The organism is Bradyrhizobium liaoningense, from assembly GCF_018130825.1.
In the GTDB taxonomy this organism is placed as follows: Bacteria; Pseudomonadota; Alphaproteobacteria; order Rhizobiales; family Xanthobacteraceae; genus Bradyrhizobium; species Bradyrhizobium liaoningense_B.
Genome location: NZ_JAFCJS010000013.1, coordinates 1 through 114,580 on the forward strand (window position 1 = coordinate 1; position 114,580 = coordinate 114,580).

General features: G+C 65.6%; 99 protein-coding genes (1 of these 99 cut by a window edge). 51 read left to right on the top strand and 48 right to left on the bottom strand.

Translation table 11 applies throughout. From position 1 onward, the window contains the following. Window positions 1-122: 122 nt before the first annotated feature. Window positions 123-1,568, bottom strand: a complete 1,446-nt coding sequence (locus JQ603_RS35735) for a helix-turn-helix domain-containing protein (protein ID WP_212347580.1) — start codon at window positions 1,566-1,568, stop codon at window positions 123-125. 230 nt (window positions 1,569-1,798) lie between these two features. Here JQ603_RS35735 and JQ603_RS35740 point away from each other — a divergent pair, with 230 nt between their 5' ends. From JQ603_RS35740 to JQ603_RS35750, 3 genes are all read left to right on the top strand, one after another. Then, window positions 1,799-3,433, top strand: coding sequence for an isocitrate lyase (locus tag JQ603_RS35740; protein ID WP_212347583.1), 1,635 nt, complete (start codon window positions 1,799-1,801; stop codon window positions 3,431-3,433). A 30-nt stretch (window positions 3,434-3,463) separates the two neighbouring features. Beyond that, window positions 3,464-3,673, top strand: a complete 210-nt coding sequence (locus tag JQ603_RS35745; RefSeq protein ID WP_008560963.1) for a DUF4170 domain-containing protein — start codon at window positions 3,464-3,466, stop codon at window positions 3,671-3,673. Between the two features lie 196 nt (window positions 3,674-3,869). Further along, the gene (locus JQ603_RS35750; RefSeq protein WP_212347586.1) at window positions 3,870-4,424 is read left to right on the top strand and encodes a hypothetical protein; all 555 of its coding nucleotides are present in this window, start codon (window positions 3,870-3,872) and stop codon (window positions 4,422-4,424) included. A 120-nt stretch (window positions 4,425-4,544) separates the two neighbouring features. On the opposite strand, the gene JQ603_RS35755 is transcribed toward JQ603_RS35750, so the two are convergent. After that, window positions 4,545-5,426 carry a metallophosphoesterase family protein gene (locus tag JQ603_RS35755; RefSeq protein ID WP_212347589.1) on the bottom strand — a complete coding sequence of 294 codons (882 nt, stop codon included), beginning with the start codon at window positions 5,424-5,426 and terminating at the stop codon, window positions 4,545-4,547. A gap of 92 nt (window positions 5,427-5,518) precedes the next feature. On the opposite strand from JQ603_RS35755, the gene JQ603_RS35760 reads away from it, so the two are divergent. The 5 genes from JQ603_RS35760 (at window position 5,519) to JQ603_RS35780 (ending at window position 9,315) form a co-directional block, all read left to right on the top strand. Further along, on the top strand, window positions 5,519-6,010 hold the full coding sequence (locus tag JQ603_RS35760) for an NUDIX domain-containing protein (RefSeq protein WP_212347592.1): 492 nt from the start codon (window positions 5,519-5,521) through the stop codon (window positions 6,008-6,010). 48 nt (window positions 6,011-6,058) lie between these two features. Next, a complete protein-coding gene (locus tag JQ603_RS35765) occupies window positions 6,059-7,207 on the top strand; it encodes a hypothetical protein (protein WP_212347594.1) in 1,149 nt (382 codons plus the stop codon). Beyond that, a complete protein-coding gene (locus JQ603_RS35770) occupies window positions 7,204-8,139 on the top strand; it encodes a glycosyltransferase family 2 protein (RefSeq protein WP_212347597.1) in 936 nt (311 codons plus the stop codon). The genes JQ603_RS35765 and JQ603_RS35770 overlap by 4 nt, the downstream gene beginning before the upstream one ends. Window positions 8,140-8,196: 57 nt before the next feature. Next, window positions 8,197-8,715 (top strand): GNAT family N-acetyltransferase, encoded by a 519-nt coding sequence (locus JQ603_RS35775; protein WP_212347601.1) that lies wholly within the window; start codon window positions 8,197-8,199, stop codon window positions 8,713-8,715. A 117-nt stretch (window positions 8,716-8,832) separates the two neighbouring features. Then, entirely contained in the window at window positions 8,833-9,315 is a 483-nt protein-coding gene (locus JQ603_RS35780; protein WP_212347603.1) for a GNAT family N-acetyltransferase, read from the top strand. Window positions 9,316-9,347: 32 nt separating this feature from the next. Here JQ603_RS35780 and JQ603_RS35785 read toward each other — a convergent pair whose 3' ends face one another. From JQ603_RS35785 to JQ603_RS35810, 6 genes are all read right to left on the bottom strand, one after another. Next, the gene (locus JQ603_RS35785) at window positions 9,348-11,747 is read right to left on the bottom strand and encodes a TonB-dependent receptor (RefSeq protein ID WP_212347606.1); all 2,400 of its coding nucleotides are present in this window, start codon (window positions 11,745-11,747) and stop codon (window positions 9,348-9,350) included. 149 nt (window positions 11,748-11,896) lie between these two features. Further along, window positions 11,897-12,301: a DUF2946 domain-containing protein gene (locus JQ603_RS35790; RefSeq protein ID WP_212347609.1), complete on the bottom strand. Its 405-nt coding sequence runs from the start codon at window positions 12,299-12,301 to the stop codon at window positions 11,897-11,899. A 143-nt stretch (window positions 12,302-12,444) separates the two neighbouring features. Then, window positions 12,445-14,508 carry a hypothetical protein gene (locus JQ603_RS35795; protein ID WP_212347612.1) on the bottom strand — a complete coding sequence of 688 codons (2,064 nt, stop codon included), beginning with the start codon at window positions 14,506-14,508 and terminating at the stop codon, window positions 12,445-12,447. Window positions 14,509-14,575: 67 nt separating this feature from the next. Then, entirely contained in the window at window positions 14,576-17,389 is a 2,814-nt protein-coding gene (locus tag JQ603_RS35800; RefSeq protein ID WP_212347615.1) for a DUF4159 domain-containing protein, read from the bottom strand. After that, on the bottom strand, window positions 17,386-18,330 hold the full coding sequence (locus tag JQ603_RS35805) for a DUF58 domain-containing protein (protein ID WP_212347618.1): 945 nt from the start codon (window positions 18,328-18,330) through the stop codon (window positions 17,386-17,388). The genes JQ603_RS35800 and JQ603_RS35805 overlap by 4 nt, the downstream gene beginning before the upstream one ends. Next, window positions 18,330-19,328 carry an AAA family ATPase gene (locus JQ603_RS35810; protein ID WP_212347621.1) on the bottom strand — a complete coding sequence of 333 codons (999 nt, stop codon included), beginning with the start codon at window positions 19,326-19,328 and terminating at the stop codon, window positions 18,330-18,332. The genes JQ603_RS35805 and JQ603_RS35810 overlap by 1 nt, the downstream gene beginning before the upstream one ends. Before the next feature lie 263 nt (window positions 19,329-19,591). Between JQ603_RS35810 and JQ603_RS35815 the strand changes: the two genes are divergently transcribed. The 7 genes from JQ603_RS35815 to JQ603_RS35845 all read left to right on the top strand — a co-directional run bounded on the left by JQ603_RS35815 (window position 19,592) and on the right by JQ603_RS35845 (window position 24,792). Further along, a complete protein-coding gene (locus JQ603_RS35815; RefSeq protein ID WP_212347624.1) occupies window positions 19,592-20,203 on the top strand; it encodes a DUF1285 domain-containing protein in 612 nt (203 codons plus the stop codon). After that, window positions 20,200-20,883: a CoA pyrophosphatase gene (locus JQ603_RS35820; RefSeq protein ID WP_212347627.1), complete on the top strand. Its 684-nt coding sequence runs from the start codon at window positions 20,200-20,202 to the stop codon at window positions 20,881-20,883. The genes JQ603_RS35815 and JQ603_RS35820 overlap by 4 nt, the downstream gene beginning before the upstream one ends. Beyond that, a complete protein-coding gene (locus JQ603_RS35825) occupies window positions 20,880-21,143 on the top strand; it encodes a DUF6111 family protein (RefSeq protein WP_212347630.1) in 264 nt (87 codons plus the stop codon). Before JQ603_RS35820 ends, JQ603_RS35825 begins: the two co-directional genes overlap by 4 nt. Before the next feature lie 10 nt (window positions 21,144-21,153). After that, on the top strand, window positions 21,154-22,410 hold the full coding sequence (locus JQ603_RS35830; RefSeq protein ID WP_212347633.1) for a CCA tRNA nucleotidyltransferase: 1,257 nt from the start codon (window positions 21,154-21,156) through the stop codon (window positions 22,408-22,410). Then, window positions 22,407-23,177: a sulfite exporter TauE/SafE family protein gene (locus JQ603_RS35835; RefSeq protein WP_212347636.1), complete on the top strand. Its 771-nt coding sequence runs from the start codon at window positions 22,407-22,409 to the stop codon at window positions 23,175-23,177. The genes JQ603_RS35830 and JQ603_RS35835 overlap by 4 nt, the downstream gene beginning before the upstream one ends. A gap of 291 nt (window positions 23,178-23,468) precedes the next feature. Beyond that, complete coding sequence (locus JQ603_RS35840; protein WP_212347639.1) at window positions 23,469-24,497, top strand: transglycosylase SLT domain-containing protein; 1,029 nt, start codon at window positions 23,469-23,471, stop codon at window positions 24,495-24,497. A gap of 55 nt (window positions 24,498-24,552) precedes the next feature. Further along, window positions 24,553-24,792, top strand: a complete 240-nt coding sequence (locus tag JQ603_RS35845) for an outer membrane protein (RefSeq protein WP_212347642.1) — start codon at window positions 24,553-24,555, stop codon at window positions 24,790-24,792. A 117-nt stretch (window positions 24,793-24,909) separates the two neighbouring features. Here the strand turns inward: JQ603_RS35845 and JQ603_RS35850 are convergent, their stop codons facing one another. From JQ603_RS35850 to JQ603_RS35860, 3 genes are all read right to left on the bottom strand, one after another. After that, on the bottom strand, window positions 24,910-26,220 hold the full coding sequence (locus tag JQ603_RS35850; RefSeq protein WP_212347645.1) for an HlyD family type I secretion periplasmic adaptor subunit: 1,311 nt from the start codon (window positions 26,218-26,220) through the stop codon (window positions 24,910-24,912). Then, on the bottom strand, window positions 26,217-27,971 hold the full coding sequence (locus tag JQ603_RS35855; RefSeq protein WP_212347648.1) for a type I secretion system permease/ATPase: 1,755 nt from the start codon (window positions 27,969-27,971) through the stop codon (window positions 26,217-26,219). Before JQ603_RS35855 ends, JQ603_RS35850 begins: the two co-directional genes overlap by 4 nt. Before the next feature lie 68 nt (window positions 27,972-28,039). After that, window positions 28,040-33,289: a beta strand repeat-containing protein gene (locus JQ603_RS35860; protein ID WP_212347650.1), complete on the bottom strand. Its 5,250-nt coding sequence runs from the start codon at window positions 33,287-33,289 to the stop codon at window positions 28,040-28,042. Between the two features lie 674 nt (window positions 33,290-33,963). On the opposite strand from JQ603_RS35860, the gene JQ603_RS35865 reads away from it, so the two are divergent. The 3 genes from JQ603_RS35865 (at window position 33,964) to JQ603_RS35875 (ending at window position 36,410) form a co-directional block, all read left to right on the top strand. After that, window positions 33,964-34,437: a GNAT family N-acetyltransferase gene (locus tag JQ603_RS35865; protein ID WP_212347653.1), complete on the top strand. Its 474-nt coding sequence runs from the start codon at window positions 33,964-33,966 to the stop codon at window positions 34,435-34,437. Window positions 34,438-34,630: 193 nt separating this feature from the next. After that, entirely contained in the window at window positions 34,631-35,104 is a 474-nt protein-coding gene (locus JQ603_RS35870) for a cupin domain-containing protein (RefSeq protein ID WP_212347656.1), read from the top strand. 448 nt (window positions 35,105-35,552) lie between these two features. Continuing rightward, a complete protein-coding gene (locus tag JQ603_RS35875) occupies window positions 35,553-36,410 on the top strand; it encodes an HD domain-containing protein (RefSeq protein WP_212347659.1) in 858 nt (285 codons plus the stop codon). Between the two features lie 161 nt (window positions 36,411-36,571). Here the strand turns inward: JQ603_RS35875 and JQ603_RS38380 are convergent, their stop codons facing one another. The 7 genes from JQ603_RS38380 to JQ603_RS35910 form a co-directional block, all read right to left on the bottom strand. Next, window positions 36,572-36,694 carry a hypothetical protein gene (locus JQ603_RS38380; RefSeq protein WP_283817490.1) on the bottom strand — a complete coding sequence of 41 codons (123 nt, stop codon included), beginning with the start codon at window positions 36,692-36,694 and terminating at the stop codon, window positions 36,572-36,574. A gap of 743 nt (window positions 36,695-37,437) precedes the next feature. After that, on the bottom strand, window positions 37,438-37,644 hold the full coding sequence (locus tag JQ603_RS35885; protein WP_212347664.1) for a YodC family protein: 207 nt from the start codon (window positions 37,642-37,644) through the stop codon (window positions 37,438-37,440). Between the two features lie 289 nt (window positions 37,645-37,933). Further along, entirely contained in the window at window positions 37,934-38,674 is a 741-nt protein-coding gene (locus tag JQ603_RS35890; protein WP_245004094.1) for an HAD family hydrolase, read from the bottom strand. After that, on the bottom strand, window positions 38,671-39,558 hold the full coding sequence (gene hemF, locus JQ603_RS35895) for an oxygen-dependent coproporphyrinogen oxidase (protein ID WP_212347670.1): 888 nt from the start codon (window positions 39,556-39,558) through the stop codon (window positions 38,671-38,673). The genes JQ603_RS35890 and hemF overlap by 4 nt, the downstream gene beginning before the upstream one ends. A gap of 128 nt (window positions 39,559-39,686) precedes the next feature. Beyond that, complete coding sequence (locus JQ603_RS35900) at window positions 39,687-40,052, bottom strand: 6-pyruvoyl trahydropterin synthase family protein (protein ID WP_212347989.1); 366 nt, start codon at window positions 40,050-40,052, stop codon at window positions 39,687-39,689. A 17-nt stretch (window positions 40,053-40,069) separates the two neighbouring features. Then, window positions 40,070-40,702, bottom strand: coding sequence for a 7-carboxy-7-deazaguanine synthase (gene queE, locus JQ603_RS35905; RefSeq protein WP_212347673.1), 633 nt, complete (start codon window positions 40,700-40,702; stop codon window positions 40,070-40,072). A gap of 10 nt (window positions 40,703-40,712) precedes the next feature. Then, window positions 40,713-41,180, bottom strand: a complete 468-nt coding sequence (locus JQ603_RS35910) for a tRNA (cytidine(34)-2'-O)-methyltransferase (RefSeq protein WP_212347992.1) — start codon at window positions 41,178-41,180, stop codon at window positions 40,713-40,715. Between the two features lie 281 nt (window positions 41,181-41,461). On the opposite strand from JQ603_RS35910, the gene petA reads away from it, so the two are divergent. The 5 genes from petA to JQ603_RS35935 all read left to right on the top strand — a co-directional run bounded on the left by petA (window position 41,462) and on the right by JQ603_RS35935 (window position 48,288). Continuing rightward, complete coding sequence (petA, locus tag JQ603_RS35915) at window positions 41,462-41,992, top strand: ubiquinol-cytochrome c reductase iron-sulfur subunit (protein ID WP_011085272.1); 531 nt, start codon at window positions 41,462-41,464, stop codon at window positions 41,990-41,992. A gap of 63 nt (window positions 41,993-42,055) precedes the next feature. Further along, on the top strand, window positions 42,056-44,128 hold the full coding sequence (gene fbcH, locus JQ603_RS35920; RefSeq protein WP_212347676.1) for a cytochrome b/c1: 2,073 nt from the start codon (window positions 42,056-42,058) through the stop codon (window positions 44,126-44,128). A 239-nt stretch (window positions 44,129-44,367) separates the two neighbouring features. Further along, complete coding sequence (locus JQ603_RS35925) at window positions 44,368-45,042, top strand: dienelactone hydrolase family protein (RefSeq protein ID WP_212347679.1); 675 nt, start codon at window positions 44,368-44,370, stop codon at window positions 45,040-45,042. Between the two features lie 423 nt (window positions 45,043-45,465). Beyond that, a complete protein-coding gene (locus tag JQ603_RS35930; RefSeq protein ID WP_212347682.1) occupies window positions 45,466-47,631 on the top strand; it encodes an anthranilate synthase component I in 2,166 nt (721 codons plus the stop codon). Window positions 47,632-47,748: 117 nt separating this feature from the next. Beyond that, window positions 47,749-48,288 (top strand): adenine phosphoribosyltransferase, encoded by a 540-nt coding sequence (locus tag JQ603_RS35935; RefSeq protein ID WP_036024845.1) that lies wholly within the window; start codon window positions 47,749-47,751, stop codon window positions 48,286-48,288. A gap of 52 nt (window positions 48,289-48,340) precedes the next feature. Here the strand turns inward: JQ603_RS35935 and JQ603_RS35940 are convergent, their stop codons facing one another. The 10 genes from JQ603_RS35940 to JQ603_RS35985 all read right to left on the bottom strand — a co-directional run bounded on the left by JQ603_RS35940 (window position 48,341) and on the right by JQ603_RS35985 (window position 59,097). Beyond that, a complete protein-coding gene (locus tag JQ603_RS35940; protein WP_212347685.1) occupies window positions 48,341-49,009 on the bottom strand; it encodes a hypothetical protein in 669 nt (222 codons plus the stop codon). A gap of 60 nt (window positions 49,010-49,069) precedes the next feature. Beyond that, on the bottom strand, window positions 49,070-49,822 hold the full coding sequence (locus tag JQ603_RS35945) for a hypothetical protein (protein WP_212347688.1): 753 nt from the start codon (window positions 49,820-49,822) through the stop codon (window positions 49,070-49,072). A 209-nt stretch (window positions 49,823-50,031) separates the two neighbouring features. Then, window positions 50,032-51,240, bottom strand: coding sequence for a M48 family metallopeptidase (locus JQ603_RS35950; RefSeq protein ID WP_212347692.1), 1,209 nt, complete (start codon window positions 51,238-51,240; stop codon window positions 50,032-50,034). Window positions 51,241-51,380: 140 nt separating this feature from the next. Beyond that, window positions 51,381-51,941 carry a LemA family protein gene (locus tag JQ603_RS35955; RefSeq protein ID WP_212347695.1) on the bottom strand — a complete coding sequence of 187 codons (561 nt, stop codon included), beginning with the start codon at window positions 51,939-51,941 and terminating at the stop codon, window positions 51,381-51,383. A 170-nt stretch (window positions 51,942-52,111) separates the two neighbouring features. After that, window positions 52,112-52,618 (bottom strand): hypothetical protein, encoded by a 507-nt coding sequence (locus JQ603_RS35960; RefSeq protein ID WP_212347698.1) that lies wholly within the window; start codon window positions 52,616-52,618, stop codon window positions 52,112-52,114. An 82-nt stretch (window positions 52,619-52,700) separates the two neighbouring features. Beyond that, window positions 52,701-53,669, bottom strand: coding sequence for a small ribosomal subunit Rsm22 family protein (locus JQ603_RS35965; RefSeq protein WP_212347701.1), 969 nt, complete (start codon window positions 53,667-53,669; stop codon window positions 52,701-52,703). Window positions 53,670-53,783: 114 nt separating this feature from the next. Then, window positions 53,784-57,248 carry a chromosome segregation protein SMC gene (smc, locus tag JQ603_RS35970; protein WP_018648825.1) on the bottom strand — a complete coding sequence of 1,155 codons (3,465 nt, stop codon included), beginning with the start codon at window positions 57,246-57,248 and terminating at the stop codon, window positions 53,784-53,786. A gap of 218 nt (window positions 57,249-57,466) precedes the next feature. After that, the gene (locus JQ603_RS35975) at window positions 57,467-58,123 is read right to left on the bottom strand and encodes a DsbA family protein (RefSeq protein WP_018648824.1); all 657 of its coding nucleotides are present in this window, start codon (window positions 58,121-58,123) and stop codon (window positions 57,467-57,469) included. Window positions 58,124-58,263: 140 nt separating this feature from the next. Next, window positions 58,264-58,761, bottom strand: a complete 498-nt coding sequence (locus tag JQ603_RS35980; protein ID WP_212347704.1) for a DUF721 domain-containing protein — start codon at window positions 58,759-58,761, stop codon at window positions 58,264-58,266. Window positions 58,762-58,773: 12 nt separating this feature from the next. Further along, complete coding sequence (locus tag JQ603_RS35985) at window positions 58,774-59,097, bottom strand: HigA family addiction module antitoxin (RefSeq protein ID WP_212347707.1); 324 nt, start codon at window positions 59,095-59,097, stop codon at window positions 58,774-58,776. Window positions 59,098-59,181: 84 nt separating this feature from the next. On the opposite strand from JQ603_RS35985, the gene mutY reads away from it, so the two are divergent. Next, window positions 59,182-60,279: an A/G-specific adenine glycosylase gene (mutY, locus tag JQ603_RS35990; protein ID WP_212347711.1), complete on the top strand. Its 1,098-nt coding sequence runs from the start codon at window positions 59,182-59,184 to the stop codon at window positions 60,277-60,279. Between the two features lie 6 nt (window positions 60,280-60,285). Here mutY and JQ603_RS35995 read toward each other — a convergent pair whose 3' ends face one another. After that, window positions 60,286-62,031, bottom strand: a complete 1,746-nt coding sequence (locus JQ603_RS35995; RefSeq protein WP_212347714.1) for a sensor domain-containing diguanylate cyclase — start codon at window positions 62,029-62,031, stop codon at window positions 60,286-60,288. Between the two features lie 236 nt (window positions 62,032-62,267). On the opposite strand from JQ603_RS35995, the gene JQ603_RS36000 reads away from it, so the two are divergent. After that, the gene (locus tag JQ603_RS36000) at window positions 62,268-62,690 is read left to right on the top strand and encodes a PaaI family thioesterase (protein ID WP_212347717.1); all 423 of its coding nucleotides are present in this window, start codon (window positions 62,268-62,270) and stop codon (window positions 62,688-62,690) included. Window positions 62,691-62,946: 256 nt separating this feature from the next. Here the strand turns inward: JQ603_RS36000 and JQ603_RS36005 are convergent, their stop codons facing one another. Beyond that, the gene (locus JQ603_RS36005) at window positions 62,947-64,224 is read right to left on the bottom strand and encodes a flavin-dependent oxidoreductase (protein ID WP_212347720.1); all 1,278 of its coding nucleotides are present in this window, start codon (window positions 64,222-64,224) and stop codon (window positions 62,947-62,949) included. 141 nt (window positions 64,225-64,365) lie between these two features. On the opposite strand from JQ603_RS36005, the gene JQ603_RS36010 reads away from it, so the two are divergent. Continuing rightward, a complete protein-coding gene (locus JQ603_RS36010; protein WP_212347995.1) occupies window positions 64,366-64,986 on the top strand; it encodes a glutathione S-transferase family protein in 621 nt (206 codons plus the stop codon). 289 nt (window positions 64,987-65,275) lie between these two features. Here the strand turns inward: JQ603_RS36010 and JQ603_RS36015 are convergent, their stop codons facing one another. Further along, window positions 65,276-66,199, bottom strand: a complete 924-nt coding sequence (locus tag JQ603_RS36015) for a LysR family transcriptional regulator (protein ID WP_212347722.1) — start codon at window positions 66,197-66,199, stop codon at window positions 65,276-65,278. A gap of 91 nt (window positions 66,200-66,290) precedes the next feature. On the opposite strand from JQ603_RS36015, the gene JQ603_RS36020 reads away from it, so the two are divergent. The 3 genes from JQ603_RS36020 to JQ603_RS36030 all read left to right on the top strand — a co-directional run bounded on the left by JQ603_RS36020 (window position 66,291) and on the right by JQ603_RS36030 (window position 69,296). After that, window positions 66,291-66,734 (top strand): nuclear transport factor 2 family protein, encoded by a 444-nt coding sequence (locus JQ603_RS36020; protein ID WP_212347725.1) that lies wholly within the window; start codon window positions 66,291-66,293, stop codon window positions 66,732-66,734. 89 nt (window positions 66,735-66,823) lie between these two features. Continuing rightward, window positions 66,824-66,955 (top strand): DUF1127 domain-containing protein, encoded by a 132-nt coding sequence (locus JQ603_RS36025; RefSeq protein ID WP_245004101.1) that lies wholly within the window; start codon window positions 66,824-66,826, stop codon window positions 66,953-66,955. A gap of 331 nt (window positions 66,956-67,286) precedes the next feature. Beyond that, a complete protein-coding gene (locus tag JQ603_RS36030; protein WP_212347728.1) occupies window positions 67,287-69,296 on the top strand; it encodes a methyl-accepting chemotaxis protein in 2,010 nt (669 codons plus the stop codon). A gap of 52 nt (window positions 69,297-69,348) precedes the next feature. On the opposite strand, the gene JQ603_RS36035 is transcribed toward JQ603_RS36030, so the two are convergent. The 3 genes from JQ603_RS36035 to JQ603_RS36045 all read right to left on the bottom strand — a co-directional run bounded on the left by JQ603_RS36035 (window position 69,349) and on the right by JQ603_RS36045 (window position 71,805). Next, the gene (locus JQ603_RS36035) at window positions 69,349-70,035 is read right to left on the bottom strand and encodes a glutathione S-transferase family protein (protein ID WP_212347731.1); all 687 of its coding nucleotides are present in this window, start codon (window positions 70,033-70,035) and stop codon (window positions 69,349-69,351) included. A gap of 131 nt (window positions 70,036-70,166) precedes the next feature. Beyond that, the gene (locus JQ603_RS36040) at window positions 70,167-70,493 is read right to left on the bottom strand and encodes a hypothetical protein (protein ID WP_212347734.1); all 327 of its coding nucleotides are present in this window, start codon (window positions 70,491-70,493) and stop codon (window positions 70,167-70,169) included. A gap of 181 nt (window positions 70,494-70,674) precedes the next feature. After that, window positions 70,675-71,805 (bottom strand): site-specific DNA-methyltransferase, encoded by a 1,131-nt coding sequence (locus JQ603_RS36045; RefSeq protein ID WP_212347738.1) that lies wholly within the window; start codon window positions 71,803-71,805, stop codon window positions 70,675-70,677. Between the two features lie 415 nt (window positions 71,806-72,220). Here JQ603_RS36045 and ypfJ point away from each other — a divergent pair, with 415 nt between their 5' ends. Together ypfJ and moaB are read left to right on the top strand one after the other, a co-directional pair. Next, on the top strand, window positions 72,221-73,168 hold the full coding sequence (gene ypfJ / locus JQ603_RS36050) for a KPN_02809 family neutral zinc metallopeptidase (protein WP_212347741.1): 948 nt from the start codon (window positions 72,221-72,223) through the stop codon (window positions 73,166-73,168). Between the two features lie 205 nt (window positions 73,169-73,373). Beyond that, complete coding sequence (moaB, locus tag JQ603_RS36055; protein WP_212347744.1) at window positions 73,374-73,937, top strand: molybdenum cofactor biosynthesis protein B; 564 nt, start codon at window positions 73,374-73,376, stop codon at window positions 73,935-73,937. 370 nt (window positions 73,938-74,307) lie between these two features. On the opposite strand, the gene JQ603_RS36060 is transcribed toward moaB, so the two are convergent. Beyond that, a complete protein-coding gene (locus JQ603_RS36060) occupies window positions 74,308-75,237 on the bottom strand; it encodes a bifunctional helix-turn-helix transcriptional regulator/GNAT family N-acetyltransferase (RefSeq protein WP_212347747.1) in 930 nt (309 codons plus the stop codon). Between the two features lie 62 nt (window positions 75,238-75,299). After that, window positions 75,300-75,875, bottom strand: a complete 576-nt coding sequence (locus JQ603_RS36065; protein ID WP_212347750.1) for a glycosyl transferase — start codon at window positions 75,873-75,875, stop codon at window positions 75,300-75,302. Between the two features lie 332 nt (window positions 75,876-76,207). Here JQ603_RS36065 and JQ603_RS36070 point away from each other — a divergent pair, with 332 nt between their 5' ends. Next, window positions 76,208-77,047 carry an RMD1 family protein gene (locus JQ603_RS36070; protein ID WP_212347753.1) on the top strand — a complete coding sequence of 280 codons (840 nt, stop codon included), beginning with the start codon at window positions 76,208-76,210 and terminating at the stop codon, window positions 77,045-77,047. A gap of 212 nt (window positions 77,048-77,259) precedes the next feature. On the opposite strand, the gene JQ603_RS36075 is transcribed toward JQ603_RS36070, so the two are convergent. Beyond that, window positions 77,260-78,474, bottom strand: a complete 1,215-nt coding sequence (locus tag JQ603_RS36075) for an acetate/propionate family kinase (protein ID WP_212347756.1) — start codon at window positions 78,472-78,474, stop codon at window positions 77,260-77,262. A 4-nt stretch (window positions 78,475-78,478) separates the two neighbouring features. After that, window positions 78,479-80,866 carry a phosphoketolase family protein gene (locus JQ603_RS36080; protein ID WP_212347759.1) on the bottom strand — a complete coding sequence of 796 codons (2,388 nt, stop codon included), beginning with the start codon at window positions 80,864-80,866 and terminating at the stop codon, window positions 78,479-78,481. Between the two features lie 210 nt (window positions 80,867-81,076). Between JQ603_RS36080 and JQ603_RS36085 the strand changes: the two genes are divergently transcribed. The 4 genes from JQ603_RS36085 (at window position 81,077) to JQ603_RS36100 (ending at window position 85,312) form a co-directional block, all read left to right on the top strand. Next, a complete protein-coding gene (locus tag JQ603_RS36085) occupies window positions 81,077-82,243 on the top strand; it encodes a PA0069 family radical SAM protein (protein ID WP_212347762.1) in 1,167 nt (388 codons plus the stop codon). 38 nt (window positions 82,244-82,281) lie between these two features. Then, window positions 82,282-82,737 carry a VOC family protein gene (locus JQ603_RS36090; RefSeq protein WP_212347765.1) on the top strand — a complete coding sequence of 152 codons (456 nt, stop codon included), beginning with the start codon at window positions 82,282-82,284 and terminating at the stop codon, window positions 82,735-82,737. A gap of 77 nt (window positions 82,738-82,814) precedes the next feature. Continuing rightward, the gene (locus JQ603_RS36095) at window positions 82,815-83,648 is read left to right on the top strand and encodes a ribonuclease HII (protein ID WP_212347767.1); all 834 of its coding nucleotides are present in this window, start codon (window positions 82,815-82,817) and stop codon (window positions 83,646-83,648) included. 155 nt (window positions 83,649-83,803) lie between these two features. Beyond that, window positions 83,804-85,312: a glycosyltransferase family 39 protein gene (locus tag JQ603_RS36100; RefSeq protein ID WP_212347770.1), complete on the top strand. Its 1,509-nt coding sequence runs from the start codon at window positions 83,804-83,806 to the stop codon at window positions 85,310-85,312. A gap of 111 nt (window positions 85,313-85,423) precedes the next feature. On the opposite strand, the gene JQ603_RS36105 is transcribed toward JQ603_RS36100, so the two are convergent. After that, on the bottom strand, window positions 85,424-86,227 hold the full coding sequence (locus JQ603_RS36105; RefSeq protein WP_212347773.1) for a uracil-DNA glycosylase: 804 nt from the start codon (window positions 86,225-86,227) through the stop codon (window positions 85,424-85,426). A 135-nt stretch (window positions 86,228-86,362) separates the two neighbouring features. On the opposite strand from JQ603_RS36105, the gene JQ603_RS36110 reads away from it, so the two are divergent. The 3 genes from JQ603_RS36110 (at window position 86,363) to JQ603_RS36120 (ending at window position 91,041) form a co-directional block, all read left to right on the top strand. Beyond that, complete coding sequence (locus tag JQ603_RS36110) at window positions 86,363-88,024, top strand: electron transfer flavoprotein-ubiquinone oxidoreductase (protein WP_212347776.1); 1,662 nt, start codon at window positions 86,363-86,365, stop codon at window positions 88,022-88,024. 310 nt (window positions 88,025-88,334) lie between these two features. Beyond that, window positions 88,335-90,131 (top strand): tetratricopeptide repeat protein, encoded by a 1,797-nt coding sequence (locus tag JQ603_RS36115; RefSeq protein ID WP_212347779.1) that lies wholly within the window; start codon window positions 88,335-88,337, stop codon window positions 90,129-90,131. 25 nt (window positions 90,132-90,156) lie between these two features. After that, entirely contained in the window at window positions 90,157-91,041 is an 885-nt protein-coding gene (locus tag JQ603_RS36120) for a 4-(cytidine 5'-diphospho)-2-C-methyl-D-erythritol kinase (protein ID WP_212347782.1), read from the top strand. Window positions 91,042-91,163: 122 nt separating this feature from the next. Here JQ603_RS36120 and JQ603_RS36125 read toward each other — a convergent pair whose 3' ends face one another. From JQ603_RS36125 to JQ603_RS36145, 5 genes are all read right to left on the bottom strand, one after another. After that, the gene (locus JQ603_RS36125; RefSeq protein ID WP_212347784.1) at window positions 91,164-92,039 is read right to left on the bottom strand and encodes an alpha/beta fold hydrolase; all 876 of its coding nucleotides are present in this window, start codon (window positions 92,037-92,039) and stop codon (window positions 91,164-91,166) included. Further along, window positions 92,032-92,664: a LysE family translocator gene (locus tag JQ603_RS36130; protein ID WP_212347787.1), complete on the bottom strand. Its 633-nt coding sequence runs from the start codon at window positions 92,662-92,664 to the stop codon at window positions 92,032-92,034. The genes JQ603_RS36125 and JQ603_RS36130 overlap by 8 nt, the downstream gene beginning before the upstream one ends. Window positions 92,665-92,708: 44 nt before the next feature. After that, window positions 92,709-93,971 (bottom strand): beta-ketoacyl-ACP synthase II, encoded by a 1,263-nt coding sequence (gene fabF / locus JQ603_RS36135; protein WP_212347790.1) that lies wholly within the window; start codon window positions 93,969-93,971, stop codon window positions 92,709-92,711. 1 nt (window position 93,972) lies between these two features. Continuing rightward, a complete protein-coding gene (locus JQ603_RS36140; protein WP_212347793.1) occupies window positions 93,973-94,488 on the bottom strand; it encodes a winged helix-turn-helix transcriptional regulator in 516 nt (171 codons plus the stop codon). 432 nt (window positions 94,489-94,920) lie between these two features. Next, window positions 94,921-95,928 carry a polyprenyl synthetase family protein gene (locus JQ603_RS36145; RefSeq protein WP_080135719.1) on the bottom strand — a complete coding sequence of 336 codons (1,008 nt, stop codon included), beginning with the start codon at window positions 95,926-95,928 and terminating at the stop codon, window positions 94,921-94,923. A gap of 133 nt (window positions 95,929-96,061) precedes the next feature. On the opposite strand from JQ603_RS36145, the gene JQ603_RS36150 reads away from it, so the two are divergent. The 6 genes from JQ603_RS36150 to glyS all read left to right on the top strand — a co-directional run bounded on the left by JQ603_RS36150 (window position 96,062) and on the right by glyS (window position 101,736). Continuing rightward, window positions 96,062-96,289 carry a DUF2007 domain-containing protein gene (locus tag JQ603_RS36150; RefSeq protein ID WP_183244346.1) on the top strand — a complete coding sequence of 76 codons (228 nt, stop codon included), beginning with the start codon at window positions 96,062-96,064 and terminating at the stop codon, window positions 96,287-96,289. Continuing rightward, complete coding sequence (locus JQ603_RS36155; RefSeq protein ID WP_212347796.1) at window positions 96,282-97,049, top strand: tRNA1(Val) (adenine(37)-N6)-methyltransferase; 768 nt, start codon at window positions 96,282-96,284, stop codon at window positions 97,047-97,049. Before JQ603_RS36150 ends, JQ603_RS36155 begins: the two co-directional genes overlap by 8 nt. Window positions 97,050-97,264: 215 nt before the next feature. Beyond that, window positions 97,265-98,173, top strand: coding sequence for a S49 family peptidase (locus tag JQ603_RS36160; RefSeq protein WP_212347799.1), 909 nt, complete (start codon window positions 97,265-97,267; stop codon window positions 98,171-98,173). 106 nt (window positions 98,174-98,279) lie between these two features. Further along, window positions 98,280-98,471 carry a hypothetical protein gene (locus JQ603_RS36165; protein ID WP_212347802.1) on the top strand — a complete coding sequence of 64 codons (192 nt, stop codon included), beginning with the start codon at window positions 98,280-98,282 and terminating at the stop codon, window positions 98,469-98,471. 230 nt (window positions 98,472-98,701) lie between these two features. Beyond that, on the top strand, window positions 98,702-99,637 hold the full coding sequence (locus JQ603_RS36170) for a glycine--tRNA ligase subunit alpha (protein ID WP_212347805.1): 936 nt from the start codon (window positions 98,702-98,704) through the stop codon (window positions 99,635-99,637). Next, on the top strand, window positions 99,637-101,736 hold the full coding sequence (glyS, locus tag JQ603_RS36175) for a glycine--tRNA ligase subunit beta (protein WP_212347808.1): 2,100 nt from the start codon (window positions 99,637-99,639) through the stop codon (window positions 101,734-101,736). Before JQ603_RS36170 ends, glyS begins: the two co-directional genes overlap by 1 nt. Window positions 101,737-102,055: 319 nt before the next feature. Here glyS and JQ603_RS36180 read toward each other — a convergent pair whose 3' ends face one another. Beyond that, window positions 102,056-102,403, bottom strand: a complete 348-nt coding sequence (locus tag JQ603_RS36180; protein ID WP_212347811.1) for a DUF1236 domain-containing protein — start codon at window positions 102,401-102,403, stop codon at window positions 102,056-102,058. A 225-nt stretch (window positions 102,404-102,628) separates the two neighbouring features. Between JQ603_RS36180 and JQ603_RS36185 the strand changes: the two genes are divergently transcribed. The 3 genes from JQ603_RS36185 to JQ603_RS36195 all read left to right on the top strand — a co-directional run bounded on the left by JQ603_RS36185 (window position 102,629) and on the right by JQ603_RS36195 (window position 107,692). Next, complete coding sequence (locus tag JQ603_RS36185) at window positions 102,629-102,784, top strand: DUF3096 domain-containing protein (RefSeq protein ID WP_074077234.1); 156 nt, start codon at window positions 102,629-102,631, stop codon at window positions 102,782-102,784. Window positions 102,785-102,880: 96 nt separating this feature from the next. Further along, complete coding sequence (gene ppdK / locus JQ603_RS36190) at window positions 102,881-105,808, top strand: pyruvate, phosphate dikinase (protein ID WP_212347813.1); 2,928 nt, start codon at window positions 102,881-102,883, stop codon at window positions 105,806-105,808. 432 nt (window positions 105,809-106,240) lie between these two features. Continuing rightward, window positions 106,241-107,692, top strand: a complete 1,452-nt coding sequence (locus tag JQ603_RS36195) for a cell wall hydrolase (RefSeq protein ID WP_212347816.1) — start codon at window positions 106,241-106,243, stop codon at window positions 107,690-107,692. A 46-nt stretch (window positions 107,693-107,738) separates the two neighbouring features. Here the strand turns inward: JQ603_RS36195 and nadC are convergent, their stop codons facing one another. The 3 genes from nadC to nadA form a co-directional block, all read right to left on the bottom strand. Further along, window positions 107,739-108,617 (bottom strand): carboxylating nicotinate-nucleotide diphosphorylase, encoded by an 879-nt coding sequence (nadC, locus tag JQ603_RS36200; RefSeq protein WP_212347819.1) that lies wholly within the window; start codon window positions 108,615-108,617, stop codon window positions 107,739-107,741. A 12-nt stretch (window positions 108,618-108,629) separates the two neighbouring features. After that, window positions 108,630-110,237 (bottom strand): L-aspartate oxidase, encoded by a 1,608-nt coding sequence (locus tag JQ603_RS36205; protein WP_212347822.1) that lies wholly within the window; start codon window positions 110,235-110,237, stop codon window positions 108,630-108,632. 156 nt (window positions 110,238-110,393) lie between these two features. Continuing rightward, a complete protein-coding gene (gene nadA, locus JQ603_RS36210; RefSeq protein ID WP_212347825.1) occupies window positions 110,394-111,521 on the bottom strand; it encodes a quinolinate synthase NadA in 1,128 nt (375 codons plus the stop codon). 331 nt (window positions 111,522-111,852) lie between these two features. Here nadA and JQ603_RS36215 point away from each other — a divergent pair, with 331 nt between their 5' ends. The 3 genes from JQ603_RS36215 to JQ603_RS36225 all read left to right on the top strand — a co-directional run. After that, window positions 111,853-113,103, top strand: a complete 1,251-nt coding sequence (locus JQ603_RS36215; RefSeq protein WP_212347828.1) for an MFS transporter — start codon at window positions 111,853-111,855, stop codon at window positions 113,101-113,103. 42 nt (window positions 113,104-113,145) lie between these two features. Beyond that, a complete protein-coding gene (gene acuI, locus JQ603_RS36220) occupies window positions 113,146-114,132 on the top strand; it encodes an acrylyl-CoA reductase (NADPH) (RefSeq protein ID WP_212347832.1) in 987 nt (328 codons plus the stop codon). Window positions 114,133-114,245: 113 nt separating this feature from the next. Continuing rightward, on the top strand, window positions 114,246-114,580 hold the 5' portion of the coding sequence (locus JQ603_RS36225) for a hypothetical protein (RefSeq protein WP_212347834.1). 265 nt of this gene lie beyond the right edge of the window; 335 of the gene's 600 nt are visible here — the first part of the coding sequence; the start codon lies at window positions 114,246-114,248; its stop codon lies off the right edge, out of view.

Genomic DNA, 114,580 nt, shown 5'->3' on the forward strand with positions numbered 1-114,580 from the left:
CAGGACCCCGGCAGAGGCCTTCTCCCAAGTGTTGCACTTCGAGTGTGAATCCACCTCCCGGCCTTCGCCGGGACGACACCGAGTTTGTATTGCCCGTCTTTTGCTAAACCCGCAGCCGTCCCTCACAACTCCCGTGCATTTGAGAACGCGAAGCTCGACACCCTTCTCGTCGTCTCGTCCAGGATCAGCGTGCGCGTGATCGGCGGCTCGGCGCGCTGGGCGCAGTTTTCGCGCTCGCAGAGGCGGCAGTTGACGCCGATCGGCGTACCCTCGGTCTTCTCCAGATCCATGCCGGCGGCGTAGGTCAGGCGCGCGGCGTGGCGGATCTCGCAGCCGAGGCCGATGGCGAAGCGCGGCTGCGGCAGCGGATGCGGCGCGACCGGGCGGCGCACCATCTGCGCGATCGAGAAATAGCGCGTGCCGTCGGACAGCTCGATCACCTGCTTGAGCAGGCGGTCCGGCGTGTCGAAGGTCGAGTGCACGTTCCACAGCGGACAGGTGCCGCCGAATTTCGAGAACGGGAACGTGCCGGACGAGAAGCGCTTGGAGACGTTGCCGGCATTGTCGACGCGCAAGAGGAAGAATGGAATGCCGCGCGCGTTCGGCCGTTGCAGCGTGGTGAGGCGGTGGCAGACCTGCTCGAAGCCGGAATTGAAGCGCTGCGCCAGCACGTGGATGTCGTAGTTGAGCGCTTCGGCGGCCGCGAGGAACGCGGGGTAGGGCATCATCACGGCGGCCGCGAAGTAATTGCCGAGCGTGATGCGGAACAGCCGCCGCGGCGCATCGTCGAGCGGGCCGGCGCGGCCGATGATCGTCTCCAGGGCTTGCGCGCATTCGCCAAGTCCGAGCTGGAAGGCGAGCTGGAACGCGCGACCGGGCGGGTCGACCAGCTCGGAGATCAGCAGCTGCCGGCGGTGGCGGTCGAAACGCCGCAGTGTCTCGCGCATCACATCCACCGGCATGATGCGAGTCTGGATTGAATGCTTCTCGCGCAGGCGCTCAACGAGCGCCGCGTATAGTCCTTCGGCCGGCACGTTCAGCTCATCGCGCAGATTCTCCGCGGCCTGCTCGAGTTCCGGAAAATAGTTGCGGTTGGCCTCGATCAGCTCGCGCACGCGTTCGACCGGATTGGCTTCATAGCGTGTGCCGACGTCGCGGTCGGCCATTTGCGCTGCCGCCAGCGTCTCGCCCTGGCGCGCCTCGGTATAGGCGGCGTAGAGCCGCTGCAGCGCATGGGTGACGCCGGGGCAGAGCTCGGCGAGGTCCCGCAGTTCCTGCTTGGGAACGTCGATCTGGCGGAACAGCGGGTCGGAGAAGATCTCGTTCAGCTCGGCGAAGAAGCGGTCCTCGTCAGCGGTGGCGAGATCGCGCAAATCGAGGTCGTAGGTCTCGGCCAGCCGCAGCAGGATCTGCGCGGTCACCGGGCGCTGGTTGCGCTCGATCAGGTTGACGTAGCTGGGGGAGATCCCGAGCCCCTCGGCGATCTGGGTCTGCGACAGCCCCAATTGCTGCCGGATCCGCCGGAAGCGCGGGCCGACGAATAGTTTCTTCCCGGGCTCGGCGGGCATGTTTCAGGTCTCCTGACGCATCAAGGACAGTCTTGCTGACCTATATTTTTACAAACTTTACAAAATAACATCTATTACATGTTCTGATGTTACATGACATCACCAATAAAAAACAAGCCATCTATACGAAGTTTCGGTTTTCGCGTTTAGCTCCTGACACGCATCTCGCAATGCATTGTCAAGAATGTCGATGGCCAGCCATCGGCCGTCGTCAGCGAAAGGATAGGCACATGAATTACCAGCCCCGCGGCATCAACGCGCTTCAGCGCCCGGCCTCGTATCAGAGCGAGATCGAGGCAGCCCAGGCGCTCCTCAAGAACCAGCCGACCTGGAACGGCGTGTCGGCCGAGGCCGTCGCCCGCATGCGCCTGCAGAACCGCTTCAAGACCGGTCTCGATGTCGCCCGCTACACCGCGGCGCTGATGCGGGCCGACATGGCGGCCTATGACAAGGATCCGACCAAATACACGCAGTCGCTGGGCTGCTGGCACGGCTTCATCGCCCAGCAGAAGCTGATCTCGGTCAAGAAGCATTTCGGCGGCAAGACCGACCGTACCTACCTCTATCTCTCGGGCTGGATGATCGCGGCGCTGCGCTCCGAGTTCGGTCCGCTGCCCGACCAGTCGATGCACGAGAAGACCTCGGTGCCGGCGCTGATCGAGGAGCTCTACACCTTCCTGCGTCAGGCGGACTCGCGTGAGCTCAACGACATCTTCCGCAACCTCGACAAGGCGCGCAAGGAAGGCGACAAGATCCGCGAGAAGGAGCTGATCGAGAAGATCGACAACTTCCAGACCCATGTCGTCCCCGTCATCGCCGACATCGATGCCGGCTTCGGCAATGCGGAGGCGACCTATCTGCTCGCCAAGAAGATGATCGAGGCGGGCGCCTGCGCGCTCCAGATCGAGAACCAGGTCTCGGACGAGAAGCAGTGCGGCCACCAGGACGGCAAGGTCACCGTGCCGCACGACGTCTTCCTTGCGAAGATCCGTGCCTGCCGCCACGCCTTCCTCGAGCTCGGCATCGAAGACGGCATCGTCGTGACCCGCACCGACTCGCTCGGCGCCGGCCTGACGCAGCAGATCGCCGTCAGCCACAAGCCCGGCGACATCGGCGACCAGTACAACAGCTTCCTCGATTGCGAGGAAGTGACGCCGGAGAACGCCAAGAACGGCGATGTCATCATCAACCGCAACGGCAAGATGATGCGTCCGAAGCGGCTGCCCTCCAACCTCTACCAGTTCCGTCCCGGCACCGGTGCGGATCGCTGCGTGCTCGACTGCATCACCTCGCTGCAGAACGGCGCCGACCTGCTCTGGATCGAGACCGAGAAGCCGCATATCGAGCAGATCGCCAGCATGGTCGATCGCATCCGCAAGGTCGTGCCGAACGCCAAGCTCGCCTACAACAACTCGCCGTCGTTCAACTGGACCCTCAACTTCCGTTGGCAGGTCTACGACGCGATGAAGGAAGCGGGCCAGGACGTCAGCAAGTACAACCGTGCCGAGCTGATGAAGGCGGAGTACGACGATACGCCGCTGGCGAAGGAAGCCGACGAGCGCATCCGCACCTTCCAGGCGGATTCGGCCAAGCGCGCCGGCATCTTCCACCACCTGATCACGTTGCCGACCTATCACACGGCAGCGCTCTCGACCGACAACCTCGCTCGCGAGTATTTCGGCGAGCAAGGCATGCTCGGTTACGTCAAGAACGTCCAGCGCGCCGAGATCCGTCAGGGCATCGCCTGCGTGAAGCACCAGAACATGGCCGGCTCCGACATCGGTGACGACCACAAGGAGTACTTCGCGGGTGAGGCTGCGCTGAAGGCGGGCGGCGCCCACAACACCATGAACCAGTTCGGCTAACGCACCACGAGCTTCGACAGGAGACTGACAATGACCAAAGGCAGCAATTTCTGGGTGATCGGCGGCGAGTTCGGTTCGATGAACTTCCACAAGCTCGTGGAAGGCTCGGCCCAGGTCAAAGGCCCCTTCAAGACCCGGAAGGAAGCCGAGGACTGCTGGCGCGAAGTGTCGGAAGAGAGCCGCCACAAGGCCGGCGTCCGCTTCTCGATCGTGGAAGAGCCCTCGCGCGTCTCGGCCTAAAGGCCAGGCTGCCAATCTGAACTAAGAAGACGTCCAAGGACGGATGGTCCCATCCAGGCTCTGCCTGGGTGGGATCGTCTGTTTTTGGCACAGGTGACGCGCCTGTGGGTGCCGTAAGTATCTGGAATTATGGACCCTTTGCGGGCAGCTTGGTTGCTGATAGGTTAACGGCGATAAGTCGAGGACGAGGCCGACAATGTCAGAGCCCGAGACCAGCGGGACCCATCCCAGCCAGGCGCGCCCGGTGCGGCTGCGCGATGCGCTGCTGCGCGCGCGGATCGAGGCCGCCGACCGGACCGGCGTCGTCGTCGACCTCAGGGACGCCGAGGTGGCGCGGCTCGAGATCCTCAATGACGCGCTCGACCCGCTGTTCGCCCAGGTGCCCGACCAGATCGACCTGTTCGACCGCGGCATCAGCCAGGGCGACACGCCGCGGCTCTGGATCGATTTCGTCGCGCACATCATGATGGGGCGCGACAAGCGGATGTACCGCTTCGTCCAGGACACCCGCTTCGGCCGCATCGTGCTGGCCGAGTCGCACGACACGGAGGCAATCGTCGAGGCCGTCACCGACTATGTCGCCCGCCGCATGATCGAGCGCGAGCATGCGATGGTCGTGCCGCCCGAACCGCAAGCCCCGGCCACGGAGCCGCCACGCCGGTCGCGCGTCTGGCCGTTTCTATTCGGCTTCATCCTCGGCGCCGCCGCGCTGTTCGGGCTTGCCGTGCTGGCGGTCTTGCGGAGCTGGTGAAAATACTCACTGTCATTCCGGGGCGCGCGAAGCGCGAGCCCGGAATCCATTTATCGTCACGTACCGCGGTCCGATGGATTCCGGGTTCATGCTTCGCATGCCCCGGAATGACGGCAGGGACTAGATCAACCTCGTATGCTTGATCTGCCCGATCTGAAATCCCGCCCCCAGCGCCCGCACCGTCTGCTCGCAGCGCCAGCCGGCATTGTCCTTCTCGATTGCGAACAGATTGTACGCCGCCGCCGGATAGCGTCCGTGCGCGAGCGCGGAGGCCGAGGGCACGCCCAGTGCGGGAATGTTGCCGTTGGGACCCTCGAACCACATCGTCGAATGAATGTGGTCGTGTCCGTGCAGGATCAGCTCCACGCCGTGGCGCTTCAAGAGTGCCAGGAGATCGGTGGAGTCCGTCATCCGCTTCTGGCGCGCGGCGGACTTCAGGGGATGATGCACCAACAGCACGCGGAAGACGTCCTCAGCCGCGAGCCGGTCGAGCACCTGCTCGAGGGCGGCGAGCTGATCGCGCCCGAGCGTGCCCGTCGCCATCAGTGGCAGGGTCGGCACCGCCGTGGACAGGCTGATCAGCGCCAGCGGCCCGCGCCGGCGCACGCTCGGAAAGCCGATGCGGCCGTCGTCGCCCGCGAGATAGGGCGCAAAGGTCTCGCCGAAGCGATGAAAGGTGGCGCGGACATAGGCGTCGTGATTGCCGGGAATCGTGGTGACGCGGTCGGGCGGCCCGACCTCGTCGAGCCAGGCGCGTGCGGGGGCGAACTCGGCCTCCAGCGCCAGGTTGACGAGATCGCCCGTCACTGCGATGTGGTCGGGCGCCTGCGCCTTCATGTCGGCGACGAGTGCGTCGAGCACCTCGCGGCGCTGGTATTTGTGGCGGTTGCGCGTCCAGTTGACGTAGCCGAGCGCGCGCTTGCCGGCGAGCTCGATCAGCCGCGGCTTCGGCAGCGGCGCCAGATGCGGGTCGGACAGATGGGCGAGCGTGAAGGGGGCCATGGCGCGCGATTGCCTCGCTATTCCTCCGCTGTAATGGCAAGGTCGAAAGGACTGTGCAAGCGTGGTCCCCACAGGGGCCTGTTGGGAGCCTGATGGGGGATCGTCTGAACCGCGTTCGACGCAAATTCGAGCCGCTGCTGCGGCGGATCTTCCACGTCTATTTCCTGCTGGTGCGCGGCATGACGCTTGGGGTCCGCGCCGTGGTGCTGGACGCCGAGAACCGGGTGTTCCTGGTCAGGCACAGCTACATCAGCGGCTGGTATCTGCCCGGCGGCGGCGTCGATCTCGGCGAGACCATGGAGCAGGCGATGCGGCGCGAGCTCAAGGAGGAGGGCGACATCGATCTCACCGGCGAGGCCGTGCTGCACGGCATCTTCTTCAACAGCCACATCTCCCGGCGCGACCACGTCGCGGTCTATGTCGTCAGGCAGTTCAGGCAGGATCGGCTGCCCGAGCCCAACCGCGAGATCGTCGAATGCGGGTTCTTCGCGATTTCCGCATTGCCCGAAGGGACCACGCTCGGCACCCGGCAAAGACTCGCGGAGGTGCTGGATGGCCGGCCGCTGATTGCGACGTGGCGGTGAGGGCGGCCTGTGCTAGTAACCTGCCCCAAAGCGCGCCACGGAAACCGGATGAAGATTGCCAAACTCGCCTTCGGTCTGATCTGCCTTGCGATCCTCGCCAGCAACATCGTCACGATGTCGCGCTGGAGCGAGGCGCGCGGGGTCTATGACGACATCTGCTATCTCCGGCAGGCCCATCTCTTCCAGCGCCTCGGCATCGCCGGGCTCAACACCAATGTTGTGCTGGATGACGATGACTATGCCAAAGGCAGGTGGAAGGAGATCGCGTACGCCGAGTGGAGCGATTCGACCCGCTGGCCGTGCCACAATCCGATGCCGAGCGGAAACATCGTGATACAATATCCGCCCGGCACCGGATTTCTGCTGGCGCTGTTTCCGGAAGGCCATCAGGTCGTGCCGCTCTACGTTGCCGCAAGCCTGATCGTCTGCGGCCTCGCGCTATCGGGCATTGCCATGGCGCGCACGCAGTCGTCGATCATCGGCGCCGGCCTGTTCGGCGCGCTCGCGGTCTATCTCATGATCAACCCGGCGAAGGCGAGCTATTCGGTCGCGCCGACCATGGCGATCTGCGCCGTCGCGGGCTTCCTGACCGCGCTATGGCTGAGCAGGGACAGGCGCAGCGTGCTGCTGATTGCACTGATCGGACTTCTGCTGGGCGCGTCGGTCAATTTCAGGTTGCCGAACGCGCTGCTCGCGGCCGGCTATTGCCTGTTTCTGGCTGGTGCATTCCTGTCGGCGCGGACGCTTGCGACCTTCATGCAGGGCCTCGGCTTCGGCGCCGGCGTGCTCGTCGGCATGAGCCCGACATTGATCGCGCAGGCCATCAACGCCGGCAGCCCGCTGGCGACGACATACGGCAGCGCCGACGTGGTCGCGCCGGCCTTCGATCTCGCCATTCTCGGCCAGTACCTGCGCGACATGCAGTTCGTGCTGATCGTGCTGGCGATCGGTTCGACGGCTTGGCTGCTGCGGGCGGGCGAGGCGACCGTGCGTCAGGTCGCGCTCGTCGTCGCCGGCAATCTCCTCGTCAATCTCGTCTTCTTCCTCAGCCATCCGATCTTCACGCCCTACTACATCGTGCCGATCGCGATGCTCTCGCTGTGGAGCGTCTGGTTCGCCTGGCTGATGCGGGAGCCGGGATGGCAGGTCGCGGCACTCCGGCCGCAGCCGGGGCGGCTGGAGGCGCTGCCGCAATGACATCCGCGCCACTTCGAATCGCGGTGCTGGTGCCCTGCTACAACGAGGAGGCGGCGGTCGCGTGCGTCGCCGCCGGATTCCGTGCCGCGCTGCCGTCGGCGGAGATCTACGTCTACGACAACAACTCGCGCGATCGCACCACGGCCGTTGCGCGCGAGGCCGGTGCCATCGTGCGCAGCGAGCGTCGGCAGGGCAAGGGCCACGTGGTGCGCCGCATGTTCGCCGACGTCGAGGCCGACATCTATGTCCTGGTCGACGGCGATGCCACCTATGACGCGCCGAGCGCGCCGCGCATGATCGACAAGCTGCTCGACGAGCACCTCGACATGGTGGTCGGGCTGCGCATCGACCAGTCGCAGGCGGCCTACCGCCTAGGCCATCGCACCGGCAACCGCATGCTGACCGGCTTTCTGGCCTGGACCTTCGGCCGCGATTTCCAGGACATCTTATCCGGCTATCGCGTGTTTTCGCGCCGCTTCGTCAAGTCCTTCCCCGTCCTGTCCGACGGTTTCGAGATCGAAACGGAGCTCGCGGTTTACGCACTGGAATTGTCGCTGCCGGTCGCCGAGGTCGAAACGCCCTATTACGCACGACCCGAGGGCTCGTTCTCGAAGCTCAACACCTGGCGTGACGGCTTTCGCATCCTCGGCACCATGCTGAAGCTGTACCGCGCGGAGAAGCCGCTGCGCTTCTTCAGCGCCATCGCAATCCTGCTGGCCGCTGTGTCGATCGTGCTTGCGATCCCGATCGTGATCACCTTCATCGAGACCGGGCTCGTGCCGCGTTTCCCGACTGCCATCCTGTCGATGGGGCTGATGATCATGGCGATGCTGTCGCTCTCGTCCGGGCTCGTGCTCGACACGGTGACGCGGGGGCGGCAGGAGATGAAGATGCTGGCCTACCTGTCCCAGCCGGCGCTGAAAAGGAACTGAGGTTGGCTGCAACGCCCATGGACCTCAACATTCGCAAATGCTACTCCGCCAGACGATATGAGCGATCTCTCCCTGACCATCCTTCCCGAAGCCGCCGGCGACGCCCAGGCGATCGAACGGCTGCATGAGCGCACGTTCGGCCCCGGCCGCTTCGTGCTCAGCGCCTACCGCATCCGCGAGCACGTCGACCATCTGCTCGACGTCTCCTTCACCGCCCGCATCGGCACGCTGCTGGTCGGCTCGGTCAGGCAATTGCCGGTGCTGGTCGGTGACACGCCGGCGCTGCTGCTCGGGCCGCTCACCGTCGAGCCGCCGTTCCGCGACCGCGGCATCGGCCGCTTGTTGATGGAGCGCGCGCTGAAGGATGCCAAGGCGAAAGGCCACCGCCTGGTGCTGCTGGTCGGCGATGAGCCCTATTACAGCCGCGTCGGCTTCAAACCGGTCCCCAAGGGCCGCGTCACCATGCCCGGCCCGGTCGACGCCGCGCGCATCCTGGTGTTCGAGCTCGTCGACGGCGCCTTCGAGGGCGTGTCGGGGCAGGTCGTGCCCGACTGGAGCAAGGCGCGGGCAGGGTAGGGATCATCTTTCGTAGCCCGGATGAGCGAAGCGAGATCCGGGACAGAGCCTCTGTCGCGGCAGGTTTCCCGGATGTCGCTTCGCTCATCCGGGCTACGATCTTTTGGAGTCACGACCATGCAGGTGCGGCCCGCAGATGCCGGTGAGATCGATCATCTCGCGCAGGTGTGGCACGACGCCTGGCATGGATCGCATGCCGCGCTGGCGCCGCCCGAGCTGGTTCGCCTCCGAACGCTCGCAAGCTTTCGCGACCGGTTGGCGGTCATGCTTCCTGGTATCGGCGTCGCCGGTCCGGCCGGCGCACCGCTCGGCTTCTGCGCCATCAGGAATGACGAGTTGTACCAGCTCTTCGTGTCGTCGCAGGCGCACGGCACGGGTGTGGCCGCGGCGTTGATCGCCGACGCAGAGGCACGGCTCGCTGCACGCGGCGTCGAACTGGCGTGGCTGGCCTGCGCCATCGGCAACAATCGCGCTGCGCGGTTCTACGAGAAGAGCGGCTGGCGCAACGCCGGCACCTTCGTGATGATGTCGGAAACGTCGAACGGGCCGTTTCCGGTGGATCAGTGGCGCTTCGAGAAGCGGCTCACGCGTTCGGCGTGAGTGTGCCGGGGCCCGTGGGCCCCGGCTAAAGCCTAGAACTTGAAGTTCGCGAACGCCCGCACGCCGATGCCCGGCATCAGCACCTCGTCCTTGGTGTAGGACACCGAGTTGCGGATGCTTTCGTTGAGGAGATTGTTGCCGACGATGCCGGCAATCATCTCGCGCGCGCCGAACCAGTTGCGATCGAGCTTGGTCTTGTAGCTGACCTCGGCCTTCAGCAGATTGTAGCCCGGCGTCGGCGTCTCCGCGATCGCGGCGATATTGTTCTGTGCGAAGGCATGCAGCAGGTTGACCCGCATCAGCCAGTTGTCGTCGCGCCAGAACACGCCGCCGCCCAGCCGCACCGGCGGAATCCGCGGCACGTTGGTGCCGTCGGTGAAGGTGGCGCGGACGAAATCGAGCTGGTTCTCGATGCCCCAGATGCCGCCCTGGAACGCGCCGATATCGAGCTGCGACTGGAATTCGCCGCCGCGGAAGTTGGCATTGCGCTGCGAATAGACCGCCTGGTTCAACTCGGCGCCCGGCGTGCCGCAGGAGGCAAAGTCGTCGTCGCACATCACGCCGGTGAGGCGGCGATAGATGAAATTGTCGAAATGCGTGTAGTAGACGGTCGCCTCGAAGCGGAACGGTCCCGTCGCCTTGCGCACGCCGAGCTCGACGGACTTGGCGGTCTCGATGGTGAGGTTGGGATTGCCGATGTCGAAGGTCGCGGTCGCATCATGCGCGCCGCGCGAAAACAACTCGGCCGCCTTCGGTGCGCGCTCGACATATTGCGCGGTGATGCTGCCGACCATGCCGCCCGGCAGGTCCTGCAACAGGCCGATGCTGCCGCTCTTCGGCGTGTAGGCGGGATTGCGCGCGATCGCCACCTGGGGCGTGCCGTCGGGCAGATAATCCGCCGGGAAGTTCGGCGTCGTGCCGTGCAGCTCGACATGCTCGATGCGCCCGGCGATCTGCGCCCGCGTCGCTTCCGTGAACTTGAACTCGTTGAAGGCGTAAGCCGCGACGCGCGTGTTGTTGTTGGGGTCCCACAGGCCGTTGAACAGCGTGCCGGGATTGTCCGGGCTCGGTGCGCTCAATTCCTGATGGCCAACCTGGAAGCCCAGCGCCGTCGTCACCTCGGCGAAGCGCGCGTTGAACGGCATCAGCTGCACCTCGGTGCGGATCTCCTGCTCCTTGTTGGTGAAGGTCTGTCTGATGCCGTCGCTGTTGAGATCGGCGGGATCGGCAAGGCCGATCTCGTTGTGCCGGTAGTCGGTCGCGCCGGCCCAGAAGCGGATCGTGTCGATCGCGGTCGCATCGGGGCGGTACTCGCCCTTGACGTTGATCTTGGTCTGGTGGCCGTCGATGCGCGTCTGGTGATCGGCGCCGTCGATGCCGGGGATGTGGTAGAGCGAGTCGTTCTGCGTGATCGCAGCCCCGATATAGCCGCCCTGGAAGAAGTAGGAGCCGCCGATCGAGGCGCCGTCCGAGCGCGTCGCCGAGTTCGGCTGGCGCCCGTTCACGGGCCGCGTCTGGTCGTTCAGGTAGGGGTAGCTCGGGATGTTGTAATCGGAGGTCGTGCGGCCATAGGCATCGGCATGGAAGGCAAAATTGCCGCCGCCGGTGTCGAGCAGCACGCCGCTCTCGACGCCGCGGTCGACCGAGCTGAACGCGGTGCGGGTCTCCGCGGTGACGCAAGGCGATGTCGCTGCGGATGCGAGCGGCGCCTTGGTCGGCATTCCCCAGGTCTGGAACGACGGCGCGCAAGACGGCAGCGCATCCGGGATGCGGTTGTTGGTGGCGCTGACGACGCCGCCGATCGAGGTCGAGCCGTAGCGCAGCGCCGCCGGCCCGCGCACCACCTCGACCTGGTTGGTCGCGAGCGGATCGATCGGGACGAAATGATCCTCGCCGAGATCGGAGGCGCCGCCGCCATTGGTGCCGTTCTCGACGATGCCGACGCGGTTGACGTCGAGACCCCTGATGATCGGCCGGCTGGAGGCGCCGGGTGCGAAGCTCGAGCCGGTGATGCCGGGCTTGGAAAACAGCAAATCGCCGAGCTGGCCGCCGCCCTCGCGGCGGATCTCGTCGTTCGGCACCACGGTGACGGTGGCGAACTGGTTGGTCACGATTGGCAGCACGCCCTGCTGAGGCGCGGCCGCCACAGCCGCCGCGGGCGCTGCCGGCGTCGCTTCCGCCGTGCGCTGCTGGCTGCGCGAGCGTCCGGTGCGGGCGACGCGGACCGGGCTGCGGGTCGGCACCACCCTGCGCACGATCGGGCTCGGCGCCGTCACGGTGACGGCGGGGATCTCCGTCGATGACTTGTCTTGCGCAGGTGCTTGTGCAGGCGCCTGTGCGAGCTCTTGGGCGAACGCAGATGTGGCGGCGGCGCCGAGCAGGAGCAGGCTCGCTCCGGCGAGACGCTGCGCGCGTCGCAATTCAAATGACATGGTCCTGATTCCACTCAGGCGCCGTCCGGAAGATTCTTTGCTGATCGGAGGCGGCCTGCCGTCGCAGCGCGACGGAATTCGACTTCAAACTTTCTCCCGGCCGATCGCCTGAAGCGGCGAGGGCGGGCGTGATCTAGCGATGTCTGGAGTCAGGACGCGGGAGGGGCGCGCGGCTGGAACGCCGTGCCGGCCGATTTCAGATGGATGAACTCGGCATCAGTGGTGCGGTAGAGCAGCTCGATCGCCTGCGGCAGCTGCAGCAGCGGCGGCGTCGCGAACAGGACCGTGCCTGCCATCGCAACGACGGCGCAGATCGCGCAATTGTCGTCGCCCGGCTGCTCCCGGTCCGGGGCGGAGGGCGATTGCTTCTGGACCGAAGCATGGTCGACCGAAGCGATGTCCTTGCTGCTGTCGGTCTGCTGAAGCGAGGCTGCCGCGAGGGGGGCGGCCTGGGCGAACCAGTGGCTATGGCCGAAGGTCAGCGCGAATTGCACCAGCATCGCGAACAACGCGAGCCGGGCACCGTGCCTGATATTCGACCGGAACCACTTCATCTGCAGACGCCACCCCGCATCGCGAGGCGCCAACCCTGGGGCACCGCGATGTTATAATGTAACATCGCCTGACCGGTCGGTGGATGTCAACGGCAGGGCGGGCCGCGTGTGCAGGCAGTCGGCCCGATGTGTCCTTCGGGCAACTAGCGCCCCTCGCGCACCCAGGTCGCAGCAAACGCGCCGAGCAGCAGCAGCAGGCCGATCAGGCCGGCGAAGATCGGCAGCACGCCGACGCCCTTCACAACGCTGGCGTCGCGCATCCGCACGCCCATCCAGCCGTCGCCGGCAAAGACGCTCGCCGACCGCGACGGCACGATGCGCGGCAGCTCGACATTGTTGCCGTCGACGACGCGCACGGCATTGCCGCCGGTCGCCTGCGTCAGCGGCCTCAATGTCTCGGTGGTGGAGGTGACCTCCGAAAACTCCTTCGGATTGGTCGGGCCGACATTGATGAGCGCCTTCAGCGTGCCGTCGGTCGCCTGCCACAGGCCGAGCTCGTTGGCCGGCAGGCTGGCGCGCCACTCGCCGGGATCGCCGGCGCTGAGCGTCAGGTCCTGCGACACGCCCGACGGCGAAGTCACGCTGACCGGCTGGACGCTGTCCGCCATGGTCTGGCGCACCACGACGAGATTCTTGCCCTGCACCTGGAGGCGCAGCGCTTCCTCGTCGAGATCGGGCTGCTTCATCAGCCAATGCGACATCCGCCTGAGCAAATCGAGATGCGGGCCGCCGCCCTCATAGCCGCGCGCCCACAGCCAGATGTGGTCGGAGAGCAGCAGCGCGACGCGCCCCTCGCCGAAGCGCGACAGGAACAGCAGCGGCTTGCCGTCGAGGCCCGTCATCACCGGCGGGTTGACGGAATTGCGGGTGTCGACGGTGCGGAAGAACCGGCTCCAGCGCGGCGGCTCGGATCCCGATCCCTCCAGCCCGCGCGTGACCGGATGGCGTTTGCCGATATCGGACAGATGCGCATAGAACGGTTTCTCGGTCACGCCGACGGGTTCGGCCGGCAGCACCGAATCCAGCGGCGTGCGCCAGATGCTGGTGTTGGAGGCGTAGTCGGGGCCGGCCGAGACCAGCACCGCACCGCCGCCGCGCACATAGCGCGCGATGTTGTCGAAATAGGCGATCGGCAGCACGCCCTGGCGGGCGTAGCGGTCGAAGATGATCAGCTGGAATTCGTTGATCTTCTGCTGGAACAGCTCGCGGGTCGGAAACGCGATCAGCGACAATTCGTTGATCGGCGTGCCGTCCTGCTTCTCCGGCGGCCTTAGAATCGTGAAGTGCACGAGGTCGACGCTGGCGTCGGACTTCAGGAGGTTGCGCCAGGTGCGCTCGCCGGAATGCGGCTCGCCCGAGACCAGCAGCACGCGCAGCTTGTCGCGCACGCCGTCGATGGCGACGACGGCGCGGTTGTTCACCGGCGTCAATTCCTTCTCGAGCGGCGAGGCCTCGATCTCGACGATGTTCGGCCCGGCATGCTTGATGTCGACGTCGACGCTCGCGCTCTGGCCGCTGGAGAGCGTGCGCTCGTTGATCACCTCGCCGTCGCGGCGCACCGTGACCCTGGCGCGCTCGCCGGAAACGCCCTGGTCGTCGAGCCGGTAGCTGATGGTCTGCATCTGGCCGACGATGCCGAAGCGCGGCGCCGCCGTGATCGCGATGCGGCGGTCGCGCTCGTCCTTCTGTCCGGTGATCAGCGCGTGCACCGGCGCCTGGAAGCCGAGGGCGGCGGCGCTCGCGGGAATGTCGTGGACGCGGCCGTCGGTGATCAGGAACGCGCCGGCGACGCGGTCGACCGGCACGTCCGACAGCGCCGAGGCGAGGGCGCCGAACAGTCTCGTGCCGTCGGTCTCGCCGTCGGCCTGGCCGGCGTCGACGACGCGGACTTCCAAGCCCTTGATCTTCTTCAGGCCGTCGACCAGCGCCTCCTGCGCCTGGGCGGCCTCGCGATTGCGGTTGCCGAAATTCTGGCTCGGGCTCTTGTCGACGACGATGGCCGCGACCGAGGTGAGCGGATCGCGGTCCTCGCGGGTGAAGGAGGGATTGGCGAGCGCCAGCAGGAACAGCGCCAGCGCGGCCACGCGCACGGCCGCACCGCGCGCACGCGCCACCAGCAGCAGGATGGCGATGACCACGATCGCGGCCAGCGCGAGCCACAGGACGATCGCGGGAACAAGCGGCGTGAACGCGATGCCGTAATTCATATCGAGCTTCTATTCGTTGTGAGCATGATCTCGCCGGAAAACCGGCTTCCACTTTTCCGGATCATGCTCATTGCCCCAGCCGTTCGATCAGGGCCGGTGCGTGCACCTGGTCGGCCTTGTAGTTGCCGGTCAGCGTGTACATCACGATGTTGGCGCCGGCGCGGTAGGCGAATTCGCGCTGGCGGGTGTCGCCGCTGGTCACCGGCAGCATGTACTGGCCGTCGGGGCGTACGGCCCAGGCGCCGGCAAGATCGTTCGAGGTGATGATGATCGGCGAGACGCCGTCGCCGCCACGCGCCGGGCGCTGCGCGCTGTCCTCGTCCTCGTCGCGCGGCAGGGTCTCGACCCAGGTCTGGCCGGTGTTGAAGCGGCCGGGGAAGTCGCGCAGCAAATAGAAGGTCTTGGTCAGCACGTGCTCGCGCGGCACCGGCTCGAGCTCGGGCACGTCGAGCGAGGACAGGATCTCGCGCAAGGCCCGCATGCCCGGCGTCTGCGAGGCGCCGTTGTCGCCGGGAGGCGCCTCATAGGCGTCGCGGGTATCGAACAGCACGGTGCCGCCCTGCTTCATATAGGCGTCGATCTTGTTGATGGCGTCCTGCGGCGGCTTGGGCGCACCGGGCACGATCGGCCAGTAGATCAGCGGGAAGAAGGCGAGCTCGTCGCGCGCGGGATCGATGCCGACGGGATCGCCGGCCTCCAGCGCCGTGCGCTGCGCCAGGAACAGCGTCAGTCCGGTGAGGCCGGCCTTGACGATGGAATCGACGTCGGCATTGCCGGTGACGACATAGGCGAGGCGGGTCTGCGACACCGCCTTCATCGCGAACTCGTCCGCGGCGCTGTCGGCACGCAACGGCGTCGGCGACAGTGCAATGGTGCCCGCAAGCGCGAGCCCGAGGACGATCATCGCCGGCGCAGCGCGGCGGCGCAGCAGCGCGGCGAGGCCGCCGCCGAGCAGTGCGACGATGATGGCGTCGATCAGGAACAGCCCGAGCGCGGTCGACAGCAGCCAGCCGCGCAGATCGCGCGGTTCGGCATTGGTGTAGGTGGCGTGCCGGGCGCGCAGGCTCGCGGTGTTCAGGGCGGCGATGCGGTCGGCGCTGGCAAGCGTGTTCACGGCGAGCGGTCCTTCTGCGGGACCATAGAAGCCCGGCGGATGATCGGGTGTGGCGCGGTCGCGATAGTCCGCAGGCAGCGGCTTTGCGGTCGCCGGCGGCGGGCCGAAAGCACCGAAGCCGTCGAGGATGTGCAGCGGCGCCACCGTTTCAGTGGTCGCCTCGCTGGCAACGCCGGGGCCGGGCTTGCTGGTGTAGCCGGACATGTCGACGACCCGCCTCAGCATTTCGACGAAGATGCCCGACATCGGCAGATCCGACCAGCGCATGTCGGCGCTGACATGGAACAGGCTGACGATGCCCTTGCCGCGATGCTCGCCGGTGACGAGCGGCGTGCCGTCTTCCAGCGAGGCCCAGCTCTTGGTGGCGAGCACCGCGTCGGGCTCGGCCAGCACCTGGCGGCTCACGGTGACGTCCTTGGGCACCACGACGCCGGCGAACGGGCCGTCGCTCGCGAAAGAGGCGAGATGCTGCGGCTTCTCCCAGGTCAGGCTGCCGCCGAGCGTGCGGCCGCCCTTGCGAAGCTTCACCGGCACGAGATCGTCCTCGGCCTGCGCGAGGCGGGGACCTGCGAAGCGCACCAGCACGCCGCCCTGGTCGATCCAGGCATTGAGGCGCTCGCGGATTTCGGGGGCGATGGTGCCGACATCGGCGAGGATGATCATCGGCAGCTTCTGGTCCAGGAACTGCGTGATGCCCTGCTGCGGCGAGCCCTTGTCGGCGAGCCGCACGTCGGCGAACGGCGCCAGCGCCCGGGTGAGGTAGAAGGTCGGCGCCAGCAGCGGCTGCGCGGTCTCGCTGGTCGAGCCCGAGACGATGCCGATGGCACGGCGGCGCCAGCGCTTGTCGAGCAGCTGCACCGCGCCGGCCGAGCGCTCGCCCGAGATCTCGAGCCGGGTGATGTCGTTGCGCAGCTCGACCGGCAGGTCGAACGCGGCGTCGGTCTCCTTGTCCTGCGGGCCGAACGAGAAGCGCGCTTCGCCGATCGGCGAGGCCTTCTGGTCCAGCGCGCGCACGGTGCCGACCGCAATGCCGCTGTCGGTGCGCAGCACCTTCACCGTCATCTTCGCCGCGGCGTTCTCGGCCGCGACCAGCGCCAGCGGCGAGGAGGTGCCGCCTTCGAAGATGGTCAGGCTGCGATCCCCTAAGGTCTTGCCGAGGCCAGCTACGAATTCCTCGCCGCGGCCGGTGTCGACGCCATCGGACAGCCAGGCGATCTCGCAATCGCCGGTCGCCTTGAGGAAGCGGTCGATCGCGGCGAGCGTCTCGACGCGCTCGATCGAATAGGGCTTTGGCGCGAGCTGGCGCAGCGCCACGCGCGCCGCGCCCGCCGGCATCAGGGTGATGTCGCGGTTCGGCTCGGACAGCGGCACCAGCGCGATGGCGCGGCGGTCATTGTCGGCATTCGCGATCAGCTCGTCGGCGGCCCTGATCCTGACGTCCCAGTTCGAGGCCGCGCTCCAGCCGTCGTCGAGCATGATCATCAGTGGCGCCTTGCTGCCTGCGGCGCCGACCTGCGGATTCCAGATCGGGCCGGCGGCGGCGAAAATGACGAGGGCCGCAGCCAAAAGGCGTAGCGCGGTCAGCCACCACGGCGTCCGCGAGGGCGTCTCCTCGCGCGGTGCGATGTCGAACAGCAGCCGTGTCGGCGGAAACTCGATGCGGCGCGGCCGCGGCGGCATCACGCGGAGCAGCCACCACAGCACCGGCAGGCTGACGAGGCCGATCAGGAGCAGCGGTTCGGTGAAAGCGAGCGGTAATCCCATCATGCGGCCGGCCCCGCCTTGATGGTCGTGGTGCGCGCGCCAGATTTGCTCACCTGCATGCCGGCGTGCAGATACAGCAGCAGCTCGGCGGCGGAGCGGTCGGTCGCATGCGTCGTGAACAGCCAGTCGAGCTTCGAGGTCTCGGCGCAGATCTTGTCGCGATGCAGCGCAAGGCGCGCGGTGTAGTCCTGCGCCCAGCTCTCGGCGCGGCCGGCAGTGATAACGCCGAACCCTTCCGGCTCGACGAACTCGATGCGGCCGGAATAGGGGAACGACTCCTCGGCGGGATCGACGACCTGCACCATCGTGCCGTGCGCGCCGGAGCCGGAGAGCCCGGCGAGCGTCGCACTGATCTCGGAGATCGGCGACCAGAAATCCGACAGCACGATGATCTCGGCCAGCGCCGAAGGAACGAAGGAGGGCGGCAGGCTGAGGCGGTCGGCATCGTCATGCAGCATCGCCTGCGCCATCTTGTCGATGACGCTGCGGCTCGCGGTCGGCGCCATCAGCCCGGGAATGCCGACGCGTTCGCCGCCCGACACCAGCAGCTCGGCCAAAGCGAAGGCGACGATCAGCGTGCGCTCGAGCTTGGATTCGCGCGCGGTCTTCGAGGCGAACGCCATCGAGGGCGAGCGGTCGGGCCAGATCCAGACCGTGTGCGAGGCTTCCCATTCGAGCTCGCGGACATAGAGATGGTCGTCGCGCGCCGAGCGGCGCCAGTCGACGTTCTGCGCCGGCTCGCCGGAGACGAAGCGGCGGTATTGCCAGAAATTTTCGCCGGAGCCGGCGCGGCGGCGGCCGTGCAGGCCGTGGATGACGTTGGCGGCAACGCGGCGGGCTTCGAGGACAAGGCGCGGCAGCGAAGCGGCGAGCGTACGGCTTTCGCCATCGGCACGTCGGATCGCAATGATCTCCTTCGCTGTGTGCCCGGTCTCTGCGGCCATCAACCGATCCGTGTCTTCAATTGCCGGATCACGTCCGGAATCGTGCGCCCTTCGGCGCGCGCCTGGAACGTCAGCGCCATGCGATGCTTCAAAATGGGCTCGGCAAGGTCGAGCACGTCGTCGATCGAGGGTGCGAGACGCCCGTCGATCAGCGCGCGGGCGCGCACGGCGAGCATCAGCGATTGGCTGGCGCGCGGGCCGGGGCCCCAGGCGATGAACTTGCCGGCTTCGCCGCTCTCCTCGCCCGGACGGGCCGAGCGCACCAGCGACAGGATCGCTTCCACCACGGAATCGCCGACCGGCAGGCGGCGGACCAGCCGCTGCGCGGTGATCAGCGCATCCGCACTCATCGAGCCCCTCGCCAGCGTCTCCTCGGCGCCGGTGGTTTCGAACAGGATGCGTCGCTCGGCCTCGCGGTCGGGATAGTCGACGTCGATCTCCATCAGGAAGCGGTCGAGCTGCGCTTCCGGCAGCGGATAGGTGCCTTCCTGCTCCAGCGGGTTTTGCGTGGCGAGCACGTGGAAGGGTTTCGGCAGATCATGACGCGCGCCGGCAACGGTGATGTGCTGCTCCTGCATCGCCTGCAGGAGCGCGGACTGCGTGCGCGGGCTGGCGCGGTTGATCTCGTCGGCCATCAAGAGCTGCGCGAACACGGGACCGGCAATGAAGCGGAAGGCGCGCCTGCCCGCGGTGCTCTCATCCAGCACCTCGGCACCGAGGATGTCCGACGGCATCAGGTCGGGCGTGAACTGGATGCGCTTGGCGTCCAGACCGAGCGTGACGCCGAGCGTCTCGACCAGCTTGGTCTTGGCAAGGCCGGGCACGCCGATCAGCAGCGCATGGCCGCCGGAGAGGATCGTGACCAGCGTGTTCTCGATGACGCGGTCCTGGCCGAAGATGACGGATGCGATCGCCTCCTTCGCCGCGCGAACCTGGGCCGACACCTGCTCGGCCGAACGGACGATTCCGTCCTCGAGTTTCTCGACACTCTCCGCCATTCGCTCGCTCCTTCAGCCTGCCATGCGGCTTGCTTGCGTCGTCACTTTCCTGCGTCGTCACGCCAGCACATGGGCCCTATGCTAGACTTGCAGGAAGGCCATGTATTCGTTGAATTAACCTATCCCCACCTTATCGGCTTAAGGGTATGTAGGGCATCACGAAGTGGCGACCTGCACACCGGACTAATCCGGGGTGGAACCGAGCACCAATCTACGACGTAGACCTGCACCAATCGTGCCAAATGACAAAGTCAGGGCAAACCATGGCGAACCAAGGGCAGAGCGCCGAGCGCGGTCTTGAGGGGCTGACTGCCGCCGCCAAAAGTGCTGCCAGTGCCGAAGGCGCCAAAAAGGGCCTGCCTCCGGTGCATCTGTGGAATCCGCCGTTTTGCGGCGATCTCGACATCCGAATCGCTTCCGATGGTACTTGGTTCTACATGGGGACGCCAATCGGGCGTCACGCCCTCGTCCGCCTGTTCTCGACTATCCTGAAGCGCGAGGGCGACAAGCATTTCCTCGTGACGCCGGTGGAGAAGGTCGGCATCCGCGTCGACGACGCGCCGTTCATGGCGGTCGAAATGCAGAAGGAGGGCGAGGACAACCATCGCGTGCTGAGCTTCCGCACCAATGTCGACGACTGGGTGATTTGCGATGCCGCGCACCGGCTGCGCTTCGAGCAGGCGGCGGACGGCGGGCTGACGCCTTACCTGCATGTCCGCGCCGATCTCTGGGCCAAGGTGACCCGTGCGCTCTACTACGATCTGGTTGACATGGGCGAGGAGCGGATGGTCGATGGCCAGCCGATGTTCGGCGTCGAGTCGGCCGGCGAATTCTTCGCCATGGCCGACGCGGAGCAGGTGAGGGCCGCGCTTTGAACAAGCCTATCCCCGATAGCAAGCCTGAGCGCGAACCCGTCGCGCTGGGAGCTACGGATTTCTTCGCTCGCTCGCGGGCTCGGCTCGGCTTCGACGTGCCGCCCGGCCTCTACGACCCCAACATCATTCCCGCCTCGGGCGATCCCGGCACCGACAAGATGCTGGAGATCATCGCGCGCGAGCAGCCGGTGCGCCCCGCAGCGGTGCTGATCGCCGTGGTCGACCATCCCGAGCCGACCATTTTGCTGACGCAGCGCTCGGCCCATCTCAACGATCACGCCGGCCAGATCGCCTTTCCCGGCGGCAAGATCGACGCGACCGACGCGTCGCCGCTCGATGCCGCGCTGCGCGAGGCCGAGGAGGAGGTCGGTCTGTCCAGGGATTTCGTCGAGCCGATCGGCTATCTCGATCTCTATGGCACCGGCTTCGGCTTCCGCATCCTGCCGACGGTCGCCAAGGTGCGGCCGGGCTTTGCGCTCACCATCAACCATTCCGAGGTTGATGACGCGTTCGAGGTGCCGCTATCTTTCCTGATGAACCCGGTGAACCATCAGTTGCACAGCAAGGAATTCCGCGGCATGGAGCGGTTCTACTACGCGATGCCGTTCGCGGAGCGCTACATCTGGGGTGCGACGGCCGGAATGCTGCGTGTGCTGTATGAGCGGATCTATTCATCATGATCCGGACGGTTCTGACCGAGATCGGAATCTTCCTCATCCCCTTTGCTGTCTATGCGTTGTTCCTGGCCGCTACCCGTTCCGGACTGTTCGCGCGATCGTCCTGGCCGGTCACCATCGTCTCCCGCCTCGCCCTGGTCGCGCTCGCGCTGGTGATCGCGGGCCTGATTGGCCTTGCACAATTCTCCGGCGGCGGACCGGATTCGACCTACGTTCCCGCTCATATCGAGAACGGCAAGTTCGTGCCGGGCACGGAAAGATAGGATCTGGATGATGAGCGCGGAGCCGATCCTTGCCGATGCGCCCTGGCTGACTGCAGGCGGGACCGCGCGCGTCCTGCAATTGCTCGGCGCTGATGGCGAGGAGGCGCGGGTGGTCGGCGGCGCCGTGCGCAACGCGCTGCTCGGCCTCGTGCCCGGCGACATCGACATCGCGACCACGGCGTTGCCGGAGGAGGTGATCCGCCGCGCCAAGGCCGCCGGCATCAAGAGCGTGCCGACCGGCATCGACCACGGCACCATCACGCTGGTCATCGACGGGCATCCTTACGAAGTCACGACGCTGCGCGAGGACACCGAGACCTTCGGCCGCAAGGCCAAGGTCGCGTTCGGCCGCGACTGGGTGAAGGACGCCGAGCGGCGCGATTTCACCATGAACGGCCTGTCGGTCGACGCACGGGGCGTCGTCTACGACCATGTCGGCGGCATCGCGGACGCGAAAGCACGCCGCGTGCGCTTCATCGGCGATCCCGACCAGCGCATCGCCGAGGACTATTTGCGCATCCTGCGCTTCTTCCGCATCCACGCCGCCTTCGGGGTCGGCGAGCCCGACCGCGACGGCTATCTCGCCTGCATCCGGGGACGCGCGGGCCTTGCCAGCCTGTCGGCCGAGCGCGTGCGCATGGAGATGCTGAAGCTGCTGGTGGCAGCTCGCGCCTCCGCGGCCGCATTGGCCATGGCCGACGGCGGACTGCTGCAAACGCTGATCGGCGGCGTCGCCTATACCGGCCCGCTGGAGATGATGATCGCGATCGAGCGCGAGCTTGGCCTCAGCCCCAGCAGCACGCGGCGCCTCGCCGCGCTGACGATCGCCGTGACGGAGGACGCCAAGCGCGTCGCCGTGCGCCTGCGGCTCTCCAATGCCGAAGCCAAGGCGCTGGATTCGATGGGCCATCGCTGGTGGCGGTTTGCCGCCAAGGACGAGGCCCATGCACGGCGGCTGCTCTACCGGCTCGGCCCTGAGCGCTATCACGATCGCGTGTTGCTCGCCTGGGCGCGCGCCGCCGGTGAGGTGCATTCGCCGCGCTGGCGTGCGCTCGCCGAGTTGCCGCAGCGCTGGACTGCGCCGAAATTCCCGCTGCGCGCCGCCGACTTCATCGCGCGCGGCCTCGCGGAAGGACCCGCGCTCGGACATGTGTTGACGCTCGCCGAGGACGCTTGGCTTGCGGCGGATTTTCCCCTAGAGGAAGCCGCGCTCGCTTCCATCGCCGATCAAGCTGCGGCACGCGTCAGCCGCGACGGGAAAACGTGACCATCGTTTCAGGCTTCGCCGACATCTCGATCCTTCAGCTCCTGCTGGTCGCGTTGATGGCGTTGTTTGCTTCGATCATCGGTGGTCTCGCCGGCTACGGCACCGGCGCCTTGATGCCCTTGGTGCTGGTGCCGCTGGTCGGCGCCGAGCCGGTGGTGCCGATCATCGCGATCTCCGCGATGCTGACCAATGCGAGCCGCGCGCTTGCCTATGTCCGCCATGCCGACCGCCGCCGCGCGCTGATCGTGCTCGCCTGTGCGGCGCTGACCACCGCGCTCGGCGCCTACGGCTATACGCGCCTCACCAATGCCGGCGCCGCGCTCGTGATCGGCACCATGCTGATGCTGAGCGTGCCGCTGCGCCGCGTGCTGCGACGGCGTCAGGTCAGGATCGGCGACACCGGCCTTGCCGCCGGCTCGGTCGGTTACGGCGTGCTGGTCGGCGGCACCTCCGGCTCCGGCGTGATCCTGCTCTCGCTCTTGATGGCCGCGGGCCTCGAAGGCGCCGCCGTGATCGCGACCGACGCGATGATCTCGCTCGGCACCGGCCTCATCAAGATCTCGGTGTTCGGTCTCGCCGGCGCCGTCACCGCGCAGGTGCTCGCCTTTGCACTTCTGATCGGCGGCATCGCGATCCCCGGCGCGTTCCTCGCAAAGGCTTTCGTCGAGCGGATGCCGGTGCACATTCATACCGCGATCCTCGACGCTGCGGTCATCACCGGCGGGCTGGTGATGATCTCGGCGGCGGCGAGGCAGCTGATAGGGTAGATGCGGATCGAAGCCTGTCGGGGCGCATAGCCACAAACGCCGCCTTCCGAGTCCAAACTGGAAGTCGCCGCGCTTGGCTGTCACGGCGTCTCATGACCCATCGCCCCCCACAAGCGTCTCCCACCAGGGGCCGCTTGTGACACAAAAGGGGAACAAATCGAGTTGCGAGGCAGAAAGCCTGCTCTCGTTCACCACATTTAAACCTTAAGATTCTACGAAGAGTGGTCACCCCACAGGGCGCAGGACCATGCGAACAGCCTTTGTACAGAAGCCATCCGTGGACTTCGGGCGGTGAAGGTTTGGCAGACCAGCTGCATCGTGCCTGTCATCGCATCCGTGGGATTTTATCTGGCCGCCGGTAACAGACCGGCCGCGACGGTGCCGGATGTCATGCCGGAAGCGACAGCGGGCATGGCGGCGCCTGCGAACATGGTGACGCCTGCCTTGTACGCAGAGGCATCCGCCAGACTTGCGGCAGCGCTTCGGACAGAAAGAGCAGAGCTTGGCTCGGTGACGTCAGCAGGTACCGGGCCGTTGAGCACTGAAGCCGAAATCGTCGATGAAGCCGTCGCGCCAAAATTGGCGTCGTTGGGAGAGGATGTCGTCCAACCGCTGCCGCCAGAGCGCGATGCGTCCAACGATGCTCCGAAAGCGACGTCGGCGCAGGATTTCCGTTATCTGGTCTACTACGTCTGGTCCGAACTGCCGCCCGCCGAGAAACCGGCGGAGATCGTCTTGCGTGCGTTCAAGGATATTCCGGTCGGTACACCGGCCGAAGAGATCAAGCGCGCTTCCGACGCGTTTGGTCTCGATTTCAATTTCATGATGGCGGTTGCCAAGATCGAATCCGGTTTCAACCCCAATCAACGCACCGGGTCGTATATCGGGCTGTTTCAGCTGAGCCAATATGAGTTCGGGAAGTTCGGCTTCGGGCAGATTCGCAGTCCGCGGGACAACGCCGTTGCGGCTGCCTACAAAATCATTACCGAAGGCGTCCAGTTCGCGTGGATCACGCACCGGACGCCGGACATGAGCGATCTTTACCTGATCCATCAGCAGGGCTGGGAAGGCGCCGCTGAGCACATCAGCCGGCCCGCTCGCACCGCCTGGAAATCAATGTGCGCCACCAGCGAAGGCAAGGAGAAGGGTGAAAGGTGGTGCAAACGCGCGATTTGGGGCAATGCACTTCCGGCCTTCAAGCGCACCTGGAAATCGGTGGACAACGTGACGTCAGAGGCGTTCGTCGGCATGTGGCGCGGCCGGGTTGCCGAATTCTACACGAAATATGTGGCGACTGCTGCAGCGGCGGCAAGCCAATAGTTCGGGCAGTATCGTCACCAACCTCGTCCCGCCAATCCTGGGACCCCTGGGCTCCATGAACGCTTCTGACAGTGTCGTCCTGATCGGCTACGCGGTTGGCGGCGGTGTCGAATACGCCTTGGGGGCAGGGTGGTCGATCAAGGGCGAATATCTGCACATGGGCTTCGGAACGAAAAGCTACAACTTGACTGGCTCGCTTCAATCTCCGGCCGGGTTGACGGGCGTCATCGCGACTCACGTCGATATCAAGTCGAGCTTCGACATCGCCCGCATTGGTGTGAACTATCACTTCTAACCAGCAGATCCGAATTGGGGGTGGAATGGGAGGCATCAAGTCTCCCTTTTCGCAAGCGCGCGCCGATTGCGCGCAAGTGTCGAAGCTAACTCGAAGCTGACGTTTTCCGTGCTCGCACTAGCGCTCGCGCCAGGCGCGCATCAGCTGATCGGAGAACGGCTTGACGAGGTACGACATCACGGTGCGCTGACCGGTCTGAATGAAGGCTTCGACCGGCATGCCGGCGATCAGCTTGAGGTCGCCCAGCCGTGCCAGCTCGGCCTCGGGAACGGCGATGCGGGCCACATAGAAGCTTGTCGTGCTCTTCTGGTCGACAGCGACGTCGGCGGACACGTGGCTCACTTCGCCGTTGAGCTGGGGCGTGGTGCGCTGGTTGAAGGCCGAAAAGCGCAACAGCACCGGCTGGCCGACCGACAGACGATCGATCTCGTGCGGGGGAATCCGCACCTCGACGACCAGCGCGTCGTGGGCGGGGACGATGAGCATGATCTGCTCGCCGGGGCTGATCACACCGCCGACGGTGTGCAGCGCCAGCTGATGCACGGTGCCGTCCTGCGGCGCGCGAATATCGATGCGCTTGAGCTGATCCTCGGCGGCGACCCGTTTCTCGACCAGTTCTGAGGTCTTGGCGCGAATCTCGGCGAGATCCTTTCCGACCTCGGTGCGCAGATCCTGATCGATCTGCATGATCTGCAGCGTGGTCTCGGTGATCCGGCCTCTGGCTTCGGCAATGGCGGCGACCAAGGCACCGCGTTCGCCGTGCAGACGCACCGCGTCGCGCTCGAGCGTCGTCAGGCGCGTGATCTGGACCAGATTCTTCCGCCACAGATCGCGCACGCCGAGAAGCTCCTGGTCGATGAAGGTGGTTTCGCGGTCTTTCGCCTGGATCTGCTCGTCGAGCCCGCGGATCTGCTCGCCAAGCTGGCCGATGCGCTCGTTGAGCTGCGCCTTCTTGCCGGCGCGGGCGGCGCGGCGCAGCTCGAACAGTTTGCGCTCGCCGACGATCAAGCGAGCGACATCCGGATCAGCGGCACGCCCGACGAGGTCCACGGGAAAGCCGAGCCAGTCCTGGCCGTCGCGCTCCGCCTCGAGCCGCGCCCGGCGCGCCGTCTGCTCGTCAAGACTCTTTACGACGATCAGGAGATTGGCCCGCGTCACCGTCTCGTCGAGGCGCACGACCACGTCGCCGGCCTTCACCCGCGCCCCCTCGCGGACGTTGAGTTCTCCGACCACGCCGCCGGTCGGGTGCTGCACCTTCTTGGTGTAGCTGTCCACCACCAGCGTGCCGGAGCCGATCACGGCGCCGGCCAATTCCGTGGTCGCCGCCCAGCCGCCAACGCCGCCGGCGAGAACGATGACCCCGACGAGGCCGGCGCAAAGATGCCGGCGGATCGAGCGCGGAACCACGTTGATCGGCTCGCGGGTCATGGACCAGCTCCCTCGGTCACGACCTTGAGCGGCACCGGCCCCGCTCGCGGCTGCACCATCTTGGTCAGAAGCGCGTCCTTGGGTCCGGACGCCTGCACGCGCCCCTCGGCCATCACGATCAACTGGTCCACGGCCGCGAGCGCGCTGGTGCGATGCGCGACGACGATGACGATGCCGCCCCGCGCGCGCACGCCGTGAATGGCATGCGTCAGAGCCTGGTCGCCCTCGGCGTCGAGATTGGAGTTGGGCTCGTCCAGCACCACCAGGAAGGGATCGCGGTAGAGCGCGCGGGCGAGCGCGATGCGCTGCCGCTGCCCGGCAGAGAGCGCCGCGCCGCCTTCGCCGATCGGGGTGTCGTAGCCCTTCGGCAATCGCAGCAGCATCTCGTGCACGCCCGCCGCCCGCGCGGCGGCGATCATCGCCTCCGCGTCGGGGGTCGGTTCGAAGCGGTTGATGTTCTGCGCCACCGTGCCGGCGAACAGCTCGACGTCCTGCGGCAGATAGCCGATGTGGCGGCCGAGCGCCTCGGAGCTCCATTGGTCGAGCGCGGCGCCGTCCAGCCGCACCTTGCCGCGCGCCGACACCCACACGCCGACGATGGCGCGCACCAGCGACGACTTGCCCGATGCGCTCGGACCGACGATGCCGAGCCCCTGTCCCGGGGTCAGTGCGAAGGACGCTTCCTGGACCACGAGGGTCTGTTCGCCCGGCGGCACCACGGAGACGGCCTCGACGGCGAGCGCTTTGCACGGCGGCGGCAACGGCGTCTTCTCCTCCTCGGCCGGGAGTTGCGCCCAGTACTGCTGCAGGCGTTTCCAGCTCTGCCGGGCCGCAGTCATGCTCTTCCAATGGGCGAGGGCGAGCTCGACCGGCGCGAGCGCGCGCGACGCGAGGATCGAGCCGGCAATGATGATTCCGGCGGTCGCCTCCTGGATGATGACGAGATAGCCGCCGACGCCGAGCACCGCCGATTGCAGCACCATGCGGAGCACCTTGGAAACGGAGCCAAAACCGCCGGTGATATCGGCGGCACTGCGCTGGGTGGCCATGTAGCTGTCGTTGGCCTCCGCCCAGCGCGCAGCGAGGCGCCCGCGCATGCCCATGGCCTGCAAGACCTCGGCGTTCCGGCGGCTGGCCTCGGCGAGCGCATTGCGCTGCGCGATCTGGCCGGCGACTTCCTTCATGCGCGCACGCGTCAGCCGGTTGGTCAGAAGGGTCAGGGACACGAGCACCAGCGAGCCGATCGTCGCCGTGAGCCCGATCAGCGGATGAAACAGGAAGCAGATGGTGAGGTAGAACGGAATCCACGGCAGGTCGAACAGCGCGGTGGGGCCGAGCCCGGAGAGATAGCTGCGCACCTGGTCGAGGTCGCGCACCGGCTGCAGCCCGTCGCCGCTCGCGCGCGCACGCAGCGGCCAGCGCGCGACGATGTCGTAGGCGCGCGCCGAAAATGCGCGGTCGAGCCACTCGCCGATGCGGACGAGGATGCGTCCGCGCAGAATGTCGAGGAATGCCTGGAACACGTAGAGGGCGCCGACCAGCGCGGCGAGGCCGATCAGCGTCGGCACGCTGTGGCTCGGCACCACGCGGTCGTAGACCTCGAGCATGAAGAACGAGCCCGTCAGGTACAGCACGTTCAACATGGCCGTGATCAGGCCGAGCCCGACCAGCACGCCGCGGCAGGCCTGAAGCGGCGACGACAGATGATGCGCTTGCGATGACTGGTTGAAGTCAGGTTCCTGGAATTTCATGCAGCATGACCAGCCCGGTGGAGGGTGCCGGCTGTGCGCCGAAGGGGCGGACAGCCGGCGCGTGCGGTTCAGACGTTGATGACGCCGTCGTGGTTTCCGTCGATCTTGACGGAGAACGTGCTGGAAGCCGTATCCCCGTCGGCATCGGCGATCTGGACGGTGAAGTCGAGCTTCTCGTCGGGCGCCGGCTGCGACTGGATCAGGCTGAACCCGCCGATATCGAAGGTGTTGTTGTCGTTGCCGACAACGGTGTCATGGGCGCTGATGTTTTCGATCAGGACCCGGTCGTGGGTCGTTGCACCCGTCGACCACGACACCTTGTCGCCGGTGCTCAGCCCGGTGATGATCAAGTTGCCGTCGGCATCGATCGTGGCGACCGGAGTAAATTGCGAGCTGCCCGTCTTGACGACGAAGTCGGTGACCGAAGCCGACGTGATATTGACGTGCGTGTCGTTGGTGAGCCCGTCGACGAACCCCGTCCCCGGCTCGTAGGTGGTGTTGAAGGCCGTAATCTTGACGGTGACGGGACCGACGCCCGGGTTGGTCTGGTTGACGGTGAAGGACGCGCCCGTGGCATTGAAGACGTTCTGGAAGTCGATGTTGGCTTCGACGTCGGCCTCGTTCTGGTCCAGATTCGGCACGAGGAAGTTCGTGTTCGTGCCCGTCACGTAGGTGATGTAGGCGCCTTCAGTGGGATAGTTGGCGTTGTCATTGAGCTGGTTGCCGTTGACACCGAACGAGGTGGTGCTGCCGGCCTGGCTGATATTGAGCACGTCCTTGGTCGTGATATTTCCGCCCTGGGACTGGTTCAGCGGATTCTCCCCAACCACCACGATCTGGGTCGAGGCCGGATCGCCGAAGGTCATGAAGAGGTTGCTGCCGGAGGGCGCCCCGGCGAAGCTGAAGCTGATCTCCGCAGGCGGAGGATTCTGCAGGACATCGAAGGTGTAGTTGCCGCCGGACAGGGTCAGCTTGAAGAAATCGATGTCGCCCGCGTCGTGTGTGCTGTTGCCATTTACGTCCTTGTAGTAGGTGGCGACGGTATTGCTGTTCGTGAGATCCCGGAGCAGCGTCATCTGCGAGACCGTGCCATCCAGGATCGTCAGGCTCGCCGGCGAGCTGGTGAGGCTGTAGGTCGCCGGGTCATCCGCGCCGACCACTCCGTTGAGCGTCTTGGTCACGGTAGAGAGAGCAGAGAAGTCCACCTGGCCATCGGCGATGGGCCCGATGGTCGGCCCGTCGTCCTGGAACTGCACGGCATCGCCGATGCCGGTCGAGCTCGTCGCGGTGTCGCCGTCGCCGTCGGTGACCGTCACCACCGCCAGCAGCGCAGCGTCGGTGATGTTGATCGACTCATCGTAGCTGGCACCTCCTGTGGGGTGTTTCAGCGAGGCGTATTGCGCCACACTGACGACACCGCTCGTGCTGTTGATCGCCACCGCGAAGGCCGCGGCCCCGGCGGCACTGCCGATGCGGCCGACCACCAGGTCGCCTTCCTTGAACAGGAAGATGCTGGTGCCGTCGGTGGTGTCGAGGCCGGAGTCCGCCCCTGCGGCGGACACTGCCAGCGAGAAGGCGATCGTTCCGCCCTCCTGGTCCGCGCCAAGCGAGCTTCCGGTCGAGCTCACGACGGGGGTCGCGTCCTGCGCGAAGCCAGCCGTCAGATCGGTGCTGACATTGCTGACGCCGGTGAACAATGCCGCCACCGTGGCGTCGGTGGTGTCATCGGCATCTGCCTGAACATTCGCGGTCTCGTCATGCGCCACCGTCGCGGCGCCCTGGACGATCGCTGCCGTCGGGCCGTCGTCCTGGAACTGCACGGCATCGCCGATGCCGGTCGAGCTCGTCGCGGTGTCGCCGTCACCATCGGTGACCGTCACCACCGCCAGCAGCGCGCCGTCGGTGATGTTGATCGCCTCATCGTGGCTGGCGCCGCCGGTCGGATGCTTCAGCGAGGCATATTGCGCCACGCTGACGACCCCGCTCGAGCTGTTGATCGCCACCGCGAAGGCCGCGGCCCCGGCGGCACTGCCGATGCGGCCGACCACCAGGTCGCCTTCCTTGAACAGGAAGATGTTCGTGCCGTTGGTGGTGTCGAGGCCGGAGTCCACGCCTGCGGCGGACACCGCCAGCGAGAACGCGATCGTCCCGCCCTCCTGGTCCGCACCAAACGCGCTTCCGGTCGAGCTCACGACAGCGGACGCATCCCGCGCGAAGCCGGCCGGGCTCAGGTCGGTGCTGGCATTGCTGACGCCGGCGAACAGCGCCGACACCGTGGCGTCGGTGGTGTCATCGGCATCGTTCTGATTGCCCGCGGTCTCATCATGCGCCACCGTCGGTGCGCCCTGCGCGATCCCCGCCGTCGGGCCGTCGTCCTGGAACTGCACGGCATCGCCGATGCCGGTCGAGCTCGTCGCGGTGTCGCCGTCACCATCGGTGACCGTCACCACCGCCAGCAGCGCAGCGTCGGTGATGTTGATCGACTCATCGTGGCTGGCACCTCCTGTGGGGTGTTTCAGCGAGGCGTATTGCGCCACACTGACGACGCCGCTCGAACTGTTGATGGCCACCGCGAAGGCCGCCTGGCCGGATTGAGTGCCGATGCGGCCGACCACCAGGTCGCCTTCCTTGAACAGCAGGACGTTCGTGCCATTGGTCGTATCGAGGCCGGAGTCCACGCCTGCGGCGGACACCGCCAGCGAGAACGCGATCGTTCCGCCCTCCTGGTCCGCGCCGAACGAGCTTCCGGTCGAACTCACGACGGGGGTTGTGTCCTGCGCATAACCGGTGGGGCTCAGGTCGGTGCTGACATTGCTGACGCCCGCGAACAACGACACCACCCCGGCCGCGGTCGTGTCGTCGGCATCGGCCTGGACACCCGCGGTCTCGTCATGCGCCACCGCCGCGGCGCCCTGGACGATCGCTGCCGTCGGGCCGTCGTCCTGGAACTGCACGGCATCGCCGATGCCGGTCGAGCTCGTCGCGGTGTCGCCGTCGCCGTCGGTGACCGTCACCACCGCCAGCAGCGCGCCGTCGGTGATCGACACTGATTCATCGTGGCTGGCGCCGCCGGTCGGATGCTTCAGCGAGGCGTATTGCGCGACGCTGACGACCCCGGTCGAGCTGTTGATCGCCACCGCGAAGGCCGCGGCGCCGTTGGAACCGCCGATGCGGCCGACCACGAGGTCGCCTTCCTTGAACAGGAAGATGTTGGCGCCGTTCGTCGTATCGAGGCCGGAGTCCACGCCTGCGGCGGACACCGCCAGCGAGAACGCGATCGTCCCGCCCTCCTGGTCCGCGCCAAGCGAGCTTCCGGTCGAGCTCACGACAGGGGTCGCGTCCTGCGCATAACCGCTCGGGCTGAGGTCACCGCTGACATTGGTTACGCCCGCGAACAGCGCCGCCACCGCGGCGTCGGTGCTGTCGTCGGCATCGTTCTGATTGCCCGCGGTCTCGTCATGCGCCACCGCCGCGGCGCCCTGGACGATCGCTGCCGTCGGGCCGTCGTCCTGGAACTGCACGGCATCGCCGATGCCGGTCGAGCTCGTCGCCTGATCGCCGTCACCATCGGTGACCGTCACCACCGCCAGCAGCGCACTGTCGGTGATGTTGATCGCCTCATCGTGGCTGGCGCCGCCGGTCGGGTGCTTCAGCGAGGCGTATTGCGCCACGCTGACGACGCCGGTCGAGCTATTGATCGCCACCGCGAAGGCCGCGGCCCCGGCGGCACCGCCGATGCGGCCGACCACCAGGGCGCCTTCCTTGAACAGGAAGATGCTGGTGCCGTCGGTGGTGTCGAGGCCGGAATCCACGCCTGCGGCGGACACCGCCAGCGAGAACGCCGTCGTCCCGCCCACGGAGTCGGTACCGAACGAGCTTCCGGTCGCGCTCACGACAGCGGTCGCATCCCGCGCGAAGCCGGCCGGGCTCAGATCGGTGCTGACATTGCTGACGCCTGCGAACAGCGCCGCCACCGTGGCATCGGTGGTGTCATCGGCATCTCCCTGGATACCCGCGGTCTCGTCATGCGCCACCGTCGGCGCGCCCTGCACGATCCCCGCCGACGGCCCGTCATCCTCGAAGTGGACGGCCGTGCCGACCACGGCGCTCGCGGCGTTGGCGCTGCTGAGGCTGAAGCCGCCGATGTCGAAGGTGTTGTTGTCGTTGCCGGCAATGCCGTCGGTGGCGCTGATGTTCTCGATCAGGACGCGGTCATGGGTCCCGCTCGTCGTCCACTGCACCTTGTCGCCGCTGCTAAGGCCGGTGATGATCAAGTCACCGTTGGCGTCGATCGAGGCGGCCGGAGTAAACTGCGTCTTGCCTGACTTGACGACGAAGTCGGTGAGCGAGAATGATGTGATACTGACGTGCGTGTCGTTGGTGAGCCCGTCGACGAAATTCACTCCCGTCTCCAGGGCGGTGTTGAAGGCCGAGATCTTGACCGTGACGGGTCCGACGCCCGGGTTCGTCTGGTTGACGGTGAAGGACGCGCTGGTCGCATTGAAGACGTTCTGGAAATCGATGTTGGCTTCGACATCGGCCTCGTTCTGGTCCAGATTGGGCACGAGGAAGTTCGTGTTCGCGCCTGTGACAAAGGTGATGTACGCACCTTCACCGGGGTTGATCTGGTTGCCGTTGACGCCGAACGAGGTGGTGCTGCCGGCCTGGCTGATATTGAGCACGTCCTTGGTCGAGATGTTTCCGCCCTGGGATTGATTGAGCGGGTCCTTGCCTATCACCACGATCTGGGTGGAGTTCGGATCGCCGAAGGTCATGAAGAGGTTGCTGCCCGACGGCGCACCGGCGAAGCTGAAATTGATGACCTCGCTGACCGCGACCTTGAGGTTGGTGCCCAGGTCGATGGAATCATCGGGGTTGCTGGCATTGGGATGCTGCAGCGCCTCGTACTGGACGCTCCAGAGCTTGCCGCCGCTCACCGGGCTCCCGGTCTCCTCGAGATAGACCGCGAAGACGATGACGCCGGCCGCGGTCTTTCCGAGCACGATGTTGTCGTTCGCGGTGTCCGTGAACAGAAATACCTCCTCGCCGTCATTGGTGAAGAGGCCGCTCGTGTCACCGTCCAGCGCGCCGCCATTCGCATCGGTGAAGGCGATGTTGCCGACCGACCCCGTGACGCCGCTGATGGTGATGACGTTGCCGCTGCTGACCGCGTGGTTGATCTCCGTGGCCGGAGCGCTCAGTGCCGCCAGCCGAGTTGAAAATGCGGTCGGGAGGGTGGTGTTGGTATCGTCATTCTGCAGGCCGGGGGTTTCGTCGAGGGTGACGATCGTGCCGGTAGGAGTGACTGTAAGTGCCATGATATCCATCCTCCAGAATGATTATGGGTGAGCTATGCACTCCAGAAATTCCACACGCCGGCTCGTCGGCGGTCCACTGCGTTTGCCACGAGGAGCCGTCGGTTCTTCGAAAACGATAAGCTGAATGGGGCGTAGCGAAGCTCGCGCCTACATCGCGTTCGCCCTTTCTGCCCTGCTTGAGGCGCCCGTCGGAGAGAGAGGTACCGGCAAGAAAATGATCAAACGCTTTTGCATGCTATGCTCCTCGATCTGCTGCAAACTGCTGCGGACGACTCGTGGAGAAGCAACCGAAACATTGTCGCTGAAATCGCGACACCTGCACTACGCTGCGGCTGAGCGTAGTGCTCACGAAAGAAATGCGAGCAACCTACGAATTAAGTTCCCTAGTAGATGGGCGGGAAAGTTCCCGGTAAATGGGCGAAGAGGTAGTACTACCTTTGGCGTGGCCGCATTGCCGTACCATCGGCTCTTCGCTGTGCAGGATGCATCTGCCCCCCGATACAACCGGCAACGCGCGAGACGAATTCGACAGATAACTAGACCTGTGATGCGCGGTAGGAGTGAGGTTTCTGCTTGGCAGCCAACAATGTGACGAGGTTCATCATGGCGGATATCGTCTGTCCAGCCGGCATGTCTGACCTGGACGCTAGGTGGCGCCGATTGGGGAAAGCGCGATGATCCGTCGTGCCCACGCGTCAGATATCTCTCGGGTGGCTGCTCTCTATCACGCGGTTTGGCACGAGACCCAAGCTCCCTTCATGCCCCACGCAGAAATTATCCGTCGATCCATGGAATTCTTCATGGAAAGGATGACGGCGCTCTTGCATTCGACCTTGGTAACCGAATTGAACGAAGAGGTTGTGGCGCTTTCGGCGTGGAGAGGCCAGCTTTTGGGCCAACTTTTTGTAGCGATGCCACATCGAGGGACGCGCGTCGCGTCAAGTCTGCTGACAGCCTCTGAAATCGAGATGGCCAAGGGAGGCATTGCCGAGGCAGAACTGCACTGTGTCGTTGGCAATGAACGTGCGCGCCGTTTCTACGAGCGCATGGGCTGGCATCACAAAGCGAAGATAATGGAGCAGGTTGCCGGTGAGCAGGGGCAAGTCGATGTCCCGTTCTGGTGTATGACCAAGGTTCTCACCATTTAGCACACGTCCATCGACACTTCCGCTCATCGCAGTGCTCTCGACCGCACCTTGCGACCCTTAGCTGACTCGCGCAGGCTTCCACAGGATCAGCCTGCCATACTTTTGCGGCCCGTGATGAAGCTTGGCCTCCGCACACGCGGTTCTGAGACCAGTGCCCTCCGGCTCCCACCGCCGACCCAGAAAGGATTGAGTGATGACGCACGCGATTTACACAAGGCTGGCATCTTCATTGAATGGCCTTGCAACTGCGGCGTTTCTCACGCTGGTCGGATCGACGCTGGCTCTTGCCCAGGATGCGGTCGTCGCAACGCTTCCTCAGGACATTCATTTCGAGGGACATGCCGGAGCGGTGGGGCTCGCGACCCTGTATGGCGACCCGAAGAAGGCGGGAGTGTTTTTGGAACGGGTGAAGATCCCGGCTGGCTACAAGATCATGCCGCATTGGCATGGTGAGACACGAATGGCCGTCGTTCTGTCCGGCACCTTGTACTATGCGAACGGCGATCAGTGGGATGAGAGCAAATTTAGGGCATACCCGCCCGGCTCGTTCCTGATTGAACCAGCGAAAATCTCTCATTTCGCGATGGCAAAGGACGGCGAGGTCGTTCTTCAAGCGACGAGTGTCGGTCCGAGCAGCACGGTCAGGATTGAACAAGCGAAGAAGTAGGTCTGCGGTGGCGCACGTCTCAGCCTGAATGTTCGCTTCCGGCCGATCTGCGAAGTCGCAGCATGGGTCATTGTGGTCCGCTTGGCAGGGCGGAGCGGACTTGCTCCGTCTGAGGTCTCCGCGTTTCCTCCAACGGCCGCGGCGGAGCAGCTCGTCGCGTAGATGATCCCGGCGCAATCGGCATTCGCGCCGGGACTGTGAATCGAACGCCATACCCATAGCGTCGGCTTGCGAGCCCAAACCGGAAGTCGCCCGGCATGGCCGTCATCGACGGCTTGTGACGCTCAGCAGAAGTCGCTACTGGGCACACGCGCAGTCCGGCGTCGCTGCTGTTGATCTAAGTCAATGATCACCCATCCTTTGGCTTCACACCACTACGGTCGTCCTCTCCCTCCCGATCCTGCAGAAGGCCTCCTGAAGGTTCGGCGACCAAAGTGAGAGATTGCTCATGATAACGATCCCAGAACTGACGTCCCAGGCGCTCGGTGCGTTCCTGATCTCGGAGACAAGCGGTCGCTTCGGCTCGTCCCACGCCAACTTGCCGGAATTGCTCCCCTATGCAGCAAAGCTGGCCCTGGAATGTATTGGTAACAGCGATGCACTCTACCACAACGTCGAGCACACCTTGTTGGTCACGCTGGTGGGGCACGACATCCTGATCGGGCGCTCCCTTCTTAGGCCAACGACGGCTAGCGACTATGCTCACTTCATCCTGGCGTGCCTGCTTCACGACATTGGCTACGTTCGGGGAATAGTTCACGGAGACGAGGACGGTACCTATGTGGTTGATGGTACCGGCCGAACGGTTAAGTTACCGATCGGCTCCTCCGATGCAGCGCTTGCGCCCTATCATGTCGACCGCTCAAAATTATTCGCCGTGGAGCGTCTTGACGCAGTTGACGAAATTGACGCCGCTCGCGTTGCCCAAGCCATCGAATACACTCGTTTTCCTTATGCAGAGGCATCAGCGAACGAACTCAAGGATGATCTTGATGAAGAGGAAGGTTTGTTGCTTCGCGCCGCCGACCTGATCGGACAGCTCGGCGATCCGAACTACATGAGGAAATCAAATGCGCTGTTCTACGAGTTCGAGGAGATAGGACTCAACAAATCGCTCGGATACGCCACGCCCGCGGACGTGGTGTACAAATATCCTCAGTTCTACTGGACCAAGGTCGCACCGCACATCCAAACTGCCATTCGCTATTTGAATGTAACCTCGAGCGGAAGACAATGGATCAGCAGTCTCTATGGCAATGTCCTTCGCGCTGAGCGAGAGGTCGGACTTTCTGGTCCGGAGCTATAGGCGTTCCAATACTGTGATTTCGGGTTGATCCCGATCAATTCTCCGACGCTCAGAACTGACGATAGCTGACATGGCCGGTGGCTCCGTCCCGATGGAATCGGAACGGAGACACTCCTTCTTCGAGCGAACCGGAATGCACGTCGCTCGAAAATGCTTTCGCGCTAGCGCTTCGATCGCTTGAGCTCGGCGACCTGAAACTTGTTGCCGGCGGAGAGGCTGCTGCAGACCCAGTAGGCTCTGTTCCGATAGTCGCCCAGGAACACCCTGGTCTCGACGCAATCCACGTAGCTCTTGTGAGTGATGGTGTCCGTGCAGGTCGGCGAGAAAGGTGCATTGGCTTGTCCGCCGCCCGACTCGCTGCACCCGACCCAGGGATCCTTGCCGTGTCTGAAGCTTGTTTGACAGCCACCGTTGCAACTGCTGGCGACTTTCTCCAGCGCGGCAAGCCTCGCCAATGGTGAACCCGGCGCCGGCGCTGGCGTTCGGCCGGTTGACGGTTCACCGGTTGCCGATCGGATGCGGCGGGTTGACGAGGTCGAGCGAGATGCCCCGGTGTTGACCGCCTGTTTCGGCCTTGCCGCCTGCTTCGGCGCTTCGACCGTGACGGAGGGGACCTGGGTGGCGGGGCTTGTGGCCGTTTGCGACACGGCCGGGCCGCACAGCAAGACCATTGACAAGAAAGCGAAGGCTGAAGGCGCGACAAATCCTGGCGACAATCTCATGATATGTCCTTTCGCGGACGGACAATCCGTCCCAATCAGGCACGCCGCAAAATGCTAGCCGAAACTTCCGAACCTGACTACCGGGGGTTGAAACGATTTCTGCGGATGACTGCCATGCACATGGTGACGGAGGAGAATGCGAACTACACGCTCCAGGCGGCTGCCATGTCAGCTCCATGTCAGCTCCTGGCCCCTCCGCGACATCCACCGATGTCCGCTATCGCGCCGTGATCGGCCGAGAAGCGGACAGCGGGAGCGCCGGAGCGGAACGCTCCGATCCGACGAGGATGCGGTTTTAGTGGTGTCTACTCCTCGTCGTCGTCCTCGTCTTCGTCGTCTTCATCCTCGTCCTCTTCCACCTGCACCAGCGCGGCCAGCGGCAGCGTCTCGCGGAAGAGATCGCCTTCCATGCCCATCCAGAGGCAGAGCGCCTCGTCCGCCTTCACCTCCGCAACCGTCAGCGGCTGGCCGCCGGATTTCAGCATCACGACATCGCCGGCTTTCAAGTCCATGGATTGTCCTTTCGGGTTGATCGACCCGGCGGAGGCTAGCAGGCGGTCATGACACGGGGAAAACGGCGGAGCGGGGCGATGGCTTGCGTCGGCCTATGCGCGAACCGCGCGAATGCGGGGAGACGGCTCACGCGGGAAACGTCTTCACCGGACGCATCCCCGACGATGGCATTATGCCCCTGTTTTGCCCGACGGGTCAAACGCGTTTCGTAAAATCCGTAAGCTTTTGATTCTGCAGCAGCCGGCTACTGTGCATGGGGTTGTTTTCGCAATTTTTGTTTGCGCCCCGTTACGGCTGGTCCGGCACCAGTTCGGTCAGCGAGCGGATGATGCGGTCGGGCTTGACGGTCGAGCCCTCGGGCAGGCCCTCGCCGTGCACGTCCATCCAGATCGCATAGATGCCGAGGCGCTGCGGCGTCACGACCTCCCATTCCAGATTGTCGCCGATCATCCAGGTGTCCTTGGCGGTGACGCCGAGCGCGTCCATCGCGTGCAGATAGGCGCGCTCCTCGGGCTTGCCGAAGCCGTGCTCGCCCTCGATCTGGATGTGGTGAAAGCGGTGTGCCAACTCGAACCGCTCGACCTTGGCGCGCTGCATGTCGGCGGCGCCGTTGGTCACCAGCGCGAGCTTGATGCCGAGCGCCTTCAGCCTGTCGATCGCCTCATGCGCGCCGGGGAAGACGAACATCTCCTCCTCGCGATAGGCGGTGAAGCGGTCGGCGAGGCGGATGGCGAGATCGTCGGGAAGGGCGCGATGGCCGGCCGCCGCAAGCGCGGCAAAGCCGCCCTTGACCGTCAGGTGCCGCGCCTCGGCGAGCTTCATCCGCCAGGCGGCTTCCGCATTCGCCCAGAAGTTTCGCGCGAAGGCCAGCACGGCGGTCGCGACCTGCGCCGGCGGCAGCGGCGCAAGCTCCTCGGCGAACTCGTTCGCGATCGTGTTCCAGGCGATCTCGGGCCGGCCATAGGCCGACAGGATGGTGTCGTCCATGTCGATCAGCATGGCGCGCGGCAGCGGTCTCACAGCGCTCATGGCCACTTCACCTCCGGCGGCAGCGACGACAGGATCGAGTCCACATTGCCGCCGGTCTTGAGCCCGAAGATGGTGCCGCGGTCGTAGAGCAGGTTGAACTCGACATAGCGGCCGCGCCGGATCAATTGCTCCTCGCGGTCCGCAGCGGTCCAGGCGCTCGCGAAATTGCGCCTGACGATGTCAGGATAGATCTTCAGGAAGGCGCGGCCGACATCCTGGGTGAAGGCGAGGTCGGCGTCCCAGTCGCCGCTGTCGTGCCAGTCGTAGAAGATGCCGCCGATGCCGCGCGCCTCTTTCCGGTGCGGCAGGTAGAAATATTCGTCGCACCATGTCTTGTACTTGTCGTAGTCGGCAACGCCGTTCGGCTGGTCGCAGGCTTCCTTCATCGCAGCGTGGAAGGCGATGCTGTCCGCATCCTCCTGCGTGCGCCGGCGCTCCAGCACCGGCGTCAGGTCCGCGCCCCCGCCGAACCAGGCTTTTGTCGTCACGACGAAGCGTGTGTTCATGTGCACGGCGGGGACGTGCGGATTGCGCATATGCGCGATCAGCGAGATGCCGGAGGCCCAGAATTTTGGATCCTCTGCGGCGCCGGGGATCTGCGCGCGAAACTCGGGCGCGAATTCGCCGTGCACGGTCGAGCAGTGCACGCCGACCTTCTCGAACAGCCGGCCTGACATCATCGACATCACGCCGCCGCCGCCGGCCGCGCCGGTGTGGTCGGTGCGGTGCCAGGGCGTGCGTTCGAAGCGGCCGGCCTCGCCGGGATAGAGGCTTCGCGGCGCATCATCCTCGAGGTGCTCGAAGCTCGCGCAGATGTCGTCGCGCAAGCGCTCGAACCAGGCGCGGGCGCGGCTCTTGCGGTCTTCGATCGTTGAGGCGTCCATATCCAAATCCCAAACCGGCTCTCGTAGGGTGAGCAAAGGCGCCCCTGCGCCGTGCCCACCACCCTTCATCGTCGCGCTCGATGGTGGGCACGCTGCGCTTTGCCCACCCTACGAGACCGCGATCGTAACTACTCTTGCGGACCGTAATAGGTGCAGCTCTCGTTGCAACTGTCGCGGTGGATGCTGACGCGGGTCAGCTTGCCGATATGCTGTAGCCGCTCCCAGACGAAGCGCGAGAGGTTTTCCAGCGTCGGCTTGCCCAGCGCTTCGATCTTGTTGAGGTACTTGTGGTCGAGCGTGAGCCGGACATCCTCGATGGCGCGCTGGAGCAGGCCGAGATCGACCACCATACCGGTGTCGGGGTCGGGCGTGCCGCGCACGGTCACCTCGGCGCGGAAGGAGTGGCCGTGGATCTCTTCGCTCGCTGCGCCAAAGGTCGTTCCCGACAGCGAATGCGCCGCCTCGAAGCGGAACGATTTCGTCAATTCCCACATCTGTTCGAAAACCAATCCTATCTGATGCCGAGCGATTTATGCGTCTGCACGCTGAGCCGCCATTGCGGATGCTGCAGGCAGTAGTCGATCGCCCGTGCGGTGTTCTCGGCGACCTCGGGCCCGTCCATCGGCTGCAGCGAGAAGCGCTCGAAGGCGAGGCCTTCGAAAGTCTCGGGAGCGGCGAGGGCCTGCGGATAGACCAGCTTCAACTCGTGGCCGCGGCGCAGCACGAGCTCGCTGCCGCCCTTGGGGCTGACGCAGATCCAGTCGAGTCCTTCGGGCGCCTCGATCGTGCCGTTGGTCTCGACGCCGATCTCGAAACCTCGCGCATGGAGCGCCGCGATCAGGGCGTCGTCGACCTGGAGCAGCGGCTCGCCGCCCGTCAGCACCACATAGCGGTTGGCCGCTGAGGCCGTCCATTGTGCGGCGATGGTGTCGGCGAGGTCCGCGGCCGAGGCATAGCGGCCGCCCAGCGTGCCGTCGGTGCCGACGAAATCCGTGTCGCAGAACTTGCAGGTCGCATCCATGCGGTCGGCCTCGCGGCCGCTCCAGAGGTTGCAGCCGGCAAAGCGGCAGAACACCGACGCGCGCCCGGCATGGGCGCCTTCGCCTTGCAGGGTCAGGAAGATCTCCTTGACCGCGTAACTCAATTGTCTCTCCTCAATCCTGTGGACCGCTGGGGTTCCGGGTCTGCCGCAGCGCTTCGCCTGCGGCCATCGCCGCGCTCATGGCGACATTGAGCGATCGCAGCCCTGCCGCGATCGGGATCACCAGCCGCGCATCGGCGGCCTCGACCACCGCGTCGGTGACGCCGGCGCTCTCGCGTCCGAATAGCAGGATGTCCGACGTCTGGTAATGAAAATCGCGGTAGTCGGTGGCGGCCTTGGTGGTGAACAGCAGCAGGCGGTAGCCCTGGCCTGCGCGCCAGTCCTCGAATTTCGCCCAGGAGTCGTGCCTGACGATACTGACATGGTCGAGGTAATCCATTCCCGCCCGGCGGAAATGCCGGTCGGAGACCGGGAACCCCGCGGGTTCGATGATATGGGCGGCCATCCCCAGGCAGGCGCAGAGCCTGAGAATCGTGCCGGTGTTCTGGGGGATGTCGGGTTGGAAAAGCGCTATCTGCATGGGCGGCGGCGGGTTGGTTGCGGGCGGGAAATGTCTCAATAAAACATCGCCTGCCCGGGAATTCGTGCATTGCACGCTTCCCCGCCGTTAGCGGGCTTGCGCTCGCCCGGCAAGGGTGCCAATAGAACGATTCTGGACTGCTGTTTTCGCCCTGTTTTGGTGGGGACAAGCGAAGTTCTGCCGCCGCGGGGGGCCGCGGGCGCCGGCAGCACTGTTCTGGGGACCTTTGGGGGGCTCCTGGAACGGTTCCACCGGCAGCATAAGAAGAAAGGGTTGGAATCGTGACGACAGCGTCTTCGGCGGACCATCCGACACGCCGTGATTTCTTATTCGTTGCAACGGGGGCAGCTGCAGCAGTAGGGGGCGCGGCCGCGCTCTGGCCCTTCATCTCTCAAATGAATCCTGATGCCTCGACCATCGCCGCCGGTGCGCCGATCGAGGTCGATCTCAGCCCGATCGCCGAGGGCCAGGACATCAAGGTGTTCTGGCGCGGCAAGCCGATCTACATCAGCCACCGCACCAAGAAGCAGATCGACGAGGCACGCGCCGTCAACGTGGCGAGCCTGCCCGATCCGCAGTCCGACGAGGCCCGGGTCAAGTCCGGCCACGAGCAGTGGCTGGTCGTGATCGGCATCTGCACCCATCTCGGATGTATCCCGATCGCTCATGAAGGCAACTACGACGGGTTCTTCTGCCCCTGCCATGGTTCGCAATACGACTCGTCCGGCCGCATCCGCCAGGGGCCCGCGCCCGCGAACCTGCCGGTGCCGCCGTACCAGTTCGTTTCCGACACCAAAATCCAGATCGGCTGAGCTTCGGGCCTTCGTCCGAAGCTTCGCGCCGTCTCGTCGTAGTTATTTCCTCAGGATCGCATCATGAGCGGACCATCCGACTACCAGCCGAGCAATCCGGCCCTGCAATGGATCGAGCGGCGTCTGCCGATCTTTGGTCTCATCCATTCCTCCTTCGTCGCTTATCCCACCCCGCGCAACCTGAACTATTGGTGGACCTTCGGCGCCATCCTCTCCTTCATGCTGGGGATGCAGATCCTGACCGGCGTGATCCTGGCGATGCACTACACGCCGAATGCCGATCTCGCCTTCAAGTCGGTCGAGTTGATCGTCCGTGACGTGAACTACGGCTGGCTGCTGCGCAACATGCACGCGGTCGGCGCCTCGATGTTCTTCGTCGCCGTCTACGTCCACATGTTCCGCGGCCTTTATTACGGGTCGTACAAGGAGCCGCGCGAGGTGCTGTGGATCCTCGGCGTCATCATCTACCTCCTGATGATGGCCACCGGCTTCATGGGCTACGTGCTTCCCTGGGGCCAGATGAGCTTCTGGGGCGCCACCGTCATCACCAACCTGTTCTCCGCCATTCCCTATGTCGGCGAGAGCATCGTGACGCTGCTGTGGGGCGGCTATTCGGTCGGCAACCCGACGCTGAACCGCTTCTTCTCGCTGCACTATCTCTTGCCGTTCGTGATCGCGGGCGTCGTTGTGCTGCATGTCTGGGCGCTGCACGTGGCTGGCCAGAACAATCCTGACGGCGTCGAGCCGAAGACGGAAAAGGACACGGTGCCGTTCACGCCGCACGCGACCATCAAGGACATGTTCGGCGTCGCCTGCTTCATGCTGCTCTACGCCTGGTTCATCTTCTACATGCCGAACTATCTCGGCGACGCCGACAACTACATCCCGGCGAACCCGGGCGTGACGCCGCCGCACATCGTGCCGGAATGGTATTACCTGCCGTTCTACGCGATCCTGCGCTCGATCCCGAACAAGCTCGCCGGTGTCATCGCGATGTTCGGGGCGATCATCATCCTGTGCTTCCTGCCCTGGCTCGATGCCGCCAAGACCAGGTCGTCGAAGTACCGCCCGCTGGCCAAGCAGTTCTTCTGGATCTTCGTCGTGGTCTGCATCCTGCTCGGCTATCTCGGCGCGCAGCCGCCGGAGGGCATCTACGTGGTCGCCGGCCGCGTCCTGACGGTCTGCTACTTCGCCTACTTCCTGATCGTGCTGCCGCTGCTCTCGCGCATCGAGAAGCCGCGGCCGGTGCCGAACTCGATCTCCGACGCGGTGCTTGCCAAGACCGGCAGCCGATCGACGCCGATGGTGTCGACCGCGATCGTGCTGGCGCTCGCCGGCTCGCTGTTCGCGGGCTCGATCGACAGCGCGAAGGCTTCCGAAGGCAGCGACACGCCTCCGGGCAACAAATGGTCGTTCGCCGGCCCTTTCGGTAAGTTCGACCGCGGTGCGCTCCAGCGCGGCCTGAAGGTCTACAAGGAGGTCTGCGCCAGCTGCCACGGCCTGTCCTACGTCGCCTTCCGCAACCTTTCGGAAGCCGGCGGACCCGGCTACTCGGTCGCGCAGGCGGCGGCGTTCGCCTCCGACTACAAGATCAAGGACGGTCCGAACGATGCAGGTGACATGTTCGAGCGCCCGGGCCGTCCGGCGGACTACTTCCCCTCGCCGTTCCCGAACGAGCAGGCCGCGCGCGCGGCGAACGGCGGCGCGGCGCCGCCCGACCTGTCGCTGATCACCAAGGCGCGCTCCTATAAGCGCGGCTTTCCCTGGTTCATCTTCGACTTCTTCACCCAGTACCAGGAGCAGGGCCCGGACTACGTCGCGGCGGTGCTTCAGGGGTTTGAGGAGAAGGTGCCGGAGGGCGTCACCATCCCGGAGGGCTCGTACTTCAACAAGTACTTCCCGGGCCATGCCATCAAGATGCCGAAGCCGCTCAGCGACGGCCAGGTGACCTATGACGACGGCTCGCCGACCACGGTCGCGCAGTATTCGAAGGACGTCACCACCTTCCTGATGTGGACCGCCGAACCCCACATGGAGGCCCGCAAGCAGCTCGGCTTCCAGGTGTTCGTGTTCCTGATCATCTTCGCGCTCATGATGTACTTCACCAAGAAGAAGGTCTGGGCCGACTCGCACTGATCGGCGCGCGACGAGAAACGAAGAAGCCCCCCGCAAGGGGGCTTTTTTATTGGCTGTCATTCCGGGGCGATGCGTCAGCATCGAGCCCGGAATCCATTCATCCACCAACTCCGTGGCCCAATGGATTCCGGGTTCGCGCTTCGTGCGCCCCGGAATGACAGGAGTGTGGATTGCGTCATCGGCTCTCACCCGCCAAAATACCGCCAACCGCTCCCCCAGAAACTCACCCGGAGGACACCATGGGAACCGCCATCACCTTCAAGCGCCCGGACGGCAAGGACGCCTCGGGCTATCTCGCCAATGCCGCGCGCGGCAACGCGCCGGGTGTGGTCGTGATCCAGGAATGGTGGGGTCTGTCGGACCAGATCAAGGGCCTGTGCGACCGCTTCGCGCTGGCCGGCTTTGATGCGCTGGCGCCCGATCTCTACAAGGGCAAGGTGGTGCCGTATCACGACATGGATTCCGCCAACAAGGAAATGAACTCGCTCGACTTCATGGACGCCACCACGCAGACCGTGCGCGGCGCCACGCAGTACCTGTCGCGCAATGGCGCCAAGGTCGGCCTGACCGGCTTCTGCCTCGGCGGCGCCGTGACCATCATCGGCGCGACGAAAATCCCGGAGCTTGCGGCCGGCGTCGTGTTCTACGGCATCCCGCCGGAGCAGGCGGCCAAGCCCGCCGACGTCAAGATCCCGCTCCAGGCCCATTTCGCCAACAAGGACGATTGGTGCACGCCGGAGCTGGTCAGCGGCTTCGAAAAGGCCATGAAGGCCGCCGGCAAGTCGCTGGAGCTGTTCCGCTATGACGCCGAGCACGCCTTCGTCAACGAGCAGCGCCAGGCCGTGCACGACCGCGAAGCCGCCGAGCTCGCCTGGGGCCGGGCGACTGAGTTTTTCAGGAAGCATCTGGGGTAGGGGGTGCGCTAGTCGCGCCGGTGTAGTCCCGGCGAAGGCCTGGACCCATAACCACAGGATCTTGTGGCTGAGGCGGGCTGCCACTTCGAGTCGTCGCCGAACTCAGTTCGGTGGCTGTGGGTCCCGGCCCCCCGTGCGCAATTGCGCACTAGGCCGGGACGACGGCGGAGATCGACGTTGCTCCATCCGGGCTACGGCATGGGGCCCACCCTTGACGCCGCCCCCGGGCCATGGTGAGTATCGCGCCCATGAGCACCGCCGTCCGCCCAGCCCGTCTTTGGTGGCGCACCTCCTGACGAGGTGGCCGGTGCGATTTCTTTTCTCAAAATCGTCGAAGGTCGCCAGCACAGCGCGGCGGCCTGATCGTTTGTCCTGTGTGGCGTTCCCTCGGCAAGTCTCGTAAGAGGACCCCAAGAGGATCACATGAACAGGACAGTCTTTGCCCTTCCGGCCAGAAGTGAGTACGCGACCCGCGCGGGTCTCGCGATCACGCGCGTGGCGGAGCAGTTTACCGGCGGCGCCAACAGGCTCGACGATCTCGTCAACCTGCTCGACCGCCGCCGCGGCGTGGTGCTGTCCTCGGGCACGACCGTGCCCGGCCGCTACGAGAGCTTCGACCTCGGCTTCTCCGATCCGCCGCTCAAGCTCGAGACGGTTGGCGTCAATTTCAAGCTGGAAGCGCTGAACGAACGCGGGCAGGTGCTGATCGCCTTCCTCGGCGATGTGCTGCGCGAGCCCTGCGTGGTGATCTCCGAGAAGTCGACGACGCGCCTTGCCGGTCACATCATCCGCGGCGATGCCCCGGTCGAGGAAGACCAGCGCACGCGCCGCGCCAGCGTGATGTCGCTGGTGCGCGACCTCGTCGCCGCCTTCTCCGCCAATGACGACGGCCTGCTCGGCCTGTTCGGCGCCTTCGCCTACGACCTCGTGTTCCAGATCGAGGACCTCGTGCAGAAGCGCCCGCGCGAGGCCGACCAGCGCGACATCGTGCTGTACGTGCCCGATCGCCTGCTGGCCTATGACCGCGCCACCGGTCGCGGCGTGGTGCTCTCCTACGATTTCACCTGGAAGGGCAAGTCCACCGAGGGCCTGCCGCGCGAGACCGCCGACAGCCCGTATCTGAAGACGCCGCGCCAGGGCTTTGCCGATCACGCGCCCGGCGAATATCAGGCCACCGTCGAGACCGCGCGTGCGGCCTTCGCCCGCGGCGACCTGTTCGAGGCCGTGCCCGGCCAGCTCTTCGCCGAGCCCTGCGACCGCTCGCCGGCCGAAGTGTTCCAGCGCCTCTGCGTCATCAACCCGTCGCCCTACGGCGCGCTGATGAATCTCGGCGAGGGTGAATTCCTCGTCTCGGCCTCGCCCGAAATGTTCGTGCGCTCGGACGGCCGCCGCGTCGAGACCTGCCCGATCTCGGGCACGATCGCGCGCGGCCTTGATGCGATCGGCGATGCCGAGCAGATCCGCCAGCTCCTGAACTCGGAGAAGGACGAGTTCGAGCTCAACATGTGCACCGACGTCGACCGCAACGACAAGGCGCGCGTCTGCGTGCCCGGCACGATCAAGGTCCTGGCGCGCCGCCAAATCGAGACTTACTCGAAGCTCTTCCACACCGTCGATCACGTCGAGGGCATGCTGCGTCCCGGCTTCGATGCGCTCGATGCCTTCCTCACCCATGCCTGGGCGGTCACCGTCACCGGTGCGCCGAAGCTCTGGGCGATGCAGTTCGTCGAGGATCACGAGCGCTCGCCACGGCGCTGGTATGCGGGTGCGATCGGCGCGGTGAATTTCGACGGCAGCATCAACACCGGCCTCACCATCCGCACCATCCGCATGAAGGATGGCCTCGCCGAAGTGCGCGTCGGCGCCACCTGCCTGTTCGATTCCGATCCCGCTGCGGAAGACCGCGAATGCCAGGTCAAGGCGGCTGCCCTGTTCCAGGCACTGCGCGGCGATCCGCCAAAGCCGCTCTCGACCTTTGCGCCCGATGCGACCGGGTCGGGCAAGCGCGTGCTGCTGATCGATCACGACGACAGCTTCGTGCACATGCTCGCCGATTATTTCCGCCAGGTCGGCGCCGAGGTCACCGTGGTCCGCTATGTGCATGCGCTCGACATGCTCAAGCAGAAGAGGTGGGATTTGCTGGTGCTGTCGCCCGGCCCGGGCCGACCTGAGGATTTCGGGATCAAGAAGACCATCGATGCGGCGCTGGAGAAGAAGCTGCCGGTGTTCGGCGTCTGCCTCGGCGTGCAGGCGATCGGCGAATATTTCGGCGGCGAGCTCGGCCAGCTGACCCATCCCGCTCACGGCCGGCCCTCGCGGGTCCAGGTGCGCGGCGGGCGGCTGATGCGCAACCTGCCGAACGAGATCGTCATCGGCCGCTATCACTCGCTCTATGTCGAGCGCGACAGCATGCCGGACGTGTTGTCGGTCACCGCCAGCACCGAGGACGGCGTCGCCATGGCGCTGGAGCACAAGACGCTCCCCGTCGCCGGCGTGCAATTCCACCCGGAATCGCTGATGTCGCTCGGCGGCGAGGTGGGCTTGCGTATTGTCGAAAATGCGTTCCGGCTGGATGCGGGGACGAATTGAGTGCAAGATATTTCACCTCGTCATTCCGGGATGGTGCGCAAGCACCAGACCCGGAATCTCGAGATTCCGGGTTCGGCTCTTCGAGCCGCCCCGGAATGACAACGAAACGAGAAACGAATGACCTTTGACCACGACATCAAGGCGAGCGTCCGGACCATCCCCGACTATCCCAAGCCGGGGATCATGTTCCGCGACATCACGACCCTGCTCGCGGACGCGCGCGCCTTCCGCCGCGCGGTGGACGAACTCGTCAATCCCTGGGCCGGCAACAAGATCGACAAGGTCGCCGGCATGGAGGCGCGCGGCTTCATCATCGGCGGCGCGGTGGCGCATCAGCTCTCGGCCGGCTTCGTGCCGATCCGCAAGAAGGGCAAGCTGCCGCACACCACCGTGCGGATCGCCTACTCGCTCGAATACGGCATCGACGAGATGGAGATGCATGTCGACGCGGTCGCGCCCGGCGAGCGCGTGATCCTGGTCGACGACCTCATCGCCACCGGCGGTACCGCCGAGGGCGCGGTGAAGCTGCTACGCCAGATCGGCGCCAACGTCGTCGCCGCCTGCTTCATCGTCGACCTGCCCGAGCTCGGCGGCGCCGCCAAGCTGCGCGCCATGGACGTGCCCGTGCGCACGCTGATGTCGTTCGAGGGACATTGACTTCTTGTCGTCCCGGCCCCGTGCGCAATTGCGCACTAGGCTGGGACGACGGTCACGACCGCTGCAGGATCAGGCTGAGCTCGAGCTCCCGGAAAGCGATGTAATTCCTCCGCGTCCACTGGTGCAGCTCGGTGGAGTGGTCCTTCTCCTGGCGCAGATAGCCGGTGAAGGAGAAGCTCAGCCGGTCGATATAGGTCTTCAGGAAGCCCGGCAGCGCGGGCAGGCGAAACAGCCGGCCGCCTTCCATTGCAGGCGGCAGCTCGCCGCGCACGACATATTCGTTGTCCACCGTGATCAGGTTCATCCGCGGGATCTGCCCGCGCAACATCTCATGGGCGCGGGCCGAGACGCGGTCAGTGTCGGCGACGAACAGGATCTGCGGCGCGACGTGGCGGCGTGCCGCCTCCTTGAGCAGGCCGATCTCCTCGCTCATCTTGAAGAACTCGTCGAAGGCGTGGAAGCCGAGGTCGATCACCTTGGAGAGCCCGTCATCGACGATGACGCGGTCCATCAGCTGCATCTTGCCGTAGGTGTCGATCACGTCGGCGGTCTCGGTGATCTTCGGCAAATAGTCGAGCAGCGACGGTTCCTTCAGATTGACGTCGAAGGCCGCGACGTTGCCGTTCTTGAGCAACAGGAATTCGCTCAAGAGTCGCGCCAGCAGGGTCTTACCGACCTGCGGGCGGGGCGAGCAGATGATGTAGACGGGCGTAGCGGGCATCAACAGCTATATCAGGCCAACTCACCGCCCAATCCAGCCGTATCAGCCCTGCTTGCGCAACTATTTTTCGGTGTTGCGGGTCGCCGGCTTCGAACCGACGATGTCGGTCAGCCGGATGCGGTCGAACTCGCTCCAGACGTTGGCCAGCCAGTGCCGGACATAGCCGCGCAGCACGAACGAATAGTTCGCGGCCTCGTCGCTGATGCCCTTGTTGGCGACGAACTTCAGGAACGGAACGGATGACACCTCGACCTGCTCATAGGCCATTTCGTTGAGCTTGGGGATGGTTAGCTCGGTCGCGTCCTTGATGCGGTGGAAGTAGGAATTATAGGTCGCCTGGTCCCACTGGAAGAACTGGGTGTCGTTGATGAAGTTCTTCACCAGGAAATATTTTGCGCCGGTCATGAAGCCCGCGGTCTCGGCGATCTCCTCCAGCGAGGCGATCGAGGGTCCCAGGATATGGAACACGGCGAAGGTGATCTGGCCGGCCTTGGCGGCGTCGAGGAAGCCGATGTCGCGCAGCGAAGCCAGCGCCGGCGAGAGCAGGCCGGCGCGGACGTCGATGACGGTGACCGACGGGCTGACAGCGTTGAGCGTGTCAAAGATCTTCATCTGGTCGGCCGTCGTCGTCATGTCGACGATCTCGGTGATGTCGGGGTGGAAGCGCTTCAGGGTTCCGCGCGGCGACTCCGTGTCGAACGCGCGGGTCGGCACGTTGTTGGCTGAGAAATAATCGAGCAGGGTGCGCGATACCGTGGTCTTGCCGACCCCGCCCTTGTCCGCGCCCACCACAACCACTGCCGGCTTTGCCATTGCTGTCCCCTAACGCGCGCCCCCGATCGCGAGGTCGCAATCGGCCGGGCCCCAAATCGATGTCCGAAAGGACGTCCCAAGTCTGCTGTTGGGCGCGAACATGGCAGAAACAAGGGAGAATTCAATTCCTTGCGCCCAGGTTGCGGCAATTCCCGAGGTTTTTCCCGATCGGTGTCAAACCCGCCACGAACCGCGGCCGATTGCGTCGCTCAGTGGCGGCCCCATGGTCCCATCGGATTGCCTGCCGGGGCGCCTGAGGGGTGTGGTGCGGGAACGGGCGGCGGATTGGCCGGACCGGCTGCATCGCCCCATGGCCCCTGCGACAGCGGCGGCGGGGTATCCTGCGTCTCCGGCCGTTCCGTCTCGCCCTGATCCGTCTCCTCAGTGGGGTCCGGCAGCGGACCGGGGTCACGGCCGCCGGCGAATTTGACGAGGGCATCGACGCGGGACTGCACGGAAGGGTGGGTGGCGAACAGGTCGGCAAAGCCCTCGCGCGGATTGTCGACGCAGAGCTCCATCACCGCTGAGGTCGCGCCCGGCAGTTCGCCGCGATTCTCGATCTTGCGCAGCGCCGAGATCATGGCATCCGGATCCTTCGTCAACTCGACCGAGCCGGCGTCGGCGAGATATTCGCGCGAGCGCGACAATGCGAGCTTCACCACCTGGGACATCAGCCAGGCCACCACGATCAGCACGACCGCGATGATGATGACGATCACCGCACCGCCGCCCGAGCTCTTGCTGTCGCTGCTCGAGGAGGACGAGCGCGACGACGAGGAGGAGCCCGAGGACCACGAGCCGCCGGAGTTCCAGCTCAAATTCGTGAACAGGCGGAAGAACAATTCGCCGAAGAAGCCGACCACGCCGGCGATGATGACAGCGACCACCATCAGCTGCACGTCGCCGTTCCTGATGTGGGTCAGCTCGTGGCCCAGCACCGCCTCGATCTCCTTGTCGTTCAGCGCGTTGAGGAGGCCGGTGGTGACGGTGACCGAATATTGCCGCGGGTTGAGGCCAGTCGCGAACGCGTTCAGCGCCGGGCTCTCCATGATCTTCAGCTTCGGCATGGTGATGCCGCGCGAGATGCAGAGGTTTTCGAGCAGGTTGTAGAGGCGCGGCTCTTCCTGCCGGGTGACGTCGTGGCCGCCGGTCACCGCGTCGATCATCGACTGATGGAAGAAATAGGCGATCACGACCCAGAGCGCCGTCACGACCGTCGCGACGGGCGCAGCGACGATCAGATCATGGAAGGCATGGCTCAGGTAGAAGGCGACGGTCCGGTTGCTGTCGATGAGAACTTCGGCGACCAGCGCGCCGGCATAGACCAGCACGTAGACCAGCGCGAACAGACCGCCGAGCAGCAGCATCGAACGAAACTTGTTCGAGGCGATGTGCGTGTAGAGACCATACGCGGCCATGACTGCTTCCGTTAGCTTCTGTCATTCCGAGGCACGCCAACGGCGTGAACCCGGAATCCAGAGCTTAGTGTCGCGGTCGAGGTTCCGGGTTCGCGTCTTCGACGCGCTCCGGAACGACGAAGGTGAGGGTCATGCAGCAATCAGAACTTCACCTGAGGCGCCGCCTCGACCTCGGTGCGGCTGGCGCCGAGATCGAAGAAGTCCTTCCTGGTGAAGCCGAACATGCCGGCGAACAGCGCGGCGGGCATCTGCTGGATGCCGGTGTTGTATTCCTGGACCGCGTTGTTGAAGAAACGGCGGCTCGCCGCGATCTTGTTTTCGAGGTCCGACAGCTCGCTCGCGAGTTGCTGGAAATTGGCGTTGGCCTTGAGGTCCGGATAGGCCTCCGACAGCGCGATCAGCCGGCCGAGCGCGCCGGAGAGCTGGGTCTCGGCGGCGGACACCTGCGCCGGGCCCTGCGCCGACATCGCCGAATTGCGCGCCTTGATGACGTCGTCGAGCGTGCCGCGCTCATGCGAGGCATAGCCCTTCACCGTCTCGACCAGGTTCGGGACCAGGTCGTGGCGCTGCTTGAGCTGCACGTCGATATCGGCAAAGGCCTGGCCGACGCGCTGGCTCAGCGCCACCAGGCGGTTGTAGGCACTGAAGGCCAGGAACACGAGGACGACGATGACGCCGAGAACGATCCAGCCGGTCGACATGGAGAACTCCTGAAGAGGGAAAGAAGGCGGGCGCTAGGGTAGACCAAATTGGCACAGGGCGAGAGCCCCGGCGCGGAGGGGAGGTAAGACTTGGTCGGATCAGGAACCGTCCGAGTTCAAGGCAAAAGCGCGGATCGGGGTTAACTTTCGGCAATGGCGGTGGCTGCCGGTTACGCCACGGTATCGAACCTGGGGATGCCGGTGGCACGCACCAGATGCGATACGGCGAGACTGACATCGCGAAGCGTCCCGTTTGGTAGGGGAATGGAATATTTCCCACCTTGCTTCAGTTCGACATAGGCACCGTAACTGGCTCCGCCGTCGTTGCGGTATTCCATCGTTCCAACTCGGATGCATTCGTCGAGCGGACAATCGAAAACGATCGTGTTCGGGCGGCCAAGCAGGCTTTGCGCAATCGTCAACTTTTGACCGGTGAGATCGAACTCCACTGTCCAGCGTCGCATGACCGTCAGAAGCAGAGAGATCGCGAGCACGACGAGGGCGATGAGAAGCCCAGCCGCGCCTGCAGGCGTCACGACCGTTCCGGTCGCGCCATTTGCGAAAACCAACATTAAGCCGAGGGCAATGACGGTCCCGCCGATGGCTGCGCCCAAACTGGGTTTGGACGAAACGTAGGTGAGCTTTCCGTCCAGGACGGTTGGATGAGGTTCGACCATTGTGCGGTGATCCGACCGAAGTGCGGCCCATGATTGGTAATCGACAAGAGTTGTAGCCGGCGCCAGTCTCAATCTTTGATACTTAGTCCGCCGTATCTCCCCAGCGCCAGCGACGGGCGCTCGCGTAGGCGGCCTTGTCGCGGCGCGGGATCTTCGCCAGCACGACCCCGTCCTCGGTGCAGAGCTTGGCCGTGATCTCGGCCTTGCCGACATCCGGCGGCGCCAGCACGCGCGCGGCGCGGGCCGCTGGCGGCGTGCGGGTCAGGGCGACGTAGATGAAGCGCTCGTCCTCGAACGGCACCTCGGCGCCCTTGATCTGGCGATGCGCCTGCGAGCGGGGCAGGCGCTGGGAGAAATGGCACCAGTCGGGCGCGGTGAGCGGGCAGGGCTTTTCGTGCGGGCAGGGGGCGGCGATGTAGGCACCAGCTGCGATCAGCTGCTGGCGCAGCGCGAGGATGCGGGCATAGCCGGCGGGCGTGCCGGGCTCGATCACGACCAGCGCGTGGCTGGCTTTCGCCCACATCGCCTCTGTCAGCGCGCGCTGGTCGTCTTCGTTGAGCTCGCCGATGATGTAGCTGGCAATCACGAGATCGGCTTGCGAGACCTCGGCGAGGTTGCCGCCGGCATCGCCCGGCAGATAGCGGCACTCCGCGAGGCGCGTGCTGTCGCGCGCCAGCTCGAGCGCGAGCCGGCTCAGGGTGGCGTTGGCGTCGAGCAGCGTAAAATCCTGCAGCGATGGAAAGGCTTCCGCGGCGGCCCAGCTCGCGGTGCCCGGGCCTGCGCCGACGTCGAGCAGCGTTTCAGGCGCAAGGCTTGGTGCGATCTCGGTCAGGGCATTCAGGCTCGCGGCCACGGCCGCGTAGGTCGCCGGCATGCGCGCCAATGCATAGGCGAGAGCATCGGCCTCCGACTTGATCGTGCCGGAGCCGCCGCCGGCGCGGTAGGTGGTCGAGATCTTCTGCGACCGCTGTGCGGCGTCGGTGCGGGAAAAGCCCTGGAGCTTGCCGTCGAGGGCGGCTTTCAATTCGGCGGGGAGGGTGGGGGAGATCATCGACAACCTCGCGTCATTCCGGGGCGCGCGGAGCGCGAACCCGGAATCCAGAGATTGTAGCGCGAGATTCCGGGTTCGATGCTGCGCATCGCCCCGGAATGACGGTCAATCTTCTCAAGCCACGTTCTGGTCGAGAATGTCCACGGCCTCGGCCAGGCTCACCGACACCAGCTGCGAGACGCCGCGCTCGGCCATGGTGACGCCGAACAGCCGGTTCATCCGCGCCATCGTGATCGGGTTGTGGGTGATGATGATGAAGCGCGTGTCGGTCGAGCCGGTCATCTCGTGCAGCAGGTTGCAGTACCGCTCGACGTTGTGGTCGTCGAGCGGCGCGTCGACTTCGTCCAGCACGCAGATCGGCGAAGGGTTGGTCAAGAACACCGCGAAGATCAGTGCCATCGCGGTCAGTGCCTGCTCGCCGCCCGAGAGCAGCGACAGCGTCTGCGGCTTCTTGCCCGGGGGCTTGGCGATGATCTCGAGACCGGCTTCGAGCGGGTCGTCGCTCTCGATCAGGTGCAGTGCGGCCTCTCCGCCGCCGAACAGCTCGACGAACAGGCGCTTGAAGTGGTTGTTGACGACCTCGAACGAGGTCAGCAGCCGCTCGCGCGCCTCCTTGTTGAGGCTCTGGATGCCCTGGCGCAGCCGCTTGATGGCTTCGACCAGGTCGTCGCGCTCGGTGACCAGACCCGTGTGCTGGGTCTCGACCTCGCGCAGCTCTTCCTCGGCGCGTAGGTTGACCGCGCCGAGGCGCTCGCGGTCGCGGCGCATCTTTTCGAGGTCTTCCTCGATGTCGTGCAGCGGCGGCAGCTCCGCGCCGGGCTCGATCTCGGCGAGGCCGGCAACGGCCTGCGGCTCGACCTCGAGCATGTCGCGGATCTCGCGCTCGATGTCCTCCAGCCGGCGGCGGGCGCCTTCCATGCGCTCCTCGGCGCGGGCGGTGGCCTCGCGCGAGCTGGACAGCGCCTCGAGCGTCAGCTTGGCGACGCGATCGGTTTCGGCCATCGCGGTCTCCGCGGTGGCGAGCGCGTCGGCGGCCATGCGGCGGTCGTTCTCGGCGTATTCGATCTCGGTGATCAGCGCGCTGCGCTTCTCGGCGAACACCTGCGGCGCGTTTTCGAGATCGCTGCGCTCGATCGTGAGTTCGGCGATACGGGCCTGAATGGTGTCGATGTGGGAGGCCGCGCTCTCCTTGCGGTTCGCCCACTCGGTGCGCTCGGCGAGGATCGCCTGCACGCGGCGGTCGGCAAGCTCGGCCTCGCGCGCCAGCGCCTGCGCCTCGGCGCGGACCTGCGCGGCCATGCGGCGATGAGCTTCGATGTCGCTGCGGACGGCGGCGAGACGGGTCTCGGTGTCCTCGCTCGACGGCAGCTCGCTGATGCCGGCCTCGGCGTATTCGTAGGCGGCTTCAGCCTCGGCGCGGTCGGCGGCGAGACGGCTGTGCGCTTCCGACAGCGTCGCTTTGCGGGCGGCGTGGCGGCTGATCTCGCGCTCGGCGGTAGCATGACGCTCGCGCGCGACGTTGAGCTCGCGCTGTGCGGCGCGCCAGGCTTCGCGGCTGGCACCTTCGGTGCTGGCCGCCATCTGCAGCTCGGACTCGGCATTCTCCAGCGCCTGGCGCTTGATCTGCGCGTCGATGCGGGCCTGCTCCAGCTCGTTCTCGATGTCGACGAGACGGGCGCGCTCGGCAAGCCGGCGGGCGGCGCCGGTCGGAGCGTGGGCGGCGGCGACAAAACCGTCCCAGCGCCAGACGTCGCCCTCGGGCGAAACCAGCCGCTGGCCGGTCTTGAGCTGCGAGACAAGCTCGGCGCCGCGCTCGCGCGGCACCACGCCGATCTGCGCCAGACGGCGGGCCAGCTCGGCCGGGGCCTGCACATGGTTGGAGAGCGGAACGGCGCCTTCGGGCAGCTCCGGATCGCCCTCGGTGTGTCCGACATTGGTCCAGCGCATCGGCGCCGACGGATCGATCGGCGCGTCGAGGTCGTCGCCCAGCGCAGCGCCGATCGCTTTTTCAAAACCCTTGTCGACGGTGATGCCGTCGATGATCGGCGGCCACAGATTCTTGGTCTCGCCGTTGACGATCTTGGAGATCGTGCGCGCCTCGGTCTCCAGGCGCTGCACGCGCTTGTCGGCTTCGTTCAGCGGCGAGCGCGAGGATTCCAGCGTCTGGCGTGCGGCGACATGCGCGGCTTCGCTGGCCTGCGCCGCGGCTTCCGAGGCCGCCAGCGTCTGCTCCGCGGTCTCGACCAGAGCGGTCAGCTCGTCGAGATCGCCGAAGCCGCCGGTCGCCTCGGTGAGCTTCTGCTCTTCGGCGGTGACGTTCGCGATCTCCTGGTCGAGCCGGGCGAGCTTGTCGCGATGGGTGCGGACATTGGCTTCGAGCTGGTTGCGCTTGGCGGTGAGGTCTGCGAGCGCGGTGGTGAGCTCGGCGAATTGCTGCTCGGTCTCGGTCAGCACCGCCTCGGCTTCGCCGACACGCTCGTCGACGCCGGAGCGCTTCTCGACGCGCGACTTGATCTCTTCCTTCAGCTCGGCGTCTTCGGTGTCGAGCCGCTGCAGCGCGACGTCGGCGTCCATGGTTTGTTGCTGAGCACGGGAAATGTCGCCTTCGAACTGGGCGAGGCGGCGTTCGAGCTCGGCGACGCGCTCCTTGGCGCGCTCTTCCTCGCGGTCGAGCAATTCGCGGGCATTGGTTAGGCGCTGGAGGCCGGCGGCGGCGCGCGCTTCGGCATCGCGCAGCGCCGGCATTTCGGCGGCGCGGATCGCCTGGATGCGGGCGGCTTCGGCCTGGTGCTGGGTGCGCTCGGCCATCTCGCGGACGGCGAGATCGTGGGTCTGGCCGGATTCGTTGACGTCGGCATGGGCGCCGATCCAGCGCAGGTGGAACAGCGTGGCTTCGGCCTTGCGCACCTTGGCCGCGACCTCGCGGTAGCGCACGGCCTGGCGGGCCTGCTTCTTCAGGCCTTCCATCTGGCCGGAGAGCTGGCCGATCACGTCCTCGACGCGGGTGAGGTTGGTTTCGGCCGCCTTCAGCCGCAGCTCGGCCTCGTGGCGGCGGGCGTGCAGGCCGGCGACGCCGGCGGCATCTTCCAGCACGCGGCGGCGCTGCTCGGGCTTGGCCTGGATGATCTCGCCGATCTTGCCCTGGTGGACGAGGGCGGGCGAGCGCGCGCCGGTGGCGGCGTCGGCGAACAGGATCTGCACGTCGCGGGCACGCACGTCGCGGCCATTGATGCGGTAGACCGAGCCGGCCTCGCGCTCGATGCGGCGGGAGATTTCAAGAAGCTGGCTGTCGTTCATCGCCGCCGGTGCGGTGCGATCGGCATTGTCGATCGTCATCGTCACTTCGGCGTGGTTGCGTGCCGGACGGTTGCCGGAGCCGGCGAAGATCACCGCGTCCATGTCGGCGGCGCGCAGCGACTTGTACGAGGTCTCGCCCATCGCCCAGCGCAGCGCTTCGACGAGATTCGACTTGCCGCAGCCATTGGGTCCAACGACGCCGGTCAGGCCGGGCTCGATGACGAAGTCCGTGGGCTCAACGAAAGACTTGAAGCCGTGAAGTCGCAGGCGGGTGATTTTCATAAGCACGCATCTCTGTTGGCAGGCGCGAATCCCCCTGCCGGGACACTACCATGGAAGGCAATGTCACTATCCGGGGCGAGTCGCGCGAAGCGCCTCATGCGGCTGGACAATGGCCGCGGTGCGCCGCGAGGGCAACCGGCGAAAGCCGCTTTTCCCAAGGGATTTATGCCGGGAAAGATACGGCTTTCGAGATGCGAATCAGGATCTTGACGAGCGAATCAGCTCTTCAGCAGCGGGTTGATCTTCTTGGCGAACTCCTCGAACGAGGCCTCGCCCTTGATCTTCTCGCCGTTGATGAAGAAGGTCGGCGTCGAATCCACCTTCAACACGTCGCTGGCATATTTCTGGTCGGCGGCGATCTTGTCGAGCAGCGCCTGGTCCTTCAGGCAGGCCTCGACCTGCTGCTGGGTGAGGCCGGCCTGCTTGCCGATCCGCGTCAGGGTCTCGGTGGTGTTCTTCAACACCCAGTCGCTCTGCTGGCGGAACAGCATGTCGGTGACGGCGAAGTATTTCGGCGCATCGTCCTTGGCGATGCAGCGCGACAGCATCGAGCCGGCTGCCGCTTTGATGTCGAGCGGGAACTCGCGGAAGATGTAACGCACCTTGCCGGTGTCGATGTATTCCGACTTGATCTTGGGGAACACCTGCTCGTTGAAGGCGGCGCAGTGCGGGCAGGTCATCGAGGCGTATTCGGTGATGGTGACGGCGGCGTCCTTCGGGCCGAGCGCCATGTCGGGCAGCGACACGGGCTTCGCCACATCGGCGGCAGACTGCGCCATGGCTTCCGAGATGAACCGCAGCGGCGAGAGCCCGGCGACCGCGGCAAGCCCGGTCAGCGACAGCATCGTGGTGAAGGCGCGGCGGGTAATGATCAAGGTCGGCTCCCGAATTGGCAAGATGTCGCCCAAGGGATCGGGTCAAGGTTCCCGCCCGGGCGGCCTGTCGCTAGCTTGAAACGTCGCCTGAGGCAATGGCGGGCCGCAAGCACGGGTCCAGATTGCCCGCGAAATGAGGCTCAATTTCGCTTGATGGCGGCCCCGAGCCGCGCCAGCGCGGTCTTCAATTGTTCATCTTCGATGTCGGTCAGGCTCTCCGCCACCTTGGCGACCGCCTTGGGGTCCGGTGGGCTGGGCCGCTTCCGGGCCCTTGGCCGCGACAGGGGGGCCTGGCGGAAGGCCAGCTTGCCGACGGCGCTCCAGCCGAAGAAGCGGTTGACCCGTTCCAGGATCACGTCCGCGGAATGCTGGATCTCCAGCGCCATCGGCCCCTCGACCCGCAGCACCAGCGTCGCCGGCTCCTGCGGCTGGCCCTCGACCGGCCGTGGCCATTGCATCTTGAGCGGCTCGGCATGGGCCGCGATCTCGGGCCCCGCGATCTGCGCCCACCGCGTCACCAGCTCGCGCGCGGCAAAGCCCTGCTTGGCATAGGCCTCGGCAAAGACGTCGTTGAGCAGGATCCCGAGCGGTTTTGCGCTGATGGGACCGGGCTTGAAGATGGGACCGGATTTGGACATGGGCGGTGTCCGCTAGGCCGCCGCGCGAGGCCGGATGGCCTTGAGGTCGCGATCAATCTCACGCCGTCGCTGCATCAGATCGTAGTCCATCTGGAGCCCCAGGAAAAAGCCCTCCGACAGACCAAAATAGCGGGCGAGCCGCAGGTCGGTATCGGCGGTGATGTCGCGTTTGCCCAGGACGATCTCGTTGATCCGTCGCGGCGGCACACGCACGGCCCGCGCCAGCGCGTTCTGGCTGAGCTCCATCGGCTTCAAGAACTCCTCCAGCAGGATCTCGCCGGGATGGGGATTGCGGAGGAGCCCGTTCCTAGTCGTGGTAGTCGACGATTTCGACATCTCTCGGTCATAACGCAAGACGTTATAGTGCGCAACGGTTCGGTCCCGCTGGCCACGCGCGAAATCCTCCTCTAGTAAAAGCGCATGCCCTCCACGACTGCGCGCAAGAAGGAACAGAGCACGGCGGCAGGCACGTCGCCGGCTCGTCCGACATTGCTGCTTGCCTGGTACGACCGCCACCGCCGCCGCCTGCCTTGGCGCGCCGCGCCCGGCGAGGTGTCGGATCCCTATCGCGTCTGGCTCTCCGAGATCATGCTTCAGCAGACCACGGTGAAGGCGGTCGGGCCGTATTTCGAAAAATTCGTCGCGCGCTGGCCTGACGTCACGGCGCTGGGGCGGGCTTCGCAGGACGACGTGCTGCGGATGTGGGCCGGGCTCGGCTATTATTCGCGTGCGCGCAATCTCTATGCCTGCGCGGTGGCGGTGACGCGCGAGCGTGGCGGCGTCTTTCCCGATACGGAGGAAGGGCTACGCGCGCTGCCGGGGATCGGGCCCTACACGGCGGCGGCGATTGCGGCGATCGCGTTCGATCGCCATACCATGCCGGTCGACGGCAATATCGAGCGGGTGGTGTCGCGGCTCTTTGCCGTTGAAGAGGAACTGCCGCAGGCAAAGCCCTTGATCCAGCAACTGGCTACGACCCTGCTCGCCAACTCGCGCGCCGGCGACAGTGCGCAGGCGTTGATGGATCTCGGCGCCTCGATCTGCACGCCGAAGAAGCCGGCCTGCTCGCTGTGCCCGCTGAACGAGGACTGCACGGCGCGCGCGCAGGGCACCCAGGAGACCTTTCCGCGCAAGGCGCCGAAGAAGAGCGGAACGCTGCGGCGCGGCGCCGCCTTCGTCATCACGCGCGGCGACGAACTCCTCGTCCGCTCGCGGCCTGAAAAGGGCCTGCTCGGCGGCATGACGGAAGTGCCGGGCTCGGACTGGCTCGCCGGACAAGAGGATGCGAGGGCGAAGCAGCAGGCGCCGGAGCTGAAGGGGCTCTCGCGCTGGCAGCGCAAGGTGGGCGTCGTCACCCACGTCTTCACGCATTTTCCGCTGGAGCTGGTGGTCTACACGGCGAAGGCCGAAGCCCGCACACGCGCGCCCACAGACATGCGCTGGGTGCCGATCGCGACGCTTGCCGACGAGGCGCTGCCCAACGTCATGCGCAAGGTGATCGCGCACGCGTTGGACTGAAAGTCTTCAGGCGGCGCGCGCGGCGCGCTCGTCTTCGGCCGGCATCAGGATGGTGCGATTGCGCCCTGTCTTCTTCGCGACATAGAGGCCCTGGTCGGCGCGCTCGATGATGTCCTGCACGTCGCGGTCGTGCTCGTCGAACAGCGCAAGCCCGACCGAGACGGTGAGGGGAATGACGGTGTCGCCATGACGTATTGTGGCGCTCTCGATCGACGTCCTGATGCGCTCGGCGAGCAGCACGGCGGTCTCCTGGTCGATCTCGCGCAGCAGCACCACGAACTCCTCGCCGCCGAAGCGGGCGGCCTTGTCGGTGGTCCGGATCGACTGGCTGACGATCTCGGCAACGCGCTTGATGGCGTCGTCTCCGGCGGCGTGGCCGTGAGCGTCGTTGATCTTCTTGAAATGATCGATGTCGATCATCAGCGTCGCCATGTTGCGCCTGTAGCGGCGGTAGAACGCGACGGCGTCGTCGGCGACGGCGAGGAAGGAGCGGCGGTTCATCAGGCCGGTCATGAAATCGGTGTCGGCGAGCTGGCGCAGCTTCAGCATGTCCTCCTGGAGCTGCATCGCGTTCTCGCTCGCGCGCAGCTCGGCTTCCTTGGTGCGCTCCTCGGCGAGGCCGATGCGGCGCAAGAGCGAGCGCAGCGCGCGCGAGAGCTGGACGACCTCGGCCGAGCCGCTCTGCCGCGCCAGCATGGTCGGGCCATGGGCGCGTCCGATGCGATCGGCTTCCTGCGTGATGGCGAGGATCGGGGCGGCGATCCGGCGAGAGACCAGTACGGCCAGCGACAGCGCGATCAGCGCAGTCACGGCGCCGATAGCCAGAATCGTCTGCGCCGACGAGATCGCTGCCGCGAGCGCGACGCTCGCCGGCTGGCTCGCGGTGACGATCCAGTTCAGCCCCTGATAGTCGCGGAAGCCGCGACCGACATGGAACGCGGTCAGCATCTGCCGTCCGTCCCTGGTCTCGTGGAAGGTGCCGTCGCCCGCCTTCAGGATGCCGGCGAGGTCGTCGCCGTCATAGCGGATGGTTTCCTTCTGTGGCCCGACCAAGACCATTCCGCCCTTGCTGATGATCGAGAGCGTTGCATCGGCATTGCCGTCATTGGCTTCGACGTCCTTGATCAGGCTGGTCGCCCAATTCCAGTCCAGATGTCCGCCGAGCACGCCGAGCAGCTTGCCGCCGGCATCACGCACGGGAACGGCGATGTCGACGAAGCGATAGGGTTCGTTGTTGGCGCGTTGCGTCAGCAGCGAGGCGAGCAGGAGGGCCTCGTGCACGTCGCCGACGGCGACTCGCTCGAGGCCTTGCTTGAACCATGGGCGTGCAGCCACGGACTTGCCTTCCAGCAGGCCGCCGGTTGCCGCGACGACGTTCCCGTTTATGTCGGCGAAACCAATCCAGGCGAAATCGAAGGAATGCTGAAGTGCCTCGAGCGAGCTGCGCAACGCGGCCGGGTCGCCCTGCCATAGCTGCTCCATCGGTTGCAGCTCTGCGAACAGCTTCATTTCCTGCCGCCGCGTCGCCATGACGCGATCGAGCCGGCCCGACACCATGGCCGCGGTCCCGGCCAGATTGTTCTCGATGAGTGTTGCGGTGTTTCTGTAGCTGACGAGGGCCGCACCGGCGGCGAGCGTGCCCACCAGCACGATGGACATGGCAGCGACGGCCGCGGCGATCTGCGTCCGTACGGCCAGTCGATCTTCGATCGCGTGCAGGCGGTCTGCTGCCTGTTGCAGGAAGGTCCGCATGGAGAGGCTCCGGTTGTGCCGTCGCTTGTCCCATGAGGTAACTTCCAACCGCTTACCGGCAGATTTCCCAATTGGATCGTATTGAATCGGTCGTGAAGCCGTTTGGTTGAAGCGAACCTAATTCCCTTCGGATCCCCCAGGTTCCATAATCCCGCGGATTGCGTGCTCCGGGCTCCCCCTGCTGACACCAGGCTGTCAGCAGGCTTCCGCTATCGGTGACGGCAATGGAGGTCCCCATGGTCAAGACCGCGCTCGACGATTTTCCAAGGCCGCCCTGCGCCGAGCTGCTCGGCTGGCGCCTGCTCGATGCCCGCCCGGAGGAGGGCTGGATCAGGCTCGGCTTCGACGGCAAGCCCGAATTCTGCAATCCGGCGGGCTTCATCCAGGGCGGCATGCTTTCGGCCATGCTCGACGACACCATGGGTCCCGCCGTGTTGGTGATGAGCGAGGGGCGGCTCTACACCACCACCATCAGCATGACCGTAAATTTCCTGGCGCCCGCCAAGCCCGGGCCGATCATCGGCGAAGCCAGGGTGACGCAGCTCGGCAGGACGATCGCCTTCGTCGAGGCCAAGCTGATGGCGGCGGACGGCACCGTGCTGGCGACGGCAAGCGCGAGTGAGCGGCTGCTGGAGGCGGCGAGGGTGGTGGGTAAATAGTCTGGCGCTTTCTTCCTTCTCCCCATGTCTGTGGGAGAAGGTGGCATGGGCGGCCTTCGGCCGCCGTTCTTAAAAACGCCGAAGCGAAGCTTCGGCTATGGCGCCGGATGAGGGGTATCTCTCCGCGGATTCAAACTGCGAGTTGGATTCGCGGAGAGACACCCCTCACCCAAGTGAGCTCGCATCTCCCAGCGTCGCTGCCCTCTCCCACAAGGGCGAGGGCACATTCATGCGCATCTCGCTTCGAGCGAGCACGTCACGCCCTCGCGCGCGCGTCCTTGCTCACGATCGGCGGCTTCGCGTTCAACGCCTCGACCTGGAATCCCGCGACACGCTTGTAGTTCGCAGCGATGTCCTCCAGCTCTTGCTGCGACAGCACGTCGGTGACGACTTTGTAGCCGTCGGGCGCGCGCTCCTCGACGAGCTGCATGACCTGCTCGGGCCCGTTCTTGCGGTTGAGCAGCACGAGGTCGGTGGTCGCGGGCCGGCGCTCGGCTTCATAGGCCAGTAGCGCCGCCTGCGTTGGGCCGTGCGCCAGGATCTCGCGGGTGATGACGCGGGCATCGAGGATCGCCTGCGAGGCGCCGTTCGAGCCTATCGGGTACATCGGATGGGCGGCGTCGCCCATCAGCGTGACCTTGCCAAACGTCCATTGCGACACCGGATCGCGGTCGACCAGCGGATATTCATAGGCGTGCGGGCAGTTCCTGATCAGGCCGGGCACGTCGAGCCAGTCGAACGTCCAGCTCTCGAACCAGGGCAGGAACTCTTCCAGCCGCGCGGTGCGGTTATAGTCCTCGCGCCGCCACTGATAGGTCGGCGGCATGTGGCGCTCGGCGACCCAGTTGATCAGATGGTTGCCTGCCGCATCCGCCTCCTTCGAGATCGGGTAGCAGACGAATTTCAGGATCTCGTGTCCGGCCATGATCATGGTGCGGCCGCTGAGGAAGGCTTTTGCCGGCGTCACGCCGCGCCAGAGGATGCGGCCGTTCCAGATCGGCGGTCCCTCATTGGGATAGAGCTTTTCTCGCGCGGCGGAATGGATGCCGTCGGCGGCGATCAGGATCGCGCCTTCATAAGTGCCGGCGGCCTTGCCGGTCGCCTTGTCGACGAAGTCGGCGCGCACGCCGTTCGTCGTCTCGGTCCAGCCGGTCAGATGATGGCTGGTGAGGATATTCTCGCGGCCGAGCCGCTCGACCGCGGTGTCCAGCAGCAGCTGCTGCAGCGTGCCGCGATGGATCGAGAATTGCGGCCATTTGTAGCCGGCTTCCAGCCCGCGCGGCTCGCTCCAGATCGGCTTGCCGTGCTTGGAGAAATAGGCGAGCTCGCGCGTACGCACGCCGCTGGCATCCAGCTTGTCCATCAGCCCGAGCTCGATCAGCTCGCGCACCGCATGCGGCAGCACGTTGATGCCGACGCCGAGCGGCTTCAGCTCCGCGACGCTCTCGAACACTTTTGCGGGAACGCCGATCTGGTGCAGGCTCAGCGCGAGCGTCAGTCCGCCGATGCCGCCGCCGGCGATGAGTACCGTCATGACAAAACCCCTCCGATTGCGGGCGTCTTGGCACAGGCGGGCGGATGTGGGCAACTGCGAAGAGCAAAGCACGTCGAACAGCGTGCTATGGACCTCGCGCCCGACAGCCGTTAATTTCGAGCTTTCCCCATGAGGTCAGACATGCTCAAGCTCTACTACGCAACCGGCACCTGCGCGCTCGCCACCTACATGACCCTGGAGGAGGCCGGCGCCGACTACACGGCCGAACGGCTGAGCTTCAAGGACAACCAGCAGAACAGCCCGGACTATCTCGCCATCAACCCGAAGGGCCGGGTGCCGGCGCTGGTGACCGACCGCGGCGTCCTGACCGAAACGCCGGCGATGCTGGCTTACATCGCGCAAACCTTCCCCAAGGCGAAGCTCGCGCCGCTGGACGATCCCTTCGATTTCGCCCAGGTGCAGTCGTTCAACTCCTATCTCTGCTCGACCGTGCACATCAACCACGCCCACAAGATGCGCGGCGCGCGCTGGGCGACGGAGGAGAGCTCGTTTGCCGACATGAAGGCGATGGTGCCGAAGACCATGGCCGCCTGCTTCAAGCTCATCGAGCAGAAGATGTTCAAAGGGCCGTGGGTGATGGGCGATCAGTTCACGATCTGCGATCCCTACCTCCACACGCTCTCGCTCTGGCTCGAAGGCGACAGCGTCGACATCAACGCCACGCCGAAGATCGCCGATCATTTCAAGCGCATGTCGGATCGCCCGGCCGTGGCAAAGGTGATGGCCGCGCAGAAGGCGTGAGGTCTCGTAGGGTGGGTTAGCCTGCGGGCTGCGCGAAGCGCAGTCCGCCGGCGTAACCCACCTCTGTTTGTCTCCGCAGATGCAGAAGTTGGTGGATTACGCCTTCGGCTAATCCACCCTACGAAGCCCCCCGCTTCTCCAACTCCCGTCCCGTCTCCAGCATCAGGTCTCGTAGGGTGGGCAAAGGCGCGAAGCGCCGTGCCCACGATCTTTTTCCGGCGGCGACGGATGGTGGGCACGCTTCCGCCTTCGCTCTTCGAGCTTCGGCGGACAAGTCGCTTTGCCCACCCTACGAGAGTTTGCGCCTGGCTTGCTCCAGCTCCCGTCCCGTCGCCAGCATCAGCCGCCGCAGCCAGATCGAGCCCGGGTCCATCTGGGCCCGGGTCGGATGAAACATGAACTGCTCGTCGATCCCTGGGTCGAGCGGTGGCGTCACCGTGACGAGCCCAAGCTGCTTCGACAGCGCCGCGATCAGCCGGTGCGGCACGAAGGCGACGAGGTCGGTTCGCGCAGCGACGTGCAGCGCTTCGAGGTAGCCCGACACGACCAGCGAGATGTGCCGCTCGATGCCTTTGGCGCGCAGCCATGTGTCGATCAGATCCTCGCTGTTGCCGCGGATGATGACGCCGACATGGCGTGCGGCGAGGAACGTCTCGCGCCGCTTCAGCTTCGCTCCAGCAGGATGGCCGCGCCGCACCGCCAGCGCGTCGCTGTCGGTGTAGAGCAGCTGGCGGTGAAAGCCTTTGAAGGCATTGCCGATCGAGATCACGAGGTCGATGGTGCGGGCGAACTCGGCATGGAAGATCGCAGGTCCCCGCCACGGCACCACGTCGATGCGGACGTTGGGCGCAAGGCGCGTGACCTTCTCCATCAGGGGCGGCATCAGCAGCTCGACCGCGAGGTCCGGCATCATCAGACGGAACTGCCGCTCGCTGCGCGCGGCATCGAATTCATCAGGCACGAACAGGCCGCGGACCTGATCGAGCGCCTGCGCCAGCGGCGCGCGCAGGGCCTGGGCCCGCGGCGTCAGCTCCATGCGCGCGCCGGTGCGCACCAGCAGCGGATCGCCGAAGATGTCGCGCAGGCGTTGCAGCGCGTGGCTCGTCGCCGGCTGCGACAGGCCGATCCTCATGGCCGCGCGGCTGACATTGGCTTCGCGCAGCAGCGCGTCGAGTGCAGTCAGCAAATTGAGGTCAAGCGAATTCAAATTCATGAGGCGAATAGATATCATATTCTCTATCGATTTGAAGAATGCTGATCGACCGACGATGATCTCCGTGTTGCCACCACACGGAGATGCCGCCATGAGCGCGAGCGCCAACAAGAAACTGATGCAGGATATTTTCGCCGCCGCCGCCAATCCCGATCCGGCCGCGCGCGACCGCGCACTCTTCACCGCAAGCCTTGCCGACGATGCCAGATGGGTCGTCACCGGCCAGTATTCCTGGTCGCGGACCTTCACCGGCAAGGAGGCGATCCTCAACGATCTGCACGGCTATGTCCGCACCCGCCTGCGCGAGAGGACGCGCACCGTGGCCCACCGCTTCATTGCCGATGACGACATCGTCGTGGTGGAAGCCAAGGGCGACAACGTCACGCCCGACGGCGTGCGCTACGACAACGACTATTGCCTGGTGTTCCGCCTCGAGGACGGCAAGATCAAGGAGATCCGCGAGTATTGCGACTCGATCCTGACCGAGAGGGCGCTGGGCCCGTTTCCGCAAGCACCCGTGAGGGCCGCGAGCTGACCGGATTGGACGATATCACGTCCGCCGGCCGCCCCTGTCCATCGCGCCCCGCGATGCTCGTGCGGGCCTGGCGGACGCTGGTGGATCTCATGCGTATCAGGCGGGAGCGGTCCCGGGCCCGACGCCAGCTCGCTGCCATGACTGAACGGGAACTTCAGGATTGCGGAATGACCCGGTCGGAGATCGCCTACGAGCTGAAGAAGCCCATTCGGCGGAAGTAGAAGCCCGGAGCAGGCGGGGCGCCATGTGGTCGGGCGCCCTCGGCAAATTGACGCAGGCGGTGCGCCTGACAGACGTTGATCGTCGAAATGCTTGCGGCGTGCTGGCCGCAGGCCAAATCCCTGCGCAACTGGCTATAAAATCAGCAGAAGTTGTGCGCGTCGCCAAGAGTCTGCGCGAAAAATTGGAAGGTTCAATTAACGAGTGTCCCCCATTGTATCGCGGTGCAGCGTGGGTCGTCGCGAAACGACGCGCGGCTGCCGGGGTGGCCGGGGTGACGATCGCCGGACGTTCGGCCGCTCGAAGTCACATGCATCTGGGTGGACAGTGGGAATGCCGAAATTTCGTTTGCGGATCAGGGGACGCCTGTACGCAGGCTTCATGGCCCTGGTGGCGGTTGGTGTCGTGATGGCGGTGGTTGCCGTCTGGAATTTGCGGGCCGTGCAGGATCAGGTCGCGAAGCAATCGGCGCTCTCGGACAGCACCGCGCGGGTGCTGGAGATATCGACCCACCTTCAGGCGATCCAGCGGGCCAATCTGCGCTACATCTACGACGCCAGCGAGCCTGCGATGAAGGAGGCTTCGGAACGGGAAACCGCGGCGACCGAGCTGTTGAAGGTCGGCGCGAACGGGACGGCCTCGGAAGAGCGACGAAAACTCTACAACGACCTGATCGCCGACATCGCCAAGATGAAGGCCTTGCGTGACAATCTCGGGGACGCCGTCAACGAGGCGCGAACCGGCAAGGCGACGCTGCTGCCGAGCGGCGATGAGCTGACCGTCAAGGTGGGCAAGCTGGTCGACGTGGCCCGCGCGGCCGTCGATGAGGACACCGCGGCCCTCGTCGCGGACCTCGAATCCCGGCTTCTGCAGGTTCAGATCGCCAACTGGCGTTTCCTGGCGCTGCGCGACACCAAGGGCCCCGCCAATTTCAGGACCAATGTGGACAGGGCGATGCAGCGCCTTTCGGCGCTCGAAAAGAGCCCGCAGGCGACGGAGCTGGGCGCCACGCTCGCGCCGGTGAAGACCTCGCTCGGCATCTACAAATCCGCGTTCGAGACGACCTCCGCTGCGATGCTCCAGGCCGACGAGATCTACCACAAGAACCTCGCCCCGCTCATCGTCGAGAGCATCGGCAAGCTCAAGGTCGCGGAAACCACGCTGAAGAAGGACTACAAGGAGTCGCGCTCCGCCGCCGAAGTCGTGATCGAGGGCACGACGTCCGTGCAGGCGATCGCGGGCGGCCTCGCGGTCCTGTTCGGACTGATCGTCGCCTTCCTGATCGCCCGCAGCATCGTCGGTCCATTGACCTCGATGACGCGCGCGATGGGGCTGCTTGCCGGCGGCAATCTCGCGGTCGAGATTCCCGGGCGCGGCAAGAAAGACGAGATCGGCGACATGGCCAAGGCGATCGCGGTGTTCAAGGACAATATGGTCGAGACCGAGCGCCTGCGTCACGAGCAGGTCGAGGTCGAGGCGCGGCAGGCCGAGAGCCGCAAGCAAGACATGAGAAACCTGGCCAATCAGTTCGAGCGTGCGGTCGGCGAGATCGTGGATACGGTGTCGTCGGCGTCCGGCGAACTCGAGGCGTCCGCCGGCACCCTGACCACGACGGCCACGCGCGCCCAGGACCTGTCGACGGAGGTCGCCAGCGCTTCGCAGGAAGCTTCGGCCAATGTTCAGGCGGTTGCCTCGGCCACCGAAGAGCTCTCTTCCTCGGTCTCCGAGATCGCGCGCCAGGTGCAGGAATCCGCCCGCATCGCCAGCGAAGCCGTCGGTCAGGCGAGCCTGACCAACGAGCGCGTCGGCGAGCTCTCCAAGGCCGCCGCCCGCATCGGCGACGTGGTCGAGCTGATCAACACGATCGCGGGCCAGACCAATCTGCTCGCGCTGAACGCGACCATCGAGGCCGCACGCGCGGGCGAGGCCGGTCGCGGCTTTGCCGTGGTCGCCTCCGAGGTGAAGGCGCTCGCCGAGCAGACCGCGAAAGCGACCGGCGAGATCGGCCAGCAGATTTCCAGCATCCAGGCCGCCACCGAGCAGTCGGTCGGCTCGATCAGGGAAATCAGCGGCACCATCGAGCGGCTGTCGGAGATCTCGTCGACGGTTGCCGCCGCCGTGGAGCAGCAGGGCGCGGCGACGCAGGAGATCTCCCGCAACGTCCAGCAGGCGGCCCATGGCACCCAGCGCGTCTCGACCAATATCGGCGACGTGCAGCGCGGGGCATCGGAGACCGGTTCGGCTTCCTCGCAGGTACTCTCTGCGGCGCGCTCGCTGTCGGCGGACAGCAACCGGCTGAAGCAGGAAGTCGCGAACTTCCTGAGCTCGGTCCACGCTGCATAAAAGCAAAAGGCCACGCGCATGCGCGTGGCCTTCAAATCGCGGCAAGGTGTGATCAGGCGACCTTGGTCGTCATGTGCTTGAACATGTTGCTTCGCGCTTCGTCGTCCATCTCGGCCTTGAAGGTGAACTTGTCCTTCAGCGCGATCGCGCGCGCGGCTGCGGGCCGCGCCGAGATCTCGTCCACCAGCCGCTTCACGTTCGGGTATCGCGCAAAGGCGTCGTCGCCGAGCTTGAACGGCACCATCCGCGCCCAGCCCCACAGCGCCATGTCGACGATCGAATAGGCGTCGCCGACCAGATAGCGGCGGCCTTTAAGGTGAGCGTCGAGGATCTTGTAGTGGCGATCAGTCTCGTACTGGTAGCGGTTATGGGCGTAGTCGTGGTTCTGGTCCTTCGGCGCGAAATGCTTGAAGTGCACGGCCTGGCCCGAATACGGCCCGACACCGGTGGCGATGAACATCAGCCATGACAGCGTCTCGCCGCGCAACGACGCGGCGGGCAGGAACTTGCCGGTCTTCTCGGCGAGATAGAGCAGGATGGCGTTCGAGTCGAACACGATGGTGCCGCCATCGTCGATCGCCGGCACCTTGCCGTTCGGATTGATCTTGAGGAATTCCGGCGTGAACTGCTCGCCCTTGCGGGTGTCGATCTTCACCGGCTCGAAAGGCAGGCCGGATTCTTCGAGATAGAGCGCGACCTTGGTCGGGTTCGGCGAGCCGTTGAAATAGAATTTGAGCATCACCCATCTCCCCAGTGTTTCGTGCCGAGAGCGAACGCAGCGTCATTGCCGCTGGCGCCCTTCTCTTGCCTGAACCGTGTCGGAGAGAGCAACCGGCGAGTTTGCCGGGCGGTATCTGCGCCCCGCGCAGATCAGCCGGCGTAACAAAGGCCGATCGCCGCCGTAAGGATCATCGCCGCGCCGACCGCCTCCAGCCGCAGCCCGAGCCGCGCGGCCAGATGCATGTCGGAGGCGCGTGCCGCGCGCTCCGATCCGCGCGAATAGCCGTGAACGATGACGTCGTGATTGAAATTGTCGTGGGCCTCGTTGCTGCTGGCGAGCCCGACGCAGACCACGAGCACGCCGAACAGCGCGAGGCCGAAAAATCCGAGCAGGGCGATCAGGAACATCGGAAACATGCCGAGCAGGAAGATCGGCAGCAGCGGCACCAGCAGCAAAGTCTCGGACTGTCGTCGCATGGGGCCCAACCGGTCAGGACGGGGCTGATCGAGCGAATCTAGTCCTGACTGTCGCGGCTTTCAAGGAGCCGTAGGGTGGGCAAAGGCGCGAAGCGCCGTGCCCACCAAATCTGTATCGCCGGGAGAGATGGTGGGCACGGCGCAAGAGCGCCTTTGCCCACCCTACGAGAGCGGAGGAAAATTACTCCGCCGCCATGCCGGCGCGGATCTCGGCACGCAGCTCGTCGATCAGCTTGAGACCTTTCTTGGTCTCGACATGCCAGAAGGTCCAGCCGTTGCAGGCCTGCGCGCCTTGCGCGACGGCGCCGATGCGGTGGATCGAGCCGACCTTGTCGCCGAGCATGATGGCGCCGTCGGCACGGACCAGCGCGCCGAGCTTCTTCTTGGCGTCGAACAGCTTCGTGCCGGGCATGATCATGCCGCGCTCGATCAGCTCGGAGAACGCGACGCGCGGGGCTTCGCGCGCGGTCATGAACGGGGCGAGGCTTTCTTCCGGCAGCGGCTCGACCGCGGCGATGCGCGCTTCGGCCGCCTTGGCATAGGTCTTGTCGCGCTCGAAGCCGATATAGGAGCGGCCGAGGCGCTTGGCGACGGCGCCGGTGGTGCCGGTGCCGTTGAAGGGGTCGATCACGAGATCGCCGGGCTTGGAGGACGACAGCAGCACGCGCGCGAGCAGGCCTTCAGGCTTCTGCGTCGGATGCACTTTCTTGCCGTCGGCGCCCTTGAGGCGCTCCTCGCCGGTGCAGAGCGGGATCAGCCAGTCGGAGCGTGCCTGCACGTCCTCGTTGGCGGCCTTCAGCGCCTCGTAGTTGAACGTATAGCCCTTGGCTTTTTCGTCACGCGCGGCCCAGATCATGGTTTCATGCGCGTTGGTGAAGCGGCGGCCCCGGAAGTTCGGCATCGGGTTGGTCTTGCGCCAGACGATGTCGTTCAGGAGCCAGAAGCCGAGGTCCTGCATGATCGCGCCGACGCGGAAGATGTTGTGATAGGAGCCGATCACCCAGATCGTCGCCGACGGCTTCATCGCGCGGCGCGCGGCAAGCAGCCAGGCGCGGGTGAAGTCGTCATAGGCGGAGAATGAATCGAACTTGTCCCAGTCGTCGTTGACGGCGTCGACATGGGATTCGTCGGGGCGCTTGAGATCGCCCTTGAGCTGAAGATTGTAGGGCGGATCTGCGAACACCAGATCGACGCTGCCCGCCTGAAGCTTCGACATCTCGGCGACGCAATCGCCGAGAATGATGCTGTGCGACGGAGACTCAAAATTTGTGCGGGGCGCCCTTGCAGACGCCCCGCGACGCGACACTACCATGACTCAAGAACTCTGACTCAGGCGACGCTGTCGGCGACGCGGGACCAAACAACCGACTGACCGTTACATTGACGGGGCAAAGTAAAAATCGACTTAACCCGCTGCTTTTGTGAGCAGGCCGCGCATCGCGCGTCGTATGCCCCCTGCTGTTCGCATACACCGTATTTTGCAGTGTATTTCGTGTTTCTTCGCGTTGCGGGAGCGATGAGGATGCCAAAAAGACTGCAAATTTCTCTCGGAAAAAATTGCACTTCCCTCGGAAAAAATTGCTGGCGGGCACATGCTGTCGCACTAGGCAATTTTTGCCGACCGCGATATTGATAAAGGCAACGGAAATTTTACGTATGTGGCGCGTTGAGCTTTTGCGCTTCTGCGCCCAAATGACGCCAATCGAGGATTTAAGGGAAAGCCGGCCATGCGCTACGATGATTTCCGCCGCAGCGACGACGTCGAGGATCGTCGCGACGAGGGTGGCGGTGGATTCGGCGGCGGCGGAGGCGGCGGGTTCGGCCTGCCGATGGGCGGCGGCGGGCTCGGCATCGGCACCATCATCGTGCTCGGCCTGATCGGCTATGCCTTCGGCATCGACCCGCGCATCCTGATCGGCGGTGCCGAGATCCTCACCGGCGGCAACCAGGCGCCGAGCTACCAGACCGATCGCCAGTCCTCCTCGACCTCGGCCAAGCGCGGCGCGCCGACCGACGAGGTGGGCAGCATGATCGCCGGCATCCTCGGCGAGATCGACGATCGCTGGAGCGAGATCTTCCAGGCCAGCGGCCAGAACTATACCGGTCCGAAGGTCGTGCTGTTCCGCAACGCCACCAATGGCGGCCGCTGCGGCATGGCGCAGTCGGCGATGGGCCCGTTCTACTGTCCGCCGGACCGCACCATCTTCCTCGACACCAGCTTCTTCCGCGAGGTCGAGACGCGTTTCCGCGGCTGCTCCGGCAAGTCGGCGTGCAATTTCACCACCGCCTACATCATCGCGCACGAGGCCGGCCACCACATCCAGAACCTGCTCGGCATCATTCCGCGCGTGACGCGGCTGCAGCAGCAGGCCGGCAGCAAGGCCGAAGCGAATGCGCTCCAGGTCAAGGTCGAGCTGCAGGCGGATTGTCTCTCCGGCGTCTGGGTCAACCGCGAGGCGAAGAAGCGTCCGAACTTCCTGGAAGCAGGCGACATCGACGCCGCGCTGACCACGGCCAGCGCGATCGGCGACGATACGTTGCAGCGCCAGGCCACGGGCCGCGTCGTGCCCGACTCCTTCACCCACGGCTCGGCCGCGCAGCGCAAGCAATGGTTCATGACCGGCTACCAGCAGGGCACGGTCCAGGCCTGCAACACGTTCGGCGGCGGGCAGTAGTCGTTGTCGCCTACGTGCCCCGGACGCAGCTCGAATTATGATGCGCAATTGCGCATCTGGGAATCCGGGAGTAGTGGCGTCATCCTGAGGTGCTCGCCTCCTCGGCGAGCCTCGAAGGATGGCGGAGCCTCCGGCCCATCCTTCGAGGCGCGCTTCCGCGCGCACCTCAGGATGACGGCGGTGGTTGGGAAGCAGGAGTGAAGTCGTGGCCTCGATCGACGAGTCAAAACAGTTCATCCCGCTCAACATCGCGGTGCTCACCGTCTCCGACACGCGCGCGCTCGCGGACGACAAGTCCGGCCAGACGCTGGCCGACCGCCTCACCGGCGCGGGCCATCATCTCGCCGCGCGCGAGATCGTCACCGACGATGTCGAGGCGATCCGCGCGGTGATCCGCCGCTGGATTGCAGATAGCGGCGTCGACGTCGTCATCACCACCGGCGGCACCGGTTTTACCGGACGCGACGTCACGCCTGAGGCGATCGAGCCGCTGTTCGAGAAGCGCATGGACGGCTTCTCGATCGCCTTCCACCTGCTGAGCCACGCCAAGATCGGCACGTCCACGATCCAGAGCCGCGCCACCGCAGGCGTTGCGGGGGCGACCTACATCTTCTGCCTGCCCGGTTCGCCCGGCGCCTGCCGCGACGGCTGGGACGGCATCCTCGCCGCCCAGCTCGACTATCGCACGCGCCCCTGCAATTTCGTCGAGATCATGCCGCGGCTGGACGAGCATCTACGCAGGCCGAAGGCGCAGGGCGCGACGGTGTAGCTACGCGCGCTGGTGCGCGAGCATCATTCGTAAGCCAAGCACAAGGTATCGTAGGGTGGGCAAAGCGAAGTGTGCCCACGATTTCTGTCGCAAGTCGGCATAGGTGGTCACGGCGCAAGTGCGCCTTTGCCCACCCTACGATTCTTCCCTTCTCCCCTTGCGGGGAGAAGGTGGCGCGAAGCGCCGGATGAGGCGTTCTCTCCGCGTGCACTGATGCTCGCGGAGACATACCCCTCACCCAAGCGAGCTTGTGTTTACCAGCGGCGCTGCCCTCTCCCGCATCCGCCTTCGCCAAGGCTTCGGCGGACAGGAGGGAAGAGGGCACATCAACGTGCATCTCGCCGCGATGCGCTTCGCGCTCGCAGCAAGATCAGAGATCCCGCTCCCACGTCTCGCCGACGAGATCAGCACCGAAGCTGTGGTGCTTCTCTTCCTTCACGAGCTTGAAGCCGGCACTCTTGTAGATGCCGCGCGCGGCGACCAGGATGCTTTGCGTCCACAGCGTCATCTTGCTGTAGCCCCTCTCGCGGGCGCCCTGGAGGCACTGCTCGACCAGCGCGCGGCCGACACCGAGCCCGCGTGCTTTCTTCTCCACCTGCAATAGACGGAGCTTGGCAATTTCGTCCGTTGCCTTGACCAGGAAGATCGAGCCGATCGGCTCGCCACCGACTTCCGCGATCCAGCAGTGCTCGCGCGCGGCGTCGTAGTTCCTGATGAACTGCGCACAGATCTCGGCGACAAGCGCCTCGTAGCTGATGTCCCAGTTGTAGTCCGCGGCATAGGCGGCGGCCTGCCGGGAGACGACCCAGCCCATGTCGCCGACGCGATGGCTGCGCAGCATGAACGCCGCGGGCTGGCTTCGGCGCTGCTCCAGCACGGCCTCGATGGTCGCCATGGCCTGCGTGAGCTGCGTCGCATCGCCGGCCGAAAGCTGAGCCAGCATTGCGGCAACCTCGTTCTGCGAGCTCAGGTTCAGCTTGGCGAAGGTCTGCCGGCCCTTGGCAGTCAGGCTGAGCTGATATTGCCTGCGATCCGCGGGCAGGGGCTTTCGCGTGATCAGCCCCTTTTCGTCGAAGCTTTGCACGATGCGGCTGAGATAGCCGGGGTCGAGGCCAAGCTCGATTCCGATCTCCTTTGCCGCAAGGTCGTCGCGATGCGCGAGCTCATAGAGCACCCGCGCCTCGCTGAGCGAGAACGGAGTTCTTCCAAGGTGCTGGTCGAGCACGCCAAGCTTGCGGGTATAGAAGCGGTTGAAGGCGCGGACCGCCGCGATGTGGTCGTCTGTACCGTTGAATGCCATGGCTCACCTCGATACTTGCCATTGTCAAATAATTATTTGACTTTGGCAAGTATTTGGCGACCTCAGCCGACCATGACGATCCGGCTGCGCAGCATGGTCCGGGACGAGCGGCCGAGCCGCCGCAGCAGCCGCGCCTCGGAACGGCGGGCCTGGGGCGGATAGCCGCCGATCCGGTCGTAGTGATCACGCGCGATCAAAAGGCCCTGATCGCCGAACGGCCCGGCCAGCTTGCGCGCCACGGCCCGGAGGACGTCGCGGAATCCGGTCTCGGCGTAAGGCGTGCGTGCATAGCGGAACACCGCCGCCCGGTCCCGGCCGCTGGTCGCGACGGTCTGGATGAATTGGGTGGTCTCCTCGATCCAGCCGGTTTCGAGCACCGCGCCTGCGGGGAGGAACATCAGCCAGGGCGAACGAGCCTGAAGCGCGCCGGCGGCGAGCGCCGCGCCCTGCGAGGAACCCTCGAAGCCGACGAAACGGCAGCCTGCGACGTCGGCAACGCGCTCGATGACGCCGTTGCGGGTGCCATCGACCAACAGGACTTCCCGGATGATGCCGGCGGCGGCACCGGGCACCAACGCGGCCAGGGTTGCGACCGCCGTCTGCTCGACGCCTTCGGTCGGAATGATAACGCTCAGCATGATTGAGGCTTCAGTGTCTCCGCTTCGGGAGAAGCGCAACTCGTTATGATATTGTCATAAACACGCGGCATTGCCGAGTGCAACTTTTCGGCGGGGCTTCGCTGTTCGATGGTAAACTGCGAGAACCATCGCATCTAAATATGTCTCCTGCGGGGTGGCAATGTTGCCGAATATTTCGGCGCGAATTCGCGGTGACCGTATTATCCCGGAGTTTTGCCGCGATCTTTGCGCAGCATGCAGGCCGCCGCAATCCTGCCTGCGGAGGATGCGGGCGGGCCGACACCGGAGAACGGGAAAAGCCTGCAGTCCACGGGTGTTGACGAGGGCCTTGCATGAACGCCGATCAACTCGCCGTTAGCGTGCCGACAGCATCTCCCAGGCCGGACGCCGTGCCGAGCTTGCGGATCCGGGCGCTGATGCTCGGAGACCGCATCAATGCGTCCGGCCTCGAGATCGGCACGCTGGTGTCGTCGACGCCGGCCGCCTTCCGCGTTCACGCCGGCCTCGCGGTGATCTTCCGGTACGGCGTCGTGGTGCTGATCGGCCTGTTGCCTTCGGAGGAGAAGGTGCTGATCGACAGCCTGAAGACGCGCGTGATCGGCGAGTTCAGCCCCTACGAGGAGGAGATCGCGCAGGCGCAGCTGTGCAAGGACGAAAGCAGTGAAGCGATCCAGCCGGGCGGGCCGATCTGCCTCGCCAAATTCTCCGATGACCGGTTGCTTCTGGTCGCGGATGCGCTCGCCAAGAGCACGTCGCTGGCCCGCGACGAGCGGCGGGTCGCGGCGGTGTTCGACGTCATCGAGCCGTTCGCGCGCGAGCTCGCCGAGCACGGCCGCACGCCGCGCCGTCGCAAGGGCATCCTGCAACTGATCGGCAATGCGCTGCTGGTGCAGCAGCGCGTCGCCGGCCGTGTTGCGGTGGCCGAGAAGCCCGACGTGCTCTGGGAGAAGCCCGAGCTCGACCGGCTCTATGCCCGCCTCGAAGACGAGTACGAATTGAAGGAGCGCCTCGACACGCTCGAGCGCAAGCTCACCGCCGTGTCGGAAACCGCCAACGCCTTGACCGACATCATCGACACCCAGCGCTCGCTTCGGCTCGAGATCGCGGTCGTGGTGCTGATCCTGATCGAGGTCGCGATCGGCTGCATCCAGATCCTGTCGGGGACTCACTGAGAGCGAGCGACTGCGCATTGCAGTGCCCTCTCCCCTCATGTCCGCCGAAGCCTTGACGAAGGCGGATGCGGGAGAGGGCAGCAGCGCTGGTGGACGTGGGCTCACCGGGGTGAGCGGTCTGTCTCCGCGAGTCCGGAATCGTAGGGTGGGCAAAGGCGCAAAGCGCCGTGCCCACCATTTCTGCTTGGTGGGCACGCTTCGCTTTGCCCACCCTACGATACTGTCTTGTCGGCTTGAGCTCCCATCGCTCGCAGCACGCTTGCACAATGCCGCGCGATCGTTAGCTCTTCGTTCGTTGGGATCACGAGCACTTCGAGAGCACTGTCGCCATCGTTGATCCGCTCGCGCGCTGCGGCATTCGCAGCCGCATCGATGCACACGCCGAGCCAGGCGAGACGCTCGCCGATCGCGCCGCGGATCTCGCCGGCATGCTCGCCGATGCCGCCGGTGAAGACGAGGCAGTCGAGCCCGCCGAGCGTGGTCGCCATCATCGCGATCGCCTGCGCCGCGCGGAAGGTGAAGAGATCGACCGCCTCTCGCGCCGCTGGCTCGCGGCTCGCGAGCAGCGTGCGCATGTCCGCGGAGAGGCCGGAGACGCCGAGCAGGCCGGACTGGTGATAGAGCAGGTGCTGGACCTCCTCGACCGACATCCTCTCGTGCTGTTGCAGATAGAGCAGCACGCCGGGATCGATCGTGCCACAACGCGTGCCCATCACGAGGCCATCGAGCGGCGTCAGCCCCATCGTGGTGTCCACGCTGCTTCCGTCGCGCAGAGCACACAGGCTTGCCCCGTTACCGAGATGTGCGATGACGGTGCGTTTGGCCGCAAGCTCCGGCGCGATCTCGGCAAGGCGGCGCGCGACATATTCGAAGGACAGGCCGTGGAAGCCGTAGCGCCTGACGCCGCGCGTCTCGAAGCGCCCGGGAATGGCGAAACGGCTCGCCGGCGGCGCGAGGCCGTGGTGGAAGGCGGTGTCGAAGCAGGCGATCTGGGTCAGCGCGGGCCGGATCGCCGAGATGGTGCGGACCGGCGCGAGGCAGCGCGGCTGGTGCAGCGGTGCCAGCGGCGTCAGCGCCTCCAGCTTCGCTGTGACCTCGTCCGTCAACGCGACGGGACCCGAATGATCCGGACCGCCATGAACGATGCGGTGACCGACCGCGCGCAAGCAGCCCTGACCGAACCGATCCTCGATGAAGGCGAGCACGTCGGTGAAGAGATGACCGCCGTCGGCATCCGCGGCGTCTCTCCGCGTCTCGAACAGGTCCTCGCCCGCAGTGCTCTTCACGACGAGCCGCGGCTTGTCCTCGTGCTCGTCGAGCTGGCCCTTGCACAGCAGGATGGGGTCGGAAGCCGCAATTTCGAACAGGCCGAACTTGATGCTCGACGATCCCGAATTGAGGACCAGAACCGCTTCCGGTGCCGGCATGAGGTCACCCCGTCTTGCCCGGCCAGACCCAGTCGCGGACCTCGGGCATGTCCTCGCCGTGCTCGCGCACATAACGGGAGTGTTCAATCAGCTTGTCGCGGAATTGCTGCTTCACCCGCGCGGCCCTGGTCGCCAGATCAGGCACGCGTTCGATCGCCTCGATCGCGAGGTGGTAGCGGTCGAGCTCGTTGAGCACGACCATGTCGAACGGCGTCGTCGTGGTGCCTTCCTCGGCAAAGCCGCGCACATGCAGGCCGGCATGGTTGGTGCGGTTATAGGTCAGCCGGTGGATCAGATAGGGATAGCCGTGATAGGCGAAGATGACGGGCTTGTCGCGCGTGAACAGGCTGTCGAAGTCGCGGTCGGACAGGCCGTGCGGATGCTGCTCCCTCGGCTGCAGCGTCATGAGGTCGACGACGTTGACGACGCGGATATTCAGATCGGGCAGCGCCTTGCGCAGGAGATCGACGGCGGCGAGGGTCTCCAGCGTCGGCACGTCGCCGGCGCAGGCCATCACCACGTCGGGCTCGGCGTTCGTGTCTTCGTTGCCGGCCCAGGTCCAGATGCCGATGCCGGCATCGCAATGCGTCGCGGCCTCCTGCATCGACAGCCATTGCGGCGCCGGCTGCTTGCCGGCGACGATCACGTTGATGCGATTGTAGGTGCGCAGGCAGTGGTCGGCGATCCACAGCAGCGTGTTGGCATCCGGCGGGAAGTAGATGCGGACGATGTCGGCCTTCTTGTTGGCGACGAGATCGACGAAGCCGGGATCCTGGTGGCTGAAGCCGTTGTGATCCTGGCGCCAGACATGCGAGGTCAACAGATAGTTCAGCGAGGCGATCGGCCGCCGCCACGGCAGATGCCGCGTGACCTTCAGCCATTTGGCGTGCTGGTTGAACATGGAATCCACGATGTGGATGAAGGCTTCGTAGCAGGAGAAGAAGCCGTGGCGTCCGGTGAGCAGGTAGCCTTCGAGCCAGCCCTGGCAGAGATGCTCGCTCAAAACCTCCATCACGCGGCCGTCCTGGGCGAGATGCACGTCGTACGGTTCGGTCGGCTCCATCCAGACGCGTTCGGTCGTCTCGAACACGGCGTCGAGCCGGTTTGACGCGGTCTCATCCGGACCCATGATGCGGAAGTTGCGCTCTTGCGCGTTCAGGCGGATGACGTCGCGCAGGAATTTGCCGAGCTCGCGCGTCGCTTCGCCCGTAACGCCGCCAGGCTGCGGCACGTCCACGGCGAAGCTGCGGAAGTCCGGCAGCTTCAGCTCCTTCTTGAGCAAACCGCCATTGGCATGCGGATTGGCGCCCATGCGGCGGCTGCCTTCAGGGGCGAGCGCCTGCAACTCGGGAATGAGCGCGCCGCTCGCGTCGAACAGTTTTTCCGGCTCGTAGCTGCGCATCCAGTCTTCGAGGATCTTCAGATGCGCCGGGTTCTCGCGGCAGCTTGCAACCGGCACCTGATGCGCGCGCCAGAAATCTTCGACCTTCTTGCCGTCGACCTCCTTCGGTCCGGTCCAGCCCTTCGGGCTGCGCAGCACGATCATCGGCCAGCGCGGCCGCTCGACCGTCTTGCGCCCGTCGCGGGCGTGTTGCTGGATCGAGCGGATGCTGGCGAATGCGACGTCGAGCGCGTCCGCCATGGTCTGGTGCATCAACTTGGGATCGTCACCCTCGACGAACAGCGGCTCGTGGCCGAGGCCGCGGAAGAGATCGCGGATCTCGCTGTCAGGCATCCGTCCGAGCACGGTCGGGCCCGCGATCTTGTAGCCGTTGAGATGTAGGATCGGCAGCACCGCGCCGTCATGGGCCGGGCTCAGGAATTTGTTGGAGTGCCAGGACGCCGCGAGCGGACCGGTCTCGGCTTCACCGTCGCCGACGACGCAGGCGACGATCAGATCAGGGTTGTCGAACGCCGCGCCATAGGCGTGCACCAGTGCATAGCCGAGCTCGCCGCCCTCGTGGATCGAGCCCGGCGTCTCGGGCGCAGCGTGGCTCGGAATGCCGCCGGGGAAGGAGAACTGCCTGAACAGCTTGCGCAATCCGTCCGCATTGCGGGCGATGTCAGGATAGATCTCGCTATAGCTGCCCTCGAGGTGGGTGTTGGCGACCATGCCCGGCCCGCCATGGCCGGGGCCGCAGACATAGAGCACGCTGACATCCAGCGCGCGGATGACGCGGTTGAGATGCGCGTAGATGAAGTTCAAGCCGGGTGTCGTGCCCCAATGTCCGAGCAAACGCGGCTTGATGTGCTCGGGTCGCAAGGGCTCGCGCAGCAGCGGGTTGTCGAGCAGGTAGATCTGCCCGACCGAGAGGTAGTTGGCAGCGCGCCAGTAGCGATCGAGGAGATCGAGGTCGCCGCTCGCGGCGGCCGTTTTTTGTTGGATTGTCATGTTCCTGCCGACCTTCACACAGCGATCGTCATCAACCCGGTTCCGGCGTGATCGATCCGTCGGTCATGAAACGGGATGACTGCGACGCCGGTGTTGCGAGAGGTCAAAGGCGGGCGCGCGAAGTTTGGGCAGCGCTACTGTGCATGGGGTTGTTTTCGAGTTTTTTGTTTGTGTTCTTGATTTGTTCCTTTTGCATGCTATCTTGGCTTCATGAGTCCAGCAGCATCCTCTCATGCTCTCAAGCACCCGCCGGTCAAGGCGCCCTCCGAGCCGGCGGGTGCGGACTCTGATTTTCCTGAATTGGCGGTCGCCATCGACCGCCAGCGCAGGCGAGGGCGGGGCGCCCAGTCCAATGCCAGTGGCCGCTATGAGGCCGAGGCGCGAGTCGCCTTCGACGACGGCTGGCAGAGCCTCGAGGATTTGCCGCCGTTCAAGACGACGGTGGCGGTCGACACCTCGCGCAAGGTGATCACCCGCAACGACTCTCCCGACATCGGCTTCGACCGATCGATCAATCCCTATCGCGGCTGCGAGCATGGCTGCGTCTATTGTTTCGCGCGGCCGACCCACGCCTATCTCGGCCTGTCGCCGGGGCTCGACTTCGAGTCGAAACTGTTCGTGAAGCCCGAGGCGCCTTCGCTATTAGAAAAGGAGCTCGCCGCCCCCGGCTACGAGCCGCGGATGATCGCGATCGGCACCAACACCGATCCCTATCAGCCGATCGAGCGCGAGCGCAAAATCATGCGCCGCATTTTGGAGGTGCTGGAGCGCGCCGGGCATCCCGTCGGCATCGTCACCAAATCGGCGCTGGTGGTGCGCGACATCGACATTCTCGCGCGGATGGCCAAGCGCAACCTCGCCAAGGTCGCGATCTCCGTGACCTCGCTCGATCCGAAGCTGGCGCGCACCATGGAGCCGCGCGCCTCGACGCCGCCGAAGCGGCTGGAGGCACTGAAGCAGCTCTCGGAGGCCGGCATTCCCACCACCGTGATGGTCGCGCCGGTGATCCCCGCGCTGAACGATTCCGAGATCGAGCGCATCCTCGATGCTGCCGCCCATGCCGGTGTCAAGGAGGCCTCCTACGTGCTGCTGCGGCTGCCGCTGGAGGTGCGCGATCTCTTCCGCGAATGGCTGATGGCGAACTATCCGGACCGCTACCGCCACGTCTTCACGCTGATCCGCGACATGCGCGGCGGCCGCGACTACGACGCGAAATGGGGCGAGCGGATGAAGGGCACGGGACCGATGGCCTGGACCATCGGCCGCAGATTCGAGATCGCCTGCGACAGGCTGGGGCTCAACAAGCGCCGCTCCAAGCTGACCACGGATCACTTTGCGCGGCCGAAGCGGAACGGCGATCAGCTCAGCCTGTTCTGACCGGGCAGTTCTGATCGGGAAAGTGGAAGAGGCGTCGCATGAGCAAGGAACTCACGGCCCCGATGCCGCGGCTGACCGTCATCACGCTCGGCGTCAGCGACATCCGCGCCAGCATCGCGTTCTATGATGCCCTCGGCTTTTCGCGCCGGCTGAAGGCGACCGGCGAGGCGGTCGCGTTCTACGACACCGGCGGTTCGGTGCTCGCGCTGTTTCCCTGGGACCAGCTCGCGGCGGATGCGTCCCTGCCTGATGAGCCGAGGCCGGCGGCGTTCCGCGGCACCACGCTCGCCTGGAACTGCCGCACGCGCGATGAGGTCGATACTGTCCTGGCGTTCGCCGTCAGCAAGGGAGCAAGGCTGCTGAAGGCCGGGTGCGAGACCGATTACGGCGGCTATTGCGGCTATTTTGCCGATCCCGACGGCCATGTCTGGGAGGCCGTGGTCGCGCCCGGCATCGAGGTCGGCGAGGACCGGCGGGTGCATCTGGCGGAGTAGGGCGGCCGATCTGAATAACGGGAATTATCCGGGGTTCCCGGTTGCGCCGGCTGGGTTGCTTGCGCACGATCCCGGCCATGATTCGGGACAAGTCCGCCAGGAAGCCGGCCAAGGGTGCGCCAAAAGAGGATGCTGCGAAGCAGGCAGCGCCTGCCAAGGCCGCCAAAGCCCCCGCCGGCAAGAAAGGCGTCATCGCGATTGCGCCGCCGAGCTTCCGCCGCGAGCGCGCGTTGATCAAGCGCGGCGTCTGGCCGGTCGCGGGCTGCGACGAGGCTGGCCGCGGCCCGCTGGCCGGCCCCGTGGTAGCGGCCGCGGTGATTCTCGATCCCGACCGCATTCCGCGCGGCATCGACGATTCCAAGCGCCTGACCGCCGAGGAGCGCGAAAGACTGTTCGACAAGATCTGCGCCACCGCCCAGGTTTCGGTCGCCGTCGCTTCCCCGGCGCGAATCGATCGCGACAACATCCTGCGCGCCTCGCTGTGGGCCTTGAAGCGCGCCGTGGTGGCATTGCCGCAGCCACCGCAACATGTCTTCGTCGACGGTCGCGACAGGCTCGATACGGCTTGCGACTGCGAGGCCGTGATCGGCGGCGACGGCATCGTGCTGTCGATCGCGGCGGCCTCGATCGTCGCCAAGGTGACACGCGACCGCCTGATGTGCGCGCTGGCGCAGGACTGCCCCGGCTACGGTTTCGAGCAGCACAAGGGCTACGCCGTCCCCGAGCACCTCGACGCGCTCGACCGCCTCGGCCCCACCGTCCATCACCGCAGCTTCTTCGCCCCCGTCGCCGCCGCCCGCGCCAAGCACATGCCCTGGACCGTCGAGCCGGTGCAGGACCTGTTCTCGGTTACCGACGTGGAGGTGCAGCTGGAAGCGGGCGTCGAGATCGACGCGTCGCCGGGCCTTTAAGCATTCATCTGTCACTGCGGCGCTCTTCGCCTCTCCCCGTAAGAACCGGGAGAGGGAGCAGACCGAAGTTGCCACGACGCGCGACGCCCTTTATCAAAACAGATGCGAGCGAATAGGGCCGGCTGGACGGGTTGGCTGCATCTTTCGGACGTTGCATGCGGTTTACCTCCCTGGTCATCGAGCTCATTCGCGCCCGGCCGCGGCTGATCGTTTGGATCGCCGTGCTGCTGCAGGCTTTGATGTGGCTGTTCGTGGCGCTGGTGTTTTATCGCAGCCCGCCCGGCACGCTCGCGACCCTGCTGGCCTTCGGCAGGGAATACCAGGTCGGCACCGATCTCGGCCCGCCCTTGCCGGTCTGGCTCGCCGACATCGCCTATCGGCTTGCCGGCGGCCACATGTTCGGCGTCTATGTCCTCGCCCAGCTCTGCGAGATCACGACCTTCATCGCGCTCTATCATCTCTCGCGCGCCGTGGTCGGATCTCAGCAAGCGGTGCTTGCCGTGCTCCTGACCATGACGGTGCTGGCCTTCTCCTCGCCCGCGCTTGATTTCGGCCCGCTCGTGCTGGCCCGTCCCCTCTGGGCGCTGCTGCTGCTGCACTCCTGGCAGATCATCGGCCAGCGCCGCGGCAATGCCTGGTTCGCCTGGTCGATCGAGGCCGGCCTGCTGCTGCTGACGACGCCCGCCGCGGTCTTCCTTCTCGCCTTGCTCGTTATCTTTGCGCTCGCGACCGCCGGCGGCCGCCGCACGCTGCTCGCGCTCGATCCGCTATTCGCACTGATCGTCGTCGCCGTGCTGGCGCTGCCCTATGCCGTCTGGCTGATGCGGGCCGAGACGCTGGTGCTGCCGGCCCTGCCGCAGGTGGCCGAACTGAGCACCCGTGCGATCCACGCGGCCTGGCTGCTCGGCGGGCTCGTGCTCGGCGCTGCCGCGATCCCGGCGCTGACCTTCCTCAACACCCGCCTGTTCGTCGCCAAGGGCGAGGAGGCGCCGATCATCTACCGCCCGCCGGTTGAGCCGTTCGCGCGCAACTTCGTCTATTTCTTCGCGCTGGCGCCGGCGCTCGGCGCGGTGCTGATCTCGGCCGTGCTCGGCCTCGATTCCGTCGTCGGTGGCGCCGGTGCCGTGCTGGTCATGTCGGGTCTTGCCGTGGTCGTCGCCGCCGGCGACCTCATCGCGATGCGCCGTGCGCGGATGCTGCGCATGGTATGGGCTGCCGCCGTCGTCGCGCCCGCCGCCGGCGTGGTGCTTGCCGTGCTGTTCCTGCCCTGGACCGGTGCCAACGAGATTGCGACCTCGATGCCGGCGCGCGCGATCTCGGATTTCTTCGACGAGAGCTTTGCCCGCCGCACCAACCATCGCCTGCGTGCGGTGGCCGGCGAGACCCAGCTCGCGAGCCTGATCACGCTGCATTCCGGCCGGCCGCATCTCTTCATCGATGCCGACCCCGCGCGCACGCCATGGATGAATCAGGCCAAGTTCAGCGAGACCGGCGGCGTCGTGGTCTGGCGCGCCTCCGACACCGCCGGCACCCCGCCGCCGGAAATCCTCAAGCGCTTCCCCGGCATCGTGCCGGAAGTGCCGCGCGCCTTCGAATGGCTGGTGACCGGCCGCCAGCAGCTGCTGCGCATCGGCTGGGCCATCGTGCGGCCGAAGGGGACGTGAGGCGCGCAGTTGCTCCGGACGCAGACATCGTAGGGTGGGCAAAGCGAAGCGTGCCCACGACATTATGGTGGGCACGGCGCTTTGCGCCTTTGCCCACCCTACGAGAGCTCGCTAGTTCGCCAGCACCTTCGCGATTGCCCGCAGATCCTGCCAGGCCAGGCGTTTGTAGGACGGCGAGCGCAGCAGATAGGCCGGGTGGAAGGTCGGCAGCGCCCGGATGGTGCGCTGGCCGGTGTCGTACTCGAACCAGCGCCCGCGGGTGCGCATGATGCCTTCCCGCGTCGACAGCAGCGTCTGCGTCGAGGGATTGCCGAGCGTCACCAGCACATCCGGGTTCACCAGCTCGATCTGGCGCTGGATGAAGGGCAGGCAGATTTGCGTCTCCTGCGGCGTCGGCGTGCGGTTGCCCGGCGGCCGCCAGGGAATGACGTTGGCAATGTAGGCGGTGGTGCGGTTGAGCCCGATCGCCCCGATCATGAGATCGAGCAGCTTGCCGCTGCGCCCGACGAAGGGCAGTCCCTCGATATCCTCGTCGCGGCCCGGCGCCTCGCCGACGAACATGATGCGCGCCTGCGGATTGCCGTCGGCGAACACCAGCCGCGTCGCCGTGTGCTTGAGCGCGCAGCCCTCGAAATTCTGCATCAGCTCGCGCAGCGCCTCCAGCGTCGGCGCGGTGCGCGCGGCCTCGCGCGCCGAAGCGATGGCGACGTCGGGCGCAGGCGCGGCCTCGCCGCGCATCACCGTCGGCGCCGCAACCGGACGGGGCGCCTCGACCGGCGCCGTACGCGGGGCAGGCGGCGGCGTGTCGATTTCCGCCAGGCGGTCTATCGGTTCCTCCGCCAGCGCGCAGTCGACTCCGGCCTCCAGATAGAAGGCGAGCAGCTCTCGGACGGTGGGTGCGGGTTCGAGGATCATGGGAAAGTCTGACTTTTATATCACCTTGGCCGGCCTTGCATCCCGCCGGAACGCGATTCCGAGGTTGTCCTACCCGGAAAAATCGGAAACAAGAGGGCGCAAACGACCAAGGACCGTCTCAAGGGCTGAGATCAGATGAGCACCGAAGAACTTCCCCCGCGCGAATCCATGGAATTCGACGTCGTCATCGTCGGCGCCGGCCCCTCGGGCCTGTCGGCCGCGATCCGGCTGAAGCAGCTCAACGCCGATCTCAACGTCGTCGTGGTGGAGAAGGGCTCCGAGGTTGGCGCGCACATTCTTTCGGGCGCGGTGATCGACCCGGCCGGGCTCGACAAGCTCGTTCCGGACTGGCGCGAGGATGCCGACTGCCCGCTGAAGACGCAGGTGAAGGACGACCGCTTCTACTGGATGACCGGCGGCGGCGCGATCAAGCTGCCGAACTTCATGATGCCGCCGCTGATGGACAACCATCACTGCTATATCGGCTCGCTCGGCAATGTCTGCCGCTGGCTGGCGCGGAAAGCGGAGGCGCTCGGCGTCGAGATCTATCCGGGCTTTGCCGCGGCCGAGGTGCTCTACGACGAGGGAGGCAAGGTCAAGGGCATCGCCACCGGCGACATGGGTATCGGCCGCGACGGCCAGCCGAAGGATTCTTTCACCCGCGGCATGGAATTGCTCGGCAAGTACACGCTGTTCGCCGAAGGCGCGCGCGGCAGCCTGACCAAGCAGCTCATCAACAAGTTCGCGCTCGACTCCAAGAGCGAGCCGCCGAAGTTCGGCATCGGGCTCAAGGAAGTCTGGCAGATCGATCCCGCAAAACACCAGAAGGGTCTGATCCAGCATTCGTTCGGCTGGCCGCTCGATCTGAAGACCGGCGGCGGTTCGTTCCTCTATCATTACGACGACAATCTCGTCGCCGTCGGCTTCGTCGTGCATCTCAATTACGACGATCCTTATCTGTCGCCGTTCGACGAATTCCAGCGCTTCAAGACCCATCCCTCGATCCGAGGCACTTTCGAAGGCGCCAAGCGGCTCGCCTATGGTGCGCGTGCGATCACGGAAGGCGGCTACCAGTCGGTGCCGAAGCTCAGCTTCCCCGGCGGCGCGCTGATCGGCTGCGCGGCCGGCTTCGTCAACGTGCCGCGCATCAAAGGCGTGCACAATGCGATGGGTACCGGCATGCTGGCCGCCGAGCATGTTGCGGCCGCGCTCGCTGCCGACCGCGCCAATGACGAGCTCGTCGAATACGAAAACGCCTGGCGCTCCTCGTCGGTCGGCAAGGATCTGTTCCTGGTCCGCAACGTCAAGCCGCTGTGGTCCAAGTTCGGCACCGTGCTCGGCGTCGCGCTCGGCGGCTTCGACATGTGGTGCAACACGCTGTTCGGCGCCTCGCTGTTCGGCACCCAGTCGCATTCCAAGCCTGATCGTGCCACGCTCGATCCAGCCAAGCAGCACGCCCCGAAGAACTACCCGAAGCCGGACGGCAAGATTTCCTTCGACAAGCTGTCCTCGGTATTCCTGTCCAACACCAATCATGAGGAGGACCAGCCGGTCCATCTCAAGGTTGCGGACATGAACCTGCAGAAGACCTCGGAGCACGACGTCTTCGCCGGTCCCTCGAATCGCTATTGCCCGGCCGGCGTCTACGAGTGGATCGAGGAAGGTTCGGGCCCGCGTTTCCAGATCAATGCCCAGAACTGCGTCCACTGCAAAACCTGCGACGTGAAGGACCCCAACGGCAACATCACCTGGGTTCCGCCGGAGGGCGGCGGCGGCCCGAACTACGAGGCGATGTAAGAGCGGGCTCAGCCGGAGCGGATCAGGTCGCAAAGCGTGATCTGGCGCACGTTCGCGTGAGAACCCGGCCGCGGCTACCTGTCGCGGTCACGATAAGGCCATAGTAGCGGCGTCTTGGGGCGGTCTTGACCGGTCAGTTGGCCGATTTGGGGCGTGCGGAGGGGATCGCCCGGTCCGAATCCTTGCGGTGAACCGCCAAAAGCGGCATTGTCGGCCCGACGGTTCCGGGTCCCGATGCCACTGGCCGCGTTCGCATGCGAGACGGCCTTCTGCTGCAAACCCAGGCACTACCAACTCAAGGCGAGCCCTGATGTTCTCAAATCGTTTCAACCGCTGGACTGCTGCCGCCATCGCCCTCATGGGCACAGCGATCGCGACGGTCCCCGGCGCGGTCCTGGCGCAGACGCCGGATCACCCGGCCGACACGGCGGCGCAGTTTCCGACCCGAAACGATCTGAAGTCGCTCACCGGTGCCGGCAGCTATCTTGCCGCCCGCCACGCCAGCGTCGAACGCGATGCGGCTTCGGCGGCCGCCTTCTACCGCTCGGCGCTCCGTACCGATCCCAAGAACAACGAGCTGCTCGACCGCGCCTTCATCTCCTCTGTCGCCGACGGCGACATCGATGAGGCGGTCAAGCTCGCCGAGCGCATCCTGACCATCGACAAGACCAACCGCGTCGCGCGTCTCGTCGTCGGCGTGCATGATCTCAAGTTCAAGAAGTACGCGACCGCGCAGAGTAACATCAATCAGTCGATCCGCGGCCCGATCACCGATCTCGTCGCCACGCTGCTGTCGGGCTGGGCCGCCTATGGCGCGGGCGATGCCAAGGGCGGCGTCGCCACCATCGACAAGCTCGCAGGTCCCGAATGGTATCCGCTGTTCAAGGATCTCCACGCCGGCATGATCCTCGAGCTCGCCGGCAAGGAGAAGGACGCGGGCACGCGCTTCGAGCGCGCCTACAAGCTCGACGATTCCATGCTGCGCGTCACCGAGGCCTATGCGCGCTGGCTGTCGCGCAACAAGGATTCGGCCGCGGCGACCACCGTCTATCAGGCGTTCGACAAGAAGCTCGCCCGCCATCCGCTGATCGTGGAAGGTTTGCGCGACACCAAGGCCGGCAAGAAGCTGCCGCCGCTGGTCGATTCCGCGCAGGCCGGCGCCGCCGAAGCGCTCTACGGCATCGGCGCCACGCTGACCCGCCGCGGTGGCGAGGATCTGGCGCTGGTCTATCTGCAGCTCTCGCTCTACCTGCAGCCCAGCCATCCCTTGGCGCTGCTCTCGCTCGCCGATCTCTATGAATCGGTGAAGCGGCCGCAGATGGCGATCAAGGTCTATGAGCGCGTGCCCGCGACCTCGCCGCTGAAGCGCAACGCGCAGATCCAGCTCGCCATCGACCTCGATTCGGCCGACCGCACCGACGAGGCGATCAAGATCCTCAAGGGCGTCACGACCGAGGATGCGAAGGATCTCGAGGCCATCATGGCGCTCGGCAATATCGAGCGCGGCCGCAAGCGGTTCGGCGACTGCGGCGCGACCTATTCGCAGGGCATCGAGGTGCTGACGCCGGGCAACGACAAGGCCAACAGCGTCTGGTACTACTATCGCGGCATCTGCCAGGAGCGTTCCAAGCAGTGGGCCAAGGCCGAAGCCGACATGAAGAAGGCGCTCGAGCTCCAGCCCGACCAGCCGCATGTCCTCAACTATCTCGGCTATTCCTGGATCGACCAGGGCGTGAACCTCGACGAGGGCATGAAGATGATCAAGCGCGCCGTCGAGCAGCGTCCCGACGACGGCTACATCGTCGACTCCCTCGGCTGGGCCTACTACCGCATCGGCAATTACGAAGAGGCGGTGAAGAACCTCGAGCGCGCGATCGATCTCAAGCCGGAAGATCCCACCATCAACGATCACCTCGGCGATGCCTATTGGCGCGTCGGCCGCACGCTGGAAGCCAAATTCCAGTGGTCGCATGCGCGCGATCTCAAGCCCGAGCCGGATGACCTTCCGAAGATCGAGGCCAAGATCGCCAACGGCTTGACCGAGGACAATTCGAATTCTTCGGCCGCGCAGGCGGAGAAGAAGAAGGACGACGGCAAGGGCGGCTAAGAGTGGGTTTGGGGGCTGATCGCCGATGTCGGCGTTGATTGAAGAAGGGCGGGCGAAGGTCAATTTGAGCCTTCGCGTCGTCGGCCGTCGTGCGGACGGCTATCATGATCTCGAAAGCGTGGTCGCGTTCGCCGATTGCGCCGACCGGCTCACGCTGGAGCCCTGCGGCGAGCTGAAGCTCACCACCACCGGACCGCTGGCCGCAGCCTGCGGCGACACCTCCGACAACCTCGTTTTCAAGGCGGCCAAGCTTCTGGCCGAGGCCGTGCCGGGCCTGAAGCTCGGCGCTTTCGCGCTCGACAAGGTGCTGCCCGTGGCCGCCGGCATCGGCGGCGGCTCGGCCGATGCCGCGGCGGCGCTGCGCCTGCTGGCGCGCCTCAACAATCTGTCGCTCGACGATCCACGCATGCAGCAGGTTGCGCTCGCGACCGGCGCCGACGTGCCGGTGTGCCTGTTCTCGCGCGCCTGCGACATGACCGGCGTCGGCGAGCAATTGCTGCCGCTCGCCTTGCCGAGCATGCCCTGCGTGATGGTCAACCCGCGCGTGCCGGTTGCCACCAAGGACGTGTTCCAGGCGCTGGGCCTGCGCAACGGCGAGCTCCTGGTCGGCGCCACCTCGGTCCTCGAAGCGCCGGCCTGGCCGGAGGAGGGGGCCTCGATCGCCGATTGGGTCGAGGTTCTCGAAACCGTCGCCAACGATCTCGAGGCGCCCGCGCTGCGGATCGAGCCCGTGATCGGCGAGGTCCTGGACGCCTTGCGCTCCTCCGCCGGCGTCAAGCTCGCCCGCATGTCGGGCTCGGGCGCAACGTGCTTTGCGATCTATGGCGCAGCCACCGATGCGCATGCCGCCGCCGAGAAGATCCGGCGCGACCACCCCGGCTGGTGGGTGCATGCGGGGACGTTGAGCTAGGTCTGTCCCCGGCGACGGTGCCGTAGGGTGGGCAAAGGCGCGAAGCGCCGTGCCCACCGTCTTTCAGATACGGCGACAGGAGCGTGGGCACGCTTCGCTTTGCCCACCCTACGGCAGTGGCGCTAGAGGCTTTCTTCGCCGAGCCCCAAAAACCGCTGGATCTCACCCAACACCTCCTGCGGCTTGTCGTGCTGCAGCCAGTGCCCCGCGCCGGCGATGGTCTCGATCCGCGCCTGCGGGAAGTAGCGCTCCAGGCCAGTGGCCCTAGCGCCCGCCAGAAAGCTCTCGCCGGCATTGAGCAGCAGCGTCGGGCAGGCGATGCGCGACCACAGTGCGACGTGGTCATCCGCCCAGAGTCGGTGCGGCGCACTGGCGCGCTGATAGGGATCGAACTTCCAGCTAAAGGTGCCGTCCTCGTTCTGCCGCGCGCCGTGCGTGGCGAGATGCAGCGCGAGCTCGCGGGTGAGGCGCTTGTTGTGCAGCACCATCTGTGCGGCGGCGTCCTCGAGGGTCGCATAGCGACGCGGCGTGCGGTCGTGCAACTTGTCGAGCTGACTGACCCATTTGTTGATGCGCTCGTGCACGGGCGGCTTCGGCGCATCCGGCAGCATGGTCACGCCGTCGAGGACCACCAGCCTGGTGACCCGCTCAGGGAATGAGCCGGAAAAGATCAGGCTCACCATGCCGCCCATCGAGTGGCCGATCAGGGTGATCTGAGGCGCGGCGATGGTGCGGACGAGCTGGACCAGATCGTAGACATATTCGGTCAGCGCGTAGCTGCCGCCTTTGGTCCAGTCGGAATCGCCGTGGCCGCGCAGATCGGGCGCGATCACGTGGAAATGCGGTTGCAGCGAGCGCGCGAGGGCGTCCCAGCTGCGGCAATGATCGCGTCCGCCATGGACCAGGATGAGCGGCGGCGCGCTCTCGTTGCCCCAGTCGGCATAGTGCAGCCGCAGGCCGTGCGATTCATAGAAGCGGTCTTGCGGGGCGCTAGCCATGTGCGGGCCGCCGCGCCAGCGCGAGCGAGAGGCCGAGGCCCGCGATGAAAACGCCGGAGCCTTGCGTGAGGCGCCGCATCAGCTGCGGCCGTCCGACCAGTTGCGCGCGCGTCGCGGAGGCCATCAGCACCACGACGACATCGGCGAGCGTGTTCAGCGTCACCGAGATCGCGCCCAGCATGATGAATTGCAGCGTGGGGTTCGCCCCCGCGGGATCGAGGAATTGCGGAATGAAGGCGAGGAAGAACGCGGCGGTCTTCGGGTTCAGCGCCTCGACCAGCACGCCGTCGCGAAACGCGCGCTTGTCGCCAACCGCCTTGCATTCGAGCGACAGCGTACGGCCGGCGCTGCGAAACGTCTTGATGCCGAGCCAGACCAGATAGAGCGCGCCGACAAATTTGACCGCGGTGAACAGTTCCGCGCTGGCCAGGATGATCGCGGAGATGCCGAGACTGCCGGCCACGACATGGACCATGCCGCCCAGCGCGGTGCCCGCGGTCGAGGCAAAGCCGCTTGCGCGTCCCTCGGACAGGGTTCGTGCCGCGACGTAGAAAATGCCGGGGCCGGGGATTGCTGCGATGAGGAATGCTGCGGCCAGGAACAGCCAGAAATTGGTTTCGGTCATCCTGTTTTGGTAGCGCAGGCTGCCGCGATTGCAAGGCCCCTCGTTCAGCCCATGCGGCGGAAGATCACGCTGGCATTCACCCCGCCGAAGCCGAAACCGTTGGAGATGGCGTGCTGCATCGGCATCGGCCGCGCGCTGCCTGAGACGATGTCGATGCCGTCGGCGCTCGCGTCGGGGTTTTCGAAATTGAGCGTTGGCGGCGTGATCTGGTCGCGCAAAGCCAACACGGTGAAGATCGCTTCCAGGCCACCGGCGGCGCCGAGCAGATGGCCGGTGGCCGATTTCGTCGCGCTCACGGCGATGCCGTTGTCGCGGCCGAACAGCGCGCCGATGGCGCCGAGCTCGCTCTCGTCGCCGGCCGGCGTCGACGTCGCATGCGCGTTGAGGTGCTGCAGATCCGCGGGCGCAAGCCTGGCCTGCCGCAGCGCGATCTCCATGGCGCGGCGGGCGCCGTCGCCATCGGGCGGACCCGACGTCATGTGGTAGGCATCCGCCGTCGTGCCGTAGCCGACAATCTCCGCGATCGGCGCGGCGCCGCGTGCGAGCGCATGCTCGAGGTCCTCGATCACGAGGATGCCGGCACCTTCGCCCATGACAAAGCCGTCGCGGTCGCGATCGAACGGGCGTGAGGCGCGCGCGGGTTCGTCGTTGAAGCCGCTCGACAGCGCGCGTGCCGCGGCAAAGCCGCCGAGGCTGACGATGTCGATGCAGGCCTCGGCGCCGCCACAGATCGCGACGTCGGCTTCGCCGGCGCGGATCATGCGCGCGGCATCGCCGATCGCCTGTACGCCCGCGGCGCAGGCCGTGACCGGCGTGCCCAGCGCGCCCTTGTAGCCGTATTTGATCGAGACGTGGCCGGCGGCGAGATTGGCGAGGAACGAGGGGATCGTGAACGGCGACAACCGGCGCGCGCCGCGCTGCTCGGTGATGCGCACGGCTTCCGCCATTGCAGGAAAGCCGCCGACGCCGGAGGCGATGATCGTCGCTGTGCGTTCCAGCGCGCCTGCATCCTGCGGCGTCCATTTGGCTTGCGCGACGGCTTCTGCCGTGGCGAGCAGCGCGAACAGGATGAAGCGGTCCATCTTGCGCTGATCTTTTGGCGCCGCGGCCTGCGCCGGATCAAAACCACCTTCGGCGTCATCGGCCTTGTCGGGTACGAGTCCGGCGATGCGGGCGGGAAGCGCCTGCGCCCATTCGGGCAGGGTGCGCAGTCCGCTTTGGCCGGCGAGCAGCCGGCGCCAGGACAGTTCGACACCGCAGCCGAGCGGCGACACCGCGCCCAATCCCGTCACGACGATACGACGCATGTCAGTCTCCAGCAAGCGCGACGGCCGGGTTCATGGCCTTGAGTGAAGCGAGCCGCCTGCGCATCCCGCGGCTGGCGCGCGGCCCGGGAATGGCGATGGTATTGGCGAGCGTGATCGGCTGCATGTCGGCAGCGTCGACCACGACCGGATCGAACGGGCGTGCTCCGTTCCGGCTTGCCAGCAGGATGGATTCGCCTTTGGGGGCGAGATGCTTGTTGCCCCAGGCGAGCAGCGCCACGATCACGGGGAAGAAATCCCGCGCCTTGTCCGTCAGCACATATTCGTACCGCGGTGGCCGCTCTTGATAGCGGCGCCGGACGAACATGCCGCTCTCGGTGAGATGGACGAGCCGCCGCGACAGGATGTTCGGCGCAATGCCGAGGCTTTTCGAGAACTCGTCGAACCTCGTCGCGCCCTGGAACGCATCCCGCAGGATCAAAATGCTCCACCATTCGCCGACCGTCTCCACGGCGCGGCCGACGGGGCATTCCAGGATCGAGGGGGATTTGGGCTGCATGACGGGAGGTTAGGGGAGTTACTTGCAAAATGCAAGTCACTGGGTGGGCGGCTTTCCGACTCGGTGGGGCGAGTTGCGGGTCTTGGGGGACGTCGCTGAAAGTTGAATGCGGGTTGGCGAATGGCGCCTGCGCGCCTTGCTCCGTCATTGCGAGCGTAGCGAAGCAATCCAGATTCTCGCCGCGCGGACAGACTGGATTGCTTCGCTACGCTCGCAATGACGGTGTCGAAGCGGTGACGACGCTATCTCACCAGGGTCGTCCCGGCGAAGGCCGGGACCCATAACCACAGGGAGAAGTTTGACGAAGATTGGTAGTGAGGTGTAGGCGCGCGGTACGGGCACCGGCGCGCTTACAGATGGATCACGCGGTATGGGTCCCGGCCTGCGCCGGGACGACAGCAAGGGCGTGGCGGGCAGTGTGCCGATAACGTCCTAATGCGACCGTGCCAAACAGAACGCCACGACCTGCTCCAGCGCGCTCTTCATCGGCGAGGGCGGGAACAGGGCCAGCGCGTCGACCGCCATGGCGCCGTAGTGCTGGGCGCGGCTCAGCGTGTCCTCGAGCGCGCGGTGCTTGTTCATGAGCCCGATGGCGTGGTCGAGATCGCTGTCACCGATCTCGCCGCGCTCGAGCGCCCGGATCCAGAAGGCGCGCTCGGTGTCGTTGCCGCGGCGGAAGGCGAGCACGACGGGCAGCGTGATCTTGCCCTCGCGGAAATCGTCGCCGGTGTTCTTGCCGAGCTTTGCGCTCTTGCCGCCATAGTCGAGCACGTCGTCGACGAGCTGGAAGGCGATACCGAGATTCATGCCGACCGAGCGGCAGGCGGTCTGCTCGGCCTTCGGGCGGTTGGCGATCACGGGGCCGACCTCGCAGGCTGCCGCGAACAGCTCGGCGGTCTTGCCGCGGATCACGGCGAGATATTCGTCCTCGGTGGTCGCGGTGTTCTTGGCGGCGGCGAGCTGCATCACCTCGCCCTCGGCGATGGTGGCGGCGGCCGCGGAGAGGATGTCGAGCGCGCGTAGCGAGCCGACCTCGACCATCATGCGGAAGGCCTGGCCGAGCAGGAAGTCGCCGACCAGCACGCTGGCCTCGTTGCCCCAGAGCATGCGTGCCGAGAGCTTGCCGCGGCGCATCTCGCTCTCGTCGACGACGTCGTCGTGCAGGAGCGTGGCGGTGTGCATGAACTCGACGGACGCGGCGAGCTTGATATGGCCGTCGCCGGTGTAGCCGGCGAGGTTGGCCATGGCGAGCGTCAGCATCGGCCGCAGGCGTTTTCCCCCGGAGGAGATCAGATGGTTGGCCACCTCCGGGATCATGGTCACGTCCGACCCGGTCCGCGACAGGATCGTGGCGTTGACGCGCTCCATATCAGGGGCGACAAGGGCAACCAGCTCTTCGATCGACGCGCCGGGAGTTTCGAAAGGTACGATGACGGCCACGCCGGTCTCCAATATTTGCCCCGGAGGGGCTATTCTGATGGAAATACAATAGAAACTGGCGGCGGATGCGGCAAGGCCCGCGGAACCATTGACATTTGCCGCTTTCGCCCCTTTCAGGCAGGAGACCTGCGTTTTGCGTGAACTGGTTCGGACCAACGATATGGTGCTGGTGTCGGCGATCGGCGCGCTGCTCGACGGCGCCAATATCCACCATTTGGTGCTGGACCAGAACATGAGCATCATCGAGGGCTCGCTCGGCATCCTGCCGCGGCGGATCCTGGTCCATGAGGACGACGCCCTCGAGGCCCGGCAGCTCCTGACCGACGCCGGTCTCAGCCACGAACTGCGCGGCGATGATTGAGGCCGCAGCCGATATTACCGAGGACGCCTTTCTCGGCGGCCAGTTGCTCCTGAAGCAGAAGCGGTCCGGCCATCGCGCCGGACATGACGCCATCCTGCTGGCCGCGGCGACGGTGGCCCAGGCCGGTGACCGCGTGGTCGACCTTGGCGCCGGCATCGGCACGGCGGGGCTGGCGCTTGCCCGGCGCGTCGCGGGGATCAGGCTCAGCCTGGTCGAGATCGATCCGGAACTGGCGGGGCTCGCGCGCGCCAATGCCGCGGCGAATGCGATTGCCGCCGAGGCGATCGTGCTCGACGTCACGGCCGACGCGCAGGCGTTCGCGGCACATGGGCTTGTGCCCGACAGCGTCGAAGTGGTGTTGACGAATCCCCCCTTCAACGATCCCGCGCGGCATCGTGGCTCGCCGGATCAGGCGCGTCACACCGCACATGTCGCGACCGAGGAGACGCTGCATGCGTGGGTGCATGCAGCGCGGCGTATTCTCAGATCGAACGGCGTGCTGACTCTGATCTGGCGTGCGGACGGAATCGCCGACGTTATGGCAGCGCTGTCACGCGGCTTCGGCAGCCTTGTGGTCCTGCCGGTTCATGGCGAAGCGGGAAAGCCCGCGATCCGCGTGCTGGTGCGCGCAGTAAAAGGCGGTCGCGCTCCGACGCGATTGCTGCCGGGCCTGATGCTTAACGAAGAGTCAAACGTGCCTAAAAAACAGGTGAGGGATATTCTGGAGGGGAGGGCGGCGTTGCCGCTGGCGGAGCCGTGACGGCTTACTGCGGAAGCGATTCCGTCTGCTGTTCGGACGAAGACGTGAAGCGAATCGCCGTGAAAAGCGCACCGATCAGCAGCAGCAGCAGATAGATCTTCATGGCGTTTCCTCCGCTGCCTATTGCAGCTTCCCAACCGGGATTCTGCAAAACACGTTCCAGGCACTTTCAATGACACTCGCGTGATAAGAAATGGTTAATCAGAGGTAAGGGCATGGCCGAACAATTGAGTGATCGTGGGAGTTCCGGCCTGGCCGACAAGCTCATGCAATATCTGCCGGCGCGCTTTCGTCCCGGCACGGCCGTCGTGCCGGTGGTGCGGCTGTCGGGTGTGATCGGCGCGGTGACGCCGCTGCGTCCGGGCATGACGCTCGCGGGCGTCGCGCGGATACTGGAGCGGGCGTTTTCGTATCGGAACGCCAAGGCGGTGGCGCTGGTGATCAACTCGCCCGGCGGCTCGCCGGTGCAGTCGCGGCAGATATTCTTGCGCATCAAGCAGCTCGCGGCGGAGAAGAAGCTGCCGGTGCTGGTGTTCGTCGAGGACGTCGCGGCCTCGGGCGGCTACATGATCGCCTGCGCGGGCGACGAGATCTTCTGCGATCCGTCCTCGATCCTCGGCTCGATCGGCGTGGTCGGCGGCAGCTTCGGTTTCCAGGACGCGATCAAGCGGCTCGGCGTCGAACGGCGCCTCTATACCGCCGGCGCGCACAAGGCGATGCTCGATCCGTTCCTCCCCGAAAACCCCGACGACGTCGCCAAGCTCAAGGCGATCCAGCGCGAGATCCACCAGATCTTCATTTCGCTGGTGAAGGAGAGCCGCGGCGCGCGGCTGAAGGGGACGGACGATACCCTGTTCACGGGCGAGTACTGGGCCGGCGACAGCTCGATCGCGCTCGGGCTCGCCGACGGCATCGGCGATCTCCGCTCAACTCTTCGTGCCCGCTATGGCGAGAAGGTTCTCACCCCCGTGATCGCACAGCCGACCGGGCTTTTGTCGGGCCTTCTGGGGCGGAAATCGCCCGGCGCGGGCCAGCTTTCGGCCCTGGAATCAATGGCCGGGTTGCCGGACGAGCTGATCTCGGCGGTCGAGACGCGGGCGATTTGGGCGAAATTCGGGTTTTAGCGGTCGGTAGTCCCCGCGCCATTTGGCCCGGGGTCTGCCGATTGCGGCGCGGCCCCGACTGCGCGACAATGCATGTGGGGGCTGAGCACTAGACAAGGATCGACAGATGCCGCCGTTCGTCGCTTTCGCGGGCGTCCTGGGCGGGCTTGCCGTGGTCCGCTGGGCCTACAAGACCGCACTCCGGATCAACCAGGAACTGGAGGAGATGCGCCTGTCGCGCGTCGCCGAGGCCGCGCACATGGGGGAAATCCCGACACTGAAGCGCGACCCCGTGACCGGAGCTTATCGGCCGGGTTAGCCGCGCCATAAACCGCTGCCGTAGGGTGGGCAAAGGCGCTCTTGCGCCGCGCCCACCACCTTCCCCGGCGAAGACATAGACGTGGGCACGCTTCGCTTTGCCCACCCTGCGGCACCGCCCGGGATGAGGGGCTGATCGGCCCGAATCCACCCCCTTTGCCTTGATTCCCATCCCCGCCGTCGATACGGTCCCGCGCGATTCAAAACCCCCCGCGAGAGCCTGATCTGACGATGGACGCCTCATTGCCCGCCCATATGCGCCCGGAACGCTCGTTCCAGGGCTTCATCCTCGCGCTCCAGCGGTTCTGGGCCGAGCAGGGCTGCGTGATCCTGCAGCCCTACGACATGGAGATGGGCGCGGGGACCTTCCATCCGGCGACCACGCTGCGCGCGCTCGGGCCAAAGCCCTGGAACGCGGCCTATGTGCAGCCCTCGCGCCGGCCCAAGGACGGCCGCTACGGCGAGAACCCGAACCGGATGCAGCACTACTACCAGTTCCAGGTGATCATGAAGCCGTCGCCGCCGAACCTTCAGGAGCTGTACCTGAAGTCGCTCGCCGCGATCGGCATCGATTCCGCCGTGCACGACATCCGCTTCGTCGAGGACGATTGGGAGAGCCCGACGCTCGGCGCCTGGGGGCTCGGCTGGGAGTGCTGGTGCGACGGCATGGAAGTCAGCCAGTTCACCTATTTCCAGCAGGTCGCCGGCTTCGAATGCGCGCCTGTCGCGGGCGAACTCACCTACGGGCTCGAGCGCCTCGCGATGTATGTGCAGGGCGTCGACCGCGTCTATGACCTCAACTTCAACGGCCGCGAGGGCGACGCCAAGGTCACCTATGGCGACGTCTTCCTGCAGGCCGAGCGCGAATATTCGAAGCACAATTTCGAAGTCGCCGACACCGCGATGCTGTTCGAGCAGTTCAAGATGGCGGAAACGGCGTGTAGGAAATATCTCGACGCCGGCTGGAAGGACGGCAAGCGCGAGGCGCACCTGATGGCGCTGCCGGCCTATGACCAGTGCATCAAGGCGAGCCATGTCTTCAACCTGCTCGATGCCCGCGGCGTGATCTCCGTGACCGAGCGGCAGAGTTATATTTTGCGCGTGCGTGAACTGGCCAAAGCCTGCGGCGATGCCTGGTTGCACACCGAAGCCGGTGGAGCGGCCTGATGCCCGATCTTTTGCTTGAACTGTTCTCGGAAGAAATCCCCGCGCGCATGCAGGCCAAGGCGGCCGACGATTTGCGCCGCATGGTCACCGACAAGCTCGTTACCGAAGGTCTCGTCTATGAAGGCGCGAAAGCCTTTGCGACGCCGCGCCGCCTTGCGCTCACCGTGCACGGCATTCCTGCGCGCCAGCCTGATCTCAAGACCGAACGCCGCGGGCCGAAAGTCGGCGCACCCGATGCGGCCGTGCAGGGTTTTTTGAAAGCGACAGGTCTGAAATCGCTGGATGAGGCCAAGATCCAGCGCGACCCCAAGGGTGATTTCTACATCGGATTGATCGAGAAGCCCGGCCGCGACGCGATCGACGTGCTGGCGGAAATCCTGCCCGTCATCATCCGTACCTTCCCCTGGCCGAAATCGATGCGCTGGGGCGCGCGCTCGGGCAAGCCCGGGTCGCTGAGCTGGGTGCGTCCACTGCACGCGATCACCGCGACCTTCGGGCCCGAGACGGAAGAGCCTGATATCGTGAAGTTCGAGGTCGACGGCATCGAGACCGGCCAGACCACTTACGGCCATCGCTTCATGGCACCTAGCGCGATCAGCGTGCGTCGCTTCGAGGACTACGAGGCGAAGCTGAAGGCGGCAAAAGTCATCCTCGATCCGCAGGCGCGCAAGGACATCATCTTTGCCGACGCCAAGGAATTGACGTTTGCGCAAGGCTTTGAGCTGGTCGAGGATCAGGTGCTGCTCGACGAGGTCTCCGGCCTCGTCGAATGGCCCGTCGTCATGATGGGATCGTTCGAGGAAGAGTATCTTGCGATCCCGGACGAGGTGATCCGCGCGACCATCCGCAACAACCAGAAGTGCTTCGTCGTCAAGGATCCCAAGACCGGCAAGCTGACCAACAAGTTCGTCCTCACCGCCAATATCGAGGCGACCGACGGCGGCAAGGTCATCGTATCGGGCAACGAGCGCGTGATCCGTCCGCGCCTGTCGGATGCGAAGTTCTTCTATGAGACCGATCTGAAGACCAAGCTCGAGGATCGGCTGCCGAAGTTCGAGCAGATCGTGTTCCACGAGAAGCTCGGTACCCAGGCCGCGCGCATCACGCGCATCGAGCGGCTCGCCGCAGAGATCGCGCCGCTGGTCGGCGCCGATGTCGCGAAGGCAACGCGCGCCGCGCATCTGGCGAAGGCGGATTTGCTGACCGAAGTCGTCGGCGAATTCCCCGAGGTGCAGGGCCTGATGGGCAAGTACTACGCACTGGCCCAGGGCGAGGACGCGTCCGTCGCCGCCGCCTGCGAGGAGCACTACAAGCCGCAAGGCCCCGCCGATTACGTGCCGACCGATCCGGTCAGCGTTGCGGTGGCGCTTGCGGACAAGATCGATACGCTTGTCGGCTTCTGGGCGATCGACGAAAAGCCGACGGGCTCGAAGGACCCGTATGCGCTGCGCCGTGCCGCGCTGGGTGTGATCAGGTTGATCGCCGAAAACGCATTGCGACTGTCGCTGATGAAGGTGGCGGCGTCAGCGCTCGCCGGCTTGTCGGTGAAGCCTGCCGATGCGCAGAAGCTTCCGAGCGATCTGCTCGCCTTCTTCGCCGACCGCCTGAAAGTCCAGCTTCGCGAGCAGGGCGCGCGTCACGATCTCGTCGACGCCGTGTTCGCGCTCGGTGGCCAGGACGACCTCTTGATGATCGTCCGCCGCGTCGAGGCGCTCGGAAAATTCCTCGACAGCGACGATGGCAAGAACCTGCTCGCCGGCACCAAGCGCGCGAGCAATATCCTCTCGATCGAGGAGAAGAAGGACAAGCGCACGTTCGACGGCGCGCCCGATGCCGCGCTCTACAGCCTCGCTGAGGAGAAGGCGCTGGCGAAGGCGATCGGCGAGGTGAAGGCGGAAGCCAGCGCCGCCGTCGCCAAGGAGGACTTTGCCGCCGCCATGAGCGCGATGGCAAAGCTGCGTCCGCCGGTCGATGCTTTCTTCGACAAGGTCCGCGTCAACGACGACGATGCGAAGGTGCGCGAGAACCGTCTGAAGCTGCTGAACGAGATCCGCAGCGCCACGCGTGCGGTGGCGGATTTCTCGAAGATCCAGGATTGATGTTCTCGTGCCCCGGACGCGGCGCAGCGCTGTCCCGGCGATGCGAAGCATCGTCCGGTTTGGCGGTGCGCTGCAGAGGCGGGGCCCATGCTGGATGCGTGTTCGGAGCTTCTGGGTCCCGGGTCGCGCTTCGCTTGCCCGGGACACGAGAGAAAAAAGCCCCGCCCGGCGGGGGGAGACCGGGCAGGGCCTGATGTCCGATTTAACACTGCACGCGCCAGCCTGATTGAAGTGGCGCGCCGGACATCGAGTCGATCAGCGGCGTTCTTAAGCGGAGTGGGTACCGGTTCGCGTGACGAAAACGCGTCCGGACAACGATCTAGTCCAGCACCTCGACGATGCGGCGCGAGCGCGGCTCGACCAGCACGGTCTCGCCGTTCACGACGGTGTAGCGATAGGTGGTGGCGCCGAAACGTTGCGGCACGTCATAATAGGTGACACCGCTTTCGGGTAAGGTGGCGCCGACCACCACGCGATCCGGGACACGGAAGGCCGGCACACGTTGTTCGATGACATAGTCGCGGAAGGCCGGGCGTTGTTCGACTGCGATTGTCGGGCCGCTGTCGACCACGACGGGTGCGCGCCCGACCGTGCTTTGCGCCTGCGCCGCCAGGGGCGAGCCGATCGCGGCAGCGAGCGCTGCAAGGGCGAGAATCCTGTTCCGCATAGGCAACTCCTTCGACGTGATTTTTCGGAAGCGCCAGTGGCGCGACCGGTGGCCAATGCATGCGTCTTGGCAATGTTCCGGAAAATGCACGCCGCATACGCGGCAATTTCGGGCAGTTTTCGCGAAAGGGGGAACTCGCATCGCGCCTTGCGCGTCTCTACTCGCGGAACCGGGACCGCTATGATCCGCCCGCGATTCGCCCCCACCTCCACAGAAAGATAATTCATGCACATCACCGTCGCCCACATTTCGCCGATCCTGTCGTTGATTGCGGGCGTGCTCATCCTGATCATGCCGCGGCTGCTCAACCTGATCGTCGCGATCTTTCTCATCATCAACGGTGCGATCGGGCTCGGGCTCCTGAAGTGGCTCCATCTCTAGGGGTTCATTTTCCGGAACTGTTCGACTTGCGCGGGCCCTTCCAAAGTGGTGTAAGGCCCGCGATTTCCCTTTCCTCTCGCAGGTTGTGTGCAAGCTATGGCCAAAGCCGCCTCGAAGCCTAAGAAAATACCAGCGAAATCAAAGTCCTCCGCCAAGGCGAAAGCCGCGCCGGCGGCCCGCAAGGCGCTTCCCAAGAGCGCCTTGAAGAGCGCCCCGAAGCCGGTGGCCAAACCGGTGGCGAAGCCGGCCGCGAAGGCCGCAACCAAGCCGGCTGCGCCGAAGGTTGCCGCCAAGGTCGCACCGAAGAAGGCTGCGCCCGCCAAGGCGGCGCCAGCCGCGGGTAAGGCCGGCAAATGGGTCTACACATTTGGTGACGGCAAGGCCGAGGGCCGGACGGAGATGCGCGACCTGCTCGGCGGCAAGGGCGCCAACCTCGCCGAGATGGCCAATCTCGGCCTGCCGGTGCCTCCCGGCTTCACCATCCCGACCTCGGTCTGCACCTACTTCTACGCGCACGACAAGTCCTATCCGAAGGAGCTGCAGGCACAGGTTGAGAAGGCGCTCGACCATGTCGGCAAGTTGACCGGCAAGGTGTTCGGCGACACCAAGAACCCGCTGCTCGTCTCGGTGCGCTCCGGCGCGCGTGCCTCGATGCCGGGCATGATGGACACCGTGCTCAATCTCGGCCTGAACGACCAGACCGTGGAAGCGCTGTCGGAGCTGTCGGGCGACCGCCGCTTCGCCTATGACAGCTATCGCCGCTTCATCACCATGTATTCCGACGTGGTGCTCGGCTTCGAGCATCATCACTTCGAGGAAATCCTCGACACCTTCAAGGACAGCCAGGGCTACACCCTCGACACCGACCTTTCGGCCGACGACTGGGTCGAGCTGGTCGGCAAGTACAAGGACGCGGTCGCGCGCGAGACCGGCAAGGACTTCCCGCAGGATCCGCACGACCAGCTCTGGGGTGCGATCGGCGCGGTGTTCTCATCCTGGATGAACGCGCGCGCGGTGACCTATCGCAAGCTGCACGATATCCCTGAGTCGTGGGGCACCGCGGTCAACGTGCAGGCCATGGTGTTCGGCAACATGGGCGAGACCTCGGCGACCGGCGTTGCCTTCACCCGCAACCCTTCGACCGGCGAGAGCAAGCTCTACGGCGAGTTCCTGATCAACGCGCAGGGCGAGGACGTGGTGGCGGGCATCCGTACGCCGCAGGATATCACCGAGGAGGCGCGGAAGGAGTCGGGCTCCGACAAGGCGTCGATGGAATCGGCGATGCCGGAAGCCTTCAAGGAGCTGACGCGGATCTACACGCTGCTCGAGAAGCACTACCGCGACATGCAGGACATGGAGTTCACGGTCGAGCAGGGCAAGCTGTGGATGCTCCAGACCCGCGGCGGCAAGCGCACCGCGAAAGCGGCGCTGCGCATCGCGGTCGAGCTCGCCAATGAAGGCCTGATCTCCAAGAAGGAAGCGGTGACGCGGATCGATCCGGCCTCGCTCGATCAGCTCTTGCATCCGACCATCGATCCCAACGCCAAGCGCGACGTGATCGCCACGGGCCTGCCGGCATCGCCGGGTGCGGCCTCCGGCGAGATCGTGTTCTCCTCGGACGAGGCGGCCAAGCTTCAGGGCGACGGGCGCAAGGTCATTCTGGTCCGCATCGAGACCAGCCCGGAAGACATCCACGGCATGCACGCTGCCGAAGGCATCTTGACCACACGCGGCGGCATGACCTCGCATGCGGCAGTCGTCGCGCGCGGCATGGGCAAGCCCTGCGTCTCCGGCTGCGGCACCATCCGCGTCGATTACGGCCGCGGCACCATGAGCATCGGCTCGCGCACCTTCAAGACCGGCGACGTCATCACCATCGACGGCTCGCTCGGCCAGGTGCTCGCCGGCCGTATGCCGATGATCGAGCCGGAGCTCTCCGGCGAGTTCGGCACGCTGATGACCTGGGCCGATCAGGTCCGCAAGATCGGCGTCCGCGTCAACGGCGATACGCCCGATGACGCGCGCACCGCGATCAAGTTCGGCGCCGAAGGCATCGGCCTGTGCCGCACCGAGCACATGTTCTTCGAGGAGACGCGCATCCGCACGGTGCGCGAGATGATCCTCTCCGAGGACGAGCAGTCGCGTCGTGCCGCGCTGGCAAAGCTGCTGCCGATGCAGCGCGCCGACTTCGTCGAGCTGTTCGAGATCATGAAGGGCCTGCCCGTCACGATCCGGCTGCTCGACCCGCCGCTGCACGAGTTCCTGCCGCACACGCATGCCGAGGTCGAGGAGGTGGCGCGCGCCATGCACACCGACCCGCGGCGCCTGGCCGACCGTGCGCGCGAGCTCTCGGAGTTCAATCCGATGCTCGGCTTCCGCGGCTGCCGCATTGCGATCGCCTATCCGGAGATCGCCGAGATGCAGGCGCGCGCGATCTTCGAGGCGGCGGTCGAGGCCGAGAAGCGCACCGGCAAGGCTGTAGGCCTCGAGGTGATGGTGCCGCTGATCGCGACCAAGATGGAGCTCGACCTCGTCAAGGCGCGCATCGATTCCACCGCGAAGGCGGTGATGCGCGAGACCAACACCAAGATCGCCTATCAGGTCGGCACCATGATCGAGCTGCCGCGCGCGTGCCTGCTCGCGGCCGAGATTGCGGAGAGCGCCGAGTTCTTCTCCTTCGGCACCAACGACCTGACGCAGACCACCTACGGCATCAGCCGCGACGACGCGGCGAGCTTCCTCGGTCCCTACGTGACGAAGGGTATCCTTACTGTCGATCCCTTCGTCGCGCTGGATCAGGAAGGCGTCGGTGAGCTGGTCAAGATCGGCGTCGCGCGCGGCCGCAAGACGCGTGCGAAGCTCAAGGTCGGCATCTGCGGCGAGCACGGCGGCGATCCCGCCTCCGTCGCCTTCTGCCACAATATCGGCCTCGACTACGTCTCCTGCTCGCCCTACCGCGTGCCGATCGCACGCCTTGCCGCGGCGCAAGCCGCGCTCGGCAAAGAGATCGCGAGCCAGGCGTAAGGCGAAGCGCAGGATTGAGTTGAGAGAGGCGGGGCTTTGGCTCCGCCTCTTTCATTTTGCGCGACGCTCCCTCCACGCCGTCATTGCGAGCGATCCAGAATCTTACCGCGGAGGCAGTCTGGATTGCTTCGCTGCGCTCGCAATGACGAGTTTGTTGCAACACCGGGAACTTCACACCCGTCCCGTAATGATACGCGCCGGCAAGAGTTCCTTCACCATTCGCGTTGACCCATTGTTTACCGCCTCACGTCAGGCGGCATTTACCAATGCGCAGCATCGCCCCGTGAAAACACCTGCAATCGCTTGAGTGTGCCGCGCGCGCAACGCCGATTAACGCCCCGGCAACCTAAATTGGATACTTACGATAAAGATCGAATTGCACGGATGTACTGAGTTCGATCGGACGAGCGTAAGCGTAGCGTGAGCGTATCGATGTCAGTGTTGCGTAAGCATCCGAAGGGCGCGCGGTTCGCGTCCTTCGGCATCGGTCTCTGCATCTTCGCATTGATGCCGAGAGAGACCGGCTATCAGGACATTGCCTCCCTGCTGGCACGTCAGCCCGGCGTTGCCGAGCGCTGGCAGAAGCAGGTGTTCTCCGCGGCGTCCTCGATCCAGCTCGCCACCTACAGCTTTTCCCGCCCCATCGGCACTTCGGTTCCGCAGAGCGCGATGGTTCGCCTCGCAAGCATCGATGGCCGCGACGTCACCGGCGCGATCAGCCGCAATCCGGCGCTGCAGGCGCCGCCGCGCTACCAGGCTGCAGATTTTCCCAAGGTCGATCGCTCGCTGAAGGGTGATCGCCTCGCGACCGCGACACCCGCGCCGGCTCCCGAGACCGCGCCTGCCGCGACGCCCGCGCCGGAAGATCCCGCGACGTCGAACAGCTCGGTGTTCGGCGCCAAGACCGCCGCATTGCCGCAAGCAATGTCGCCTGAGTCCGCGGCCGCGCTCGACCCCGAGCTTGCGGAAGCGCTGCGCGCGCCGCCATTGCCGCAATATTCCAATCCGCCGCAGGCCAGCGACGTTGCGCGCTCATTCGCAGTGCAGCCGCTGGAAGCGCTGAAGCGGGCCACTGCGCCGACGACGCCCGTGCGCGAGCCCTTCAGCGTCAAGACTTCGAGCCTGTTCTTCGGCAGTTCCTCGCTCGGCGGCAATCTCGAGAGCATCGAGAGCTGGCAGCCTGGCGCCGAGCCGCTGATCGTGATGCCCGATCCCGACATGAAGGTCACGGCCTCGCTGACCCCGCCGACGGCGGAGATCGCCAAGGACATCGAAAGCGGCGAGAGCGTCGCGCCGAAGGGCGAGGTCAACGCCGATAACCAGCGCGCCAGGTCGCCGGCGGAGCGGCTCGCGCTCGACGACAAGTCGCGCGCGAAGTCGGAGAAGTGCCTCGCCGAAGCCGTCTACTTCGAATCCCGCGGCGAGGCCGTGCGCGGCCAGATCGCAGTGGCGCAGGTGGTGATGAACCGCGTGTTCTCCGGCAAATATCCCGACACGGTGTGCGGGGCGGTCTACCAGAACAAGCACCGCCATTTCGCCTGCCAGTTCACCTTTGCCTGCGACAACAATCCCGACGTGATCCGCGAGCCCGAGATGTGGGAGCGCGCGAAGAAGATCTCGAAGGCGATGCTGGATGGCCAGATCTGGCTGCCCGAGGTCGGCAAGTCGACGCACTACCACGCCTATTGGGTGCGCCCGTCCTGGGTCGCCGAGATGAAGAAGATGTACAAGACCGGCGTGCACACCTTCTATCGGCCGCGCAACTGGGGCGACGGCAGCGAGGAACCAAGCTGGGGCACCCCGGCCCAGACCGCCGCGCTCTCCGCCGAGCTCGCGCAGGAAGCGAAGAGTTCTGCCGAGATGGGCAACACGGAGCGGCGGTAGTTGTCCTTCACCTCTCCCCGCTTGCGGGGAGAGGGAGAAGACCTCATCACGCCTCGATATCCAGCGCGCAGTCGAAGTTCGGCGCCGAATGCGTCAGGGCGCCGGAGGACGCATAGTCGACGCCTGTCGCCGCGATAGCCCCAATCGAGTCCAGCGTGACGCCGCCCGACGCCTCCAGCTCGAGGCGGCCCTCATTGATCCGCACGGCCTCGCGCAGGGTCGCAAGGTCCATGTTGTCGAGCAACACGGCGTCAGCCATTCCGGTTTCGAGCACCTCGCGCAGCTGGATCAGCGTATCCACCTCGATCTCGATCTTGACCAGATGGCCGGCATGGGCGCGGGCGCGCTCCAGTACGGGACGGATGCCGCCGGCGACTGCGATGTGATTGTCCTTGATGAGGATCGCATCGTCGAGGCCGAAGCGATGGTTGAAGCCGCCGCCGCAGCGCACCGCGTATTTCTCCAGCGCGCGCAATCCCGGCGTGGTTTTTCGCGTGCAGCAGATCCGCATCTTCGTGCCTTCGGTGCGCGCGACATAGTCCGCTGTAAGCGTCGCGACGCCCGACAGACGGCCAACGAAGTTCAGCGCGGTTCGCTCCGCGGTGAGAATGGCGCGCGCCGGACCCGAGATCGTCAACACCTGCTGTCCGCGGGCAACGCGTGCGGCATCGCGGACATGCGCGCGCACCTCGATGTCGGCCGAGAGCTTTTGCAGCGTCGCCAGCGCCAGCGGCAGGCCGGCGATCACGCCGGACTGGCGCGCGACCAGGATGGCCTGCGCCCTGGTTGCCTCCGGAATCGTGGCCAGCGAGGTGATGTCGCCGGCGCGGCCGAGGTCTTCGTCGAGGGCGCGATTGACCGCCTCCTCGATCGCGAGCGGCGAGAGGAAGGCATCGGGATAGAGCAGTGAGGTCTGGGTGATCATTGGGGAACTCCGTCAGGCGATCATGGGTTGCGCAATGCGCGGAAGCGGACGCTCGCTCAGGCTCTCCGCGACCTCGCGCGCTGCGGCGAGCGTGGTCATCGTTCTCTGCGCCAGCGCGGCGTTATCGGCCGGATGATCGGAGCGGAAATGCGCGCCGCGGCTCTCGCGCCGCGTCCAGGCCGAGGCGGCAACGAGCAGGGCTGACATCGCCATGTTGCGGACAGCGATGTTTCCAGCCTCGCGTTCGAGCACGGCGAAGTGGCGCACGGCTTCCGCAAGCCCGTCGTCATCGCGGATCACGCCGACATGCGTGCTCATCATCGCGCGCAGCCGTTTTACGTCAGCTGCATCCGGCGCGCCGCCGTGCGGCGTCACGACTGCATCGGGAAGGCGGGCAGGCGAGGGCACCGTGCGGCCGGCGATGTCGTCGGCGATGCGCGCGGCGTAGACCACGGCTTCCAGCAGCGAGTTGGAGGCGAGGCGGTTGGCGCCATGCGCGCCGGTGGACGACACTTCGCCGCCGGCCCAGAGCCCGTCGATCGAGCTGCGGCCGCGCGCATCCACGGCGATGCCGCCCATGTGGTAATGCGCGGCCGGCGCGATCGGAATGGCTTGCCTCGCGGGATCGATGCCGGCGGCGATGCAGCTCGCATGCACCGCCGGAAATTTTTCGGCGAAACGCGCGCCCAGTGCCTCCCGTGCATCGAGGAAGGCGCCGCGCCCGGCCGCGATCTCGGCGAACACGCCGCGGGCCACGATGTCGCGCGGCGCGAGCTCGGCCAGCGGATGGCGAGCGAGCATGAAGCGCTCGCCATGGCCGTTGATCAGCGTCGCGCCTTCGCCGCGCAATGCTTCGGTCGCGAGCGGCGCCGGATCGCGGCCGACCATGATGGCGGTGGGATGGAACTGCACGAATTCAGGATCGGCAATCACGGCGCCGGCGCGGGCTGCGATCGCAAGGCCGGAGCCGCCGGCTTCCATTGGGTTGGTGGTGACGGCGTAGAGATGGCCGAGGCCGCCGGTCGCCAGCACCACCGCACGCGAGGCGAGCAGGACCGGCCGTGCAGCGTAGTTGCCGGCTTCGCGCAGCTGCAGGCCGGTGACGGCGCCGTTCTCGGTCAGCAGCGATTCCGCGATCAGGCCTTCGATGATGCGTATCGACGGCGTGCGGCGTACCGCCTCGCTCAAGGCCGCGATGATCGCGGCACCCGCCCCATCGCCGCGCACATGGACGATGCGTCGGGCCGAATGTGCGGCTTCGCGTCCCACGGCGAGCTTGCCTTCGAGGTCGCGATCGAACGGCACGCCATAGGCGAGCAGATCATGGATGCGCGGCGCCGCCTCGCGCGCAATACCGAGCGCGACCGCCTCGTCGACGAGGCCGCCGCCGACCGCGATCGTGTCAGCGGCGTGTGCTTCCGGCGTGTCGCCTTCGGCCACTGCTGCGGCGATGCCGCCTTGCGCCCATGCGGACGAGGCGCCCTGTCCGAGCGGCGCCGCCGAGATCAGCGTCACCGGCCGCGGCGCGAGTTTCAGCGCGCAGAAGAGTCCGGCAAGGCCGCCGCCGACGATGACGACGTCGTCGGTCGAGCGGGTGAGATCGTTGATAGTGTTTGTCATGATGCTCTCCTCATGGCCGTCCCGGCGAAAGCCGGGACCCATACGCCGCGGCGGAAGTTGTTGCGCGAAGCTGTTCAACGTCGTTCTTCGCAACCACACCTTCCTGTGGTTATGGGTCCCGGCCTTCGCCGGGACGCCGTTGCTGCTGCTTGATGCTCAATTCTTCAGATTGATCATCCGCTCCACCGAGCGCCGTGCGCGCATCGCAAGCGCGGGATCGATCGTGACTTCCTCGCCGCGCGTCAGCAGGCTCTGCAAAATGTTCGCGAGCGTGATGCGCTTCATGTGCGGGCAGAGATTGCAGGGGCGCAGCATCTCCACATCCGGCAGCTCGGCGCGGACATTGTCGGCCATCGAGCATTCCGTGATCATCACCAGCCGCCGCGGCCGCTTGTTGCGCACCCAGTTGATCATGTGCGCGGTCGAGCCGGTGAAGTCGGCCTCCGCCAGCACGTCCGGCGGACATTCGGGATGCGCGATGATCTGCACCGACGGATCGGCCTCGCGATAGGCGCGCAGCTCCTCGCCCTTGAAGCGCTCATGCACCTCGCAGGCGCCCTTCCAGGCGATGATCTTGACGTCGGTCTTCGAGGCGACGTAGGTGGCGAGATAACGGTCGGGCAGGAAGATCACGGTCGGCGCATTCAGGCTCTCGACCACCTGCACCGCATTCGACGAGGTGCAGCAGATGTCGACCTCGGCCTTCACCTCCGCCGACGTGTTGACATAGGCGACGACGGGCACGCCGGGAAATTTTTCGCGGAGCAGCCGCACGTCGGCGCCGGTGATGCTGGCAGCGAGTGAGCAGCCGGCGCGCGAATCCGGGATCAGCACCGTCTTCTCCGGATTGAGCAGCTTCGAGGTCTCCGCCATGAAGTGCACGCCGCACTGAACGATGATGCCGGCCTTCACCTTGGTGGCCTCGACCGCGAGCTGGAGCGAGTCGCCGCCGATGTCGGCGACGCAGTGGAAGATCTCCGGGGCCTGGTAATTGTGCGCGAGGATCACCGCGCCTCGCTCCCGCTTCAGCTCGTTGATCGCGTGAATCGTCGGCGCCATCAGCGGCCACTCGATCGGCGGGATCACGTGCTTGACGCGCTCATAGAGCGGCGCGGTGGCGCGCTCGACGTCGTCCGTCCATTCCAGCGAAGGCATCGGCAGCGCGGGCCCCGGCACCGGCACGGCGCGGGGTGAGGTGATGACCTCGCTGGTGCCTTGCTTGAGGGCTTGGCCGTGCGGCCGGTTGGTCAAATCGTCGGGGCCGTAAATTCCAGTGATCGGCATCGAAGCCTCCCGTGTGCTCTATTTATGCTCAATATGAGTATATATGGAGCCTGAGAAATCCGGCCGAGAGGCCGGGCGCGATTGCATCAAGCTTAGATATACTCAATCTGAGTAAATCAAAAATAGCACGCTTGGGTCTAGGCCGCTAGGCCCTGACGCACACATTCCCGTCAGATCGCGTCAGGCGAGGCCTCATTGAAATGCAATGCTCCCGCGACAGCCCTTCGTGGAATGCAACCGCTTTTGACTTGGGATTTTCATGCAAATGCATTAAACGAGCTGGCTCGCGGCTGCCTATTCCGGACCGCCACCAACGGACAAGGAACACACCATGTCGACATCAATGGGCGAGCTCGGTCCGGCCTCCCGTTCCTCCTGGCGCACGCCGGCGATCATCATTCTCTGCGGCTGTGCCATCGGCATGCTCGGCTTCGGTCCGCGTTCGGCGCTCGGCTTCTTCGTGCAGCCGATGAGCCACGAGTTCGCCTGGGGCCGCGACGTGTTCGGCCTCGCCATCGCCGTGCAGAATCTGTTGTGGGGACTGGGCCAGCCCTTCGCCGGGGCGGTCGCCGATCGCTTCGGCCTGTTTCGGGTGATGTGCGTCGGCGCGCTGCTCTATGCCGGCGGCCTGCTGTTGATGCGCTATTCCTCGACGCCGCTGTCGCTGAATATCGGTGCTGGCGTGATGGTCGGCTTTGGTCTTGCCGGCTGCTCGTTCAACCTGGTGCTGTCGGCGTTCAGCAAGCTGCTGCCGGCCGAGAAGCGCGGGCTTGCGCTCGGCGCCGGCACCGCAGCGGGCTCGTTCGGACAATTCCTGTTCGCGCCGATCGGCGTCGCGCTCATCGACAATTTCGGCTGGCAGCAGGCGCTCTCCGTGTTCGGCTTCCTGATGCTGCTGATCATCCCGCTGTCGCTGGCGCTCTCGACGCCGCCGGTCGCAGCGACCGGCAGCACGACGCAAGCCGATGACCAGACCTTCACCAAGGCGCTCGCGGAGGCCTTCGGTCACCGCTCCTATGTGCTGCTGGTGCTCGGCTTCTTCACTTGCGGCTTCCAGCTCGCCTTCATCACCGTGCATCTGCCGGCCTTCCTGGTCGATCGCGGTATCTCGACGCAGACCGGCGGCTGGGTGATCGCGGCGATCGGCCTGTTCAACATCATGGGATCGCTCAGCGTCGGCTATCTCCAGAACTATCTGCCCAAGCGCTACATCCTCTCCACCATCTACTTCACGCGCGCGCTTGCGACGCTCGCCTTCATCTCGTTCCCGATCACGCCGTTCTCGGCGATCGCGTTCGGTGCGATCTCCGGCCTGACCTGGCTGTCGACGGTGCCGCCGACCTCGGCGCTGGTGGCGCTGATGTTCGGCACGCGCTGGCTCGCGACGCTCTATGGCTTCGCCTTCGTCAGCCATCAGGTCGGCGGCTTCCTCGGCGTCTGGCTCGGAGGCATCGTGTTCGAAAAGTTCGGTTCCTACACGCCGATCTGGTGGCTCTCGATCCTGTTCGGCGTGCTCTCGGCGCTGATCAATCTTCCGATCGTCGAGAAACCCGTTCAGCGAGCGGTTGCGCAGCCGGCCTGATCGGCTAAACATCCCCGACAAACAAAGTCAGGGAGTGCAGTCGTGGCCACATTCAAGGCGATCCGGATCGACAAGGCGGACAAGGGGACCACCGCGCAGCTCGCGCAGTTCGACGAAGCCGAGTTGATGGAGGGCGACGTCACCGTCCGCGTCGAATGGTCGACGCTGAACTACAAGGACGGCCTCGCGCTGACAGGCAAGGCGCCGGTGGTGCGCCGCTTCCCGATGATCGCCGGCATCGACTTTGCCGGCACGGTCGAAGCGTCCTCGCATCCGCAGTGGAAGGCAGGCGACAAGGTCGTCTGCACCGGCTGGGGCATGGGCGAGACCCATCTCGGCGCCTATGCCGAGAAGGCGCGGGTGAAGGGCGACTGGCTGGTCGCTTTGCCGCAGGGCCTGTCGGCGCGCGACGCCATGGCGATCGGCACCGCCGGCTTCACCGCGATGCTCTCGGTGCTGGCGCTGGAGAAGCACGGCCTGTCGCCGAAGAGCGGCCCCGTGGTGGTAACGGGCGCCGCCGGCGGCGTCGGCTCGGTCGCCACCGCCGTGCTGTCCAAGCTCGGCTACCACGTCATCGCCTCGACCGGCCGTGCGGCGGAGGCGGACTATCTGAAAGAGATCGGCGCGGCCGAGGTCATCGACCGCAACGAGCTGTCGGCCCCGGCAAAGCCCCTCGCCAAGGAGCGCTGGGCGGGCGGTGTCGACAGCGTCGGCTCGACCACGCTGGCGAATCTCCTGTCGATGACGAAGTACGGCGGCGCGATCGCAGCCTGTGGCCTGGCGGCCGGCATGGACCTGCCGTCTTCGGTCGCGCCTTTCATTTTGCGCGGAGTGTGCCTTCTCGGCATCGATTCCGTGATGTGCCCGATCGAGCCGCGAAAAGCCGCCTGGCAGCGTCTGGCGTCCGACCTGGATCGGACAAAACTATCTGAAATTACTCATGAAATTGCAATCGACGAGGTCCCCGGATGGGGCGCGAAAATCCTCGCCGGCCAGGTCCGCGGCCGCATCGTGGTAAAAATTGTCTAACGGCGTTCAGACTTTACCAACCAAGCTGCTTCAATGTTGCCTTGGTTAGTATGGTAAGCAGCGGGTAAAGAGATAAGGCATCGCCCGCTGCGGGGGTCGGTTCGGAGTTGAGCATGCTTGCGCGTATTGTGTTGGGGGCTGTCACGGCGGCGGCGACGTTTGCGCCGGCCATTGCAGGAAGCATGAATGCCGACGAGGCGCGCCGCTTCGTAGCCGGCAAGGTGTTCGCCTTCACCTGTTTCGACGGCACCCGCGGCGCAGGCCGCATCCTCGACGATCTCGGCGCCGCCGGCGCCGTGCAGTTCTCGGGCTCGGGTCCCGTCCGCCATCTCCGCCTGCCCGGCAACACGCTCCAGATCCGCGGCCAGAACGTCTGCGCCTCGATCAAGGGCATTCCGTTCGAGCCCTGTTTCAACCTGGAAAAGACCGACGAGCGCAGCTTCCGCGG

Coding starts and splice junctions, on each gene's coding strand:
- JQ603_RS35735 (WP_212347580.1), bottom strand. CDS start 1,568: ATGCCCGCCGAGCCCGGGAAGAAACTATTCGTCGGCCCGCGCTTCCGG.
- JQ603_RS35740 (WP_212347583.1), top strand. CDS start 1,799: ATGAATTACCAGCCCCGCGGCATCAACGCGCTTCAGCGCCCGGCCTCG.
- JQ603_RS35745 (WP_008560963.1), top strand. CDS start 3,464: ATGACCAAAGGCAGCAATTTCTGGGTGATCGGCGGCGAGTTCGGTTCG.
- JQ603_RS35750 (WP_212347586.1), top strand. CDS start 3,870: ATGTCAGAGCCCGAGACCAGCGGGACCCATCCCAGCCAGGCGCGCCCG.
- JQ603_RS35755 (WP_212347589.1), bottom strand. CDS start 5,426: ATGGCCCCCTTCACGCTCGCCCATCTGTCCGACCCGCATCTGGCGCCG.
- JQ603_RS35760 (WP_212347592.1), top strand. CDS start 5,519: ATGGGGGATCGTCTGAACCGCGTTCGACGCAAATTCGAGCCGCTGCTG.
- JQ603_RS35765 (WP_212347594.1), top strand. CDS start 6,059: ATGAAGATTGCCAAACTCGCCTTCGGTCTGATCTGCCTTGCGATCCTC.
- JQ603_RS35770 (WP_212347597.1), top strand. CDS start 7,204: ATGACATCCGCGCCACTTCGAATCGCGGTGCTGGTGCCCTGCTACAAC.
- JQ603_RS35775 (WP_212347601.1), top strand. CDS start 8,197: ATGAGCGATCTCTCCCTGACCATCCTTCCCGAAGCCGCCGGCGACGCC.
- JQ603_RS35780 (WP_212347603.1), top strand. CDS start 8,833: ATGCAGGTGCGGCCCGCAGATGCCGGTGAGATCGATCATCTCGCGCAG.
- JQ603_RS35785 (WP_212347606.1), bottom strand. CDS start 11,747: ATGTCATTTGAATTGCGACGCGCGCAGCGTCTCGCCGGAGCGAGCCTG.
- JQ603_RS35790 (WP_212347609.1), bottom strand. CDS start 12,301: ATGAAGTGGTTCCGGTCGAATATCAGGCACGGTGCCCGGCTCGCGTTG.
- JQ603_RS35795 (WP_212347612.1), bottom strand. CDS start 14,508: ATGAATTACGGCATCGCGTTCACGCCGCTTGTTCCCGCGATCGTCCTG.
- JQ603_RS35800 (WP_212347615.1), bottom strand. CDS start 17,389: ATGATGGGATTACCGCTCGCTTTCACCGAACCGCTGCTCCTGATCGGC.
- JQ603_RS35805 (WP_212347618.1), bottom strand. CDS start 18,330: ATGGCCGCAGAGACCGGGCACACAGCGAAGGAGATCATTGCGATCCGA.
- JQ603_RS35810 (WP_212347621.1), bottom strand. CDS start 19,328: ATGGCGGAGAGTGTCGAGAAACTCGAGGACGGAATCGTCCGTTCGGCC.
- JQ603_RS35815 (WP_212347624.1), top strand. CDS start 19,592: ATGGCGAACCAAGGGCAGAGCGCCGAGCGCGGTCTTGAGGGGCTGACT.
- JQ603_RS35825 (WP_212347630.1), top strand. CDS start 20,880: ATGATCCGGACGGTTCTGACCGAGATCGGAATCTTCCTCATCCCCTTT.
- JQ603_RS35830 (WP_212347633.1), top strand. CDS start 21,154: ATGAGCGCGGAGCCGATCCTTGCCGATGCGCCCTGGCTGACTGCAGGC.
- JQ603_RS35845 (WP_212347642.1), top strand. CDS start 24,553: ATGAACGCTTCTGACAGTGTCGTCCTGATCGGCTACGCGGTTGGCGGC.
- JQ603_RS35850 (WP_212347645.1), bottom strand. CDS start 26,220: ATGACCCGCGAGCCGATCAACGTGGTTCCGCGCTCGATCCGCCGGCAT.
- JQ603_RS35855 (WP_212347648.1), bottom strand. CDS start 27,971: ATGAAATTCCAGGAACCTGACTTCAACCAGTCATCGCAAGCGCATCAT.
- JQ603_RS35860 (WP_212347650.1), bottom strand. CDS start 33,289: ATGGCACTTACAGTCACTCCTACCGGCACGATCGTCACCCTCGACGAA.
- JQ603_RS35865 (WP_212347653.1), top strand. CDS start 33,964: ATGATCCGTCGTGCCCACGCGTCAGATATCTCTCGGGTGGCTGCTCTC.
- JQ603_RS35870 (WP_212347656.1), top strand. CDS start 34,631: ATGACGCACGCGATTTACACAAGGCTGGCATCTTCATTGAATGGCCTT.
- JQ603_RS35875 (WP_212347659.1), top strand. CDS start 35,553: ATGATAACGATCCCAGAACTGACGTCCCAGGCGCTCGGTGCGTTCCTG.
- JQ603_RS35885 (WP_212347664.1), bottom strand. CDS start 37,644: ATGGACTTGAAAGCCGGCGATGTCGTGATGCTGAAATCCGGCGGCCAG.
- JQ603_RS35890 (WP_245004094.1), bottom strand. CDS start 38,674: ATGAGCGCTGTGAGACCGCTGCCGCGCGCCATGCTGATCGACATGGAC.
- hemF (WP_212347670.1), bottom strand. CDS start 39,558: ATGGACGCCTCAACGATCGAAGACCGCAAGAGCCGCGCCCGCGCCTGG.
- JQ603_RS35900 (WP_212347989.1), bottom strand. CDS start 40,052: ATGTGGGAATTGACGAAATCGTTCCGCTTCGAGGCGGCGCATTCGCTG.
- JQ603_RS35910 (WP_212347992.1), bottom strand. CDS start 41,180: ATGCAGATAGCGCTTTTCCAACCCGACATCCCCCAGAACACCGGCACG.
- fbcH (WP_212347676.1), top strand. CDS start 42,056: ATGAGCGGACCATCCGACTACCAGCCGAGCAATCCGGCCCTGCAATGG.
- JQ603_RS35925 (WP_212347679.1), top strand. CDS start 44,368: ATGGGAACCGCCATCACCTTCAAGCGCCCGGACGGCAAGGACGCCTCG.
- JQ603_RS35930 (WP_212347682.1), top strand. CDS start 45,466: ATGAACAGGACAGTCTTTGCCCTTCCGGCCAGAAGTGAGTACGCGACC.
- JQ603_RS35935 (WP_036024845.1), top strand. CDS start 47,749: ATGACCTTTGACCACGACATCAAGGCGAGCGTCCGGACCATCCCCGAC.
- JQ603_RS35940 (WP_212347685.1), bottom strand. CDS start 49,009: ATGCCCGCTACGCCCGTCTACATCATCTGCTCGCCCCGCCCGCAGGTC.
- JQ603_RS35945 (WP_212347688.1), bottom strand. CDS start 49,822: ATGGCAAAGCCGGCAGTGGTTGTGGTGGGCGCGGACAAGGGCGGGGTC.
- JQ603_RS35950 (WP_212347692.1), bottom strand. CDS start 51,240: ATGGCCGCGTATGGTCTCTACACGCACATCGCCTCGAACAAGTTTCGT.
- JQ603_RS35955 (WP_212347695.1), bottom strand. CDS start 51,941: ATGTCGACCGGCTGGATCGTTCTCGGCGTCATCGTCGTCCTCGTGTTC.
- JQ603_RS35960 (WP_212347698.1), bottom strand. CDS start 52,618: ATGGTCGAACCTCATCCAACCGTCCTGGACGGAAAGCTCACCTACGTT.
- JQ603_RS35965 (WP_212347701.1), bottom strand. CDS start 53,669: ATGATCTCCCCCACCCTCCCCGCCGAATTGAAAGCCGCCCTCGACGGC.
- smc (WP_018648825.1), bottom strand. CDS start 57,248: ATGAAAATCACCCGCCTGCGACTTCACGGCTTCAAGTCTTTCGTTGAG.
- JQ603_RS35980 (WP_212347704.1), bottom strand. CDS start 58,761: ATGTCCAAATCCGGTCCCATCTTCAAGCCCGGTCCCATCAGCGCAAAA.
- JQ603_RS35985 (WP_212347707.1), bottom strand. CDS start 59,097: ATGTCGAAATCGTCGACTACCACGACTAGGAACGGGCTCCTCCGCAAT.
- mutY (WP_212347711.1), top strand. CDS start 59,182: ATGCCCTCCACGACTGCGCGCAAGAAGGAACAGAGCACGGCGGCAGGC.
- JQ603_RS35995 (WP_212347714.1), bottom strand. CDS start 62,031: ATGCGGACCTTCCTGCAACAGGCAGCAGACCGCCTGCACGCGATCGAA.
- JQ603_RS36000 (WP_212347717.1), top strand. CDS start 62,268: ATGGTCAAGACCGCGCTCGACGATTTTCCAAGGCCGCCCTGCGCCGAG.
- JQ603_RS36005 (WP_212347720.1), bottom strand. CDS start 64,224: ATGACGGTACTCATCGCCGGCGGCGGCATCGGCGGACTGACGCTCGCG.
- JQ603_RS36010 (WP_212347995.1), top strand. CDS start 64,366: ATGCTCAAGCTCTACTACGCAACCGGCACCTGCGCGCTCGCCACCTAC.
- JQ603_RS36015 (WP_212347722.1), bottom strand. CDS start 66,199: ATGAATTTGAATTCGCTTGACCTCAATTTGCTGACTGCACTCGACGCG.
- JQ603_RS36020 (WP_212347725.1), top strand. CDS start 66,291: ATGAGCGCGAGCGCCAACAAGAAACTGATGCAGGATATTTTCGCCGCC.
- JQ603_RS36025 (WP_245004101.1), top strand. CDS start 66,824: ATGCGTATCAGGCGGGAGCGGTCCCGGGCCCGACGCCAGCTCGCTGCC.
- JQ603_RS36030 (WP_212347728.1), top strand. CDS start 67,287: ATGCCGAAATTTCGTTTGCGGATCAGGGGACGCCTGTACGCAGGCTTC.
- JQ603_RS36035 (WP_212347731.1), bottom strand. CDS start 70,035: ATGCTCAAATTCTATTTCAACGGCTCGCCGAACCCGACCAAGGTCGCG.
- JQ603_RS36040 (WP_212347734.1), bottom strand. CDS start 70,493: ATGCGACGACAGTCCGAGACTTTGCTGCTGGTGCCGCTGCTGCCGATC.
- JQ603_RS36045 (WP_212347738.1), bottom strand. CDS start 71,805: ATGGTAGTGTCGCGTCGCGGGGCGTCTGCAAGGGCGCCCCGCACAAAT.
- ypfJ (WP_212347741.1), top strand. CDS start 72,221: ATGCGCTACGATGATTTCCGCCGCAGCGACGACGTCGAGGATCGTCGC.
- JQ603_RS36060 (WP_212347747.1), bottom strand. CDS start 75,237: ATGGCATTCAACGGTACAGACGACCACATCGCGGCGGTCCGCGCCTTC.
- JQ603_RS36065 (WP_212347750.1), bottom strand. CDS start 75,875: ATGCTGAGCGTTATCATTCCGACCGAAGGCGTCGAGCAGACGGCGGTC.
- JQ603_RS36070 (WP_212347753.1), top strand. CDS start 76,208: ATGAACGCCGATCAACTCGCCGTTAGCGTGCCGACAGCATCTCCCAGG.
- JQ603_RS36075 (WP_212347756.1), bottom strand. CDS start 78,474: ATGCCGGCACCGGAAGCGGTTCTGGTCCTCAATTCGGGATCGTCGAGC.
- JQ603_RS36080 (WP_212347759.1), bottom strand. CDS start 80,866: ATGACAATCCAACAAAAAACGGCCGCCGCGAGCGGCGACCTCGATCTC.
- JQ603_RS36085 (WP_212347762.1), top strand. CDS start 81,077: ATGAGTCCAGCAGCATCCTCTCATGCTCTCAAGCACCCGCCGGTCAAG.
- JQ603_RS36090 (WP_212347765.1), top strand. CDS start 82,282: ATGAGCAAGGAACTCACGGCCCCGATGCCGCGGCTGACCGTCATCACG.
- JQ603_RS36095 (WP_212347767.1), top strand. CDS start 82,815: ATGATTCGGGACAAGTCCGCCAGGAAGCCGGCCAAGGGTGCGCCAAAA.
- JQ603_RS36100 (WP_212347770.1), top strand. CDS start 83,804: ATGCGGTTTACCTCCCTGGTCATCGAGCTCATTCGCGCCCGGCCGCGG.
- JQ603_RS36105 (WP_212347773.1), bottom strand. CDS start 86,227: ATGATCCTCGAACCCGCACCCACCGTCCGAGAGCTGCTCGCCTTCTAT.
- JQ603_RS36110 (WP_212347776.1), top strand. CDS start 86,363: ATGAGCACCGAAGAACTTCCCCCGCGCGAATCCATGGAATTCGACGTC.
- JQ603_RS36115 (WP_212347779.1), top strand. CDS start 88,335: ATGTTCTCAAATCGTTTCAACCGCTGGACTGCTGCCGCCATCGCCCTC.
- JQ603_RS36120 (WP_212347782.1), top strand. CDS start 90,157: ATGTCGGCGTTGATTGAAGAAGGGCGGGCGAAGGTCAATTTGAGCCTT.
- JQ603_RS36125 (WP_212347784.1), bottom strand. CDS start 92,039: ATGGCTAGCGCCCCGCAAGACCGCTTCTATGAATCGCACGGCCTGCGG.
- JQ603_RS36130 (WP_212347787.1), bottom strand. CDS start 92,664: ATGACCGAAACCAATTTCTGGCTGTTCCTGGCCGCAGCATTCCTCATC.
- fabF (WP_212347790.1), bottom strand. CDS start 93,971: ATGCGTCGTATCGTCGTGACGGGATTGGGCGCGGTGTCGCCGCTCGGC.
- JQ603_RS36140 (WP_212347793.1), bottom strand. CDS start 94,488: ATGCAGCCCAAATCCCCCTCGATCCTGGAATGCCCCGTCGGCCGCGCC.
- JQ603_RS36155 (WP_212347796.1), top strand. CDS start 96,282: ATGATTGAGGCCGCAGCCGATATTACCGAGGACGCCTTTCTCGGCGGC.
- JQ603_RS36160 (WP_212347799.1), top strand. CDS start 97,265: ATGGCCGAACAATTGAGTGATCGTGGGAGTTCCGGCCTGGCCGACAAG.
- JQ603_RS36165 (WP_212347802.1), top strand. CDS start 98,280: ATGCCGCCGTTCGTCGCTTTCGCGGGCGTCCTGGGCGGGCTTGCCGTG.
- JQ603_RS36170 (WP_212347805.1), top strand. CDS start 98,702: ATGGACGCCTCATTGCCCGCCCATATGCGCCCGGAACGCTCGTTCCAG.
- glyS (WP_212347808.1), top strand. CDS start 99,637: ATGCCCGATCTTTTGCTTGAACTGTTCTCGGAAGAAATCCCCGCGCGC.
- JQ603_RS36180 (WP_212347811.1), bottom strand. CDS start 102,403: ATGCGGAACAGGATTCTCGCCCTTGCAGCGCTCGCTGCCGCGATCGGC.
- JQ603_RS36185 (WP_074077234.1), top strand. CDS start 102,629: ATGCACATCACCGTCGCCCACATTTCGCCGATCCTGTCGTTGATTGCG.
- ppdK (WP_212347813.1), top strand. CDS start 102,881: ATGGCCAAAGCCGCCTCGAAGCCTAAGAAAATACCAGCGAAATCAAAG.
- JQ603_RS36195 (WP_212347816.1), top strand. CDS start 106,241: ATGTCAGTGTTGCGTAAGCATCCGAAGGGCGCGCGGTTCGCGTCCTTC.
- nadC (WP_212347819.1), bottom strand. CDS start 108,617: ATGATCACCCAGACCTCACTGCTCTATCCCGATGCCTTCCTCTCGCCG.
- JQ603_RS36205 (WP_212347822.1), bottom strand. CDS start 110,237: ATGACAAACACTATCAACGATCTCACCCGCTCGACCGACGACGTCGTC.
- nadA (WP_212347825.1), bottom strand. CDS start 111,521: ATGCCGATCACTGGAATTTACGGCCCCGACGATTTGACCAACCGGCCG.
- JQ603_RS36215 (WP_212347828.1), top strand. CDS start 111,853: ATGTCGACATCAATGGGCGAGCTCGGTCCGGCCTCCCGTTCCTCCTGG.